At 45.9% G+C, this 115,343-nt stretch carries 93 protein-coding genes (1 of these 93 running past the window's edge); 52 read left to right on the forward strand and 41 right to left on the reverse strand.

From position 1 onward, the window contains the following. From BMZ72_RS17810 to pyrH, 6 genes are all read left to right on the forward strand, one after another. Positions 1-112: the final stretch of a zinc metallopeptidase gene (locus BMZ72_RS17810; RefSeq protein WP_089810722.1), read on the forward strand. Its footprint begins 578 nt before the window's first position; only the last 112 of its 690 coding nucleotides appear in the window; its start codon lies off the left edge, out of view; it ends in the stop codon at positions 110-112. 579 nt (positions 113-691) lie between these two features. Then, positions 692-1,135, forward strand: a complete 444-nt coding sequence (rplM, locus tag BMZ72_RS17815; protein WP_089810725.1) for a 50S ribosomal protein L13 — start codon at positions 692-694, stop codon at positions 1,133-1,135. Between the two features lie 14 nt (positions 1,136-1,149). Further along, positions 1,150-1,539, forward strand: coding sequence for a 30S ribosomal protein S9 (rpsI, locus tag BMZ72_RS17820; protein WP_012788555.1), 390 nt, complete (start codon positions 1,150-1,152; stop codon positions 1,537-1,539). Between the two features lie 74 nt (positions 1,540-1,613). Beyond that, complete coding sequence (rpsB, locus tag BMZ72_RS17825) at positions 1,614-2,639, forward strand: 30S ribosomal protein S2 (protein WP_089810726.1); 1,026 nt, start codon at positions 1,614-1,616, stop codon at positions 2,637-2,639. 123 nt (positions 2,640-2,762) lie between these two features. After that, on the forward strand, positions 2,763-3,590 hold the full coding sequence (gene tsf, locus BMZ72_RS17830; protein ID WP_089810728.1) for a translation elongation factor Ts: 828 nt from the start codon (positions 2,763-2,765) through the stop codon (positions 3,588-3,590). A 229-nt stretch (positions 3,591-3,819) separates the two neighbouring features. Further along, positions 3,820-4,533 carry a UMP kinase gene (pyrH, locus tag BMZ72_RS17835; protein WP_089810730.1) on the forward strand — a complete coding sequence of 238 codons (714 nt, stop codon included), beginning with the start codon at positions 3,820-3,822 and terminating at the stop codon, positions 4,531-4,533. 99 nt (positions 4,534-4,632) lie between these two features. Here pyrH and BMZ72_RS17840 read toward each other — a convergent pair whose 3' ends face one another. Next, positions 4,633-5,718: a DUF3298 and DUF4163 domain-containing protein gene (locus BMZ72_RS17840; protein ID WP_089810732.1), complete on the reverse strand. Its 1,086-nt coding sequence runs from the start codon at positions 5,716-5,718 to the stop codon at positions 4,633-4,635. Positions 5,719-5,846: 128 nt separating this feature from the next. Between BMZ72_RS17840 and pdxH the strand changes: the two genes are divergently transcribed. Then, positions 5,847-6,491: a pyridoxamine 5'-phosphate oxidase gene (gene pdxH, locus BMZ72_RS17845; RefSeq protein ID WP_177222826.1), complete on the forward strand. Its 645-nt coding sequence runs from the start codon at positions 5,847-5,849 to the stop codon at positions 6,489-6,491. Between the two features lie 157 nt (positions 6,492-6,648). Here pdxH and BMZ72_RS17850 read toward each other — a convergent pair whose 3' ends face one another. The 6 genes from BMZ72_RS17850 to BMZ72_RS17875 all read right to left on the reverse strand — a co-directional run bounded on the left by BMZ72_RS17850 (position 6,649) and on the right by BMZ72_RS17875 (position 12,491). Beyond that, on the reverse strand, positions 6,649-6,765 hold the full coding sequence (locus BMZ72_RS17850; RefSeq protein ID WP_012788561.1) for a 30S ribosomal protein THX: 117 nt from the start codon (positions 6,763-6,765) through the stop codon (positions 6,649-6,651). Positions 6,766-6,919: 154 nt separating this feature from the next. Continuing rightward, positions 6,920-7,189 carry an HU family DNA-binding protein gene (locus BMZ72_RS17855; protein WP_012788562.1) on the reverse strand — a complete coding sequence of 90 codons (270 nt, stop codon included), beginning with the start codon at positions 7,187-7,189 and terminating at the stop codon, positions 6,920-6,922. Between the two features lie 306 nt (positions 7,190-7,495). Beyond that, entirely contained in the window at positions 7,496-7,798 is a 303-nt protein-coding gene (locus tag BMZ72_RS17860) for a DUF4286 family protein (protein ID WP_089810734.1), read from the reverse strand. 15 nt (positions 7,799-7,813) lie between these two features. Next, positions 7,814-8,578: an exodeoxyribonuclease III gene (locus BMZ72_RS17865; RefSeq protein WP_089811592.1), complete on the reverse strand. Its 765-nt coding sequence runs from the start codon at positions 8,576-8,578 to the stop codon at positions 7,814-7,816. A gap of 94 nt (positions 8,579-8,672) precedes the next feature. Beyond that, positions 8,673-11,429: a methionine synthase gene (gene metH, locus BMZ72_RS17870; protein ID WP_089810735.1), complete on the reverse strand. Its 2,757-nt coding sequence runs from the start codon at positions 11,427-11,429 to the stop codon at positions 8,673-8,675. 45 nt (positions 11,430-11,474) lie between these two features. Further along, positions 11,475-12,491 carry a homocysteine S-methyltransferase family protein gene (locus BMZ72_RS17875; protein ID WP_089810737.1) on the reverse strand — a complete coding sequence of 339 codons (1,017 nt, stop codon included), beginning with the start codon at positions 12,489-12,491 and terminating at the stop codon, positions 11,475-11,477. Between the two features lie 508 nt (positions 12,492-12,999). Here BMZ72_RS17875 and BMZ72_RS17880 point away from each other — a divergent pair. Next, on the forward strand, positions 13,000-13,209 hold the full coding sequence (locus BMZ72_RS17880; protein ID WP_089810739.1) for a hypothetical protein: 210 nt from the start codon (positions 13,000-13,002) through the stop codon (positions 13,207-13,209). 257 nt (positions 13,210-13,466) lie between these two features. Here BMZ72_RS17880 and recR read toward each other — a convergent pair whose 3' ends face one another. From recR to BMZ72_RS17895, 3 genes are all read right to left on the reverse strand, one after another. Continuing rightward, positions 13,467-14,084 (reverse strand): recombination mediator RecR, encoded by a 618-nt coding sequence (gene recR, locus BMZ72_RS17885; protein WP_089810741.1) that lies wholly within the window; start codon positions 14,082-14,084, stop codon positions 13,467-13,469. Between the two features lie 72 nt (positions 14,085-14,156). Next, a complete protein-coding gene (locus BMZ72_RS17890; RefSeq protein ID WP_089810743.1) occupies positions 14,157-15,641 on the reverse strand; it encodes an Ig-like domain-containing protein in 1,485 nt (494 codons plus the stop codon). A gap of 101 nt (positions 15,642-15,742) precedes the next feature. Beyond that, the gene (locus BMZ72_RS17895; protein ID WP_089810745.1) at positions 15,743-18,943 is read right to left on the reverse strand and encodes an ATP-dependent helicase; all 3,201 of its coding nucleotides are present in this window, start codon (positions 18,941-18,943) and stop codon (positions 15,743-15,745) included. 50 nt (positions 18,944-18,993) lie between these two features. Between BMZ72_RS17895 and BMZ72_RS17900 the strand changes: the two genes are divergently transcribed. The 5 genes from BMZ72_RS17900 (at position 18,994) to BMZ72_RS17920 (ending at position 21,753) form a co-directional block, all read left to right on the forward strand. Beyond that, positions 18,994-19,464 (forward strand): SRPBCC family protein, encoded by a 471-nt coding sequence (locus BMZ72_RS17900; RefSeq protein WP_089810747.1) that lies wholly within the window; start codon positions 18,994-18,996, stop codon positions 19,462-19,464. Between the two features lie 77 nt (positions 19,465-19,541). Beyond that, entirely contained in the window at positions 19,542-20,048 is a 507-nt protein-coding gene (locus BMZ72_RS17905) for an RNA polymerase sigma factor (protein ID WP_089810749.1), read from the forward strand. After that, positions 20,049-20,516, forward strand: a complete 468-nt coding sequence (locus tag BMZ72_RS17910) for a hypothetical protein (protein WP_089810751.1) — start codon at positions 20,049-20,051, stop codon at positions 20,514-20,516. A gap of 172 nt (positions 20,517-20,688) precedes the next feature. Then, entirely contained in the window at positions 20,689-21,168 is a 480-nt protein-coding gene (locus BMZ72_RS17915; protein ID WP_089810753.1) for a hypothetical protein, read from the forward strand. Between the two features lie 87 nt (positions 21,169-21,255). After that, positions 21,256-21,753, forward strand: a complete 498-nt coding sequence (locus BMZ72_RS17920) for a lipocalin family protein (RefSeq protein WP_089810755.1) — start codon at positions 21,256-21,258, stop codon at positions 21,751-21,753. A 93-nt stretch (positions 21,754-21,846) separates the two neighbouring features. On the opposite strand, the gene BMZ72_RS17925 is transcribed toward BMZ72_RS17920, so the two are convergent. The 7 genes from BMZ72_RS17925 to kbl all read right to left on the reverse strand — a co-directional run bounded on the left by BMZ72_RS17925 (position 21,847) and on the right by kbl (position 30,053). Then, positions 21,847-22,770 carry a LysR substrate-binding domain-containing protein gene (locus BMZ72_RS17925; protein WP_089810757.1) on the reverse strand — a complete coding sequence of 308 codons (924 nt, stop codon included), beginning with the start codon at positions 22,768-22,770 and terminating at the stop codon, positions 21,847-21,849. A 78-nt stretch (positions 22,771-22,848) separates the two neighbouring features. Continuing rightward, entirely contained in the window at positions 22,849-23,238 is a 390-nt protein-coding gene (locus BMZ72_RS17930; RefSeq protein WP_089810759.1) for a hypothetical protein, read from the reverse strand. 369 nt (positions 23,239-23,607) lie between these two features. Next, complete coding sequence (ispG, locus tag BMZ72_RS17935) at positions 23,608-25,548, reverse strand: (E)-4-hydroxy-3-methylbut-2-enyl-diphosphate synthase (protein WP_089810762.1); 1,941 nt, start codon at positions 25,546-25,548, stop codon at positions 23,608-23,610. 51 nt (positions 25,549-25,599) lie between these two features. Then, positions 25,600-26,358, reverse strand: a complete 759-nt coding sequence (locus tag BMZ72_RS17940; RefSeq protein WP_218155263.1) for a tetratricopeptide repeat protein — start codon at positions 26,356-26,358, stop codon at positions 25,600-25,602. Beyond that, a complete protein-coding gene (locus BMZ72_RS17945; protein WP_089810764.1) occupies positions 26,355-27,392 on the reverse strand; it encodes a VWA domain-containing protein in 1,038 nt (345 codons plus the stop codon). The genes BMZ72_RS17940 and BMZ72_RS17945 overlap by 4 nt, the downstream gene beginning before the upstream one ends. Before the next feature lie 563 nt (positions 27,393-27,955). Next, positions 27,956-28,759 (reverse strand): class D beta-lactamase, encoded by an 804-nt coding sequence (gene blaOXA, locus BMZ72_RS17950; protein WP_089810766.1) that lies wholly within the window; start codon positions 28,757-28,759, stop codon positions 27,956-27,958. 106 nt (positions 28,760-28,865) lie between these two features. After that, entirely contained in the window at positions 28,866-30,053 is a 1,188-nt protein-coding gene (gene kbl, locus BMZ72_RS17955) for a glycine C-acetyltransferase (RefSeq protein WP_089810768.1), read from the reverse strand. A 371-nt stretch (positions 30,054-30,424) separates the two neighbouring features. On the opposite strand from kbl, the gene BMZ72_RS17960 reads away from it, so the two are divergent. The 5 genes from BMZ72_RS17960 to BMZ72_RS17985 all read left to right on the forward strand — a co-directional run bounded on the left by BMZ72_RS17960 (position 30,425) and on the right by BMZ72_RS17985 (position 37,114). Next, positions 30,425-30,910, forward strand: a complete 486-nt coding sequence (locus BMZ72_RS17960; protein WP_012788583.1) for an RNA polymerase sigma factor — start codon at positions 30,425-30,427, stop codon at positions 30,908-30,910. Between the two features lie 50 nt (positions 30,911-30,960). After that, on the forward strand, positions 30,961-32,091 hold the full coding sequence (locus tag BMZ72_RS17965) for a hypothetical protein (protein WP_089810770.1): 1,131 nt from the start codon (positions 30,961-30,963) through the stop codon (positions 32,089-32,091). Positions 32,092-32,100: 9 nt separating this feature from the next. Beyond that, on the forward strand, positions 32,101-33,033 hold the full coding sequence (locus tag BMZ72_RS17970; protein WP_089810772.1) for an outer membrane beta-barrel protein: 933 nt from the start codon (positions 32,101-32,103) through the stop codon (positions 33,031-33,033). A 395-nt stretch (positions 33,034-33,428) separates the two neighbouring features. Continuing rightward, the gene (locus BMZ72_RS17980; protein WP_089810776.1) at positions 33,429-36,377 is read left to right on the forward strand and encodes a M16 family metallopeptidase; all 2,949 of its coding nucleotides are present in this window, start codon (positions 33,429-33,431) and stop codon (positions 36,375-36,377) included. A gap of 164 nt (positions 36,378-36,541) precedes the next feature. Continuing rightward, the gene (locus tag BMZ72_RS17985; protein ID WP_089810778.1) at positions 36,542-37,114 is read left to right on the forward strand and encodes a L,D-transpeptidase family protein; all 573 of its coding nucleotides are present in this window, start codon (positions 36,542-36,544) and stop codon (positions 37,112-37,114) included. 226 nt (positions 37,115-37,340) lie between these two features. Here BMZ72_RS17985 and BMZ72_RS17990 read toward each other — a convergent pair whose 3' ends face one another. The 4 genes from BMZ72_RS17990 to BMZ72_RS18005 all read right to left on the reverse strand — a co-directional run bounded on the left by BMZ72_RS17990 (position 37,341) and on the right by BMZ72_RS18005 (position 42,569). Beyond that, positions 37,341-38,285 carry an alpha/beta hydrolase gene (locus tag BMZ72_RS17990; protein ID WP_089810780.1) on the reverse strand — a complete coding sequence of 315 codons (945 nt, stop codon included), beginning with the start codon at positions 38,283-38,285 and terminating at the stop codon, positions 37,341-37,343. Between the two features lie 71 nt (positions 38,286-38,356). After that, positions 38,357-39,985: a RagB/SusD family nutrient uptake outer membrane protein gene (locus BMZ72_RS17995; protein WP_089810782.1), complete on the reverse strand. Its 1,629-nt coding sequence runs from the start codon at positions 39,983-39,985 to the stop codon at positions 38,357-38,359. Between the two features lie 170 nt (positions 39,986-40,155). Beyond that, positions 40,156-42,069, reverse strand: coding sequence for an acetate--CoA ligase (gene acs / locus BMZ72_RS18000; protein ID WP_089810784.1), 1,914 nt, complete (start codon positions 42,067-42,069; stop codon positions 40,156-40,158). A 200-nt stretch (positions 42,070-42,269) separates the two neighbouring features. Further along, positions 42,270-42,569, reverse strand: a complete 300-nt coding sequence (locus BMZ72_RS18005; protein WP_089810786.1) for a hypothetical protein — start codon at positions 42,567-42,569, stop codon at positions 42,270-42,272. 394 nt (positions 42,570-42,963) lie between these two features. On the opposite strand from BMZ72_RS18005, the gene BMZ72_RS18010 reads away from it, so the two are divergent. Next, entirely contained in the window at positions 42,964-43,587 is a 624-nt protein-coding gene (locus tag BMZ72_RS18010; RefSeq protein ID WP_089810787.1) for a helix-turn-helix transcriptional regulator, read from the forward strand. A gap of 170 nt (positions 43,588-43,757) precedes the next feature. Beyond that, positions 43,758-44,207, forward strand: a complete 450-nt coding sequence (locus BMZ72_RS18015) for a hypothetical protein (RefSeq protein WP_089810789.1) — start codon at positions 43,758-43,760, stop codon at positions 44,205-44,207. On the opposite strand, the gene BMZ72_RS18020 is transcribed toward BMZ72_RS18015, so the two are convergent. Continuing rightward, a complete protein-coding gene (locus BMZ72_RS18020; RefSeq protein ID WP_089810791.1) occupies positions 44,199-44,720 on the reverse strand; it encodes a 5' nucleotidase, NT5C type in 522 nt (173 codons plus the stop codon). The two genes, BMZ72_RS18015 and BMZ72_RS18020, sit on opposite strands and share 9 nt — an antisense overlap. 94 nt (positions 44,721-44,814) lie before the next feature. On the opposite strand from BMZ72_RS18020, the gene BMZ72_RS18025 reads away from it, so the two are divergent. Then, positions 44,815-45,561, forward strand: a complete 747-nt coding sequence (locus BMZ72_RS18025; RefSeq protein WP_089810792.1) for a DeoR/GlpR family DNA-binding transcription regulator — start codon at positions 44,815-44,817, stop codon at positions 45,559-45,561. Between the two features lie 46 nt (positions 45,562-45,607). After that, positions 45,608-46,765, forward strand: coding sequence for an MFS transporter (locus BMZ72_RS18030; protein WP_089810794.1), 1,158 nt, complete (start codon positions 45,608-45,610; stop codon positions 46,763-46,765). Positions 46,766-46,850: 85 nt separating this feature from the next. Here BMZ72_RS18030 and BMZ72_RS18035 read toward each other — a convergent pair whose 3' ends face one another. Beyond that, complete coding sequence (locus tag BMZ72_RS18035; RefSeq protein ID WP_089810796.1) at positions 46,851-47,924, reverse strand: hypothetical protein; 1,074 nt, start codon at positions 47,922-47,924, stop codon at positions 46,851-46,853. A 600-nt stretch (positions 47,925-48,524) separates the two neighbouring features. Here BMZ72_RS18035 and carB point away from each other — a divergent pair. Further along, on the forward strand, positions 48,525-51,344 hold the full coding sequence (gene carB, locus BMZ72_RS18040) for a carbamoyl-phosphate synthase large subunit (RefSeq protein ID WP_089810798.1): 2,820 nt from the start codon (positions 48,525-48,527) through the stop codon (positions 51,342-51,344). A 104-nt stretch (positions 51,345-51,448) separates the two neighbouring features. Here the strand turns inward: carB and BMZ72_RS18045 are convergent, their stop codons facing one another. Then, positions 51,449-54,676, reverse strand: a complete 3,228-nt coding sequence (locus tag BMZ72_RS18045; protein ID WP_089810800.1) for a S41 family peptidase — start codon at positions 54,674-54,676, stop codon at positions 51,449-51,451. Between the two features lie 860 nt (positions 54,677-55,536). On the opposite strand from BMZ72_RS18045, the gene BMZ72_RS18050 reads away from it, so the two are divergent. From BMZ72_RS18050 to BMZ72_RS18065, 4 genes are all read left to right on the forward strand, one after another. Beyond that, entirely contained in the window at positions 55,537-57,546 is a 2,010-nt protein-coding gene (locus BMZ72_RS18050; RefSeq protein ID WP_177222828.1) for a ComEC/Rec2 family competence protein, read from the forward strand. Positions 57,547-57,558: 12 nt separating this feature from the next. Continuing rightward, positions 57,559-59,070, forward strand: a complete 1,512-nt coding sequence (purH, locus tag BMZ72_RS18055; protein ID WP_089810804.1) for a bifunctional phosphoribosylaminoimidazolecarboxamide formyltransferase/IMP cyclohydrolase — start codon at positions 57,559-57,561, stop codon at positions 59,068-59,070. 116 nt (positions 59,071-59,186) lie between these two features. Further along, entirely contained in the window at positions 59,187-59,741 is a 555-nt protein-coding gene (locus BMZ72_RS18060; protein ID WP_255373228.1) for an RNA polymerase sigma factor, read from the forward strand. A 13-nt stretch (positions 59,742-59,754) separates the two neighbouring features. Then, the gene (locus tag BMZ72_RS18065) at positions 59,755-61,101 is read left to right on the forward strand and encodes a TonB family protein (RefSeq protein WP_177222829.1); all 1,347 of its coding nucleotides are present in this window, start codon (positions 59,755-59,757) and stop codon (positions 61,099-61,101) included. A 9-nt stretch (positions 61,102-61,110) separates the two neighbouring features. On the opposite strand, the gene BMZ72_RS37190 is transcribed toward BMZ72_RS18065, so the two are convergent. The 7 genes from BMZ72_RS37190 to mutY all read right to left on the reverse strand — a co-directional run bounded on the left by BMZ72_RS37190 (position 61,111) and on the right by mutY (position 67,366). Next, positions 61,111-61,311 (reverse strand): YqaE/Pmp3 family membrane protein, encoded by a 201-nt coding sequence (locus tag BMZ72_RS37190; RefSeq protein WP_012788605.1) that lies wholly within the window; start codon positions 61,309-61,311, stop codon positions 61,111-61,113. A gap of 12 nt (positions 61,312-61,323) precedes the next feature. After that, a complete protein-coding gene (locus tag BMZ72_RS18075; RefSeq protein WP_089810809.1) occupies positions 61,324-62,700 on the reverse strand; it encodes a LutB/LldF family L-lactate oxidation iron-sulfur protein in 1,377 nt (458 codons plus the stop codon). A 137-nt stretch (positions 62,701-62,837) separates the two neighbouring features. Further along, positions 62,838-63,413: a DUF3109 family protein gene (locus tag BMZ72_RS18080; RefSeq protein ID WP_089810811.1), complete on the reverse strand. Its 576-nt coding sequence runs from the start codon at positions 63,411-63,413 to the stop codon at positions 62,838-62,840. 88 nt (positions 63,414-63,501) lie between these two features. Further along, complete coding sequence (gene gldD, locus BMZ72_RS18085; protein ID WP_089810813.1) at positions 63,502-64,104, reverse strand: gliding motility lipoprotein GldD; 603 nt, start codon at positions 64,102-64,104, stop codon at positions 63,502-63,504. 30 nt (positions 64,105-64,134) lie between these two features. Beyond that, positions 64,135-65,496: a gliding motility-associated protein GldE gene (gldE, locus tag BMZ72_RS18090; RefSeq protein WP_255373229.1), complete on the reverse strand. Its 1,362-nt coding sequence runs from the start codon at positions 65,494-65,496 to the stop codon at positions 64,135-64,137. A 167-nt stretch (positions 65,497-65,663) separates the two neighbouring features. Next, the gene (locus tag BMZ72_RS18095) at positions 65,664-66,119 is read right to left on the reverse strand and encodes a single-stranded DNA-binding protein (RefSeq protein ID WP_012788610.1); all 456 of its coding nucleotides are present in this window, start codon (positions 66,117-66,119) and stop codon (positions 65,664-65,666) included. Positions 66,120-66,301: 182 nt separating this feature from the next. Continuing rightward, on the reverse strand, positions 66,302-67,366 hold the full coding sequence (gene mutY / locus BMZ72_RS18100; RefSeq protein WP_089811594.1) for an A/G-specific adenine glycosylase: 1,065 nt from the start codon (positions 67,364-67,366) through the stop codon (positions 66,302-66,304). 573 nt (positions 67,367-67,939) lie between these two features. Between mutY and BMZ72_RS18105 the strand changes: the two genes are divergently transcribed. From BMZ72_RS18105 to BMZ72_RS18120, 4 genes are all read left to right on the forward strand, one after another. Next, a complete protein-coding gene (locus tag BMZ72_RS18105; protein ID WP_012788612.1) occupies positions 67,940-68,227 on the forward strand; it encodes an HU family DNA-binding protein in 288 nt (95 codons plus the stop codon). A 2-nt stretch (positions 68,228-68,229) separates the two neighbouring features. Then, complete coding sequence (locus tag BMZ72_RS18110; protein ID WP_089810817.1) at positions 68,230-69,093, forward strand: tetratricopeptide repeat protein; 864 nt, start codon at positions 68,230-68,232, stop codon at positions 69,091-69,093. A gap of 435 nt (positions 69,094-69,528) precedes the next feature. Next, positions 69,529-71,079 (forward strand): Rne/Rng family ribonuclease, encoded by a 1,551-nt coding sequence (locus BMZ72_RS18115; RefSeq protein ID WP_089810819.1) that lies wholly within the window; start codon positions 69,529-69,531, stop codon positions 71,077-71,079. A gap of 154 nt (positions 71,080-71,233) precedes the next feature. Further along, positions 71,234-72,883: a L,D-transpeptidase family protein gene (locus tag BMZ72_RS18120; RefSeq protein WP_089810821.1), complete on the forward strand. Its 1,650-nt coding sequence runs from the start codon at positions 71,234-71,236 to the stop codon at positions 72,881-72,883. A gap of 44 nt (positions 72,884-72,927) precedes the next feature. Here the strand turns inward: BMZ72_RS18120 and BMZ72_RS18125 are convergent, their stop codons facing one another. After that, positions 72,928-73,308, reverse strand: coding sequence for a RidA family protein (locus BMZ72_RS18125; RefSeq protein WP_218155264.1), 381 nt, complete (start codon positions 73,306-73,308; stop codon positions 72,928-72,930). Positions 73,309-73,369: 61 nt separating this feature from the next. Between BMZ72_RS18125 and BMZ72_RS18130 the strand changes: the two genes are divergently transcribed. The 6 genes from BMZ72_RS18130 (at position 73,370) to BMZ72_RS18155 (ending at position 78,353) form a co-directional block, all read left to right on the forward strand. Continuing rightward, complete coding sequence (locus BMZ72_RS18130; RefSeq protein WP_089810825.1) at positions 73,370-74,047, forward strand: 3-hydroxyacyl-CoA dehydrogenase family protein; 678 nt, start codon at positions 73,370-73,372, stop codon at positions 74,045-74,047. A 19-nt stretch (positions 74,048-74,066) separates the two neighbouring features. After that, positions 74,067-74,744, forward strand: coding sequence for a tRNA (adenosine(37)-N6)-threonylcarbamoyltransferase complex dimerization subunit type 1 TsaB (gene tsaB, locus BMZ72_RS18135; RefSeq protein WP_089810827.1), 678 nt, complete (start codon positions 74,067-74,069; stop codon positions 74,742-74,744). Positions 74,745-75,037: 293 nt separating this feature from the next. Continuing rightward, positions 75,038-75,397, forward strand: coding sequence for an ArsR/SmtB family transcription factor (locus BMZ72_RS18140; RefSeq protein ID WP_012788619.1), 360 nt, complete (start codon positions 75,038-75,040; stop codon positions 75,395-75,397). A gap of 240 nt (positions 75,398-75,637) precedes the next feature. Further along, positions 75,638-77,041, forward strand: coding sequence for an MBL fold metallo-hydrolase (locus BMZ72_RS18145; RefSeq protein WP_089810829.1), 1,404 nt, complete (start codon positions 75,638-75,640; stop codon positions 77,039-77,041). Between the two features lie 99 nt (positions 77,042-77,140). Beyond that, the gene (locus tag BMZ72_RS18150; RefSeq protein ID WP_089810831.1) at positions 77,141-77,950 is read left to right on the forward strand and encodes a glucose 1-dehydrogenase; all 810 of its coding nucleotides are present in this window, start codon (positions 77,141-77,143) and stop codon (positions 77,948-77,950) included. Between the two features lie 73 nt (positions 77,951-78,023). Continuing rightward, positions 78,024-78,353 (forward strand): BON domain-containing protein, encoded by a 330-nt coding sequence (locus BMZ72_RS18155; RefSeq protein ID WP_089810833.1) that lies wholly within the window; start codon positions 78,024-78,026, stop codon positions 78,351-78,353. A 49-nt stretch (positions 78,354-78,402) separates the two neighbouring features. On the opposite strand, the gene BMZ72_RS18160 is transcribed toward BMZ72_RS18155, so the two are convergent. The 5 genes from BMZ72_RS18160 to BMZ72_RS18180 form a co-directional block, all read right to left on the reverse strand. Continuing rightward, a complete protein-coding gene (locus BMZ72_RS18160; RefSeq protein ID WP_089810834.1) occupies positions 78,403-79,260 on the reverse strand; it encodes a lysophospholipid acyltransferase family protein in 858 nt (285 codons plus the stop codon). Positions 79,261-79,271: 11 nt separating this feature from the next. Next, positions 79,272-80,870: an L-aspartate oxidase gene (nadB, locus tag BMZ72_RS18165; protein ID WP_089810836.1), complete on the reverse strand. Its 1,599-nt coding sequence runs from the start codon at positions 80,868-80,870 to the stop codon at positions 79,272-79,274. A gap of 60 nt (positions 80,871-80,930) precedes the next feature. Continuing rightward, positions 80,931-81,563 (reverse strand): lysoplasmalogenase, encoded by a 633-nt coding sequence (locus BMZ72_RS18170; RefSeq protein WP_255373251.1) that lies wholly within the window; start codon positions 81,561-81,563, stop codon positions 80,931-80,933. 114 nt (positions 81,564-81,677) lie between these two features. Beyond that, positions 81,678-83,015 carry a sensor histidine kinase gene (locus tag BMZ72_RS18175; protein WP_089810839.1) on the reverse strand — a complete coding sequence of 446 codons (1,338 nt, stop codon included), beginning with the start codon at positions 83,013-83,015 and terminating at the stop codon, positions 81,678-81,680. 9 nt (positions 83,016-83,024) lie between these two features. Beyond that, the gene (locus BMZ72_RS18180; protein WP_089810841.1) at positions 83,025-84,377 is read right to left on the reverse strand and encodes a sigma-54-dependent transcriptional regulator; all 1,353 of its coding nucleotides are present in this window, start codon (positions 84,375-84,377) and stop codon (positions 83,025-83,027) included. A 289-nt stretch (positions 84,378-84,666) separates the two neighbouring features. On the opposite strand from BMZ72_RS18180, the gene BMZ72_RS18185 reads away from it, so the two are divergent. The 15 genes from BMZ72_RS18185 (at position 84,667) to BMZ72_RS18255 (ending at position 111,508) form a co-directional block, all read left to right on the forward strand. After that, positions 84,667-85,914, forward strand: a complete 1,248-nt coding sequence (locus BMZ72_RS18185) for an efflux RND transporter periplasmic adaptor subunit (protein ID WP_089810843.1) — start codon at positions 84,667-84,669, stop codon at positions 85,912-85,914. A 94-nt stretch (positions 85,915-86,008) separates the two neighbouring features. Then, a complete protein-coding gene (locus BMZ72_RS18190; protein WP_177222831.1) occupies positions 86,009-88,408 on the forward strand; it encodes an ABC transporter permease in 2,400 nt (799 codons plus the stop codon). Between the two features lie 38 nt (positions 88,409-88,446). Beyond that, complete coding sequence (locus BMZ72_RS18195; RefSeq protein WP_012788630.1) at positions 88,447-89,136, forward strand: ABC transporter ATP-binding protein; 690 nt, start codon at positions 88,447-88,449, stop codon at positions 89,134-89,136. A 46-nt stretch (positions 89,137-89,182) separates the two neighbouring features. Beyond that, positions 89,183-91,540: an ABC transporter permease gene (locus BMZ72_RS18200; RefSeq protein ID WP_089810847.1), complete on the forward strand. Its 2,358-nt coding sequence runs from the start codon at positions 89,183-89,185 to the stop codon at positions 91,538-91,540. Positions 91,541-91,561: 21 nt separating this feature from the next. Then, positions 91,562-93,952, forward strand: a complete 2,391-nt coding sequence (locus BMZ72_RS18205) for an ABC transporter permease (protein ID WP_089810850.1) — start codon at positions 91,562-91,564, stop codon at positions 93,950-93,952. A 99-nt stretch (positions 93,953-94,051) separates the two neighbouring features. Next, the gene (locus tag BMZ72_RS18210; protein ID WP_089810851.1) at positions 94,052-96,394 is read left to right on the forward strand and encodes an ABC transporter permease; all 2,343 of its coding nucleotides are present in this window, start codon (positions 94,052-94,054) and stop codon (positions 96,392-96,394) included. 31 nt (positions 96,395-96,425) lie between these two features. Continuing rightward, positions 96,426-98,837 carry an ABC transporter permease gene (locus BMZ72_RS18215; RefSeq protein WP_089810853.1) on the forward strand — a complete coding sequence of 804 codons (2,412 nt, stop codon included), beginning with the start codon at positions 96,426-96,428 and terminating at the stop codon, positions 98,835-98,837. Between the two features lie 3 nt (positions 98,838-98,840). Beyond that, positions 98,841-99,503 (forward strand): ABC transporter ATP-binding protein, encoded by a 663-nt coding sequence (locus BMZ72_RS18220; RefSeq protein WP_012788635.1) that lies wholly within the window; start codon positions 98,841-98,843, stop codon positions 99,501-99,503. A 169-nt stretch (positions 99,504-99,672) separates the two neighbouring features. Further along, positions 99,673-101,031, forward strand: a complete 1,359-nt coding sequence (locus BMZ72_RS18225; RefSeq protein WP_177222832.1) for a TolC family protein — start codon at positions 99,673-99,675, stop codon at positions 101,029-101,031. A gap of 32 nt (positions 101,032-101,063) precedes the next feature. Beyond that, complete coding sequence (locus BMZ72_RS18230) at positions 101,064-102,419, forward strand: efflux RND transporter periplasmic adaptor subunit (protein ID WP_089810857.1); 1,356 nt, start codon at positions 101,064-101,066, stop codon at positions 102,417-102,419. Positions 102,420-102,771: 352 nt separating this feature from the next. Beyond that, on the forward strand, positions 102,772-103,059 hold the full coding sequence (locus BMZ72_RS18235) for a hypothetical protein (RefSeq protein ID WP_089810860.1): 288 nt from the start codon (positions 102,772-102,774) through the stop codon (positions 103,057-103,059). Positions 103,060-103,181: 122 nt separating this feature from the next. After that, positions 103,182-105,224 (forward strand): glycoside hydrolase domain-containing protein, encoded by a 2,043-nt coding sequence (locus BMZ72_RS18240; RefSeq protein WP_089810861.1) that lies wholly within the window; start codon positions 103,182-103,184, stop codon positions 105,222-105,224. Between the two features lie 354 nt (positions 105,225-105,578). Beyond that, on the forward strand, positions 105,579-106,601 hold the full coding sequence (locus tag BMZ72_RS18245) for an NAD(P)H-dependent glycerol-3-phosphate dehydrogenase (protein ID WP_089810863.1): 1,023 nt from the start codon (positions 105,579-105,581) through the stop codon (positions 106,599-106,601). 90 nt (positions 106,602-106,691) lie between these two features. Beyond that, on the forward strand, positions 106,692-109,973 hold the full coding sequence (locus BMZ72_RS18250; protein ID WP_089810865.1) for a SusC/RagA family TonB-linked outer membrane protein: 3,282 nt from the start codon (positions 106,692-106,694) through the stop codon (positions 109,971-109,973). A gap of 20 nt (positions 109,974-109,993) precedes the next feature. Continuing rightward, a complete protein-coding gene (locus BMZ72_RS18255; RefSeq protein WP_177222833.1) occupies positions 109,994-111,508 on the forward strand; it encodes a SusD/RagB family nutrient-binding outer membrane lipoprotein in 1,515 nt (504 codons plus the stop codon). A 54-nt stretch (positions 111,509-111,562) separates the two neighbouring features. Here the strand turns inward: BMZ72_RS18255 and BMZ72_RS18260 are convergent, their stop codons facing one another. The 4 genes from BMZ72_RS18260 to BMZ72_RS18275 all read right to left on the reverse strand — a co-directional run bounded on the left by BMZ72_RS18260 (position 111,563) and on the right by BMZ72_RS18275 (position 115,059). Continuing rightward, positions 111,563-111,892 carry a DoxX family protein gene (locus BMZ72_RS18260; RefSeq protein ID WP_255373230.1) on the reverse strand — a complete coding sequence of 110 codons (330 nt, stop codon included), beginning with the start codon at positions 111,890-111,892 and terminating at the stop codon, positions 111,563-111,565. A 57-nt stretch (positions 111,893-111,949) separates the two neighbouring features. Next, a complete protein-coding gene (locus tag BMZ72_RS18265) occupies positions 111,950-113,260 on the reverse strand; it encodes a DEAD/DEAH box helicase (RefSeq protein WP_089810870.1) in 1,311 nt (436 codons plus the stop codon). A gap of 35 nt (positions 113,261-113,295) precedes the next feature. Beyond that, a complete protein-coding gene (locus tag BMZ72_RS18270; protein WP_089810872.1) occupies positions 113,296-114,444 on the reverse strand; it encodes a FecR family protein in 1,149 nt (382 codons plus the stop codon). Positions 114,445-114,510: 66 nt separating this feature from the next. Then, positions 114,511-115,059, reverse strand: a complete 549-nt coding sequence (locus BMZ72_RS18275; protein ID WP_089810874.1) for an RNA polymerase sigma factor — start codon at positions 115,057-115,059, stop codon at positions 114,511-114,513. Between the last annotated feature and the right edge of the window lie 284 nt (positions 115,060-115,343).

Here is a 115,343-nt window from a genome sequence, read left to right on the forward strand (position 1 = left end):
GAAGGACGCATTATGGTGGGCTGCAATGACTTATGTAGTGGCGGCCGTTGCTTCTGTGGTGACCCTGTTGCATTATTTAATGATCTATATGGGCGCGAGAAACCGGGATTAAGCACAAATTATCTGTTAATCAATATAGAGGTCGGGGAGTTACTTCCCGGCCTTTTTTAATGACCAGATGAGGGTTTGATCTTTATGCTGGAACGTTCATCCTTCGTTTAGAAGACGAAAGATGAACGAAGGATGATGAATAACAGACAATGATGTGGCTATGGATTAACCGGTTTTGGCTGGGTTTGTCCTGAATGCCCCCTATTGGGTCAAAAAGCTGACATGACATGCTTTATACATGCTTCATACACGACGCATATACGACGCATACACGACGCATCTCCAGGATATCTCATACCAGGCCCAGTCTGAGGAGGTACTCAGACTATTTTTTCATTATAAAATCGACATATGTGTTAAGTGCTGATTTAAAGGGTGAAATTCGTCACTGCTAAATATCGGAGCCATGTGTTGATAACTCTGCGTCAAAATTATTATTGAAAATCAATTCGTTGCAAGGGTGCCTTGTAAAAAAGAACCTAAAATGCATTGTTATTTGAAATAAGAAATTTAGCTTTGCACTCCCAATTTGTTTGGGATGTTATATCAAGACCGAAAAACTTTATTATAATATACTATAATGAATACTTTAAGCTTCAGAACTAAATCGGCCAACGACGCTACAGTTACGCGTGAGTGGCACATTGTAGATGCCACTAACCTGACTTTAGGAAGAATGGCTGCAAAAGTTGCAGCAATTCTGAGAGGCAAAAACAAGCCTTATTATACTCCTCACACTGATTGTGGAGATTATATCATTATTACCAACGCTGAGAAAATTCAGTTCACCGGTAACAAATGGAACGATAAGGAATACCTGACTTACTCTGGTTATCCAGGTGGTCAGAAAGGTGAAATAGCGAAAGACCTGGTTCGTCGCAGACCAGAACTGATCATAGAAAGAGCTGTAAAAGGTATGTTGCCTAAGAATCGCCTGGGTCGTGCTATGTACAAAAAACTGTTTGTATACGCAGGCGCTGAGCATCCTCATGCTGCGCAGAAACCGAAAACATTAACTTTCTAATTTTTCTCTGATACATGGAAAAGCAAAAAAACACTATTGGTCGTCGTAAAGAAGCCGTTGCCCGTGTTTACATCAGCAAGGGTACTGGTAACATCGTAGTAAACGACAAAGACTATAAAGAATACTTCACACTGGTTTACCTGCAGAATCAGGTAGAACTGTCCCTGAAGACTATCGATGCTACAGATAAATTCGATATAAAGGTAAATGCTGCTGGTGGCGGTATCAAAGGTCAGGCAGAAGCTATTAAGCTGGGTATTGCACGTGCACTTTGCGAAGTGAACATCGAATACCGTCCGGCGCTGAAAGCTGCTGGTCTCCTGAAACGTGATCCAAGAGGCGTTGAACGTAAGAAACCAGGTAAAGCTAAAGCTAGAAGAAGCTTCCAGTTCTCTAAACGCTAATCGTGATGAATGCGTACTACTATATGTCTTACGCAGATTATTAACATTGACCTTTTATAACAGAGTATAATAACATGGAAAATAATACCTCATTACAGCAGCAGTTACTGGAGGCAGGTGTACACTTCGGTCACCTGAAGAAAAAATGGAACCCGAAGATGCTGCCATACATCTTCGCAGAAAAGAAAGGTATTCACATCATAGATCTGAATAAAACCGTTGAAGGTTTACAGGAAGCAGCAGCTGCCCTGAAATCTATCGCAAAGAGCGGTAAAAAGATCATGTTCGTAGCCACTAAAAAACAGGCTAAAGAAATCGTAGCGGAAGCTGCAAAACGCGTTAACATGCCTTATGTAACCGAAAGATGGTTAGGTGGTATGCTGACTAACTTCGCAACGATCCGTAAGAGCGTTAAGAAGATGCAGAGCATCGAAAAGATGCTGACTGATGGTACTTTCGACAGTATCACCAAGAAAGAGCGTCTGACTTTAACCCGCGATAAAGAGAAAATGGAGAAAGTACTGGGTGGTATCGCTCAGCTGGCTCGTGTTCCTGCAGCGCTGTTCCTGGTTGACATCAGCCATGAGCACATTGGTCTGGCAGAAGCTCGTCGTCTGGGTATCTCCACTTTCGGTATGGTAGATACAAACTCCGATCCTACTAAAGTAGATTTCGCAGTTCCTGCCAACGATGACGCAACTAAGTCTATCGCAATCATCACTAACTATATCGCTGCTGCAATCGCAGAAGGTCTGGCTGAGAGAGCAAATGAGAAAACTGACGACGTAGTAGAAGAGGAAGAAGATGACAACAAAGCACTGAAATTCGAGCTGGAAGGTGGCGAAGATCGTGAAAGAGGTCGCAGACAAGGCGGCGGCGGTCGTGGCCAGGGTGGTCAGAACGCTGGCGGTGGTCGTGGCCAGGGTGGTGGTAACCGTCCAGGTGGCGGTGGTGGCAATCGCCCAGGTGGCGGTGGCAACCGTCCAGGTGGTGGTGGCAACCGTCCAGGTGGCGGTGGTGGTAACCGTCCAGGCGGCGGTGGCGGCGGACAGCGTCGTCCAGCTGGTTCCGGCGGTCCTAAACCAGGCGGCAACAGATAAGCTTCGTTTTAAACGACATAAATTAATTGCGAATCGTGGAACATCTCTTTGCTCCATGGTTCGCAATTGAGCGTTAATAGTTGATAAAGAATAAACATTAATCTATAATAAACTCATTATAAAATGGCAGCAACAATTACAGCAGCTGATGTAAACAAACTTCGCCAGCAGACTGGTGCAGGCATGATGGATTGCAGAAAAGCACTGGTTGAAAGCGATGGTGATTTCGAACAGGCAGTAGATTATCTGCGTAAAAAAGGACAGAAAGTAGCAGCGCTGCGTTCTGACCGTGAAACCAAAGAAGGTGTTATCATCGCAAAAACTAATGCGGATGGTACTACCGGTGTTGTAGTAGCACTGGGTTGCGAAACTGACTTCGTTGCTAAAAACGAAGATTTCGTAAAATTTGCTCAGTCAATCGTTGACCTGGCCCTGTCCAGCGGTGCAAACACTGTGGAAGAACTGGGTGCAGCTACACTTGACGGTGCAAGCGTGAACGATAAATTAAACGACCAGGTTGCTAAGATCGGTGAGAAAATCACCCTGGCGAAATTCGAAAAGATCTCTGCAGCTTCTGTTACTTCCTATATCCACGGTAGCTACCGTATGGGTGTACTGGTAGGTTTCTCTGCACCTGTTTCTGAAGAAGTAGGTAAAGATATCGCTATGCAGATCGCAGCAATGAACCCAATCGCAGTTGACGCTGATGGCGTTTCTCCTGAGCTGGTTGCCCGTGAGAAAGCTATCGCTATCGAGCAGATCGCTGCTGAAGGTAAAACCGGCGATATGGCTGAGAAGATCGCTATCGGTAAAGTGAACAAATTCTTCAAAGAAAATACACTGTTACCTCAGGCTTTCGTAAAAGATAACAACAAATCCGTTGCAGATTATTTGAAATCTGTTAGCGCTGATCTGAAAGTAACAGGATTCACAAGAATCGCATTAGGGTAATTCAATTACCTACAGAAAAGGGAGAGAATAACATTCTCTCCTTTTTTTTGCGCTTTACCATGAGCATGCAGGCGCATTGAACGGAAACCGGCGCTATTTTCTGAAATAGTTCTCCACTGATGACCGGGCCGGCAGGGACATAGGAAATACCCCGTTCCGCATTTTTTTATATATTCGGGGCCTGTAAACTAATTACTAACTAACATTTTCATATCATTTTTCATAAGTCATGTTGCCAAAGTATAAGCGTATTTTACTCAAATTGAGCGGTGAATCCCTGATGGGAGAAGGTAATTACGGTATCGATCACAGAGTGATCACGCAGTATGCGTACGATATTAAAGCTGTGACCGACCTGGGAGTGCAGGTAGCCGTAGTGATTGGAGGTGGTAACATATACCGTGGTATGAATGAGGCTGAAACCGGTATCGAAAGAGCCCAGGGTGATTATATGGGTATGCTGGCGACAGTGATCAACGGTATGGCCATGCAGAGTGGTCTGGAGAAAGTAGGTTTATATACCCGTCTTCAGTCAGCTATCAAAATGGAGCAGATCGCAGAACCTTACATCCGCCGCCGTGCTATCCGCCACCTGGAAAAAGGTCGTGTGGTGATCTTTGGTGCGGGTACAGGTAACCCTTATTTCACAACAGATACAGCAGCTTCCCTGCGTGCGATCGAAATACAGGCTGATGTGATCCTCAAAGGCACCCGTGTAGATGGTATCTATACTGCTGATCCGGAGAAAGATCCTACTGCTACCCGTTACGAATCTATCACTTTCACAGAGGTATACCAGAAGTCGCTGAATGTAATGGATATGACCGCATTCACGCTGTGTCAGGAGAATAAACTGCCGATCATCGTGTTTGACATGAACAGAGCCGGTAATCTGATGCAGGTGATCATGGGTAAGAATGTGGGTACGCTGGTGAAAGGGTAATTAACAAACTAAACAGCTTATCGATTCATATTGTCAGGAATCGGCGTAAAGACCAGGGAATACATGTTATTCCCTGGTCTTTATTCCCGGTTCCTGATCTTATTTCAGGAGGGGTTTGATGTCTTTGAAAGGCACGAACAGCATTACCTGTCCCAGCGCATAAGGTCCGATCTCATAGGGGGTATAGCTGAAGCCGATCCCTTTGTCGGTTACCAGGAAGTTATCATTCGGTAGGATCTCTTTCACGAGCAACATGGTCTCGATCCTTTCCCCATCTTCCAGTTTATAGATCTTACGGAACGATTTTGCGAGTTCCGGTATCAGCGCTTCCTTATATTCCGGTTTCAGGAAATCTTCCACTTTCAGCACTTTCTTTTTCTCCAGATCGAGTACGGTGTAATGGGCGCCATAATTACCGTGTGCGCCACCGGTGAAATCATAGGAGAAAGACTCCAGTACCAGCAAAGGATAATTGTTCCATACTATTTTCATGTCGCCGTCTGCACCCCAGCTGGCTGTTGGCGGAATGCCATTGCTGGTATCCAGGTCTTTTTCATTGACCTTATAGGTGGCGAGGAAGGAGTCGATATCTCTTCTCAGGTATTTCTGCGGATCAGTGATCTGACGGCCTTCGGTGATATTGAGGCGAACGAAGCCGGCAATGTCAGCATCAGTACCGGTAGCAGGCCATACTATACTATTGGATGCCTGGCCGACAGGCGTATTCGGATTACCTGGAAAAAGCGGCACAGAATCAGTCGCGTAGAATACATCGAGCGCAACGGCATTTTCAAGGCTTGATTTGAGCTCAAATGGATAGGAGGTACCCTTGCCCCGCCACTTGCCTTTAAAGCCTCCCAGGCTATCCAGTTTGCCCGAAAACAGCCTTTCTTCATTTCTGTCCGTGTTCTCGTACAGAATGATCTTATCTCCCTCGGGACTACCCCATATCATAATTGGTTCACCGATCTTGTCGTATGTGTAGTATCCACGGAAGACCCAGGGCCCGGATTTTATCAGGTCCATTGTGATCGGTTCGTCACCGATCTTACCCTTAAGATGCAGATAGTAAAAAGGCGCGGTGGTAGGATCCGGCGCTTTTGCAGTCTGTGCAGGCTGCTTGGTCTTCGTGCCGCAGGATACAAGCAGACAACAGGTAATAGCGAATAATAGTATGGTTCTCATGCGATAAAATTAGTAAATATTTGATTCGGAGGATGGGGGCATCTGCGGGATACTGATGACGATCATAATGTCTGCGTCCGGTAGATGCTTTCTTTATAAGTATCTTTGCGTCAGATAAAAACAGGACCATGTTGAATAAAGAAGTAGCAGATCTGCGCAAAGACTATCGCCTTGCTTCGCTTGACGAGCAGGATGTGGCTCAGGACCCTATACAACAATTTGAACGCTGGTGGAAAGATGCGACTTCCGGTCAGCTGGAAGAGCCGAACGCGATGACACTTGCGACCAGTACGCCGGATGGGTATCCATCTGCACGTATTATACTGCTGAAGAGTTTTGATGAGGAAGGATTTGTCTTCTTCACCAACTATGATAGCCATAAGGCACAGGATATGGCCGCCAACCCGAATGTATCGCTGTTGTTCTTCTGGCGGGAGCTGGAGCGACAGGTACGTATATACGGTACTGTTAGTAAAACGTCTGCTGAGATCAGTGATGAATACTATGAAAGCCGTCCATTGGGTAGCCGTGTAGGGGCAATTGCATCTCCACAGAGCCGTATTATACCAGGGCGTAGTTTTCTGGAAGAGAACGTAAGAATGGTGGCAGAGAGGTATGTACTGGAAGATCCTAAACGTCCCGCATACTGGGGTGGTTATGTGGTAAAGCCGGTAAAGATGGAATTCTGGCAAGGAAGAAGCAGCCGTTTACATGACAGGATATTGTATACGAAGGAGGGGGAGAACTGGCTGATCGACAGACTTGCGCCGTAAAAATAAATTAGGAATTAGGAATTAGGAATTAGGAATTAGGAATTAGGAATTTCAGCTGTAAAAGTCCTTTTCGTCTGAATTAAGTCAGGAAGGTGATCAATAGGAATGCAATTCCTATGTTCAATTCCTAATTGTTAATTCCTAATTCCTAATTGAATTAGGCGTTTGCTTTAGCCTTAGCAGCAGCAGCTTTCTTTGGTTTTGCAGGTCTTGCCTTGCCGAAAGAACCGTTAGAAATTTTGCCTTTTTTGGTTTTGATATCACCTCTACCCATTGTAAACAGTTTGATGTTTATAGTTTGAAATGTTTGTTAACTGAGGATGTAACTCCCCATAATTAACCCGCAAATTACGAAATAGCGTGGGTTAAATGCAAAAAAAAAGCAAGAAACAGTGCTGTTCCTTGCTTGAATAAGTTAAGCTAACAAATTAAAGCTTGTCGGACAGAGCCTTACCAGCTTTGAATTTAGCAACTTTCTTAGCTTTGATCTTGATGATCTGGCCAGTCTGTGGGTTTCTACCGTTACGAGCAGCACGTTTAGAAACAGAGAAAGTACCGAAACCTACTAAGGTTACTTTACCACCTTTTTTCAGGGTATCAGCAACAGCTTTAGTGAAAGAATCCAGTGCTTCGTTAGCTTGGGTTTTAGTGATACCGGCATCTTTAGCCAGTTTGTCGATTAATTCGGCTTTGTTCATAGCTAGTAAGATTTAACTAGTGAATAAAATGTTTGATGTGAGCAAATATAGCGCGTTTTATCAGATTACCAAATTTTTTGAATCTTTTTTAACTAAAAAATCATCGGCTGAAAACGCCTACAGGTAACGGTTACAGCAGATTGACACATCATGAGGTATCAACGGGTGTAAGACCTCATTTTGATGAAAACCGCTGTGATGGCACCTTTGCTCCTGTATTTACTATAAACGCATCTACGTTCCAAGTATTGTACCAAAGTCTGAACCCCGTGTAATCAGTGGATTTCCTGTGGATAAGTTTAACAACTATACTACCTGCATTACTGTATTGAAAGCGACAAACTGGTTCCCAAACCGCTCATAGCCTGCCTGACGGAGGGCTGGCGCGTATTCAGCGAGGAAGGTCTGGTAGTTTTCCAGCGTGTCTGTAAAGTACTGAGCTGAGTAGGTCGGACCGTCTTCATCATCCTGTTCAAGTAGCCTGCAGATGCGGGAATCGTGGAAAAGCCCCGTCGCCATGATCGCAGGAATATGTTCTTCTTTCATCCATTGTAACCACCTTTCATTGATGAAGTGTGTTACCTTGGTTGTTACGTTGTATATAATCATGTGTGAAAACGGTCTTTAGGCTTCTAATTGCAGATATATCGGACAGTGGTCGGAATGCTTTACATCCGGCCATATCAGGGCATCTTTCAGCTTTGTTTGCAGTGGTTCTGTGACGCTGATATAATCGATACGCCAACCTTTGTTATTAGCCCTTGCATTAGCGCGGACGCTCCACCAGCTGTATTGGTGCGGCTCCGGATGATAGTGACGGAAAGTGTCCACAAATCCGTTGCTGAACAGCTTGTCCAGCCAGGCTCTTTCTTCCGGCAGGAAACCGCTGGATTTCTTGTTGCCCACAGGATCGTGGATATCTATCGGTTTGTGACATATATTATAGTCGCCGCAGATGATCAGGTTTGGTCTGGTCGCTTTGAGCTGGTCTACATAGCCATAGAACTCGTCCAGCCACTGATATTTGTAGGTCTGTCTTTCGTCGCCACTGGTGCCGGAAGGCATGTAGGTATTGATCAGGGTAATATCACCAAAATCAAGGCGGATAACGCGTCCTTCTGCATCGCTCTGCATGAATCCGTTACCGTATTGCACATGATCAGGGGTGATCTTTGTCAGTACCGCTACGCCGCTATAACCTTTTTTCTCTGCCGGATACCAGTAGTGCTCGAAGCCAAGCTCTTCAAACTGTCTGTAATCCACATTGTCTTTATGTGCCTTGATCTCCTGCAGGCAGATAATATCCGCCGGATCTGTTTTCAGCCATTCCGTAAAACCCTTATTCATGGCGGAACGCAGTCCGTTTACATTATAGGAAACAATTCTCATGGTGTGCCAGGTCATTGTCCCCGTGGAGGGGGACAATCTGTGTTGGTTATAAAAAAAGCCGGTAGCCCTGAGAACTACCGGCTCTGTTGAAACATTACATGTCGTATTCAAGTACGGGGCGGAGCCATTTTTCGGCTTCCTCGATAGTCCATCCTTTACGTGCTGCGTAGTCTTCTACCTGGTCTTTTTCAATCTTACCAAGGCCGAAATATTTCGCTTCCGGATTTGCAAAATACCAGCCGCTTACACTGGATGCCGGATACATTGCGAGTGATTCTGTCAGAATGATACCGGTATTTTCGGTAGCATCCAGCATATCGAACATTTTGTATTTCTCTGTGTGTTCCGGACAGGCTGGATAACCTGGTGCAGGACGGATACCAGCGTATTCCTCACGGATCAGCTGATCATTGTCCAGCGTTTCGTCATTAGCATAGCCCCAGAACTCTTTTCTTACGCGTTTATGCATGAGTTCTGCAAAGGCTTCTACCAGTCTGTCGGCAAGGGCTTTCAGCATAATGCTGCTATAGTCGTCCAGGTCTTCTTTGAACTTCTCCAGCCATTTCTCGATGTCTCCACCGGTGGTTACGGCAAAGGCGCCCATATAGTCCTGTATACCTGATTCAGCCGGTGCAATGAAGTCAGCAAGGGAGAAGTTAGGTTGTCCCGGTGCTTTCTTCAGCTGCTGGCGGAGGCATTCCAGGTGAACGGTACCCTGGCCTGGTTTAGGCGACAATACAGAGATCGTATCATCAGCGCTTCTGTTGGCCGGGAAGAGGCCGATCACGGCATTGGCGGTCAGCCATTTTTCCTCTACAATGCGTTTCAGCATTGATTTAGCATCTTCGTACAGACGGGTGGCTTCTACACCTACGATCTCATCACTCAGGATCTGCGGGAATTTCCCGTGTAGTTCCCATGAGATGAAGAAAGGCTGCCAGTCGATATATTCAGCGATTTCACCCAGATCGTAGCTGTGGAAAACCTGTACGCCCAGTTGTTTAGGCACTACCGGTTTGTAATTGCTCCAGTCTGTGATGGCTTTGTGCTGACGTGCTTCTGCGATCGGCAGGTATTGTTTTACCGGTTTTTTATTCCGGAAGTTTTCGTTCAGTTTCTGGTAATCCTTTTTAACGTCGTCCAGGAAGTTTTTCTTGAGCGCTTTGTTTAGCAGGCTACTTGTCACTGTTACGCTACGGGAGGCATCCAGTACGTGGATCACCCCGTGTTCGTATTCAGGCGCAATTTTCACCGCTGTGTGTGTACGGGAAGTGGTTGCACCACCGATGATCAGCGGTACCTCAAAATGCTGGCGTTTCATTTCCCTGGCCACGTTCACCATTTCGTCCAGACTAGGGGTGATCAGACCACTGAGACCGATGATATCCACCTGTTCCTGGCGGGCCATCTGTAAGATCTTTTCAGCTGGTACCATTACGCCCATGTCTATGATGTCATAGCCATTACAGCCGAGTACCACGCCTACGATGTTTTTACCGATATCGTGCACATCACCTTTAACGGTAGCGAGCAGGATCTTTCCTGCAGATTTTACTACGCCGCCATTCTCTGCTACCATCCGCTGTTTTTCCTCTTCGATAAAAGGGGTGAGGACAGCTACGGATTTCTTCATTACACGGGCGCTTTTTACTACCTGCGGCAGGAACATTTTACCACTGCCAAACAGGTCGCCTACGATGTTCATACCGTCCATGAGCGGGCCTTCGATCACATCCAGCGGACGTGGATATTTCTGGCGGGCCTCTTCTGTATCGGCGTCGATATAGTCGGTGATACCGTTTACCAGCGCATGGCTCAGTCTTTCTTCTACAGAGCCCTGGCGCCAGGTTTCGTCCTTCTCGATCACTTTACCTTTACTTTTCACGGTTTCGGCGAAGGCGATCAGGCGTTCTGTGGCATCTTCCCTGCGGTTCAGGATGGCGTCATCGCAGAGTTCACGCAGGGCAGGCTCTATCTCATCATAGATCTGGAGCATACCGGCATTCACGATACCCATATTCATACCAGCCTTGATGGCATAGAAGAGGAATGCAGAGTGCATGGCTTCACGCACCACATCATTCCCACGGAAAGAGAAGGAGATATTACTTACCCCACCGCTTACGCTGGTGAGGGGCATGAGTTCTTTAATGCGACGGGTAGCGTTGATAAAGTCTACCGCGTAGTTGTTATGCTCTTCGATACCTGTTGCGATCGCGAAGATGTTTGGGTCGAAGATGATATCCTGCGGGTCGAAACCTACCTGTTCTGTCAGGATCTTGTAGGAACGGTGACAGAAGGAGACTTTCTTTTCTTCGGTATCTGCCTGACCATATTCGTCAAAGGCCATTACTACTACAGCAGCACCAAAAGCCTTACAGATCTTTGCCTGTTCGATGAATTTGGCTTCGCCTTCCTTCAGACTGATGGAGTTCACGATACATTTACCCTGCAGGCATTTCAGGCCTGCTTCGATGATGGAGAACTTACTGGAGTCGATCATCACCGGTATTTTGGAGATATCGGGCTCCGCTGCAAGCAGGTTCAGGAAGGTCGTCATGGCCTTTTCACCATCGAGGAGGGCGTCATCCATGTTTACGTCCAGTACCTGGGCGCCGTTTTCTACCTGCTGACGGGCCACAGAGAGGGCTTCTTCATAAAGTCCTTCTCTGATCAGACGGGCAAATTTCTTCGATCCGGTTACGTTGGTACGTTCACCAATGTTGATGAAGTTTGTTTCCGGCCTTACCACCAGCGGTTCCAGACCGCTCAGACGAAGGTAAGGATGAATGATCCGGGTTACCGGCTCAGCTGTTTCTATCGTATCTGTTGAAGTGATTATATCGCTCATTTGAGTTACTGTAGTAAAATTGTAGGAATACCCTGATTATGTGGTTTACACCAATGTTTCTACCATTTCAGGCAGGCGTCTCGGATTCACTGTTTTTACGTGTTCTGCAATGTGACGAATGTGGTCTGGCGTAGTACCGCAGCAACCACCCACGATGTTCACATATCCTTCTTTTGCAAAGTCTTCGATGATATGTGCGGTGTGATCGGGTGTTTCGTCATATTCGCCAAATGCGTTTGGCAGACCAGCGTTCGGATAACAGCTGACATTGCAGGCTGCGATCTGCGACAGTTCTGAGATGTAAGGACGCATCTGCTCACCACCCAGTGCACAGTTAAGGCCTACTGAGAATGGTTTTATGTGCATAACAGAGATATAGAAGGCTTCCAGTGTCTGGCCGCTGAGGGTTCTTCCGGATGCATCTGTAATGGTACCGGAGATCATTACGGGTAACTCAGGCTGTGCGATATCGCTGAAGTATTTCTTGATAGCGAAAATGGCTGCTTTGCTGTTCAGCGTATCGAAGATGGTCTCGATCAGCAGAATATCTGCTCCGCCTTCATGTAAACCCTTTATCTGCTCGTAATAAGCTTCCACTACCTCGTCAAAGGTAACAGAGCGGAAACCCGGATTGTTTACGTCAGGAGAGAGGGAGAGCGTCTTGTTCAGGGGACCGATGGCGCCTGCTACAAACCGTGGTTTGTCAGGGTTCTTCGCGGTGTATTCCTGTGCTGCCTTTTTAGCGATGCGGGCAGCGGCAATGTTCATTTCAAAAGCCAGCGACTGCATGTCGTAGTCGGCCATTGCAATGGTAGTACTGCTGAATGTATTGGTCTCGATAATATCGGCGCCGGCTTCCAGGTACTCTTTATGTATTGCTTCGATGATCTGAGGTTGTGTAAGACAAAGCAGGTCATTATTGCCTTTTACGTCGAGGTGGTAGTCTTTGAAGCGTTCGCCTCTGTAGTCGGCTTCTTCCAGTTTATAGCGCTGGATCATGGTTCCCATCGCTCCGTCAATAATTAGAATGCGCTCAGCCGCACATTGGGATAATGATTTCATAATTGTAATACGTTTATTAGTTACTGTTTAATAATGCCCACAGGTCGAACAATAAACAAATCTACCTGTAGAAACTAATAAACAAATGTACTTAATAATTGCCTTATAAAATAAGGATTGGCGGGGATGACAGCCGTCTGACGAAAGGGTAAAAGCCTTGTTTGGGCTGCCTTTCGTGCGGGCTGGGGACAGTGTCTAAATGATTAAAAATTGATTTAGGGCCATGGGTGGGGGTTTTATGGTTATTATGAATATCTGTTTCCGACAAAAAGATAGAAAAATTTGTTTTGATTTACAAAGTCTACTATATTTGTAGGGTAATAGGGGGGCGACGCTCCCATAATGAGAATTACGATGCAAAAAGAGGTTCAACAATCGTTAGGGCACGTTACCACCCTGAACATGCTTCATCAAAACAACAGTTGTTATAACCAGCACTGTTGTTGCTAACCGGCACATTACCACCATTGACCGTTTAGTTTTTTAACCTGCATAAATCATTATTGACATGAGTATTGCTGAGCATGTACACAGCTTGCAGCAGCACCTGGCGCAGTATGGACTGTTTCCGGTGCCTGCGGACGCCGACCGTGGAGAAGCGGAGGTATTTAAAATCTGCTTTCTGAATAAGTATGAAATGCAGCGGTGGCAGGAGTTGCGTGAGCGCGAGAAAGAAGCCGGTGAGGTGGACGCACATCATTCCATAACAAAGAGATAACACGGGTACATACCCGTCGGTATATAAGGCAGACCTGATACAGGCTGGAGGTTTATCTGTAGCAGGTTTGCCCACAAATAAGAAACCAACCATCAACCTTTTTTCATAACGTGGAATTACAGGTTAAACACACACGAGTGTTGTTCAGCACTCGTATCTTTTTAAGCAAAACGCTTAACACGGAATGGTCGCCATTCTATGTTAAGCGTTTTGCTTTATTGTGTAATTAATTTTCTTAACAGCGTTACCTGTCGGTGTTATTTCTGCACATAGCTTTCCAGCGGTAATCTGTTGGAGATAGATCTTGCCAGGGTCATTTCATCAGCGTATTCAAGTTCGCCGCCAAAAGCAATACCACGGGCGATCGTAGTGATCTTACACGGGAATTCCTTTAGCTTTTTAGACAGATAATAGATCGTTGTATCACCTTCAATGGTTGGGCTGAGGGCCATGATGATCTCGTCTACACCCTGCTGCTGTACCCTGTCTACCAGCGAGTAGATATTCAGCTGTTCCGGACCGATACCATCGATAGGAGAGATGATACCGCCCAGTACATGGTACACGCCATTGAACTGCTGCGTGTTTTCTATGGCCATTACGTCACGTATGTTCTCTACTACGCAGACCAGTGCCTTGTTACGCGATGGGCTGCTGCATATACTACATACTTCCTGATCGGATACGTTATGGCATACTTTACAGAATTTGATCTGTTCCCGCATACGGGTCACTACTTCACCAAACAGTTTTACCTGCGCAGTGTCCTGTTTGAGCAGGTGTAACACCAGGCGTAAGGCAGTTTTCTTGCCAATGCCCGGCAGCCGCGCAAACTCATTAACTGCATTTTCTATCAGTGCGGAGGAAAATATCATACTGTAAAATTAACTCAATTACGATTGATGTATTACGATTTGTCAGTTCCGGCAGGCCGGTTCGTAATTGCGCTAAAAGCTGACCGGTACTTTTACTGCCCAGTTGGCCTTTATGTTCTCTTTTTTAGGGAAGCTGACCACTCTTTCAGGCTGTTTCTTAGGCGTACCATAGTAGACGCCCCGATCCCATTTGCCATTGTCATTCTGGTCCATCAGGATCCATACTTCATATTCCCCGGGGGTAATACGCTTCTGGATCCAGGAGCCACGTACTATTTTACCGGAATATTTTACTTCTTTATTAACAACGAGCTGTGCCACATAATGCATCGTGTCGCTGATAGCCGCTTTGGAACTGTCACTCAGTGTGAGGGATACCATTACCTTACCATAATCGGATTCTTTCTTCGCATTGAAGGTGATCGTATCTGATTTAGTAGGTTGTAATCCTGTAGAGTCGGCAACAGATTCCTTCGGAATGATCAGTTCATACGGTTTACCCTCTTTCCAGTCAAAGTTGACATACAGTTTGGTACGGGTAGAGTCCAGTGTTGTGGTGAATTCCACTGGTGTATACAGCGTATCCTGTGTCAGGCTGATGGCCATGCTGTCAAATTTTGTGACAGGATAACTGAAGGAGATCAGTAATGGTTTGCCCAGTTCCTGTTTGTTATCGCTCAGGTCAGGCGAGATATTCAGGATACGTTTTTTCTTCTTCTCTTTGTCTTTGTCCTTTTCCTTCTTCTCCGGTTCTGGTTCCGGCGCCGGTTGGTCTTCGGCCGGTACATCTTCAGGTTTCTTCAGGGTGCTATCTATCTCGGTGAACATCAGCATTGTGATATCACTCAGGTTCTGTTGACGCAGGTGCAGCAGACTATCATTGAAGGCGATCATTTCCTTAGGCTGATTGTACTGAAGGTCTCTGTCTTCTTCTTTGAGCGCAAACAGTTTATAATCACCCGGGGCCATATTTCTGAACCAGAAAGCGCCATTGCCTTTGGAGCGGGCAAAGTAGACCGGTTTTTCCTTTGATACAATAGAGTCAACGTCGCTACGGTAGATCATTACGGATACGTTACTATCCGGTTTACCTGTTTCTGCATCTATGATGAACCCTCTTACCTGGAGGGAATCCAGGTAGTCGCCGGTGGAAACTACGTACTGGAAGTCCTGAATAGGGTTGTTTTCGTTATTATCCCTGATCGCGTCAGCGAAGTTGAATGTATAAGTGGTATTAGGCGCCAGGGTATCCTTGATCTCCATCGTTACTGTTCTCAGCTTGAAAGTAACCGAAGGGGTACGTTTCAGGGTAGGAGATACGATCAGCTTTTCAAACACATTGTCTACCTGTACAAATTCATTGAAAGTAAAAGAGACCTTTTTAGCCTTGAAATGAAGGGTAGAGTCCGGAGGATTAATGTCCATCAGCCTGGGCGCCAGGGTATCTTTCGGGCCACCGCTTGGGGGAACGATGTTAGCGCAACCCGGCAAAAGATAAATACAGGCGCTTAGTATGATCAGCCAGTTGGCCCAGCTACGGAAAATATGATTCATCATTTAATGTGTTATTCCAAAAACCGGTTCCAAAGATCAAACTCCAATCAGTAATATCCAAATCTGCCGGGAGGCGGAGACCGCCGGGTTATGGTAAGTTTTTGTTAAAGATCGGGTAATGGCTGTTGTTGGAGGAGCTGACCGGGCCTATATCCATTGTCTGACTCGTCTTCTTCACTGAGGTCGTGCAGGGCTACATGTAACTTGTTGTCTTTTACGAAATTACACCAGACACAATCTTTTTTGCCACAACCGGTATAGAATTCCTTATTCTGGATCCTGGTCCAGGCAGATACGATCTGACCGGTCACAAGCCGGACATCTTCCGGTGTGATCACTACCTTTTCCCGGTGATAGTGCTGTTGCTTATTAGGCTCAATGAAGTCAAATTCCGTACTGACCACCTGCCAGTTCTTCTGGCGGTAATTGTCCAGCAGGATCTTGTAAAATACGGCCTGCCGCCAGTAATCTCCGCCATGGGGGTGTTGCTGATCGGGGCGGACGAATTTCTGGTATTCTTTGATGGTCTTTTCATAGTCACCTGTCTTGTAGTCTACTACATTGACCAGGTTGCCATCAAATTCCAGTTTATCGATCTTTCCTTTTAATGGGACGCCGCTCACCACCACGCTGCGGATATTCCTTTCCACGCTGACTACCTTATTCCAGTGTGGCAGCCAGGTATCATAGTAGTGATCGAGAATGTCCCGGCCATATTCCAGGCGTCTTTCAAATGACTCGCGGGTAAAGCTTTCACGGTTGCGCAGCATACTCCAGGTAAAGTCGCGGATGAATTCCTCTTTGGAAGGGAATTCATAGCGGCCGCTTTCCTGCATTTTCTGGAAGAGTTTTTCCAGCGCGTAGTGTACTGCGGAGCCGAATTCCGTGTTTTCGGAACGACCGGTAGGCACGCGGACCAGGTTTTTATAATAGAAGCCCAGGGGGCAGTCGAGATAATTGTTGAGGGCTGTGACGTTCATGACAAAATTTGCCAGCAGGTTGTCTATCAGCGGCTGGTCAGTTTTGGCTATTTCCGGCGCCAGTTCCGGTGTATAATCCAGTGCTGCAAATCTGAACTGAACTTCTTCCGGGATGATCACTTTTTCAACCGGGAGGGTATGCTGGTCCAGTATTTCTGTAACGAAAAGGCTGGGTTCCAGTGGTTTGCCATCCGTCCGGTATTCCGGATAGCTGATGTACAGGTGTTTTTCGGCACGGGTAATGGCTACGTAAAACAGCCTGCGTAGTTCCTGTTCGTCGGTACTGGTGAGGGTCGTCGTAAAGAGCGTGTCGGGAAAAGAGAATCCGCTGCCGCTTTTTACTTTCTCTTCCCAGAGGTGTGCGTTGGCGCCGGCAATGAATACATATTCAAACTCCAGACCCTTGGCCCCGTGCGCCGTCAGCAGATTGATGCCGGTTTCATTACCGGATACCTGTACCAGCGGAATGGTGATACCATTGTACCGCATCAGGTCAACCATGTCCATGAATGGCACGAGTGTCAGATCGGGATTGCGATGGGTTTCTTCCTTCACAAAGTCGAATAGCGCCTGAAGGACTTTCATCAGCCAGGGTTTTTCTGGTGATTGCATCGCATAGGACAATACGCCACATTCATTGATGACGGCTGCAAACAACTGCTGCAGGGTCACATTATGAGCATCCCGTATCAGCTTTTCCATCATAGCGGAAAAGTCGACAAGCGCCTGTTCTGGTGCGGCGGTGAACAGCGTCAGGTTACGTGTATGCGCCCATTCCTGTAAATACTGGCGAATGGAGGATTTTTCCCGGTAGCCTTTCTCGGCGGCACGGATACTGATCTTCGCTACTTCTATCGCCGGAATATTGTAGAAATCATAGTGCAGAATGGAGAACAGCAGGTCATCTCCACTGTAGGGCGTATCAACTTCACAGGCCAGGTAGCGGAGGATGGACAATACTTTCCGGGCAAAAGGGACCTCAAAAAGATTGATGCTGCGTTTGGAATAGAAAGGCAGTTGTTGCTGTCGGCAGTAACGGGCCAGTTCTTCTCCGTATTTATTTTCTCTGTAGATCACAGCGATTCTGCCGGGCGCCGTGCCTTTTTCGAGCAGGCGGGCTATCTGCTGCGTAATGTCGGTCATTTCATCACGGGGCGTATTATAACGCCTGATGACCGGGACCGGTGATTGTGTGGCTGGCAGGGCCGCGATGAGTTGTTTATCCAGTTCCGGGAGCTGGTTGACCAGCCGGGAGTTGCCATTATTAGCGATCAGTGACATGGCCACATCGAGGATGGGCTGTACCGAGCGGTAGTTGTGCGTCAGGACTATCGTATGAAGATTATCTGCGAAGGTCTCTGCAAACAGGGCCATATTCTCTATACTGGCACCCTGGAAGCGGTAGATGGACTGGTCATCGTCACCTACGACAAAGATATTCGGACGCTCCTGGTCATCCGTTAGCAGTTGTACCAGGCGATTTTGCGTACCACTGGTATCCTGGTATTCATCTACCAGGATGTACTGGTATTTCTCGCGGTAGTCGGCCAGCAGATCGGGGTTTTCTTCAAAAGCGCGGATCACCCAGTTGATCATGTCGTCAAAGTCGTAACGGCCGGCGGCATGCATTAATGCCGTATATACAGGAAACTGTTCTACAGCCGCCTGTAAGCGGACCATTTTTTCTTTCTCACGGGCGATCCTGTCTGTGCGTAAATCTCCCCGGACATATGCTCCGGCGGCTTTTTTTGCGATGAAGTCTTCCCTGGAGGGCAGGCTTTCTATATACGTGGCGATGGCGTCATTGATATAAGCCACTGTCCAGCCTTCTTTTTTCATGGTAGAAAAGAGCTGGGCCAGGTTTTTCATATCAAAGTATACATCCCCTCTGTAGCGTTTGAGTGGATTGTCTTTTGTAAACCCGTCAATGAGTTTTTTGAGCAACTGGATCTTTTCCAGTTCGGAGACAGGGTCCAGACTATGCTTGTCGAATAGCGAAAGGTTGTCCTGTATGACCTCGTTACAAAAGGAGTGAAAGGTATGAATATTGACACGGTAAGCATCAGGACCGATAAAGTCGGTCAGCCGTTTACGCATGGCCACTGTACCGGCGTCGGTATAGGTGAGGCAGAGAATATTTTGCGGCTGATAGTCGGTATCCTGTAAGATCTTACCAATACGGGAGGCCAGGATCTGTGTTTTACCGGTACCAGGGCCGGCGATGACCATAACGGGGCCTTCCGTCTGGTCGACGGCCTGCCGTTGCTGCCTGTTAAGGCGGTCATACATTTCCCTGAAATGCTGTTGGTACTGATCTCTGGACATGACTATATTTGAAGTCGGCTCACCGGGCCAACAAAACATACTATGAAGTTATGGTAAAAATCTATCGTTTACAGTATGAGCAGGTATTAAACGCCAGTATGGATGAAGCCTGGCGTTTCTTTTCCCGTGCGGAAAACCTGGAAAAGATCACTCCTGCGTATATGCGTTTTGACATTACATCTCCGCAGACAGACAAGCCGGTATACGCCGGGCAGATCATCACTTATATCATCAGACCGGTGCTGGGTATTCCGCTACGGTGGATGACGGAGATCACTCATGTGGTGGAGGGAAAGTACTTTATTGATGAACAGCGGGAGGGACCTTACCGGATGTGGCATCACCAGCATCATTTTGAGGAAGTGCCGGGAGGCGTGAAGATGACGGATATTGTGCACTACTCAATGCCATTAGGTATATTCGGTAAATTAGCCCATGCGTTGTTTGTGCAGCGGCAGTTGAGGGATATCTTTCGTTACCGGCAGGAAGCGGTGGAAGCTGTCTTTGGAAGACGCTCATAGCAAGAATATGTTATAACAAGAAATTGACGATTCGTAATTAATAGTTTATCTTAGTTTTGTCATAAACCTATAACAATTTGCAGCAATCAGCTGTCCATATCGACGAGTACATCATTACGGAGCGCTTAATAGCAGGAGACCCCCGCACCCAGGAACGGGTGTATGACCACTATGGGCCTGCATTATATAGTATTATATTGCAGGTGGTAGGAGATACCGGAAAGGCGGAAGATGTACTGACGAAGGTTTTCGTGCGCGTCTTTAAGAACATTCATGAATATAAAGCATCCGGCAACACCACACTATTCGGATGGATGATGCGCGTAGCACGGGAAATGGCCGTACAGGAGGCAGTAGAAGCCGAGAATAATCCGCTGGGTAATGAAATAGTAAAAGCTGACAGCAGCCTGTTACAACGGTTTTCGAATAAACTGCCTGCACAAAAACGGACTATTTTTCATTTATGTTATTATAAGGGACTACCAAAAGAAGCTGTTGCCCGTATATTAGGTATACAACCGGACGAGGTTATGAACCAGTTACGGGATATTATGGTTGAATTCAGAAAATTTTTAGGGGAATAATTGGATCTTAATCACTACATACAAAGCGGGATCATCGAAAGTTACGTACTGGGGATCGCCACAGTCAGTGAGATTGAAGAGCTGCAGCATATGCGCCGGCTTTATCCTTCATTGAATGCGGAGATCATGGCCGTGGAACGACGTATTGAGAAAACCGCACTCTCAGAAGCTGTATTACCTTCCCCTTATCTGAAAGAACGAATTTTCCAGCGTATTAACTGGCGAGATGACCCACCACCACCTCATGGGGATGATCAGTCCAGATACACCTTCATCAATATCCAATCCAGAGACGGGCAGCATATCACTGTACACAAATGGTGGCGCCTGTTCTTTATTATCACCTTCATTCTTTCCAAGGTATGTTTGTTCTTTGCGATCTATTATTTCCTGAAGTACCAGCAGGCACAGGAGAGAAAGGCAGAAGAGAAGCAAAGACTGCATACTGAGCAGGTCGTGGGTAATTAACTGCGACAGTAAACGATTCATTATCATAAGGATTTTGCGATAGTTAAGATGTTACAACGAATTTTATTTGGAAATCAATTAGGTTATTTTGACATTTGAAAGCTGGAATGCAGTAGAAGGCACGTTGATAAGAGAAACACTTTTCTGAAACCATTAGATACCATAATTGCCTTTGGATCTTCACGACTACATAGAAAGCGGCATTATTGAAAGTTACCTGCTTGGATTGGTGTCAGCCGATGAGGCGGAGCTATTCGAACGTATGCGCAGTCTTTATCCGGAGCTGAATACGGAGGTAGCGGCTGTTGAGTACAAGTTGCAGAAGATCATGGTAGAGGGCGGCGTAACGCCGCCGGCAAAGGTGTGGAATAAGATTGCAGAACGGCTGACGCCTCATCATAAAGAAGGTTATTATGCAAAAGCAGGCAGAAAAGGTGAAGCGGGTGAGCCGCTGACATACGTGTTACAGCCCCGTAATAACACGATGACGATCAGTATCTGGTGGCGTTGTGCGTTTATTGCTTTAGTCGTGGTCGTGATGGCGCTGACGGCCAGTACTTTTTACTTTTATCAGCAGTTCCGTAATATGGAAGAACGGCTGCTGCGTCTATATCCAGCTCAGTTACAACAGGTACAACCGGCCCGTCAATAAGGGATTTGGTACGTTTCTTGTTTTTTCCCACCTTGCGTCCCGTAATGCATTGCGTTACTGACAATTTAAACATCAAATTATTTGAACATGAAACACCTTACACTTGCAGTATTATGCCTGGTAGCATCTGTATTTGCCATATCCTGTAAAACGCAGTCTGGCGCAACAAACACAGAACAGAGCGCCAGTGAAGGCTCTGTGAAGGGAAACTGGGTTATAACAGATATCACATTTGACGGTATTCCAAGAGGTTCCAAGGTGACAGTTTTTGACGAAGCGTCAGTAAACTGTTTCAAGGGTAGCCAGTGGATCCTGCCAGCCAACAACAATGGTTCTTATACCTTGTCTTCTACTGACGAAGGGTGTAATACAGCCACTCAGTCTATCGTATGGTCTCTTTACAAACAAGGTGGTATAAGCAGCTTCCAGTTCAAGAAAGTAGGCTCCGGCGTTAAAGCTAAAAATGTAACTGCGGGTTATCGCGTAGATGTTGCTTCACTGACCAATACTACGATGGTATGGAGAGCGGCTGTTAACTTTGAAGGTAAAACCGGTTATATCGTATATACCCTGCAGCGTTCATAGTATCGCAGGCATATATGCTTCAATAGAAAACGCTTAACGTCTTATATGGCTGATGCTCTATAAGATGTTAAGCGTTTTTATTTGAAGGAACGTTTAGCCGATAATGCTGCCATCGATATCACCAGGTTGTTCGCCTGCGTGCTGACGTGCATAACGGATGAATAACTGGGCCAGTTTGTCCTGTTGTCCCTGTAGGTAAATGAAGTGAAATTTCCTGACCAGCCTGAAGTTTTTCAGGGGTAATATTTTGAATTCACCTGCTTCCAGTTCTCTTTTGACCGCATGCAGTGAGAGGAAAGCGGCGCATGGTGCATGGTGCAGATAAGACTTGATACTTTCTGTGCTACCCATGTACATGGCGATCTGGAGATCGGTGAGTTTTAGTTTTAGTCTTTTTAGTTCGTCTGTTATTACTTCCAGGGTACCCGAACCCTGTTCCCGCATCAGCAGGGGGATGGACTTGAGTTCATTGGCGCCGAGCGGCCCTTCCCCATAGTCATACTTCACATTTCCGATTAATGCGATTTCGTCTTTTGCAAACTCCACATACTTCAATACCGGGTTTTTTGAACGGCCTTCTATCAGTCCGAGTTGGATGGTTTTATCGAGCAGGGCCTGTTCTACCTGTTCTGTATTGCCGGAAATAAGAGAGGCGGTTACTTCTGAATAGCGCTGATTGAACTGTGCCAGTAAAGGGGGAATAAAGTACTGTGCAATGGTGGTGCTGGCGCCGAGTGAGAGCAGACCGCCCTGTTCATGTTTGAGCTGATTGATCTCATATTCCAGGTTACGGTAACTGGTAAAGATATCATCCGCGTGTTTGAGCATGATCTGTCCGGCACGGGTAATCTTGATCTTATTGCCGATACGTTCAAACAGTGCCATGCCGAGCTGCTGTTCCAGTTCGTGTATATGTTTGGTGACAGCGGGCTGTGAGATGAATAATTCTTCGGCAGCTTTTGTGAAGCTGAGGCGTCTGGCTACTGTGTAAAATACTTTTAACCTGAAGTCCAACATTGGCTAAATGTACGAATAAAAAAAGCGGTTATCCTACCGTGGTAAGATAGCCGCTGTTGAAAAGTGTATAGCCGTTGATTATGCTTTTTTCTCTTCAGCTTTCTTCTCCTTATTGTCTTTGTAACGTTTGTCAGGAGTACCATCTTTTTTCAGTGGTCCTTCCGGCTTTGCGTCTTTAGTGTCTTTGTTTTCTTTGAAACGTTTGTCAGGGGTACCATCTTTTTTCATCGGGCCCTGTTGTTTACCATCTTTGTTTGCCTGATTGTCTTTAAAACGTTTGTCTGGTGTACCGTCTTTTTTCATTGGTCTGCCGGTAGTGTCCAGTGCTGGTTTGTTTGCTTTCTGACCTGGTTTTTCTGCTCTGTGCTCTGCTTTTGCTTTGTCCTTTGTGGTAGTTGCCGGAGTCTGAGCAACTGCAATGGTAGCACCCATTAAGAATGCTAATACACCTGTTACGATCTTTTTCATCTTCAATGTTATGAATTTGAGTGAAAAATTAGGGAATTTTTTAATAAGTAGACACGTTGACCAATAATATTTATTCCCATGTATTAACGTAGTGATTTGCAGGTTTTTGAAACGTAGTTTCCGCAAGAGATTGCGTATTGATACGCTTGACAAACCCTTCTCTATGGTGTTACCTTTGTATCACCTGACAAAGTATAGTTAACCCCAAAAGTTTGATAACCCCATCACTTTATTGATGGTTAAAGAGTGTGAATGTTGAAGAAAGTACAATTCGATTGTCTGACTAACATACAACCCCCTTTATTGATTTCTGAGTCATCCGTTAACCTTAGATCAAAAAGGTCTCGCAACTGCGAGACCTTTTTCCTTTTAGTTAGTTTCCACCCACATACCGTTTTCCTTGATCAGGGAGATGAGTTCATCGACGGCGACTTCACTGTTGAGGCCTCGTTTTACTACTTCTTTGCCACGGTAGAGTGTGATCTTGCCTACACCGCTGCCGACATATCCGAAGTCGGCATCCGCCATTTCTCCGGGGCCGTTCACGATACAACCCATGATAGCGATCTTAACGCCTTTGAGGTGGTTGGTGACAGCTCTGATCTTAGCCGTGGTTTCCTGGAGGTCAAACAGTGTACGACCGCAGGAAGGGCAGGAAATATATTCTGTCTTCGATATACGGGTCCGGGTGGCCTGTAAGATACCGAAGGCGATGTTGTTCAATAATGCTTGTCCGGGCGCCTGTATACCGGTGGCTTCGCTTACCAGCCAGGTACCATCTCCGAATCCGTCCAGCAGCAATGCGCCTGTTTCGGTCGCATAATGTATCAGGTGTTCATCAGAAGAGGTAGCGTCCGCAAAACACTTCAGGATTACCGGTTGCTGGATCTGGCGGTCGAGCAGGGTCACGAAAGCGCGTCTTACTTCGGGCATGGCGTGCTCGTTGGAGGAGTGGAGACAGAGGACAATGGTATGATCATTGGCCATCTGTAACAGTAATGCCTCCGGCAGTGCCACACCGGTATTATGATCGATGAAGTTGATCATCGCAGACCTTTCAGTGGCAAGGAGGTATTCTTCCGCGGTGAACAGCGGCATGTACTTTTCCTTGTCTTCCGCATCTTTCCAGGTATCGTGTGGCACAATTACTTTCAGGGTACCCGGTAAAGCGAAGGAGAGCAGTTCGCGGGAGAAGATATAATCCGCTGCTGCATCTGCGATATTCCATTTATCGGTATCTGCATTGTAATTATAACCAACAGGCAGCAGGTGTGCAGGAGTGATATCGCTGTTGTTGCTGAAATCAGCGACAACAACGGGTACCTGTTTACCGCCGATATTATTTACCGCGATGCTTTCACGGCGTTTGTATTCGAAGGGGGAATAAGGCACCTGTTCAATTGCCGGGATAGGCGTATGATCAGCGCGGGAAGTGTAACGTTTCACCAGGTCGCGGCATACGGGCAGTTCAAATTCCGGGTCTTCCGTAAGGGATACCCGGATGGTGTCGCCGATACCGTCTTCCAGTAATGTACCGATACCCACGGCAGATTTGATACGGCCATCTTCACCGTCGCCTGCTTCTGTTACCCCCAGGTGCAGCGGGTAGCAATGACCCAGCTGGTCCTGCATGGTATGTACGAGCAGACGGTAAGCCTGCACCATTACCTGCGGGTTGCTCGATTTCATGCTCAGGACGATATTCCTGTAGTTGAGATCTTCTGCAATGCGGAGGAATTCCATGGCGCTTTCCACCATTCCCATTGGCGTATCGCCATAGCGGCTCATGATACGGTCGCTGAGGGAACCATGGTTGGTACCGATACGCATAGCGGTGCCGTGTTCCTGGCATATTTTCACCAGTGGGGTGAATTGTTTGCGGATACGGTCTATTTCCTCTTCGTATTCGGCGTCAGTATATGTGAGTGTTTCGAACTTCTTTTTATCGACGTAGTTGCCAGGATTGATACGCACTTTCTCCACGATGCGGGCGGCTATTTCAGCGGCATTGGGAGTGAAGTGGATATCAGCTACAAGGGGAGTAGTATAACCTCTTTTGCGCAGCTCATTACGAATAGGCAGCAGGTTTTCCGCTTCCTTTTTGCTGGGGGCGGTAATACGTACCAGTTCAGCGCCCGCTTCGATACAGCGGATGGCCTGTTCAACAGTACCAAGGGTATTCATGGTATCTGTGGTGGTCATGGTCTGAATACGTATCGGATTATTATTTCCAATCAGCAGGTCTCCGACCTTTACTTCCAAAGTGGCCAGCCTCTTATATTCTGTCAGTGAATTACTATATAGCTGCATAAAACAATTCCAAATATGAGGCAAAGGTAATGAATAGAATGGCGAAGCAGATCACCAGTCTTTATCAACAGGAACAACCTGGCCTTTAGCCTTTTTCATTTTGTCCTGGAGTTTATTTTCTTCCTGTCCCAGCGCCTGTAATAAACGTTCAGCTTCCTGCTTATTCATTTTGCTTGGCTGTGGTTCAGGCTTCTGGTCCTGCTGTTCTTTATTTTTATCCTTGTTTTCTTTGTCTTTATTCTCGTCCTGCTTGTTCTTCTGCTGATCTTTGTTTTGCTGATCCTTATTCTGCTGGTCCTGTTTCTTGTCTTTATTCTTATCCTTGTTGTCTTTCTTGTCTTTGTTATCTCCGCCGCCGCCATTCTGTTTCTTCAGCATCGTCTGTGCATAGGCCAGGTTATAGCGGGCCTGTTCGTCAGCGGGGTTCAGTTTCAGGGCTTCTTTGTAGGCCTTGATGCTTTCTTCCCATTTTTTACCTTCCATGAAGGTATTACCGATGTTATAGCTGGCGTCGGCTTTGCCTTCACGGTTAGGCGCTATCTTGAAGCTATTCGCATACTGGGAACGGGCGTCGTCGTAACGCTTTTGTTCATACAGGGAGTTTCCCAGGTTATAGCGGCCTTCCACAGATTGCTGGTTGACTTCCAGTGCTTTTTTATAGTTCGCTTCTGCGTCGGTGTATTGTTTGTTCTTATACAGGTCGTTGCCCTTACGGATATATTTATTACCTGTCTGGGCAAAGGAATGCTGGCAGAGGCAGAGCAACAGCCCGGCCATGAGCGCCTGGTATGTTAGTGTGCGTTTTGTCATGGTTTTTCTGTAGCGGTAACAACAACGTCAGCGCGTTTGCTGCGTCTGATTTCAGGAATAAAGAATTCAGCGACGAGCAGTATCAGGCTGATGGCCAGGAAATACTGGAAGTAGCTGTTATAGTCTGTAAAGATGTTTTCTCCGAACTCTTTCTGCTCCATGCTATCGATCTTCTGTGTCAGGGAGTTGACAACTTCTTCGGTATTATTGTCCAGGTGTTCGTAAATGCCTTTGCCGGCAGCTGCGATGGACTTCAATGCTTCTTCGTTCAGTTTGGAAATAACGATATTTCCTTCTTTATCTTTTTTGTTAGTACCTGTTTCAGGGTCTGGCAGTGGTGATCCGGTTGGGGAACCGATACCGATGGTATTGATGACCACACCGTCTTCGAAGGCAGCACGTGCTTTTGAGATAGCGGCTTCGTCATGGTCTTCACCGTCAGAGATAATGATCAGGGACTTATGTTTTCTTTCTTTCTTATTGAAAGCGTCATTGGCTACCTGTATGGCCTGACCGATAGCGGTACCCTGGGTAGGGATCATATCGGGACTTACGGTTGTCAGGTACATTTTAGCGGCGGAGTAGTCGATGGTCAGGGGCATCTGCAGGTAAGCATTGCCTGCAAATACGACCAGTCCGACACGGTCATTATCCAGTTTATCGGCCAGCTTGGATATAAGCTGTTTGGCCCTGGTAAGACGGTCAGGTTTTACGTCGCCTGCCAGCATACTTTTACTCACGTCGAGTGCGATCACAACATCCACGCCTTTACGGGTGATCTTTTCCATACGGCTGCCTTTCTGGAGGTTTGCCAGTCCGATAGCACCAAAGAGGAAGGCGATAAAGATCAGGAGGAAGCGGAAAGTGAACCGTCGACGGGAATAACCGGTGAATAATTTCTCTACAAGAACAGGGTCACCGAGTTTACGAATAGAACGTCGTTTCCACCAGGATATACTGAGGAATGCAAGTTGCAATACCAGCAGCAATACCAGTGCCCATAAATATTCGCTGTGTTGAAAACGTAACATCATTCAATAAAGATTTCTGGCGACGGTATGATAGAAAACCGGCCACAAGGATCAAATATAATTTTTTTAGTACGTTTTATGCCATTTACAGGAATGGATTTAGGAGTTTTTTAACGCAGAGGAGGGAAAAGAAATTAGGAATCAGGAATTACGAATTAGGAATTGAGCCTTTTCAGAAGGCTGAAAAGGAGCATTTTGAGGTGAATGATGGTAATGGTCAGGTTATTAGATGTATCGGGTTGTCAGGTAGTTAAGGCGGTGAGGACGTGGACTTGATGCACTTATATGAAGTATTACTACTCAATATAGTAAAGGGTTTAGCTGTTTTTAATTGACGTAGGTAAGTGTTTGTATTTTCCCCTGGCTTGCAAGAGTTTATGATATTTGACTAAGGCAAGTATGTACATGAGGCATAAAAAGACCATAGTCTGGCAGGAAGATGACCTGTTCAACTATGGTCCTGTTTATCAATAGCTGAGGTCCCGATAAAGGGAGACCCGCGGTTTATTATTTCTTCAGCATTTTCCCCTTCGGGGAGATGAGACGCAATTGTTTGACAAAAGCATCTATTTCATTCCTTTGAAGTATCCGGCGTCTGCCAGGATGTTTCTGAGGATATTCATACGTACGGTACGCATATCCAGGGATTTGTTTTCCGTTTCTATATTCAGCACGAAGAAGCTCGGGTGGCCATTTTCTTCAATCCAGCCGGTGATCCAGCCGATTGTTTTAGGTCCGGAGAAGCCCATGCCTGTTTTATAGCTCAGTTCGTATTCCGGTTTTTTCTCCATGAGCATAACTTGTCTGACGTTCTGCATGGTCACTTTATGGAAAGGCAGCTGGTCGAAATACAGTTTCTTGATGAAGCCAAGTTCTTCATCCGGAGAAATCTGTAAGGAGTTGTCCAGCCAGAAGGTGTCGATTTTGCTGATCTTCATATTACCATACTTAATGGTATCCAGCCAGTGTTGCATAACTGGTTTGGTAATGCGGCGGGCCACTTCCTGGAAATAGGGAACAGCTGATACGCGGAAGGCCTGTTGCATGCTCAGGTCACGGTTCCATTCCGGCATATCGCGGGTTACGCCATCCCATGGAATAACGTAAGAGGTATCTTTGATAACACCTGTTTCCAGGCCGACGAGGGAGTTAAAGATCTTAAAGGTAGAGGCAGGCAGGAAGCGTTGCTGGGAACGTTCCAGGTTATATACCTTAAAGGTTCCCTGGCTGTTGTTGAACAGCATAAAACATCCTTCCACCTTGTATTCGGCGAAGTATTTTTCCCAGTTCTTTTCGTTCTCCACGTTATTCGGTGCGCAGGCATTGGCCAAGAAGGCTATCAGCAGGAGTATCCAGCCAGTCTGTTTCATTATGCATTCTTTGTTTAGTGCTGCAAAAGTAGATATTTAGTGGTACAGCACGAAATGACAAAAGGATGCCATATGGCATCCTTTTGCAGATCTTATATATAAGCAGTTATTTAATTACGCCTAATTCTTTACCAACCTTGGTGAAAGCGGTGATGGCCTTGTCCAGGTGAGCTTGTTCGTGAGCGGCACTGAGCTGTACGCGGATACGCGCCTGGCCTTTTGCTACAACCGGGAAGAAGAAGCCGATCACGTAGATACCTTCTTTCAGCAGTTTGTCGGCAAATTGCTGACTGAGTACTGCATCATACAGCATTACGGGAACGATCGGGTGATCGCCGGGTTTGATATCGAAACCGGCTTCCGTCATTTTGGTACGGAAGTAACGGGTATTGTATTCCAGTTTATCGCGCAGGGCGGTAGTTGCGCTCAGCATATCCAGTACGGAGATAGATGCGCCTACGATGCTTGGTGCAACGGAGTTGGAGAACAGATATGGACGGCTACGCTGACGCAGCATGTCGATGATCTCTTTTTTACCGCTGGTGAAACCGCCGGATGCACCACCCAAAGCTTTACCCAGGGTGCCGGTGATGATATCGATACGGCCCATTACGTTACGGTATTCATGGGTACCGCGACCGGTTTTACCCAGGAAGCCGGAAGAATGGCTTTCGTCGATCATAACGATAGCGTCGTATTTGTCCGCCAGGTCGCAGATCTTATCCAGCTGGGCAATGGTACCGTCCATGCTGAAGGAGCCGTCGGTAACAATGATGCGGCTGCGCAGGTGAGCGGATTCCTGGAGTTTTGCTTCCAGGTCAGCCATATTATTATGCTCATAACGGTAACGCTGTGCTTTACAAAGGCGTACACCATCAATAATAGAGGCATGGTTCAGGGCGTCGGAGATGATGGCATCTTCTTCATTGAACAGTGGTTCAAATACACCACCATTTGCGTCGAACGCTGCTGCGTAGAGGATGGTATCTTCTGTACCGAGGAAGGAAGCCAGTTTCTGCTCCAGTTCACGGTGAATATCCTGCGTACCGCAGATAAAGCGTACACTGCTCATACCATATCCGTGAGTATCAATGGCTTCTTTGGCAGCCTTTACCACATCGGGGTGGCTGGAAAGACCCAGGTAGTTATTAGCACAGAAGTTAACAACGGTATTGCCGCCTACCTGAATTTCGGCGCCTTGTTCTGAAGTGATAACTCGCTCATTCTTGAAAAGGCCGGCTGTGCGTATGTCATCCAGCTCCTTTTGGATACGGGTAATGAATTTCTGATTCATAAATAGCAGATTTTTGTAACCTGGTCAAAGTTATAGGATTAAATGTATTACGAATCCCGCAGCTATATGGACATTTGTCACGGAGCACCAAAAAGTTTGACGGGGTTGTAACATTTGGGGACTGCTCTGCGTCATAGTAATGTCTGCCCCTTGTTCCCCCAACAGGACACATCCTGAAAGGGGGGCTGGCCGAAGGTTGAATTTCCGCGCTATTGAAAAGGATGGCTGAGGCTATGCGGGAACTCTCCATCCGGAGTAGCAGGGTTGACAGAACTGTAACGTACAGGTAAATAGTGTGTTAGAAGTGAGGAAGAGCGATAGCGCGTATTAATAATTGTCGGACATTAGCACTAAAATCCCGCAACACCCGGATGACGGAAAAGGAGTATAATCAATGCGTGGATCTGTACGCGGACAATCTCTTCCGGTTTATTGTTAAAAATTTAGACCATACTGAGGATGCCAGAGATGTTGTACAGAATGCGTTTGAAATATTGTGGAAGCACTGTAAAGATGTGCCTTTTGAGAAAGGCAAGTCATACCTTTTTACTGTAGCGTACCACAATATGATCGACCATGTCCGTAAAGTGAAGCGCATCTCCCTGGTAGACGAGTTCAAAGAGGAAACGAAGATCTCAGAGCAGCGGATCCATGATGCGAAGAAGGTACTGGAGAAGGCGCTGGATCGTTTGACGGATGTACAGCGTTCACTGATATTATTAAAAGACTATGAAGGGTACAGTTATGAAGAGATCGGAGATATCATGAAACTGAATCCTTCACAGGTGAAAGTTTACCTGCATCGCGCCCGCTTACATCTGAAGCAGTACCTGGTCAAAATGGAAAATGTGATCTAGTACAGATCTGGAGAATCGAGTAATATTGCATAATAATTATATGTCTTGATTTGGCAGTAAATATCAACATATCGAACTACGAAGAATTCCTGCTCAGCGCCATTGACGGTGAGCTGACAGGAGAGGAGCGTGCTGCGCTGGAAGCCTTCATGGACCTCCATCCGGAAATCCGCAAGGAACTGGCGCTGCTGGAATCCACGAAACTGCAGCCGGATACAACCATGCAGTTTGATGCCAGAGACATGCTGTACCGCAAGTCTGATGTGTTGTCAGCGACCAATTATGAGCGCTTCCTGCTGGATTATGTTGATAATGAATTAAGTACAGCCGAAAGGACACAGCTGGAGGCATTGATCAGCCAGCATCCGCATATACAGCAGGAACTCAGCCTCTTACAGGCAGCCCGCTTAACCCCGGATCTTACTGTAACATTTGAGAATAAAGCATCGCTATATAAGAAGGAGCAGACCAGGGTACGCCCGCTTTGGTGGTGGAGTGCCGCTGCAGCTGTTGTGGCAGGACTTTCCTTCTGGCTCATTCCGGGACAGCGTACCGGAGAACCGGCAGCTGTTGTTGTCAATCAGCCGGCTGCTCAAACCGGCACGTCTTCACAGACAGCGCCGCAGACGGTAACTGTGCCACAGGCTTCATCATCTGTTGCCCAAAATGATCATCCGGCATCCTCTCAGTCGCAAGTTGCTGATAATGTGACCAATAACGAGGCGCAGCATCCAACAACAGCGGCTGACAAGAACAGGAATACAGCCTTATCAAATGCCCTTGCCCATAACCGGGTAGCTGATAAAGCAGTAAACCGCCAGGCGCCGGAAGCTAACGAATCAAACCAGCAGGAACCTGCTAATCATATTCCTGATACCAGGGCAGTCGCGCTCGCCAAGATACCACAACCGGCATCTACTTCCGGCGAGGTCGTACAGCAACTGCAGGAAAAAAGTGAACAACAGGAGAAGATACTGGCTGAAAACGCAACTGTTGTAGCAGAGAAATCTGCCACAATGGCCAATGCGACCAAGATCAGTAGTGCAGCTCCCGAAGCCGCCAGCGCAGCGCCGGCTAATGTGAAAGGAGAACTGGTGGTAGCAGTGACCATGAACGGAGACAGTAAACTGCTGAATGGGGTTGCCAATGTAGCCCGGTTCCTGTCCCGTAAAAAGAAATAATCAGGAAGAATGAATTTTTTTGATATGAAGGGTAAAGCTTTACGCTATTTATTGTTACTGCTTATTGTAAGTGTTGGTGTACAGGCCCAGACTGCTGACAGTCTTGTTGAGACGTTCCAGGTAAAAGGACTGATCATCATGAAGGGTAAGGATGCAAAAGGCAAACGCATCTTCAGGGTTTACAATGACACCGCTTATGCGAAAGAAAGGTTGAAGAAGAACCTGCAAACCAGGTGGTTTGTTGTGGATCTTGGCTTTAACAACTATATCGACCGCAGCGATTATGGCGGAGCGGTAGCATTATCCTATTACGCAGCACCCAACGGCTATGCAGACAGCTATAGTAAATCCTATACTTATTCTGCTGCCGGCCTCAATACCCTGGCGCCTCGTGGAGGAAGTGCACCACTTACACCTTCGGAGTTCAAGCTTATTACCGGAAAGTCCATCAATCTCAACATCTGGCTTTTCCAGCAAAGGCTGAACATCTATAAGCACAAATTAAACCTGATCTATGCGCTGGGTGTCGAAATGAACAACTACCGTTTTGCCAGAAATATCACTTATGTACCAGGTTACCCAACTGAGATCGTAAGAGATAACGTGAATTTCTCTAAAAACAAGCTGTTTGCTGAATACCTGAGCATACCGCTGATGCTGAACTTTAACAGTAATCCGGCCCGTCCTTCCAGAGCCTTTAAAATGGGTATGGGTGTAATGGGTGGTTATCTTGTGAAAGCCAGGACAAAGCAGATCAGCCGTGAAAGAGGGAAAGAGAAAAAAGTAGATGACTTCAACCTGAACAAATGGAAACTCAGCCTTACCGGAGATATAGGTTACGGACCTCTTAAACTTTATGGTAATTTCGCGCTGACTCCTTTACATGATTATGGCCTGGAACAGTATCCTTTCTCAATAGGGATACGTTTTAATAGCTTTTAACGTTTTTTGGGGGATCAAAATCTAAGATGTATGCGTTCTTTTATTGCCTTTCTGGCCTGTACCGGATTTATAGTATGGGCACATTCATGTGAGAAGAGAATTGTAGGGGTTAAAATTTATGGACACAAACCTGGAGTAATTCAAAAGGAAAACGAGTTAAGTTATTCGTCCGTTGAGCAACCACATGAGCACCCTTTACTGTTAGCCAATGTACAGACACCTGTTGCCCTGGATGCACTGTTTGTTAATGTCCGGTATGGACCCGCTTCGGAATTGGACTGGAAGAAATAGTCCATTGCTCATTTTTTAGTTCCATTTAACAAATTACTGCCCGGACACATCCGGACATTACCATTATATTTGGTAATGTTTATTTTATTTTCAAAAACCAATTCATGAACCTCATTCAAAAAGCAAGCTGTCTATTGCTGCTGGCCTCTTCTATGTCCACAATAGCAGGAGCACAACAAAAGAAGTACGAATGGAAGGAGGGGACATCGGGAGGATTTACTTATAAGTATATCGTCAATGATCCGATGAAAGCCCGCTTCTACACGTTGAAAAACGGCCTTACCGTCATCCTTTCTGTCAACAAAAAAGACCCACGCATCCAGACCCTGATCGGTACCCGCGCGGGTAGTAACGACGATCCGGCTGATCACACCGGGCTGGCTCACTACCTGGAACACCTGCTGTTCAAAGGTACCCAGCAGTATGGCTCACTGGACTGGTCTAAAGAGAAGCCTTATCTGGATCAGATCGAAGGTTTGTATGATACTTACAATCATACAACCGGTGTTACCGCCCGTAACGCAGTTTATCATAAGATAGACAGCGTATCCGGTCTGGCTGCGAAGTATGCCATCGCCAATGAGTATGACAAACTGATGTCAGGCATGGGCGCTCAGGGTACAAATGCACATACCTGGGTAGAAGAGACCATCTATGAGGAAGATATCCCTTCCAACGTAGTGGACAAATTCCTGACTGTGCAGGCTGAGCGTTTCAAAGACCCGGTATTCCGTCTGTTCCATACAGAACTGGAAGCTGTGTACGAGGAAAAGAACAGAGGTCTGGATAACGACGGCCGTAAATCTTACGAGCTGATGTTATCTACCCTGTTCCCTACGCACAACTATGGTCAGCAAAGCACTATCGGTACTATAGAGCACCTGAAGAATCCTAATCTGAAGGCGATCCGTCAATTCTATAATACCTACTATGTACCAGGCAATATGGCGGTAGTAATGGCTGGTGATCTGGATCCTGATCAGGTGATCAAACAGGTAGACAAAGCATTCTCTTACATGCCAGCTAAACCTGTAGTTACTTACAAGGCGCCGGTTGAGAAACCAATGTCTGCTCCGATCGTAAAAGAAGTATTCGGTCCTGACGCTGAAAACGTGATGATCGCCTTCCGTATGCCGGGTGCGCTGGATGTAAAATCCAATGTACTGCTGTCCGTTATTTCTGAAGTAATGAACAACGGTAAAGCCGGTCTGCTGGATCTGAACATCAACAAACAGCAGAAAGTGCTGAAATCAAGCGCGGGCGTAATGGGATGGAAAGACTATTCCGTGTTCTCGCTGAGTGGAACCGCTAAACAGGGCCAGACACTGGAAGAAGTAAAAGACCTGTTACTGGGTCAGCTGGAGATCCTGAAGAAAGGCGAGTTTGATGAATCAATGGTAAAAGCGATCGTAAACAACGCCAAACTGGCTGAACTGACTGGCCTGGAAAGCAACAGCAACCGTGCGAATGCACTGATGGACGGCTTTATCAAACACAGAGGAAAGAACTGGGTAACAGACGTTTCTTTCGTGGATGATATGGGCAAGGTAACTAAACAGCAGATCGTTGAATTTGCCAACAAATACTTCGCGAACAATTATGTACTGCTGTACAAACGTAAAGGCGAAGACAAGAATATTCAGAAAGTAGACAAACCTGCTATTACACCAGTTGAAGTAAACCGCGAAGCACAATCTGCTTTCCTGAAACAGGTAAATGAAATGCCGGCTGCCGGTATTCAGCCAATGTGGCTGGATTACGATAAAGATATCCAGAAAGGTAAACTGGGTGCTTCTGATGTGCTGTATGTACAAAACAAAGACAACGGTCTCTTCCGTCTGTATTACCGTTTTGATATGGGTAGCTGGAATAATAAACTGTATCCGCTTGCGGCACAGTATCTTCAGTTCCTGGGTACCGATAAGTACAGCTCTGAGCAGATCAGCAAAGAATTCTACAATATCGCCTGTAATTTCAATGTTTCTACCGGTGCAGATGTAACCACACTCAGCGTTACTGGTTTACAGGAGAACTTTGATAAAGCAGTGAGTCTGTTTGAACACCTGCTGAAAAATTGCCAGCCAAATGAGCAGGCACTGACCGCATTGAAAGGACGTATGGGGAAAAGCCGCTCAGATGCTAAGCTGAATAAGGGGAATATCCTGAAAGGACTTGCCAGCTATGGTATGTATGGTGACAAGAATCCATTCAACAATCAGCTGAGCCAGGCTGATCTGGATGGTGTTACTGCACAGCAACTGACAGATATCCTGCATGGCCTGCCTGAGTACCAGCATATGGTGATTTATTACGGTCCGCAGACACTGGATGCTGCTATTGCCGCTATTGGTAAACAGCACCAGATCTCAGCGTCTCCAAAAGCAGTACCTGCGCCGGTGAAGTTTGACAAAATTTCACAGGACAAAAATCAGGTGTTATTCACCGATTACGACATGGTACAGTCAGAAGTGAACTGGATCAGGAACGGTGGTACTTACAGTCCTGAAACAACTGCCCTGGTAAGCGTGTTCAACGGTTACTTTGGTGGTAACATGGGTTCTATTGTATTCCAGACCATCCGTGAGTCTAAAGCGCTTGCTTATTCTACTTACGCATACTATGCGGCGCCTGATAAAAAAGACAGCCGTTATTCCATGGTTGCATACGTAGGTAGCCAGGCTGATAAAATGAATGATGCGATCGGTGGTATGAACGAACTGCTGAATGATATGCCTCGTTCCGATAAAGGTTTCCAGACTGCAAAACAGAGCCTGAAACAGGATATCGAAACTGAGCGTATCACACAGGATGGTATCATCTTCAGCTACCTGGCTGCTAAAAAGCTGGGACTGGATACTGATTATCGTAAGACTGTATACGCACAGATCGATGGTATTACCTTTGATAATGTGAAACAGTTCCACGATCAGAACATTGCCAACAAGCCTTATACTTATTGTATCATGGCTTCGGAAAAGAAAGTGAATCCGGAAGAACTGAAGAAGTATGGCGACGTGAAAGTCGTTACACTGGAAGAGATTTTCGGGTACTAATCATATAGCGGTATAACCGTTTTTTCTAAGAACCATCCGGTTCCGTTTAGCTGAAAGTTGAACGGAAATTCCGGATGGTTCTTTATTTTTGCGATCTATTTTTTTGCGCGCTGCAATAATGCATTGACAGCCAACGTTAACTAAATTGCAAAATCCCTGTGAAAATGAATCGCTATTGCTTGTTGATGCTCCTGGTGCTGACTGTGACCGTATCAGGATTTACTTTTAAAGGAAGTGACGAAGACTATTTGTATGAAGTGAAAATACACCCTGGCAACATTGATCCTGATAAAATATTTCTGTTGGTGGACAAGAGTGATTACCGGATGTACTTATATGAGGATGTTACATTAAGAAAGATTTACAAAGTAGTATTTGGCAACAAAGACCAATCAGACAAGAGACAGGAAGGAGATCGCCTGACGCCTGAGGGTACATTTCATATATTGAGTAAAAGAACGGATAAACTCTGGAACCGTTTTATGTTGCTGGATTATCCGAACGAAGCTTCCTGGAATAAATTTCATGAGTTACAGAGTGCGGGTGTATTACCAGCGGGCGCTACCCCTGGTGGTGGCATCGGTATACATGGCGTGGAATGGAACTCCGGTATACGTGATAATTACGTTGAGGGTCGTATCAACTGGACGCTTGGATGCGTTAGTATGAAGAACAGCGACGTCAGTGAACTATACGATATTATCAAGGTAGGAACACCTGTTGTAATAAGACGTTGATCCCTGTATTGCACATTGCAGTGTGTCTTATTACCTTTATTATAAGCAACGAATTCGAAGATCTTACATGCTGAATTTTGATGAAGAACAATGTCGTTATGGCCTTAAGCCGGGAGCATTGTAGTGATGTCTGGCCATCGGTCTGGCATCATGAACTATCATAAAGGCGGGTATTGGTCTTGTGAGGCACACTTCATTCGGGTGGAGTGTGCTTTTTTTATGCAGTCTATTGCAGGAAGCTTTTCACCGCTGTTTTCCATTTCTCTCCTTCATTACGGCAGAATGACTGATGACCTGATTTCTCAAAGATGATCAGCTTCTTTTTGCGTGTGCCCAGCTGACGGTATACGCTGTTGGTTTCCTGCCGGGTAACACGGTTATCCTGTGTACCCCAGCATACCAGCGCCGGCATATGGATGTTTTGTGCATAGTCAGCAGGGTTATAACCGAATCCCCAGAACCCATTCTCAATACCGCCCCAGAAAGTGAGTATTTCTGCCAGCGGTGTGCCTGGTAAATTCACAGCGCGCATTCTTCCTTTAACGGCGTCTGTCAGCTTTGCAAAGGAGCATTCAAGGATAACCTTGTCAGGGTGCAGATGATAGGCAGGAACAGCCCTCAGAACAGCAGCAGCGCCCATGCTTACTCCCCATAGTATAATGTGTTTCTCTCCCTTCTGCTGTACGAAGTTATATGCCAGCATTACATCTTCTGCTTCTTTATAACCGATGGTACAAACGTCCCCCTGACTATTACCATGCGCGCGGAAGTCCATCAGGAGGGTATTGTAGCCCAACAGGCGGAAATAAGCGGCTTCGGGAATCGGGCCGTCTTTGCTTCCATTGTAACCATGAAAGAGGATCACGGTACCTTTTGCGTCCGGACGGGGCATCCACCATCCTTCCAGTTCAAGACCGTTGTAGGTTTGTACATGCATTGTTTCGTAAGGGACTTCCGGCTTGTGGCTGACAGCAGATTTTGAAAGACGTACACCGAGCAGCACCATCTTTGTTTTTTCAAAGACACTCATCTGTTCCGGTTGCTGATGTTTGTTGGCGAATGTGCCGGCAGCATAAAAGTGAGTGAATTTCCAGGCATGAAATGCGGCAACGACATTCAGCAGGAGAAACAAAACAAGGAAAATACGCAGGGTACGTTTCAAAAACTTCATGGTGTAAAAATATAAAAAGCGGGTGTATCATTTTAAGGATACACCCGCTTTTTATATGAAAAAAGGTCAGTTTAGTAACCTGCGTTCTGCGTCATGTTTGGATACAGTTCCAGCACGGATACCGGAATAGGCAGGTACCTGTGATGGTCTTTGTAACCTTTGTCAGTCAGTACCTTTTCTGCCTGATTGGTCAGTACCAGGAATGCATAACGGAAACCTTCGCGATACAATTCATCTTTATACAATGATCCTAATGCTGCAATTGCCTCGTCCATATTTTTAGGATCGGATCCTGATGTCTTGCTGCGGGCGCGGATGGTGTTGATAGCGTCTCTGGTACCGGCGAGGTCGTTTGACATCGCTTTTCCGTAGCCTTTCAGCAACCATGCTTCTGTATAGCGGATCACCGGGAAGAATTTGAAAACTACGCCGTTACGTACGAAGTAACTGGTAAAGAAACTTTCCTGGGTATTTAATAAGGGAAGGGTCCAGATGATCTCATGATTGGATGAATTCGTAAAGACCGTGCTGTAATCAACCAGCTCAAATGCTTTTGAATCGATCACTGCATCGGTGTGTGCAATGAGTGATTCGACGTCGCTTTCCTGGAAGGCTAATCTGGCCAGCAGCATATGTGCTACGTAGCTGGTCGCACGTCCGGTTGAATTAGCAGGCGCGATGACTGGCAACACAGGCAGTACAGCGTTCAGTTCTGTTTTGATAAATGCCCTGGTTTCTTCCCATGAGGCGCGTTTAAGATCGGCGCCGATGTTTGCATTTTTAATAATCGGCAGTTGCCCGAAATAAGTATGTAGGTCCAGGTATGCGAAGGCGCGGTATGCCCTGATCTGTGCTGTCAGCGCTGCGTGATCGCCACTGATCTGCTGCAGACTTAAAAGCATTTTATTCAGCGCTACTATATTGTTGATATAGGCAACCCAGATATTGCTAGTGCCGTCAGTGGATGCGTTAAAGGTAAATTTATCGTAGTCACACCAGTTGGTGATAACACTACAATCTGCATCATCGCTGAGCACCCCGTCCAGTATCGCCAGACGATTATGTGTTACGGCAATGTTGGAGGTGATCGTACCCAGTGCTGTTTCTATCTGGTCTGTTGTGGTGTAAAGGGTCGCTTTTGAATTGGATTTATAGCCGATGATGACATTTACGGTGGTGATGCCATCTTTCCTGAGATCATAGCTGAGGGAGGTTACATCTGCAACATCATTGGCATTGATGATCATGTCTCCATTCAGGTCTTTGAAACGGAAGTCGCCGGGCATCGCTCCTGACTGGAGCGGCGTCTGTGGATTTTTAATTTCTGTTTCGGACTGGAACAGTGTATCTGACACCATTGTATTGCCATTCGCATCGGTCCATATATTGACCATGTCTCCCCTGGAGGCAAAAATGAAATATTTGCCGGGAACGACATTTTCAAACAGTGCTTTACCTGATTGGTCAGCGGTGGCAGTATATGCCGGCTTAGCTTCGAGAAGATCTTTTTTTGATGCAAACAACTCCACTTTTGCATCGGGAGTTATTGTTCCTTTGGGATGGGCTACATCCCATTTGGTGGCATCCCATACAGTAACGACCAGGTCTGGGATCTCAGGAGGCGGGGGCGCTGGATCTGGTGTCTCTTTTTTGCAGGCCCACAGGCTGCATAACAGTACAGGAATGAGGATTTTTTTCATGGAAAATTTGTTAAAGTTGGGATAATGGTCTTTTGTCCGGTTCTGAATGTTTCGTTCGCAGGTTAAATATGGTTCGCTCGGGATCTATGCTACGCGGTTTCCTGGGCACAAGGATACAAAAAAAGGGCTGAATATGTCAGCCCTTTTTATAATGTGAGTGTTAATGACTGTTAAAGTCTGCTTCTTTTGATCTCTTCTACGACAGCCGGATCCAGCAGGGTAGAGGTATCGCCCAGATTGTCCAGCTCTCCTTCAGCGATCTTACGGAGAATGCGGCGCATGATCTTACCGGAACGGGTCTTTGGTAAACCACTGACAAACTGGATCTTATCCGGTTTGGCGATCGGGCCGATGATACGGGATACTGTCTGCAGGATATCCTTTTTGGTCAGTTCCGGATCGTGGGTCTGTCTTTCGGTGATCACGTACGCATAGATGCCCTGCCCTTTGATATCGTGCGGGTAACCTACGACAGCGCTTTCTACTACGCCGGCGTGCATGTTGATGGCATTTTCCACTTCGGCGGTACCGATACGGTGGCCGCTCACATTGAGTACATCATCTACGCGACCGGTGATGCGGTAGTAGCCGTCTTCATCACGCAGACAGCCGTCGCCGGTAAAGTAGAGGTTATCGTATGTGGCGAAGTAGGTCGTGCGGCAGCGTTCATGATCGCCATAGGTCGTACGCAGCATGCCTGGCCATGGGAACTTGATACAGAGGTTACCATTGACGTTATTGCCTTTTATTTCTTCTCCTTTTTCATCTACCAGGATTGGCTGAATACCTGGCAGCGGGAGGGTGGCATAACCTGGTTTTTCTTTGGTGATGCCGGCAATAGGCGTGATCATAATACCACCGGTTTCAGTTTGCCACCAGGTGTCGACAATCGGACAGCGTCCTTTACCGATATGATCTTTGAACCAATGCCATGCTTCCTCATTGATAGGTTCACCAACGCTACCCAGTTTTTTGAGAGAGCTGAGATCTTTATGATTTACCGGACCGAGACCGTATCCCATCAGACTGCGGATAGCGGTTGGCGCGGTATAGAGAATGTTTACACGGAATTTATCTACGATAGACCATAAACGGCCTGCATCAGGATAAGTAGGCACACCTTCAAACATGAGGGTAGTGGCGCCGGCACTGAGCGGACCGTAGATGATATAGCTATGACCGGTGATCCATCCCACATCGGCAGTACAGAAGTAAACTTCGCCGGGTTGGTACTGGAAGGTATTTACGAAGGTATAGTTTGCGTATACCATGTAGCCACCGCAGGTATGTACAACCCCTTTAGGTTTGCCCGTAGAGCCGGAAGTGTAGAGGATAAAGAGCATATCTTCCGCATCCATTTCTTCAGCAGGGCAGGGAGGGTTCCCCATGGTTTCGACCTGTTTGATCTCGTCTTCCCACCAGAGGTCACGTCCTTTGATCATGCTGACAGGTGTGCGGGTGCGGGTACATACGATCACCTTTTTAACGGAAGGGCAGCCGATGAGCGCGTCATCGATAACAGATTTGAGCGGAATATCTTTATTACCACGGAATGCACCGTCGCAGGTGATCACAAGGCTGGCCTGGGCATCCTGGATCCTGTCGGCAATGGACTGGGCACTAAAGCCACCGAATACTACTGAGTGGATCGCGCCGATACGGGCACAGGCAAGTACTGCAATAGCCAGTTCGGGGATCATCCCCATATAGATACATACGCGGTCGCCTTTTTTTACGCCATTGTTTTTCAGCACATTGGCGAACTGGCAAACTTTATTATAAAGGTCACGATAAGTAATAACGCGGTGGCGTTCTTCCGGATCGTTAGGTTCCCAGATAATAGCGGGTGTATTTCCCAGGGTACCCAGGTGACGGTCAAGGCAGTTTTCGGTAATATTGAGTTTACCGCCAGTGAACCATTTCACGTCCGGATCTTTAAAATTCCATTCCAGTACCTTATCCCATTTGCGGCGCCAGTAGAAATGATCAGCAACGTTTGCCCAGAAGCCTTCCGGGTCCATAACGCTCTGCTGATAATTCTGTTGATACTCTTCTAAGCTCTTGATCTGATACGGATAAGCCATAGCTGCAATCAGTTTTTGTTGGTCAAATTAAGTAACGTGTTAGCAATCTGCAGCTTAAATTTAATAAAATTGGGCAATAGTCAATAACAAACCTCTGCATGTTCTGATTGGGCCAGGAATGGTGTTTTCAGCTGGTCTGAGGGGGCTCCCGGAGTTAGCATCTAAATGGGCATAGGTTATGAATGAGTACAGGTGCTTAATTAGTCCTTAGCGGGCTTTCTCCTGTACTTCTCGCAGTATTCCCAAAAACCCTCGAATACTTCATCCAGTATTGCGATGATCTTTTCTCTTTCTGCATTGCTGAGATTGGGCGTAATCTTTTCGCTGTTGGAACTGCCAGGCCTCATGGCAGTACGCATTTTGCGGTAGAAAGTGGGGATGCTCCATGAACATTCCTCGCATACGCGCTCACGGAAGTAGATCGGGAGATTGATCATCCTCGAATGCACATCCTGTAACAAATTGATTGGTTCAGGTGCGGAAGGCATCTTCTTTTTCATGTTGAATGTTTTTGGTTTAATGTGATAATGATTAATTGAGAGTTTCTTACCACTGTAATAATAATGATTGTGATGTAAGCAAATCTATTTATAAATATTTTATTGTAGCAATTTTTAATTAAATATTTTTCTGCGTACTCGTTTTATTATAATTGATTGTTATGTAGTTGATTACAATCGATTTCTGTGAGCTGAAAAATCCCCCTGTCAATATTTCTCATTGAAACACAATGTGTACGGAATTGTTACCCAAAAAATGTGTGTTACTGACATTATCACGCTGATAACTATATTGTCTATATGAATTTCTAATTATGGCATTGAAATGGAAATTATTATTATATTGTATGAATTGCACACCAGCGCAAACCACTGTTAGTAAAATATAGCATACATGTCCAGGTTAATCCACATGGGCCAGCGCCTTAAACAAATATTAAAACAGAAGAAAGTTAAAATAGTAGACTTCGCAGACATGGCTGGTTTTACCAACCAGATCGCACATTATCATTTGCGTAAGAGTGATATGAAGCGGAGTACACTGGAGAAATTCTGTGAGATCATTGGCGTTACACCAGAAGAATTTTATGAATGGAACAGTACCCCATCGGCAAACGGAGAAAAAGGAACAGAAAGTACGATCTTACATCACGGCGGCCGGTTAATGGAGCTGATAGGAGAGCGGGGACTGAATAAAACCAGACTGGCTAAACGTTTGGGAATGAGCCGCAGAACGATGTACAACCTGTTTGAAAAAGAAGTGTTCGGCGCAGAAGAGCTGGACAGGGTTGTAAGAGCACTGGAGATGACTACCACCAGTTTCCTGCATCCAGGCGCCCTGGAAGACGCCCGTCAGGCTGAAAATGATGAAATGCTGGCACTCAGAGAGAAGTACTATAAGTTACTTGAAGAGCACAACATGTTACTGAAAAGCTATTCATCCATCAAAGAAGGACTCGAACTTGCCAAGAAAGACATTTTACAATTACGTAAACAGGCCCGTTCAAAAAAAGGCTGATTCCCGGAAAGACGCAACTAACTATCTCAGTACACCCAAACAATATTCCACAACCGATTAACCCATAATAGCCACATTGTGATCTTCAGGGTTTTTATCGAATAGCAAAATTGTTATAGTTTTACGTGTATTACTATTATGATAATCAAATTATCATAAATCTCCTTTTAATGAACTATCTGCCGAATGCGTTCGATACGCCCGTATGGTATCTGGTAATGCCCGTTTGTGGCGCCGTAGAAGAAGTTTTTACCCGAAAGCGGTATGCTGATATTGTGGCTGCAAAGCTGAACAGTGATCAGCTCCATGCACTGGTAAAAGTGGAGGATTATATGTTCCTGCCCTCGTCCATTCACATCATGATACGCGAAGGCGCACTCACTCTTGACCTGTGGTGGCAACCTTTTATGGATGCCGTACTGGAAGAGATCCGTCAGCTGGCGCCGGACGAAAAACTGTCGTGGTGTAATGAAACATACGAACGCATTGCTGATGCCGAAGCTTTTGAGCACAGGGCATACGAAATGCTCTTCCTGCCAGTTTGGAAAGGCCTGGCCACAGACCCCGAGGGGTACGCCTATAATAGTGTCAACAACAGGGCGAAGATCGACTTACAATAAAAGCCCTGCTACATCCTGCCAGGTATCCACCCTTTTGAAATCAGTTACGTGTACATTATGTGGTGCAGTGAACATCAGTCCCTGTCCCTGGAACGGTTGCAGGTTCTTCACATGGTCATCTATCATATAATCTGCCTGTACGATCGTTTTGGATCCGCAGAAAACAATATGCTGCCATGTAATGAACGGATAGTACTCCGCCAGCCATTCTACCTTCTCCGGAAGGGATGCCGGAAACTCCATCGCTGCTGATACAATAAATACCTCATGCTTATCCTGTAAAGCCCTGATCACTTCCTGACTGTCTTTGATCACCGGTTTCGTTCTGAAGAAGCCTGGTTCAAAAAGGAAAGACCTGATGATGTCCTTTTCATGCGGGAAACCTGTAGTCTCCGGTTTGCCATATAAAGCGTCCTTATCTACCTGTACGCCATAACGTTTAGCATACCAGTCAATCATCTGCTGTGTGGTATCTGCCATAACGCCATCCATGTCTATTGCAATTCTTGCCATATTTTGCTGTTTTGTGCAAATTTATGCCTTTTACTGAGAATAAGTGGCATAATATTGCAAATTGTTTCGTAGTTTTGCTGGAAATTGCAAGAATATGCTGAAAGAAGAGCGCTTTGATTACATCCTCAGGAAGTTGCAGACAGACCATAAGGTGCTGCATACAGAACTGAGTAATGATCTGCAGGTATCTGAAGATACCGTACGGCGCGATCTGGAGGCGCTGGCTCAGAATGGTCTGTTGATCAAGGTAAGAGGCGGCGCTATTCCTCACTCTCCTCATCCGTATGCTTTTAATGAGCGTATCGGCATCCATGAAGACGACAAAAAGGCGATTGCTGCCAAGGCATTGTCTTTCCTGCGCGACGGCCAGACCATTATCATGGATGGTGGTACTTCCACCTACGCCCTCACCAAACTGTTTCCTCCGTCTTTACAACTTACAGTGGTCACTCCCAGTATTCCTATCGCGATGCAACTGATGGAGCATCCGGGAGTAGATGTGATCCTGACGGGTGGCAGACTTTTCAAAAGCTCGCAGGTTACCGCAGGGATCGATACCATCCGTATGATTGAAAAAATGCGGGCGGATATCTGTTTTATGGGAGTGTGTAGTCTGCATCCGGAAGTGGGTGTGACTGGTCCGGATATGGACGAAGCGGCAGTAAAGAATGTCATGGTGCAATCGGCCAACAGGGTCGTAGCACTGGTGACAGGTGATAAAATGGGTACAGCAGAACCTTACAAGGTGTGCCATATAACAGCAATGGATACGATTATAACCGATGAAGCCGGATTATCCCTGGCCTTACCTTACCGACAGCTTGGAATTAATGTTATCTGATAGTAGAACAGTGAACTTTTAAGTATTTCTAAGTAATTAATGTAGCATGTTACAGGAGTTGACAGTCAGTCATTCACAAAAAAGGATTACGCGCATAGCCGTCAGTGCCTTGTTTTTTCTTACAGGATTATGCTTTTCCAGCTGGGCGTCAAGAATTCCTGCCATTCAGCACAAACTCAACCTTTCTGAAGGTGAACTGGGAGGAATGTTGCTTGCCCTGCCGATCGGATCTATTTTATCCATGCCTGTTGCCGGTGTGCTGGTTAGCAGGTATGGTAGCCGCTATGTACTGATGACAGCCGGCTTGTTGTATGCGTTTATTCTGCCAACATTGGGTCTTACATCGACTGCCTGGCAGCTGTTTTCCTGCCTCGTACTGTTTGGATTCTGTGGCAACCTGGCCAATATCGCGGTGAATACACAGGCCGTGCTGGTAGAAGCGATGTATGGCCGTTCCATTATGGCTTCGTTTCATGGGCTGTGGAGTCTGGGTGGTTTTACCGGAGCCTCCATTGGTTCAGGTATGTCGGCACTGGGCATCCTGCCTTATCAGCATTTTCTCGTGATCATGGTATTAGCCGTTATCATTGTAGCCGTGGCTATCCGCCATACAGTATCTCATGATGCACCGGCAACGGGGGAGAAGACCCCTTTGTTTGCATGGCCTGACAAGGTATTGCTGATACTGGGTATTATCGCCTTTTGTTCCATGATCTGTGAAGGGACAATGTTTGACTGGAGTGGGGTGTATTTCAGAAAAGTAATTGGGGCGCCGGAGAAGACTGCCGGACTCGGATATACTGCCTTTATGAGTACGATGGCTGCCTTCCGTTTTGTGGCCGACTGGCTGACCACCCGTTTTGGATTCAAAAGAATGTTGCAGATAAGTGGTGCACTGACAGCCGGAGGCTTGCTGATCGCTGTATTACTGCCTTATTTCCCGACAGCTATTCTCGGTTTCCTGCTGGTAGGTGCTGGTGTTTCCTCTGTTGTACCGCTGGTCTACAGTGCTGCCGGACGTAGCAAAACCTTATCACCAGGTATGGCGCTGGCCGCTGTATCTACGATCGGTTACCTGGGCTTTCTGGCCGGACCGCCATTGATCGGATTTGTGGCACAGGCGACCAGTCTGCGTATCTCATTCTCCATTATTGCACTGATGGGGATCTGTATAGCGGTGATGAGTACCCGGGCGAAGGAGTAACTTATAATAATGCGGAGTGTTTTAGAAAAATAGAGGGGCTGATCGTAATGATCAGCCCCTCAAATATTTTGAAATAAAGACATGGTTATTTTTTTACCAGTTCCACCATATAGGATGTATTCGCAGTATTTACGATCGTGATCGCCTGCGGAGTCATTTCGAGAAACTTTACGGAATAAGAATAGAAGTTGGCGAATTCCAGGCCATTATTGTCAACTACGATCGTCAGAATTTTGGACTCTGCGTCAAAAGACCAGCCGCCTTTTTCCAGTTTGGTCTGCGTCTGAGTGCCATAAGCCAGCTTGTCGCAGGTGGAGTTTTCCAGGATAACGCGGGTGGCACTGGCAGAGAATAATTCGCTGAACTCATTCTGATCTGTGAACATCATGTCATACTTGGTCACGCCTGAGATAGCTGCAATGCCCTCAAAGCATTGGCTGTTGCTATTGATGCAATATTGCACCTTCCCATCCACACAGGTGAAATTGGTTTTGGATGTATCCGGCAGATAGTAGTTCTGCCATTTACCATTGGCATCAGTTCTCCTGTTCACCTTCCATGAGCCTACAAAATCCTGGTATTCAGCAATGCCGTTCTGGCTGTGAATACGTACGAGCCCTTTCACATGATTACTGATGTGGTTCAGGGAGTCGTATGCTGCATAAGTTACGGATAAAGTATCTCCGATGATGTAGGGAGGCAGCTTGATAATGATGGAAGAATCTATGTAGTCACCCTGGCGTCCCAGTGCGGCAGGCATGCCTGCTGCCTCTCTGTAGAAGCCACGGCTGGCAGAATAATCTACTTTAAAGTGTGCGCCGCTACCATTGATGGTAACATAAAACCCTTTGATGGTGGATTCGTAGTAGGTAAAATTAGGTTTTACGACGATATAACGGCCACTGATGGCGTTTACGATGTTTTTATCTTCGGTCAGCACCGGAGATCCGGCTACGCCGGATGCGGCAGGGATAGCGCCCGGGGTATAAAGACCAAAGGCTACTTTTACCTTGGTGGCCAGCATTGTTCTGTCTCCAAGGTGGATAGTGTCAATTTTTTCTGGTTGTTCGGTATCAGTACCGCCACCGTCGTCGTCTTTTTTACAGGCGTAAAAAGCAACAGCACAGGCCAGCACGCCGAATAATAATAGCTTTTTCATGGTATCAGGGTTTGTTAGGTTGTTTGGATCAAGTAAATAGAGTTGTTAGTAATGATGGTGATCGATCGGCTCTTTTCTTCAGAATTTGTCTTAATGTCATGTGAATGCTATATGTCCCTCAAACGCTTATAACTTGTTTTTCATATTAAAAAATAAGCACATTATATACGCGTTTCAGCCACTTTAGGATTTTCCACAGGATAAATTGTTTGTTATTCGTCTAACGTGCTGTAATGTAATCTGTTGTATCTATTTTGGGACCGGGACAAAGCTTGTTCTCCTATAAAAGTATATGTTTTTTCTGAAATGTGATAGTGTGGGATGGAGATTAATAATGATTTTACGGGGCGCTTTTGTTCCTGCCTGAAAAGTTGCAGGAGGGGATTTGAGTACACTACATGCGCTGCAATAAATATGTTTATTAATATTATTCGTTTGGCTAACCCCTTATCAGTAAAGGATTTAAAACTTTGTATTTCCGATAGCGTTAAATTTAATTACCACAATGAACTTTGAAACCCTTAATTTTGCACGATTTTTTTGTCGGAGAATGGTACTAAAATCAGACTAGGTTTTAAAATTTTCAATTAGAATACGCAAATGCCGAAAGATTCCTCTATCAAATCTGTTCTTATTATTGGTTCTGGTCCTATTATTATTGGTCAGGCTTGTGAATTTGACTATTCCGGCTCCCAGGCAGCACGTTCGCTGCGTGAGGAAGGTATCAGGGTAGTATTAATCAATTCCAACCCGGCTACTATCATGACTGACCCTATGATGGCCGACAAGGTGTACCTGTTGCCGCTGACAGTAGAAAGTATAGAACAGATACTGGAGGAGCAACAGATCGATGCCGTACTGCCTACCATGGGTGGCCAGACAGCATTGAACCTCTGTAAAGAGGTGGACGAGCTGGGTATATGGGAGAAGTTCAATGTCCGCCTGATAGGTGTGGATATCAAAGCCATCGATAAGGCAGAAGACCGTGAACAGTTCCGCCAGTGGATGATCCAGCTGGGCGTGCCGGTAGCACCGGCTAAAACTGCGAACTCTTTCCTGGAAGGAAAGGAATTCGCACAGGAAATCGGATTCCCGCTGGTTATCCGTCCTTCCTTCACCCTGGGTGGTACCGGTGGTGGTTTCGTGCACAGCAAAGACGATCTGGATGAAGCACTGCAACGTGGTTTACAGGCGTCTCCGATTCATGAAGTACTGGTTGAAAAAGCAGTACTGGGTTGGAAAGAATTTGAGCTGGAGCTGCTGCGCGATAAGAATGACAACGTAGTGATCATCTGTACTGTGGAAAACCTCGATCCAATGGGGGTTCACACAGGAGACTCCATCACAGTTGCACCTGCCATGACCCTGAGCGATACCGCTTTCCAGGACATGCGTAACAAAGCGATCATGATGATGCGTGACCTCGGTAACTTTGCCGGTGGTTGTAACGTACAGTTCTCGCTGAATCCTGAAAATGAAGAACTGATCGCTATCGAGATCAACCCTCGTGTGAGCCGTTCCTCTGCACTGGCATCCAAAGCAACTGGTTATCCGATTGCTAAGATCGCCGCAAAACTGGCAATTGGTTACAGCCTGGATGAACTGGAAAACCAGATCACCAGAACCACTTCCGCATTCTTTGAACCAGCACTGGACTACGTGATCGTAAAAATGCCACGCTGGAACTTCGATAAATTTAAAGGTGCTGACCAGACCCTGGGTCTTCAGATGAAGTCCGTAGGTGAGGTAATGTCCATCGGACGTACTTTCACTGAAGCTTTACAGAAAGCCTGTCAGAGTCTGGAAAATGATGCACTGGGTCTCGGTTACTACGGTAAATCAGCAATGAAGAGCGATCAGCTGCTCGAAAGACTGAAGACGCCAACCTGGGATCGTATCTTCCGTATTAAAGACGCCCTGATGGAAGGTGTTTCTGTGAAACACATCCACCAGATGACTTATATCGACAAGTGGTTCCTGAACCAGATCAACGATATCGTGAACATGGAAAAGCAGCTGGCTGAACAAGATCTGGAATCAGTAACAAAAGACATGCTGAGCGACGCCAAGAGAATGGGCTTCTCCGATATGCAGCTGGTTCACCTGTTCGGTAACTGCGAAGAGAAGGAAGTTTACGAAAAACGTAAATCCCTAGGTATCACCCGTACCTATAAAATGGTAGATACCTGCGCAGCTGAGTTTGAAGCGGTAACTCCTTATTTCTACTCCACATTTGATACCGTAAACGAAAGCAAACCTTCTGATAAGAAGAAAGTGATCGTACTGGGTTCCGGTCCTAACCGTATCGGTCAGGGTATCGAATTTGACTACTGTTGTACACACGGCTTACAGGCTATCCAGGAATGCGGCTATGACGCGATCATGGTGAACTGTAACCCTGAGACCGTGTCTACTGACTTCGATATGGCTAACAAGCTGTACTTCGAACCGGTATTCTGGGAGCACCTGTGGGAAATCATCGAACTGGAAAAACCAGAAGGTGTGATCGTACAGCTGGGTGGACAGACAGCGCTGAAGCTGGCTAAACGCCTGGAAGAAAATGGTATCAGGATCATCGGTACATCCTTCGATAACATGGATATCGCCGAAGACCGTGGCCGTTTCTCTGAACTGCTGGAAGAACTGAAGATTCCTTTCCCTAAATATGGTACTGCATACAACACTGACGACGCGATCGAAGTGGCTAAAGAAGTAGGTTATCCTGTACTTGTGCGCCCTTCTTACGTACTCGGTGGTCAGCGTATGCGTATCGTGATCAACGAAGAAGAACTGGAAAGCTCTGTACTGAGCCTGCTGAAACACCTGCCAGGTAACAAGATCCTGATCGACCACTTCCTGGATCGTTGTCAGGAGGCTGAGATCGACGGTATCTTCGACGGTGAGAATTTCCATGTAATGGGCGTGATGGAACACATCGAGCCTGCCGGTATCCACAGTGGCGACAGTAACGCGGTACTGCCAGCGTTCAACCTGAGCCCGATGGAAGTAACTACCATGGAATACTACGCTGAGAAGATCGCACGTGCGCTGGATATCCGTGGTCTGATCAACATCCAGTTCGCTATCAAAGGTGGACAGGTATTCGTGATCGAAGCAAACCCACGTGCTTCCCGTACGACGCCGTTCATCGCAAAAGCATACCAGGTACCTTACCTGAACATCGCTACCAAAGTGATGCTGGGTGCTAACAAACTGACTGATTTCAAGATCGAAAAGAAACTGAAAGGTTTTGCGATCAAAGAACCAGTATTCTCCTTCAACAAATTCCCGGGCGTGAACAAAGAACTCGGCCCTGAAATGAAATCTACCGGTGAAGCGATCCGTTTCATCAAAGATCTCAGGGACCCTTATTTCAGGACCCTGTACAAGGAGAAGAGCATGTATCTGAGCAATAAGTAAGATCAACCGGAAAAAGGCCGTAAAAAGCCGGATTCTGACTATAAAACAAAGGCGACATCGGTATGATGTCGCCTTTGTTGTTTTTATGCCTTAAACGCCTGTATTTATTCTGCGCGGACAGGACCGGCAGGTTTTTTCACAGCAGGTGTTTCCTTTATATCCTTCATCAGTAGTTCCACTGTTTTTTCCAGCTGCGGATCTTTACCGGCAATCACCTCCTGCGGTGTCATTTCGACCTCCACATCAGGAGCGACGCCTTTATTTTCAATGATCCATTTGCCATCTTTACTGAAGATGCCCAGGCGTGGCGCTGTAACAAATCCACCATCCATCAGCGCCGGGTAGTTATAGATACCCACCAGGATACCCATGGTCGTTGTACCTACCAGCGGTCCCAGCTTCTTCTCATGGAACATGAATGGCATCAGATCGCCGCCAGAGCCGGCATAACTGTTAGTGATCATCGCTTTCGGACCAAAGATGGCATTGCCCGGAGTGGTCATCGGTAAACCCTCACGTGTACCCCAGTAATTCAGCAGATCACGGTTCAGCAGGTCTATGACATAGTCAGCCGCAGAACCGCCGCCGTTGAAGCGTTCGTCGATGATGACGCCTTTCTTGTCCAGCTGCGAGAAATAGTAACGGTTGAAATATGTGTAACCATCTCCTCCGGTATTCGGCATGTAGACATACGCCAGTTTACCATTGCTTAACTGATCTACCTTCTTACGGTTACCTTCTACCCAATCCATTTCCCGTAATGCAGCTTCAGAATTAAGCGGTATCACCGTGTATTCTTTTGCACCATTGGCATCAGGTTGCTGATTGACCAGTATACGTACCTGTTTGCCGGCAGTACCCTGAAACAGGCTGTAAACTTCTGTATCGCTGCTGACAGATACACCGTTCACCGCAATAAGATAATCGCCTTCTTTTACCTTGATGCCCGGTTGCGTCAGCGGGGCCCTGAACTGTGGATTCCAGTTCAGACCTGAGTAGATCTTTTTGAAGCGGTAGTGCCCGTTTTCAATGCTGTAGTCAGCACCCAGTAAGCCTACTGGCTCAATAATGGGTTTAGGCGCATCACCCTGTCCGACATAGGCATGACCGATCACCAGTTCACTCATCATTTCATTGAACAGATAGTTGAGGTCTTCCCGATGCCCAACATAAGGCAGGAAGCGCTGGTACTTCTTTTTTACGGCTTTCCAGTCGGCGCCATGCATATTATCCACATAAAAGAAATCTCTTTCAATACGCCAGAGTTCATCAAACATCTGAGGCCATTCAGCGGCAGGATCGACAAGTGTGCGAACGTTCCCTATCTGTAACGTTCCTTCGCCTGTATTTGCTTTACTGCCCGTGCCAACGATACCACAGGAACCTGATGCGATATACAAGAGCTTTTCTCCGTTCTGGCTGACGGTATAACCATCGATACCGCTCATCAGCACATCGCTTTTACGCCTGGTAATATCGTAGCTGTAGAGTGTACTGCCAGAGCGATACAGGAGTTTGTTGGCAACAAGTCCGTTCAGCTGTGAATATTCATCAGCAGGTAGAGGCAATGCAACGATACGCTGGTCAATATTCGCAAGGTCAATAGCCGTCTGTGTTTTCGAGGAGTCTTTTGTATCTGATTTCGTATCTGACTTTTCCTCCTTTTCATTCTTCTCCTGCTCATCATCGCTTTCAGGCGCCAGCAGAGAAGGAGTATTGGCAGAGAGTACGATTGCATAGATACTACTGCGAACAGGATGTTCGTAGGATGTCATGTCCAGCCAGCCGGTATTCTGTGCGTAGTTGGTACTCGCGATGAAGAAGATGTATTTGCCATTTTTGCTGAAGACAGGTTCTGCTGCTTCACTACGCCCATCTGTTACCTGGCTGCTTTTTTTATCAGCAATATTGTAGAGGAAGACTGCCTGCAGACTGTTAGGCAAACGCTTGTTGTAGGTGATCCAGCGGGAATCAGGACTCCAGTTGGCGCTGAAGGACTGATCCGGACGATCGTAACTATCTTCATCGATCTGCGTTACTTTTTTGCTTTCTATATCGACATAGTACAGTCGTAATTTCTTATCTGCAAAGAGTATTTTCCTGCTGTCCGGCGACCACAAAGGACTATAAAAAAAGCTTGTTTCACCCAGCGGAATGATCTGTGCGGGTTTCTCTGCTTTCTGATCCCGAATGTGTAAAGCATATTCACCACCGGCATCAGAAAAATAGGCAATGGACTTACCATCCGGCGACCATACTGGAGAACGCTCATGTGCACCAGGTGTAGCGGTGATGTTACGTACGTTGCCTTTTTCTGCTGGAACGGTCAGCACGTCGCCACGGAATTCTACTGCTGCACGAACGCCGGTAGGCGAGAGGTTGACGCTCCTGAGCGCACCAACAGTAGCGTTGATATAATGAGGTCTTTTGTAAGGAAGGTCTGCTTCCAGATTAATGGTTAATGCGGTGCTTTTACCGGAAGCAGCGTCCCATTTATTGATCCTGCCAGCCTGTTCATACACGAGTGTTTTACCATCAGAGAACAGTGTTTTAACATCATAGTCTTTATGATTGGAGATCTGTGTAACGGTCTTACCTGAGATAGCATAACGGAAGATATTCATGGTACCGTTTCTGTCGCTCAGGAAGTACACATCATTACCCATCCATACGGGACGGATGTTGTTGGCGCCGGCATCCGGAATTTCGATGATTGTATTTGTCTGATTGTTGAAGATCCAGATCTTCGGCATGTTACCACCTCTGTAGTGTTTAAAGGGGCGGTAGGTGCCTGCCCTTTCTGTAGGGTCGGGGTTTTTGATATAGGCGGTATACAATCCATCGGGAGAGATATTTCCCTGGTGTGCTTCCGGCATTTTCAATTTAACCGGCATACCGCCATTGATGCTGACTTCAAACAATTGCTGGAAGCGCATGGAGAATGAGTTGCGGGTAGATGCAAAAACGATCTTGTCGTTGCCATGCCATCCCCGTACGATATCCGCATCCGGGTGGTGGGTGATGCGGCGGGGAATACCGCCGTTAACGGATACGACATAGAGATCGACATTGCCTTCATAGTTACCGCTAAAGGCGATCCATTTACCATCCGGAGATAACATAGGTTCCAGTTCGACATCCGGGTTGACTGTGATGCGTTGTGGATGTTGGCCATTTTCATCAGTGGTCCAGATATCACCTGCATAGTTGAATGCAATCTGATGCTGACTGATAGACGGGGAGCGCAATAACAGGGTCTCTGTAGTTTGCGCTGTGGCTGTGGCGCAGGCAAGGCCTGTCAGCATAAGCAGGATAACGGGTTTGTGTAACATTTGGATCTGATTAAACTGTTGAAGTGTATCTACTAATTTATACTTTTTCTAAGGTAAGTGGATGCGGGAAAGTACTGATTCTGGAAGGAAATATACCTGGACAGGTTTATTAAACCTATACTATCCCTGATCTGCTACGTTGAGCCTTCATTCAAAAACGGAGGACTAACGGCGTAGATAAGGGATCATATCAAAGTAATGACGGTGTATATTGACGATAAAAAAGGAGAAAAGACGGCAAACGCAGTGCTGACAAGGAATTAGGCACTTAATCTACGAAATGGATAGTATAACAAATGGTGTTATAACAGTCGAAATATATTGTTAGGATAACTAATTGACGATTGGTGGAAACGCTTGACGATGGCGGGATGTAACGATGTCATAAATGCCTTAAAGAAGTATTGTTACGTCTTAAAATGATCAGAGCCTGATGAAGATCAGGCTCTTTCTTTTCCCTCAAAATAACCATTAAAGACACGACTATTTATGTGTATAAATAGCGTGACCGGTAATGCAGTTTACTATAAATATTAAATATTAAAAAGATGTTAACTAATCAATAACAGATGTGGAAATATGTAATTATTATAATGCTGTAAAACAATTAATTAATAATTAATGATATTTATGCATATGTAAAAAGCATCTTATTGCAGAAATATTTTTCATGCTATAAACTTATCAAGCAGGTAGATAATTCCCATATCTTAAAAACAAATTTCATGTGTGAAAGACTTACATTCATTACTTGAATAGGTTAACCATATAGTGTCGTCATGTTTGTTAGCTTTCTTAAAGGTGCACCATTTCTGCGCCTGATAATCTGTTTATCTGCCGGCATACTTATACAAATATTTATGTCATTAAAACTCCCGGTAATATTAGCTACGCTGGCTTTTACGGGAATATTGCTGTTTGCTGCATCACGATTGCCGGTGTTTGTACAATACCGGTATGACTGGTGGAGAGGTATTGTATTACAATGGCTGGTGGCTGGTAGTGGCTGTATGCTGGTATTATTATCAGATGTACGTTATCACGGGCATTATTTCGAAAGAAACAGCAAACCCGGAAGTCTGCTACAGGTAAGGCTGGAAGAGCCCGTACAGGCGAAGAAAAAGACCTTAAAAACGATCGTGCAGGTACGATACATTGTAAGTGGCAACACGCGTATACCTGCAAAAGGACGTTTACTGGTGTATTTACAAATGGAGAGTAATGCTCTGCGATTGCGACAGGGAGATCAGTTATTGATCAATGGTACGACAGCACCGGTTTCGCACAGTGGTAATCCAGGTGCTTTTGACTATCGGCGTTATTGTGCCGGGCAGCAGATCTACCGGCAGGTGTATCTGCAACAGGACGCCTGGCGTTTGTTGCAGGAGCGGGAGGAATCTTATATGCAAAGGTGGCTGAGCGCAGGCCGTGTGTATTGTCTGCAGACATTACAGCAGTATATCGGTGGACGTGAAGCTGCATTGGCGGCTGCTTTGCTGATAGGGTACAGGTATGATCTGGACAGTGATATGGTACAGGATTATACGAATACGGGCATCGTTCATATTATCGCTATTTCAGGGATGCACCTGGCGCTGATATATGGGGCTTTGTTATGGTTGTTGCGCTGGTGGCCTGCACATCGTTTCGCTGATATACTGAAAGGAATACTGATCATTACACTGCTGTGGGCATTTACATTACTCACAGGCGCTTCGGCATCTGTATTACGTGCGACGGTGATGTTTACGTTTCTGACACTGGGCAGGTTTGTACTGGACAGGCATACGAATGTATATAACACACTGGCGGCGTCTGCCTTCCTGCTCTTGTGTTATGAACCCAGATTGTTGCTGGATGTGGGTTTTCAGTTGTCTTACCTGGCCGTGCTGAGTATTGTAGTTGCTTATCGCAGGTTATATCATCAGTTGCAGTTTGATAATAAATGGTTGAACAGGTTGTGGGATATGACTGCCCTGACATTGGCTGCACAGCTATTTACACTGCCGGTATCGCTTTATTATTTTCATCAGTTCCCTTTGTATTTTCTGCCGGCTAATATGATCGCAGTGCCTTTATCGACGGTCGTTCTGTATGGAGAGATTGTGCTGTTAATCGCCGGGCGGATCCCTGCTATCGCCGGTATTGCGGGGCCCTTACTAAGGATGATCATGCAGTGCATGAATATGCTGGTAAGTAAGATCGGTCATCTGCCAGGTGCATTGCCAGGGGATATGCAGCTACAGCTGTTCGGTGTATTATGTCTGTATGTGTGTATCGGCGGGTTATTGCTCTGGATGATCCACAAATGGAGACAGGGCCTGTATGTAGGTCTGGTTGCGATGACCAGCTGGAGTGCAGGTGGAATGATCCTTCGTCTGAGTGAACAACATCAGCGGAAAATGGTTGTTTATAACATACCAGGGCATACCGTGGTGGATATGGTGAAGGGGCGCCGGGTGTGGCGTGTAGCGGGAGCGGAGATAGCCGATACTTTATACGATCGTTACCTGCGGCCGGCACATGTTTTCTATGGCGCTACTGATCAGGGTATGACCAGGACCTGTGCAGAGGCGTGTCTTTTTCCCGGTTTTAGGGTACTGATTGCCGGTAATAAGCGGCTGGTGGTAGTGGATAGTATCCTGCCGGAGCTGCGTCCGGAGAAAAAGTTGCGGACAGATTATCTTTTACTTTCACATAATCCGCATGTGGATATCAGACAATTGGAAAAGATATTTGACGCAGCCTATTACATTTTTGACGCTTCTAACTCCCTGCGGAACATTCAACGGTGGAAAAGTGATTGTTACGTGCTAACTTTGCGCTTCTTTTCGGTTCCGGATCAGGGAGCCTATGTTGTAAATTTCTAATGATTTCCATACATGCAAAAGCAAATTAAATCTGCATTGATCTCCGTTTTCTATAAAGATAACCTGGAGAACATTGTTAAAAAGTTAGGTGAACAGGGAGTAACTATTTATTCAACTGGTGGTACTCAGAAATTCATCGAGGACCTGGGCGTGAAATGTGTGGCGGTGGAAGAGCTGACAGCTTATCCTTCCATTCTGGGCGGACGTGTAAAGACGTTACACCCTAAAATTTTTGGTGGTATCCTGGCTCGCCGGGAGAATCCACAGGATCTGGAGCAGCTGGCTCAGTATGCTATTCCTGAACTGGATCTGGTGATTGTTGACCTGTATCCGTTTGAGGAAACAGTAAAGAGCACAACAGAGGAGCAGACCATTATCGAGAAAATTGATATTGGTGGCGTATCCCTGATCAGAGCGGCGGGTAAGAACTACAAAGATGTAGTGATCGTTGCTTCTAAAGATCAGTATGCTGATCTGGAGCAGGTGCTGAATAACGGTAACGGTACCAGCATTCAGGACCGCAGAGCATTTGCTGCAAAAGCATTTGAAGTATGTGCGAACTACGATGTAGCTATTTCCCGGTATTTCCTGAACAATGAGCCTGCTGCATACTTCCAGGTATCTGCACCTCAGGGTCAGATCATGCGTTACGGAGAAAACCCTCATCAGAAAGGCGTATTCTACGGTAACCTGTCTGAAATATTCAATAAACTGCACGGTAAGGAGTTGTCATATAACAACCTCGTGGATGTGGACGCTGCCTGTCAGCTGATCCAGGAGTTCACAGAAACTACTTTCGCTGTTATCAAACATACCAACGTATGTGGTATTGCCAGCCGTCCTACGCTGAAAGCAGCCTGGGATGCAGCACTGGCTGGTGACAAGGAAAGCGCTTTCGGTGGAGTACTGGTAACTAACGCGGTGATCGACAAGGCAACCGCTGAGTCTATCAGCGAAATCTTCTTCGAAATCCTGATCGCACCTGGTTTTGACGCTGATGCGCTGACCGTACTGCAGGCTAAGAAGAACCGTATCCTGTTGCAGCAATTGCAGCCGGTGAAGGCGCCTTATGTATATAAAAATGTCCTGAACGGCGTTCTGCTGCAGGAAAATGATAAGGGTAACTACCAGGAGTGGAATGAAGCGGGCGCAAGACCGTCTACCGCTGCTGAAAAAGCAGACCTGGAATTTGCCAATCTGGTATGTAAACACCTGAAATCTAACGCGATCGCGCTGGTAAAAGACAAACAGCTGATCGGTAAAGGTTGCGGACAGACTTCCCGTATCGATTCACTGCGCCACGCTATTGCGAAGGCTGCTCAGTTCAACTTCGATCTGAAAGGTGCTGCTATGGCTTCTGACGCATTCTTCCCATTTGATGATTGCGTGCGTATTGCGCATGAGGAAGGTATCACTTCCGTGATCCAGCCTGGAGGTTCCGTAAGAGATAATGATTCAGTAGAATTCTGCAAACAGAACGGTATGGTGATGGTAATGACCGGCACCCGCCACTTCAGACACTAAGTTTGTTCTGTATCTGCAAAAGCATATTAAAAAGCACTGGCATCTGCCGGTGCTTTTTTGCTAAAAATTCTTTACTATTGTCCATCTAATCTATGGCCTTTTTACACCATAATATCATGAAAGATGCTGATGATGCCGTGTTGATCCTGGAGTACAAACGCTCCGGTCAGCTCGACTATCTGGCTGCGTTGTATCAACGCTACATGAATCTGGTATATGGTGTATGCCTGCGCTATTTTGATGAAGAGTCCAGTAAGGATGCCGTTATGCAGATCTTTGAGGAGCTGATCGTTAAGTTGCAGCAGCATGAGGTTCAGAACTTTAAGAGCTGGCTGCATGTGCTGACGAAGAACTATTGTCTGATGAAACTGCGTTCTATGAAAAACAGGGAGGGAAGGGAAATTTCCATGGACGGACTACCCGTTATGGAAAATGACTCTTTTGCACATCATGAGAACGGAGTGAACATAGAGGTACACCTGCAGGGCATGGAAAAATGCCTGGACGCTTTGCCGGAAGAGCAAAAGCGAAGTGTTGATCTATTCTATCTCAAAGAGAAAAGCTATAAAGAGGTGGCGGATATCACAGGATATGACATGAAAAAGGTGAAAAGTTATATCCAGAATGGTAAACGCAATCTGAAAATCTGTATGGAACAACAAGATGCCTGATAAGCACAGTCATATGAACCATAGCGTTGATCCGGAATTGATCCGCAAATATCTGGCAGGAGAGCTGGATAATAAAGCGATGCATGCCCTGGAGAAACAGGCCCTGGACGATCCGTTTCTGGCGGATGCCCTGGACGGGTTTGCTGAATACAAACCTGATCAACGTATACATCTGGCTGATCTTAACAAGCGACTGGAGATCCGTGTAAAGGGTAAAGAAGAGGGGAAGGTCATTCCGATGGTCAGACTGGACAGGCGTTGGCTGGCAGCCGCGGGAGTCCTGCTGTTGCTGATGGGCGGATTGTTCTGGATGTGGCGTTCCGGCTTCAGCGGCGATCATGCAATTGCCTTTAAAACCACGGATGTTGCTGATAGTTCTATTACCGACACCTTACAATATTATAACCAGGAAGAACCGATGGCCTGGGGCAATAAAGCCGATAAGCTGCCTGGTATCAGCATACCGCCGGATACAGGCAGACATATTTTCCCTGGAAATGTCGCTGCTGAATCCAGAGGGATTGCAGGGATCTTAAAAAGAGAGCAGGATACGGTAGCCCTGGCAATGGCGCCATCACCAGCTGCTGTTGCGGCTGCACCGACCTTCATGGCGGCGGATAAGGCAGAAAGAGCGGATACCATTGATACCAGGATCGTGGATGTAGCCATCGCAAATCCGAAAGAGATGCTGGAAAAAGATAGAGAAAGAGAAAGCGATACGAGGTATAGGAATGTCTTTGCGGCAAAACCGATCGTAGCCAGCCGCTTTATCAGGGGACAGGTCAATGATGGGAAAAACGGCTTGCCTGGTGTGGCTGTGAGGCTTGAGGGTACTGCACAGGGTGTAGTGACGGGGGCGGATGGATCGTTCTCACTGAATGTACCCGATACCGCAAAAAATGTTAGCCTGGTTACCTCTTATATCGGATTTAAACAGCAAAGACTGAGTCTTTCACCAAGAGAAAATAACCTGGACATTACCCTGAAAGCAGATAATAGCAGTCTGAGTGAGGTTGTTGTAACCGGTTATGATAAGAAGTTCAGCAGGAAAATGGGTAGTATTTATCAGCCGCCAATGCCGGCTGAAGGATACGACAGTTATAATGAATACCTGGCAAAAAATACCCGTTATCCAGCTTCCGCTGCTGCTGATAATGTAAAAGGTAAAGTAAAAGTATCGTTCAGGGTTATGCCGGATGGCGCTCTGGAGGACATTAAGATAGTCAGACGTTTACAACCTGATTGTGATGCAGAAGCATTGCGACTGATAAAAGAAGGTCCCGGATGGACACCTGCATCCGACGGAACGACAGCCCGCGCTACCGTGGAGATCTATTTCCCGGTGAGAACTCCCAGATAATTAAATAAACTACCTGTTTTGCTTCATTGCCTTTACTATTTTCCGTGTTCTACGGTCTTCCCGTGCATTTTGAAGGGATATAACGGCCCATATGGCGGCAGGTATCCAGCCAATTAATGTGATCTGTAGTAACAGGCATAAGATACCTGTTAAGATCTTTCCTCTTAACATAAAGGAGAGCCAGGGTAACAGAATGGCGATAAGTGTCATATTAAAAAGGTACTATTTTTTTCTCTCTTTCCACAGCTGGTTAAAGGATTTTGGTGCGAATACAGGCAGTGACCTGTCATCACCCCAGGCTTGTGAGAAGAATTTCTTCATGAAGAAGTTTTTGGCGCCGCCGCCTACGAGGTTCATCATCCTGCGGCTCAGACTTGCCTGTTTCCAGCCAAACCAGGACATTTTTTCTCCACCGGAGGTATAGTTCTCCTCCACCGCTTTATGACGATTATGGAGCAGTAATTCGTGTACATTGATCCTTACAGGGCATACCTCTGTGCAGTTACCGCAAAGAGAGGAGGCATAGCTGAGGTGCATGAATGATTCCATGCCCTGCAGGTGTGGGGTAATAACGGATCCGATGGGACCACTATAGGTAGTGCCATAGCTATGACCGCCGATGTTCTTATAGACAGGGCAGGCATTCAGGCAGGAGCCACAACGAATGCAGTAAAGACTTTCGCGGGCTTCTGTATCGGCCAGGATGTTGGTACGGCCATTATCCATCAGGATAACGTACATTTCTTCAGGACCATCCGTTTCGTTTTCCTGGCGGGGACCACTGAAAATAGAATTGTATACGGTTACCTGCTGACCGGTACCATAGGTCGCCAGTAAAGGCCAGAACATGGCCAGGTCATTGATGGAAGGCAGCATCTTTTCGATACCTACCAGTACGATATGCGTCTTGGGAAATGCGGTGCTGAGACGTGCATTACCTTCATTTTCGGTAACAGCGATACCGCCAATGTCAGCTATGATGAAGTTAGCGCCGGTGATGCCGATTTCTGCGTCGAGGTATTTCTGACGCAGTTTTTCTCTGGCGACCAGGGTCATTTCCTGGGGCGTCAGATTGGGAGGTGTCCCCAGTTTTTCTGCGAACAGTTTTGCGACGTCTTCCTTGCTTTTATGCATGGCGGGCGTCACGATGTGATAAGGCGGTTCTCCGTCCAGCTGCTGGATGTATTCCCCCAGATCGGTCTCCACACATTCAATGTTATGCTGTGCCAGGAAGTGGTTCAGGTGTACTTCTTCCGTAGCCATGGATTTACTCTTTACGATGCTTTTGCAGTTCCTGGCCTCGCAGATAGCGAGTATTTCTTCGAGTACCTGCTGTGTGTTCTCTGCCCAGATCACTTTACCACCTCTGCGGGTGAAGTTGCTTTCAAATTCCTCGAGGTGTTTATCCAGGTGTTCCAGTGCTCTCCACTTGATATTCTTGGCTCTTTCGCGCGCGGTGGTCAGATCGGCAAACTGTTGTTTACCAGCTTTCACGGCAGTGTTGTACTTACCTATATTGAAGTTGATCGTCTGGCGATGTATGAGGTTTGTCGCTTTCTTCTCACTGTTATCAAGAAAAGTGGAGGCGTTCTGATGCATAAGTTGTCGAGATTGCTGATTTCAGGAATTACAAAACCCATACCGGTTTCCGGTATGCAGGGAATGAATGAAAAAACAACTGTTAGTTAGTACGGAGTAAAGATAGCGAATGCAGGAATAGCATCAGCAACCGGCTATTATTCAGCTTTGTATTGTTTTGTCGCGATTTTGTCCAGCACCTGATAGAATTCTTCTCCATATTTACGGATCAGCGCTTCCCGGAGAAAGCGGTATACCGGTACACGGAGGCTTTTTCCATTTTTACAGGCTGGTTTACAGATGTCCCATCTGTCATAGTTGAGTGCCTCGAAGGCCTCGTATTTAGTCACCCGGATAGGGTAGAGGTGGCAGGAGATAGGCTTTTTGTAGTCGACTACACCGTCATTGTAGGCTTTTTCGATGCCACAGCCGACAACGCCATGGTCGTCGATCACAGCGTAGGCGCAGATGCCTTTATTCACAATAGGCGTGACATAGCCATATTCATCGTCGGTGGTATGTGTACCTGTTTTTTCTATTTCGGCGATGCCGTCGGGCCGAAGGTAGGATTTGATCTTCGGGTAGATCTTCTTGAGTTTCTTCACTTCCTCCTTATCCAGCGGCGCTCCGCAATCACCCGCAACGCAGCAGGCGCCTTTACAGGCTCCCAGGTTGCAGACGAACTGTTCCTCAATAACTTCGTCGCTGATATACTTATCGTCAATAATGATCATAAATAAATTGATGGTCGATAGTCCGCTGCTGTTGGCATGAAGGCGGACCGGATTCCTTAAAGACGCAAAGTTACAAAATAGTCGAAGACTATCGCCACCTGAGCGTTTCTACAAGGTGCCACATATCTTCCTGTAGGAATTGCTGTACCGGTGCAAGGGAATCTGCGTTGGGAGCGGCATCGAAATACAGTGCCCCGCGCAGGAAGTGCACGGTGGAGTCTGTTGCGTAGAACTGTTTGGCGGAGGCGGCATTACCACCTACGTCGTAGAACTCGCCGGAGACATTAAAGGGAGTATGTATTGTTTTTTCGTCAATGTATTCTGCCTTATAAGTGTGTTTATAGGTCATTTTAAAGGCGTCATTGACGAGTTGCTGGAAGTTATTTTTATCGTTTTTACCGATTTCCTTGTAGCTCATATAGATCTTGCCACTCAGGGAAGGGAATTCGACATTGATCCAGTATGGATTTTCGGTTTTCTGACCGAAAAAGAGGCTGTCTTTGACGATATTGGCATAGACAGGGTACTCGAAGGTATATGGATAACCGGGTACGTCAAATACGCGATATTCCCTTTTGGGGAAGTTGATCTGAAAATAGCCGCGTGGTTTGGGCGTATAAGATTGTTCGCAGGCTGCAAAGGTGAATGTAAGCAGCAGCAAAAGCAAAATGGCATTCCCGGTTAATTTCATAGTAAGCTTCTTGTAGTTAGGTGTACTGCACTATTTCTCGTCTTCCACATTTTGTCTGATGGTGACCTGTACTTTCTGGATGCGCATTTTGCTCACTTCCAGTACGGTAAAGTCGTATTCCTCGTGGGATATTACGCTGTTTTCTTCCGGGAATTTACCTGCCAGTTCGAGGATCAGTCCACCGATAGAGTCACTTTCTCCTTTCACGACCTCAAATGTATCGGGAGGGATGTTCATGATACGGCAAACGTCATTGAGCATGGTTTTGCCTTCAAAAACGTAGGTATTGTTGTCTACTTTGCTGTAGTTGAATTCTTCTTCGTCGAATTCGTCTTTGATATCACCGATTACTTCTTCCACGATATCTTCCAGGGTAACGATCCCGGAGGTGCCACCAAATTCGTCTACAACTACGGCAAAATGCATACGTCTGTTCTGGAACTCTGCGAGGAGGTCTTCGATCAGTTTATGGCCGTGTACGAAGAAGGGTTGGCGCATAACGGTGTGCCAGTCAAAGCTTTTGCCTTTATCGAGGTGGGGCAGAAGGTCTTTTGTATGGATCACACCGACGATATTATCGAGGTTGCCTTTGTATACGGGAAGGCGGGAGTAGTGCAGGTCAGCCACGCGTTTTACGACGATGTCGAAGTTATCGTCATATTCGATCCCGGATACGTCCAGACGTGTGTGCATGATCTGTTTAACGGTGATATTGCCGAATTTCAGGATGCCTTTGAGGATATTTTTTTCTTCCTGGGAGGCGGTTGGATCCACGCTCATTTCGATGGCTTCGTCGATCTCCTGATAGTTGACAGCGCCGCTGCCTCTGTGGAAGAAGCGGGCTTCAATGCTTTCGCTGAGACTAACGTAAAAGTCGCTGACAGGTTCGAGGGTCGCATGTACGAGGCTGACGAACCAGGCGAAGTAGGTGGCGAAACGGATATTGTTCTGCGCCGCCCATACCCTTGGCAGTACCTGACCACAGAAGAGGAGTACGAAGATGATAATGGCTATACGTACTACAAAAGACACAACCGGAACGGTCTGGAGGTCTTCCATCTGGGTGATGAGGTAGCTGGTGACCATGATAAAGGCGAGGGAGAGGAGGATACCTGCTGTCTGGAGAGAGGCCAGCAGTGAGCGCGGCTTTTCCAACAGTTTGGTAATCAGCTTTCCGCTGGTGTTCTGCCTTGTTTTCAGGGCGTTCAGGTCTTTATAGTTCAGGGAGAAGAATGCCACTTCTGCGCCGGAGACGATAAAGGCCATGAGTAGGAGTATGAATATCACAAGCAGATAGATAACCACGTTCGGAGTGGCGATGGGCGCCGCTGCTTGTAACAGGGTAAGCTTACCAGGTAAAATGCTTGCCGGATAGGTGTACAAAATGTTCAACTTTGACGTGATAAATATTAGAACCCCGAGCATATAGCAAAGTAAGTTCCAAAAAAATGGGAAAGTAATTCAGGTCTTAAATTGAATCGCTTTCCCTATATGCAAATATAAGTAATGTCCCATAAAGGGATTATCAATCAAAAAGAATTAATATTTTTATTGGATAGTTAAAAAGGAAGGTCGTCCGCTGTATCGTTCAGTTGGGGGGGTATTTCCATATTGGGGAAATTATCACCGGTATTGCTGCCTGTGTTGCTATGATGTATGGCATGTTCAGTGTTGTTCAGGTCCATACGTTTATCCAGCATAACAAGGTTATCACCTACTACTTCAGTGGCAAACTTCTTATTACCCTCCTTGTCTTCCCAGCTGCGGGTACGGAGGCGTCCTTCAATATATACAAGACTTCCCTTGTGCAGGTACTTTTGGGCTAATTCCGCCAGTCCGCGCCATAATACAACCGTATGCCATTCTGTTTGGGAAATCAGTTTACCAGCTCTGTCTTTGAATGTTTCTGTCGTAGCCAGGGAAAACTTGGCTACCGCGATATTACCTTCTAAAAACTGTACATCTGGATCTCTACCCAAGTTGCCAATCAGGATTACTTTATTAACACCTCTCATTGTTGCAGGTTTTAATCTATTGATTTTAAACTATTGAAAATATACGCTTCTTTTAAAATGAACAACCTTTCTAAAGTTAATGTTTTTTTCAAATCGACAGTGAAAATTTTACCGTATAGTTTTTAGCTCAAATACCTTGCCGTAGCAAGTTGAGCGCTGTTCACAGGCAGTAAGTTTTCGTATCAGAATAGGGTCAGTTCCCTGTTTCTGAGAAAGTCGGTGATGGTTTTAGGAAAGGCGTAAAGATCCAGTTGATCCCTTGGGACGGCCGTGTAGCCGGGGATTTCGGGCTTTTTGCTGACTGAAAGCAGGAGAAACTGACTATGGATGGTCTGATGTGTAAGCTGCTGTTTGAAAGTAGCGGAAGCCCCATCCATGTTGTAACGTATATCTTTCATCACTGTTTTGAAGGCCGCTGAGGATTGTAAGGAGGCCAGGTCTTCAGGTCCTGTCGTTTCGATGAGCATGAATTCGTGGAGGTTTTGCCAGATGTCATTTTCCGTACGTTTCCGGATATAGACATTGTCTTTATGCTGGAGTACCAGGTAGTAGAAGTAACGCTTCTTAATGACCAGCTTTTTGGATTTCACGGGCAGGAGTGCGGTGAGACCCTGCTGGAAGCCTTTACATTTTGCGGCAAGCGGACAGCTATTACAGGCGGGTTGTTGCGGTTTGCATACAACGGCGCCAAAATCCATAATGGACTGGTTATACGAAGCTGATTTTCCGTGTGGAAGCAGTTCCTGCGCGAGGTCGGCAAACTGTTTTTTACCAGCTGTTGTATCGATGGGGGTATCTATGTCAAAGAATCTGGACAGCACACGAAATACGTTGCCATCCAGGACGGCGTGTGGCAGGTTGAATGCAAAGGAGGCGATAGCGGCGGAGGTATATGGCCCAACACCTTTGAGCGACTGTATGGCCTCGTATGTATTCGGGAAATGCCCGTGATACTGAGATGCGATCTGTTTAGCTGCAGCCAGCATATTTTTACAGCGGGCATAGTAACCCAGTCCCTGCCAGAGGCGGAACACTGCTTCTTCCGGCGCTGCGGCCAGTTCCTGAACGGTCGGATAGTTTAAGATAAACTTCTCGTAGTAGGCCCATCCCTGTTCCACACGCGTTTGCTGGAGTATAATTTCAGACAGCCATATCCGGTAGGGGTCTTTCTCACCTTTCCAGGGCATGGAACGCGTATTCTCGTTATCGTTCCATTCCAGGAGTGCATTCGTAAAAAACTGCTTCATTTCTGCAAATATAATTGGATGAATGAGAACGGGAATAATGGTAAAAGGGGAGATGGTTGTATTGAAAATATTTAATGTATGTATCGTGAGGAGCGCCGGCAAAAAATCCATCGGTTGCAGGTGAATATATTTACGATAATATTCAACTGTCAGAAGGGCGCAGTAAAATGGAACAGAAGTTGTTGAGATATAGACGAATATGGAAAAAATTGCGTTATAATAGAGAAAGAGTGATTATCTGTTACTAGCTGATCAGGAGAGTTTTTTTTCCGTTAAGCGAAGAAAAAAAAGACGAAATGAATATTATTTTTTGTATATTCGTTAATGAGTGGTTTAGTGAATTATTGTGATTTACCCTAATGAATATGTACTTGTACTGGCCTCGCATATGGAATCTTTCACTTTCCGGGTAGCTCGTTACTTGTATTTTTCTGACTACTAATCGACTGATCTGCAAATAGATATATTGTATAAATCTCTGGTATAAGAAAAAAACATAAAATTTATTTGCTTAAAATTCAGCAATTAAAAAAATTTAAATAATTTTGGGACAAGTAATCCTTCGCTTCAATTATGAGAAAAGCTGACTTAATTAACAATATTGCTGAGAAAACCGGCATACCTAAAGTAGATGTGTTAGTAACACTAGAAGCCATGTTTAAGGAGGTCAAGGAAGCGTTGGCTAATGGCGAGCATATCTATATCAGGGGCTTTGGTAGCTTCATTACGAAAAAGAGAGCTGCTAAAATTGGCCGTAACATCAAGAAAAACGTTGCCGTAGAGATTCCGGAACATTTCATTCCGGCGTTTAAGCCTTCTAAAGAATTCGTTGCAGAAGTAAAGAAGCTTAAAAGTTTGTAGTTTTGCAGCCTAATATTTTAGGCGTGCAAAAATCACAGATTCTCTTGGTCGGTGCCGCAGCGACATTACTCGTAGTATTAGTCGCCTTCGGCCGCACCGTGCCTCATTCGGATAAAAAAGCGATGCCAACTGCCGCTCATATGCATGACGGACAGGAGGGAAAACCTATTGCCTTTGATGAATTGCTGGCGTCTGCCAAGCAAAAAATCCCTGCAGATAGACTCGTTGCCATCACCGCCCTTGAAAATAAGGTGGTGCGGGGCGACGTGAAGAATCAGCAAATAGACGCTTACAAACAGTTATATGCCTCCTGGGACAGCCTTAACCAACTGCCCATAGCTGCGTATTACCTTGGCGAATCTGCCAAGTTGGAAAATTCCGAAAAAAGCCTCACCTTTGCAGCCAATTTATTTTTAGAACATCTGGAGCACGCAGAGGACCCTGCTATTGCCAAATGGGAAAGTTCACAGGCTATCAGCCTGTTAGGTCAGGCTATTGAGCTGAACCCTAAGAACGACTCCCTGAAGATCAAACAGGCACTCCTGTATATGAATACAGGAGAACCAATGGTAGGTGTCCAGAAATTACGGGATGTGGTAGCTGCCAATCCTGATAATGCAGAAGCTCAGATAACATTGGCAAATCTAGCTATACAGTCTAATCAGTTTGATAAAGCCATAGAAAGGATGGAGACGTTCACCCAGAAACATCCTGACGAGGCTAAAGCTGTATTTGTATTGGCAGAAGCCTATCGCGGCAAAGGTGACATCAAAAAGGCGGTCGAATTACTGGAACACTGTAAGACGCTGTTAAATGATCCCTCACTGAAGGCGGAAATAGATAATTATATTAAGAGTATTAAATAATATTCATTTTTCTAAACATTTAAAAACTTATTAGCGTATGCCTTGCGGTAAGAAAAGAAAAAGACATAAGATAGCCACTCACAAACGTAAAAAAAGACTGAGAAAGAACCGGCATAAGAAGAATAAGAAATAATTTTCTCCTGTTTCCCGCCATTTATACTAACCAGGTTTTATTTGCGGCGCGGTGATCGGATAAAAATTTTTATATATCCTGCATGATTTTAGCGATTATTATTAAATTGCTGGAGTCATGCAGGTTTTTTCCACAAATCCCGCTTAGAATTCCGGATATTACCTGCTGATCGCTAAACCCTTAAGCAATCCATCATCACGTATGCTGGCCTTCGCCAGCAGTAATCTGGTATGCAGTACGCTGTTGTTAAATAGCCGTGCATAACTCAAAGGTGAAGTTATAATGGTTAAAATTTTGGACGCTTGAACAAGGAACTTATTATAAATGCGGCACCTACTGGTGTGGAAATAGCGTTGCTGGAAGATAAGAAACTGGTGGAATTGCATCACGAAAGCGGCAATCCCAACTTTTCTGTAGGGGATTTATACCTCGGGCGGGTGAAAAAATTGATCCCGGGCCTTAATGCGGCTTTTGTTGATGTGGGTTTCGAGAAAGATGCTTTCTTACATTACACAGACCTTAGCCCATATATACGTTCTATACTCAAATTTACCCAGCAGGCTATTTCAGATAAAACCCCCGAGGGGTTTGACTTTACAAAGTTTAAGAATGAGCCGGAGATCGTAAAAACCGGCAAAATCACAGATGTGCTGGGCGGTAAGCCTAACATCCTGGTGCAGATCTTAAAAGAACCGATTTCCTCCAAAGGTCCTCGTCTTAGTTGCGAAATTTCTCTTCCCGGAAGATTCATCGTGTTAACACCCTTTAATGACATTGTCGCAGTATCTAAAAAGATACACTCTTCCGAAGAAAGAAAAAGACTACAAAAAATAGTCGAAGCGATCAAAACACCCAACTTTGGTGTAATCGTTCGTACAGCGGCAGAAGGAAAGAAAACGGCTGAACTGCATGAGGATCTGACAACACTTGTGGAAACCTGGAAAAATATTCAGGCTAACCTGCGCGGGGCACAACCGCCGCAGAAGATCCTGAGTGAACAGGCCAAGACAACCAGCATATTACGTGACCTTCTTAACGAGAGCTTCAACCGTATTGTGATCAATGATCGCAACATGTATTCTGATACCAGGGCCTATATCCAAAAGATCGCCCCTGAAAAACAGGATATTGTCCAGCATTATCACAACGGCGCTCCTATTTTTGATCACTATGGCGTTACCCGCCAGGTAAAAGCTTCCTTCGGGAAAACAGTTAACCTGGACAGTGGCGTGTACCTGATCATAGAAGCTACTGAAGCATTACATGTCATCGACGTTAACAGCGGATATAAAAGCTCCAGCAATAACCAGGAACAGAATGCCCTCGCATCCAACCTGGAAGCTGCTGCAGAAATAGCCCGTCAGTTACGCCTCCGTGACCTGGGGGGGATCATCATCATCGACTTCATTGATATGAAGTTGCCGGAAAATAAGAAAGTAGTTTACGAAGCCATGGAGAAATTCATGGCGCAGGACCGGGCAAAACATACGATCCTGCCTATTTCGAAATTCGGCCTGATGCAGATCACCCGCCAACGTGTGAAACCCGAAGTCACTATATCAGTTGCAGAAGATTGCCCTACCTGTCATGGTACCGGTAAGATCGGCGCTTCCGTACTGATCATTGACGAAGTCGAAAAGAACCTGCAATACCTGATCAACCATCAGCACAAAGGTCTTACTCTGAGGGTACACCCTATATTTTACTCCTACCTGGCCAAAGGATTTCTTACCTCCCGCCAGTGGAAATGGTACTTCCAGTACAAGAAATGGGTCAGGGTTAAAGCTGATTCCAACTATCATCTGACAGAATATCGCTTCTTTGATGCCAACGAGGAAGAGATCAAATTATAATTTCATCCTAACTGCTTTATCTAAAACGCTTAACACAATATTGTGTTAAGCGTTTTACATTTGTACCATCAAACATTTTATCAGCAAAGGCTGTTTTTCATTTTAATACCTCAAAGGGGACTTTCTGACTCATTACTAAAACTCGGGTACGTTTATGTCTGTACGTTACACATGTCTGTTACTTTCCTCAATCGTCCTGCTGGCCTCCTGTGGAGGAAGGTTCGGTAGAAAAAAAGGCCTGGTAAGGGATACCTCGCACTATACCAAACAGGAATACATCGATCGCACACTGGACAGTAACACTGTCAATCTCTTTCTGCAAAAGGATACCGCCTACGCTGATTATATCCGTGATTTCTACCGGCAACGGGAATTTCACTATGCATGGATCGGCAACGACGGACAATTAACCGAGCAGGCCGGCAACTTTATCAACATGATGAAAGCGGATGCTGATTATGGTTTACATGACAGTACCATTATCAGTAAGCCCCTGCGTGAAATGTATGATACGTTGCTTATAGAAGGGCAGCAACTACGCCCGGGTGATAAAGCTATCCCCAGCGCTGAATTATTGCTGACTGCACAATTCTTTGCCTATGGTAATAAGGTGTGGAGCGGATTGACCTCTGATAGCGCCAAGTCGCTGGAATGGTTCATCCCCCGTAAAAAGATCAATATGGAAAGCCTGCTGGATTCTATGGTAAATAAGCCTGCCAGTGCTTTTGAAGAGCCGGTTAACCGACAATATAAATTACTGCGGAACCAGTTAAAGAAATTTTCAGATCTGGAGAAATTGCCATGGGATTCTTTGAAGGCCTCCCGCAAACTATATAAGAAAGAAGAATCTGATCCGCTGGTTGCCAGTGTAAAACAGCGTTTACATCTGCTGGGCGATCTGGCAGTGGCAGATACTTCCCAGCTATTTACACCCGCGCTGGACTCGGCTATACGCAATTTCCAGGACCGTACAGGACTGAAGACAGACGGTACGATTCAGGCGCCCCTGCTGAATGCGCTGAACGTTACGCCACTTCAGCGTATCCGCCAGATCCTGATCAACATGGAACGTATTCGCTGGGTACCTGCTGAACCACCTGCGGAATATCTGTTAGTAAACATACCTGCATTTAAACTATATGTATACAATAATAATAAGCTGGACTGGACCTGTAATGTAGTGGTGGGTAAACCGGGCGCCAACACGGTTATCTTCAGTAACGAAGTAAAATATGTTGTATTTGCACCGTATTGGAATGTGCCTCCCGGCATACTGGTCAATGAGGTATTACCCGCGATGAAAAGAAATACCGGGTACCTGGCCAGACAGAATATGGAAGTTGTAACAGGCAGCGGTAGTCCGGTAAATGCCGGTTCGCTCAACTGGAGTAAATACTCCGGTGGTAATTTCCCTTATATCATTCGCCAGAAACCGGGTGGTCACAATGCATTGGGTAAGGTGAAATTCCTGTTCCCGAATGAATACAATATTTATCTCCATGATACGCCGTCCAAGGGGTTATTTGGAGAGAATAAGCGCACCTTTAGCCATGGCTGTATCCGTGTATCTGAGCCGCAACACCTTGCAGAGTGGTTGCTGCGTAAGGATTCTACCTGGACACAGAAGAAGATCACAGAAGCGATGAATGGGAGTAAAGAGAAGTTTATTACCCTGAAAGAAAGGGTACCGGTATACATCGGTTATTTCACTGCTTTTGTGGATAGTGATGGCCGGCTGAATTTCCGGGATGATGTGTACGGACATGACGCGAAACTGGCAGCCACATTATTTGGCAATAAATAACAAAAAAGAGTCCGCCTGAGCGGACTCTTTTTATTTCCGGATAATTATTTGCTCGCGATCACAGAGATCTCAACATTCACGCCTTTTGGCAATGCAGCTACCTGTACGGTTTCACGTGCAGGGAAGTCGCTGGTAAAATAAGAACCGTATACTTCATTGATCTGTGCAAAGTCGTTCATGTTCATAATGAAAATGGTCGTCTTCAGCACATTATTGAAGTCCATACCGGCTGCGGTGAGTATACCTTTCAGGTTTTTCATTACCTGATGGGTTTCGGTTTTGATATCATCCAGTACCAGTTGATCGGTTTCCGGATTGATGGCTATTTGTCCGGATACAAACAGCAGGTTGCCTGACTGTACGGCCTGATTGTATGGACCGATTGGAGCAGGCGCATTATTCGTATTGATGATCTGTTTTTCCATAGGCATAAAAATAGGGTCTTATTATTAGTTATTAATTAATAGGTTTGCGAAAATTTTGCACATGAATATCCTCGTTATAGGAGAGGAGCCGCATTATGCAGCTTTTCTTGAAAAGGGTGGTTTGAATGGGCACCGGGTGCAGCAGGTAATATCGCCGGAGCGGGCAGGATCGCTGGCGGATTATGAGTTGGTGATAGACCTGAATTTTGATGAAAATACCAAACGGGCCGGTGTATATGCCCGCTTTCCGCAGGTGCCGGTACTCGCTTGTATAGTGAGAACTTCACTATCGGAACTGATGAATAATTTTGCTTTTGAGCAGGGATTTTCCATCATTGGATGCAACTGGCTGCCGGGATTTCTGACGATGCCCGTTATGGAATTATCAGTGATGGATCATGCGCAGGTAAAGTTGGTGAATGATATAATGTCTGCGTTGGGATGGGAATATGAGATAGTGGAAGACAGAGTCGGGCTGGTCACACCAAGAGTGATCTGTATGATCATCAACGAAGCATACATGGCGGCACAGGAAGGCACTGCATCCAGAGCCGATATCAACACCGCTATGAGATTAGGCACCAATTATCCGATGGGACCTTTTGAATGGTGTGATAAAATAGGTATTAGTCATGTGTGTGGCGTACTGGACGCTGTATACAGGGCTACCGGTAATGAAAGATATAAAATAAGCGCACTGCTGGCCCGCGAAGCTGGTATGGATGTAGCTGTCATGTGAACTCATTAAACTTAGAACATTGTCTTTAATACTGCATATAGATACAGCAACTTCAGTAGGGTCTGTTTGTTTGTCCAGAGATGGGCAACCATTACAGACATTGGTGAATGACAAACAACAGGACCATGCGGCCAATATGGTATTGTTTGTAAAAGAGATCATGCAGCAGCAGGGCATTACACCTGCTGATCTGGATGCGGTTGCAGTCAGCGCGGGACCTGGGTCTTATACAGGATTAAGAGTAGGTGTAGCTACAGCAAAAGGACTTTGTTATACATGGGAAAAACCATTGATAGCTGTATCAACATTACAGATGATGGCGCAGGGCATATTATCCCGCACGAATGATACAAATGCATTGTATTGCCCGATGCTGGATGCAAGGAGAATGGAAGTGTACACAGCTATTTATGATGCGTCGCTGAATACCGTACTTGCACCGCATGCGTTAATACTCACTCCTGAAGCATTCAGTGAACAGATTGCAAAACATAAAATATACTTTTTCGGAAACGGTAGCGATAAATGGCAGCAGTTAATGCCATCAAATGATAATGCGTTGTTTGTTCCTTATATATTGAATGCTGCGGATATGGTACCGTTAGCTACAGCGGCTTTTGCACGTAAAGCATTCGAAGATGTGGCATATTTCAGCCCATTTTACCTCAAACCTTTCCATTCTACTATGAAAAAATAGGGCGTTTGTAATATAAAAAATGACCCCCATTCGCATGATAACAGGCTTTTTATGTCTTATTAAGAAGCGTAATCCCTACGCTTGTGTCAATTTGTGTCATGGAACTGTCAAATTACGTTTATTTGGCAAGTAATCGGTGTGCATATATTAAAAAATAAGGTATAGAAGTTTTTTTTATTACGACTAATATTATATTTTTGTATAAATCGATACCCGGTTATTGTTGTCTAACAAATATGGGTTTACTGTCCGTTGATCCCTTTCATTTCATCATTTTTTAAAACTATTATGCGATGGAAAAAACATTATTAACGACCTCTTCTAATACTCTTATTATTTCTAGAGGTACCAATGAAAAAGACCAAATTAAATTGGATTACATTGCCGTTAAGAAGGCGGCTATGGTTTTGCGTGCGATAAACCATAAGCTGCGCCAGCAAATGATTAAGTTGCTGGAAGATCACAAAAAAATGACAGTAACTGAAATCTACGTTAAGCTGCGTCTCGAGCAGTCAGTGGCTTCACAGCATCTGGCTATTCTGCGCCGTGCCGGCATTGTGATTACAGAGAGAGATGGTAAGTTCATTCACTATACGATCAACAAACAGCGTATAGCGGAAGTTGCCAAATTTGTAGAGGAGCTGGTAGGCTAATCTGGTTTTGGAGTACTGGTCATTCAGACTACAGAAATAATTCGGGCCTAACTAAGAGTAAATAAAAGGACTTTTAGTTAGGCTCTGATTTTTTGTGATTATTTGTACAATCCTGCGTACAAGTATGAAAGACATCGCGGTTATAATTCCGGTTATGCTATAACGGGCAGGCTGTTTTATGCCTGATATTCCTGCTCGGATTAAATCCGTAAATTTGCAGAAAATCAGAAATCAACAACCATGTTCGTCAAGCAACTTTACACCAATTGCTTATCAGAAGCCGCCTACTTTATCGAGTCAGAAGGAGAAGCTGTTGTGATAGATCCTTTAAGGGATATTGACGCTTACCTTGATTTAGCTAAAGAGCGTAATGCTACCATTAAATACATTTTTGAGACGCATTTTCATGCCGACTTTGTTTCCGGTCACCTGGACTTAGCTGCTGCTACAAATGCTCCCATCGTATACGGCCCTGAAGCTGTTACCACTTTCCCGATCTATCTGGCAAAAGACAGAGAGAAATTTACCATCGGTAAACTGACACTTGAAGTATTACATACCCCGGGACATACCCTGGAGTCTACCTGCTATCTGTTATCTGATGAAGCAGGTAATCCTCACAGTGTGTTCACCGGCGATACTTTGTTTGTAGGTGATGTTGGACGCCCTGACCTGTTCAGCGGCAACCTGACCAAAGAAGAACTGGCAGGTTACCTATTTGACTCACTGAATAACAAGATCAAAGTATTACCTGACAGCGTTGTCGTTTATCCTGCACATGGTCCGGGATCATCCTGCGGAAAGAATCTGGGTCCTCATACCTACAGCACACTGGGTGATGAAAAAAGCACCAACTATGCGCTGAAGGCTGTGGATAAAGATGCTTTTATCCAGGAAGTGACTTCCGGTCTGAGCACTCCTCCCTCTTATTTCCCGATCAATGCGCGTATCAACAAAGAAGGATATGACGCTTTACAGGCAGTAATGGAAAAGAGTAACCGTGCTTTGTCTGTTGCGGAAGTGAAAGAAAAACTGAAAGAAGAGATCCTGATCCTCGATACACGTCCGGCTGCTGAATTTGCAGAAGGATTTGTACCTGGTTCCATCAGTATCGGTCTGGAGGGCCGTTTTGCTGAATGGGCGGGTAGTCTGCTGCCTTTCGGTGAAGACATCATTCTTGTAACCAGCCCGGGTAAAGAAGAAGAGACCATCGTACGTCTTGCCCGTGTAGGTTTTGACCATGTAGCCGGTTACCTTGAAGGTGGTTATGAAGGCTGGATCGCTGCCGGTGAACCACGTGACCTGATCATCACGGTAGAACCTGATGAACTGGCTATGGACCTGCCGCATGATGAGAACCTGGTAATTGTAGATGTGCGTAAGCCTGCGGAGTATGCAGACGGGCACATCGAAGGTGCAATGAACGTGACCCTCAGCGACATGACAGATCCCGGAAATCTGGCTGATTTTGACGATAATCACAATCTGTATGTTCATTGTCAGGGTGGTTACCGTAGTATCATCGCCTGCTCTATCATGAAAAGAGAAGGTATCCACAATCTTCGCAATGTGCAGGGCGGTTATAATGCCATGAAAACACAGGAAGGTCTGAAAGTAGTACAGGAAAAGAATGTCCTGAACTAAGTTAAAATATTGAATGTTAAAGGCCTCGCAGTATTACTGCGGGGCCTTTTCCGTTTTTTACGGGTATACTTTTTGACCCTTTATGGGAAAAACCTTGCAATGGGAAAACTATTAGATGGACAGATAGCACTCGTTACTGGTAGCAGCAGCGGTATTGGCGCTGCGATCGCGATAGCTTTCGGGGAAGCCGGAGCTACAGTCGTGGTGAATCATCACAGCGACAAAAGCCTGAAAGGTGCCGAAGAAGTACTGGCTAAGATCAAAGTGGCCGGCAGCGACGGATTTATTCAGCAATGTGATATCAGTCAGGAAGATGAAGTAAAGCGGATGTATGCGGAAATCTTTTCCCGATTTGGTACTGTGGACATAGTTGTTGCCAATGCCGGCATCCAGCAGGACGCCAATTTGTTTGACATGACGTTAGAGCAGTGGAATACGGTGATCAATACTAATCTGACAGGGCAGTTCCTTTGTGCGCGGGAAGCAGCACGTGAATTCAGGCGCAGGGGCGTTGTGGAAAGCCGTTCCAAGGCAGCCGGGAAGATCATTTGTATGAGCAGCGTACATGAGGTGATTCCATGGGCAGGACACGTGAATTATGCGGCCAGTAAAGGAGGTGTAAAGCTGTTGATGCAGTCAATGGCACAGGAGCTCGCCCCACATCGTATCAGGGTGAATGGACTGGCGCCGGGCGCTATTAAAACACGTATCAATGAAGACGCCTGGGATACGCCGGAAGACGAGAAAAAGCTGCTGGAACTCATCCCATACGGTAGGGTAGGGATACCGGAAGATGTAGCAAAAGCCGCTGTGTGGCTGGCCAGTGATGAGAGTGATTATGTAACCGGAACGACGCTTTTTGTGGATGGCGGAATGACCCTTTATCCGGGTTTTGCGGATAATGGTTGATTAACAGCTATTTGTAATAGAACAATCCGTTGGTCTAGCATGTTATTTGTTTTACTTAGTTAAACTTTTAACCATGAAATGTAAAACTTTCCTGATGGCTGGAATGATGTTCCTGGCCGTATGCTTATTTGCTTGTTCGCCCAGTGATAGCAGCGTTCAGCAATCCGTTAACGAGAAACTCACTGCTTCCCCTGGTGTTACCGCGGAAGTAAAAGAGGGAGTTGTTACCCTGAATGGGGAAGTAGCGGACGATGCTGCGAAAACAGCTGCAGAAGATGCAGTTAAGGGCGTCAGCGGCGTAAAATCTGTGACTAACAACATTATGGTGCAGGCGGCAGTTCCTCCACCACCCCCACCAGCAGCTGATACTACAATGAAGACAGACACTGCTGCGATGAAATAGTTTAGCAACCGGATTGGTCAGTCATGCTGGTCAGTCCGGTTTCCTTTTGTTACTCCCTGTACTCATGTTTCCACCTTCTGTGGCTCCATACCCATACTTCGGGTTGCTCCCGGATGTTTCCTTCCAGAAATTTTACAAAATCTTCGGTAATCTGACCTTCAGGCGCAGTTGCCGGTTCTTCAAATGCCAGTTTCAGGGTAGCATGATAATACCCTCTTTTTACCTTACGGATATCTACAAAAACAACAGGAATGTTGCTTCTGCGGGCAGTCATCTCCGGCCCTTTATAAAAAGCGGTCATTTTGTTCAGGAAAGGATACCAGTAACTGCGGCGCGGGTTACCGGGATTCTGATCTGCCACGAGGGCAATCAGGTATTGTTTGTCCATCCAGGGCAACATACTGTTCTTAATGTCATTCGCAGGCAACAGCGTACTACCAAATTTCTCCCGGAAATGGCGGAACATACGATCGCCCACCTTGCTGGTCAGCGGCATGTATACTACCAGGAAAGGGAATCTGACGCCCTGCATACAGAACTGATTGGCCCATTCCCAGTTGAAGTTATGTCCGAGGTGCATCTGGCAGCTCTTACCTTCTGCATATAATTTATGCAGGACAGTCAGATCGCAGACAAAACGCCGCTGCAGCTGTTTAGGGCTGAGCGTGAGCAGTTTGATGGTTTCCACCATCATATCTGTCAGATTGAGATAGTATTTCTTTGCAAGCCGGGTGATCTCTTTCTCCGTTTTCTCCGGAAATGCCTGCTTCAGATTCTCAAATACAACTGATTTGCGGTAACCAACAACATAATAAATGATCAGGTATAAAACATCACTGATGCGATATAATAACCATAACGGCAATATGGAAATGCCGTACATAAATGCCAGTAACAAATAATACATGTCATCAATTTCTATAACACAATATTCTGTACAAGGGCGCTCTTCTGAGGATAGTCTGTATTAAAGTGTAAACCGCGGCTTTCCTTGCGGAATGAAGCTCCTTTTACAATCAGGTAGCCAACGGTGATCAGGTTTCTTAATTCACACAACTGAGGGGATACCTCTGTTCTTTCGTACAACTGTTCTGTTTCTTCGTGCAAAATGTCCAGCCTGCGGCTGGCACGCTGCATACGCTCATTTGTACGTACGATACCAAGATAATCACTCATGATCTGTTTGAGCTCTTTCAGGCTCTGGGTGATCAGGATCATTTCTTTTGGGGCTGTTGTACCACCGGCGTTCCAGTCAGGTACATTCAGCTTATGTGCGGTGCTGTCTATCTTTTGTACGCCATCCAGGTAACAACGATGTGCAAACACCATCGCTTCCAGCAGTGAGTTGGAAGCAAGTCTGTTTGCGCCATGCAGTCCTGTGCTGGAACATTCTCCACAGGCATACAGGTTATTGATAGAGGTACGTCCGTATTCATTCACCTTGATGCCACCGCAACTGTAGTGTGCTGCAGGTGCCACCGGAATCATATCTTTCTTTACATCTATACCGGATGCCAGGCATTTTTCATAGATGTTAGGGAAGTGATGAATGAACTTCTCCTGATCCATATGGCGGCAGTCAAGATATACGTATTCCGTACCGGTGATCTTCATCTCACTGTCGATCGCTCTTGCCACGATATCACGGGGGGCGAGGGAAAGACGGGGGTCATACTTATGCATGAAATCCTCTCCGTGGATGTTTCGCAGAATACCGCCGTCTCCGCGTACTGCTTCTGTAACCAGGAAGGCGTTGTTCACACCCGGCTGATACAGGGCGGTAGGGTGGAACTGGATAAACTCCATATTCTCGATCCTGCCTTTTGCACGGTATACCATGGCTACGCCATCGCCGGTAGCAATGGTCGGATTGGTGGTACTGCGGTATACCTGTCCGTTGCCACCAGTAGCCAGCACAGTAATGCGGCTGAGGATCTTTTCGATCTTATTGGTCAGCAGGTTCAGGACGTATACGCCGTAACATTCTATATCGGGAGTAGATTTCGTAACGAGGTATCCCAGGTGATGCTGGGTGATAAGGTCTACCACGAAGCAATGGGTGACCATCTCTATATTGGGTTGTTTATGTACTGCATCGAGCAGCGCACGTTCTATTTCCTTACCGGTAACGTCTTTGTAGTGGATCACGCGGAATTCGGAGTGACCGCCTTCTTTACCCAGGGAGAAGTCTCCGGCTGCGTTCTTGTCAAAGTTGGCGCCCCATTCAATGATCTCGTTGACACGTTCTGGTCCTTCTTTTACCACTATTTCCACAATCTCTTCATTACAGAGACCATCACCGGCGATCAGTGTGTCTTCAATATGCTTTTCAAAGCTGTCGTTCTCGAGATCGTTCACTACTGCAACTCCACCCTGTGCGTATTTGGTATTGGTCTCATCCTCATGTGATTTGGTGATGATGGTAATTTTCTTGTCAGGACATGCGGCCGCTACCTTGAGGGCATAGGTCAATCCTGCTATACCGGAACCAATAACTAAGAAATCTGTTTGTTCCATAAGCTATTCTCGTCAAGCAAGGCTCAAATGTACGGTTTAATACGGTTTATTTGCGCCCATTTATTGCATGGCATAGCCCCGGCGCATACGGAGATAGAGTAGTCCGCCGGTAACCAGGCCCCATTGCGCCAGTCCATAAGTCAGCATGATAAGAAAGTTGCCCATTTCCAGGGGGTGGTAGAAGTAGTGAATGGCGATGATCGCACAGGAAATGATATACAGACCTGCTCCGGCCATGGCATACCATCCGGAAGGCTGATCCTTTAGTCTATAGGCGTGTTTAACAGCCTGTAGCATCACGGAGGCAATTCCCGCAAAAATGATCACAGGAATGGTCATCTGTCCCAGATAGGGTAACATGAAGAAAATGAATCCAATAACTGCTGCTGAAGCGGCAAAGATAAATGCCCATTGGCAGCGGGGCAGGGGATAGTTGGAATACCGGATCTTCAGGAAGAAACCTATGTAAGCCAGCAATGAAAACGCAAAAGTGATCAGGCTGAAAGAGAAGAACCAGGTATTCTGTTCTGAAAACAACAGGAACATGTCGCCAAAACCTGTAAAGAACAGGGCGGCCAGCATCGAAATCCGGAATACAGGAGGAATACCCTCTGTTCCTAGTACAAACTGGATCGCCAGTATAAATGGCAATAGGAATTTTGACGTGTAACTGAGTATATCCAGGTGAAACACAATGGCCAAGAGGTGAACGAATAGCGTGACAGCGTACAATATGTTTAATACACTTCTCCCTTGCATAATGAGCATTATAATATCTTAAAGTACGACATCTTTGTCTAAATGGTTTCAGCTAACAGGGAGGAATACCGAAAAGGTCGTGCCATTATTGCCGGAACGGCTCACTTTGAGTTGTCCGCCATGTGATTGTATGATCTGCTGGGAGAGGCTCAGACCAATACCACTGCCTTTTTTCTTGGTGGTATAGAAGGGAATGAAAATCTTATTCATGGCTTCCGCGTCGATACCCGGACCATTGTCAGTAATCTCAATGTGTACCTGGCTGGGGGTACTCATGGTCGCCTTTACCTGTATGGCGGGTGTCTGGGTTTGTTCCAGTGCATCCATGGCATTTTTGATCAGGTTGATCATGACCATTTGCAGCTGGGCTACGTCTGCATGGATTTCTGTTCCGGCAGCCTCAATTTCGTAGCGATAATAGATACCCGCCTGCTTCAGTTCCGGCTGGAGCAAACTGCTTACACCACTCAGGAGTTCTTTTATATTGACCTGTGTAAACTGTGGTTTAGGGAGGGTTGTATAATCCCGGTAAGCATTTACAAAGTTCATGATCCCTTTACTCCGGCTCTTGATGGTTTCCAGGGCTTCCTGTAGATCGTTGATGGCTTCCTGCTGCGCTGCTTCCGGAGAAATATCCTGCTCTACGATATCCTGCATGGTGCCTATCAGGGATACGATCGGCGTTACGGAGTTCATGATCTCATGACGTAAGATCTTGGTCAGGTTCTGCCAGGCTTCCAGCTCTTTCTGTTGCAGTTCCGCATGAATGTTTTGCAGGGAGATCAGTTTGATCAGCCGGCCCTGTAGTCTTACGCTGGCGGCATGAATAGACAACTGCTGTTCCTGCCGGGTATGATACAGTAGTTTACTTCCTGAACGGATCTCCATCAGGTATTCCGGCAAACCCGGATGGCTGTTTTTCAGTTCCGAAATGTTCCGTAGTCTGTAGATGCCCAGCAGGCGGAATGCTGCCGGATTAATCAGCTCAATATGGCCTTCTGTATCAAAAGAGAGAACGCCTATGCTGATATGCTGTACGATCGTATCTATGTACTTCAGGTTGGCTTCTTTTTCTGCCCTGGTTTGCCGGAAGGCCTCCAGCACCTCATTAAACTGGTGGTTCAGCGCCTGGAAGCTTTTGCCCAGTTTATTATCGGCGCTGAAGCGGATAGAAAAGTCTTCATAGCGGATCGATTCCAGGAACAGGGTCAGTTTCCGGTTGACCCGGTTGATGTAGTAGTACATGCCATATATCTGCATACAGATCAGGATAGCCATGGCTATTCCCGGAAAGACGCCAAGTACGGTCCATACCCATACACTGGTAATAGTGCTGAGCGTCAGGAGAATGATACGCAGTAATATATTGACACTGAACTTGTTCATCGTAAACTACTAGATGTTATATTTTTCCAGTCTTCTGTAAAGGGCGGCTCTGCTCAGTCCCAGTTCTTTGGCTGCTTCTGTGATATTGCCATTGCACTTTTTCATGGCCTGCGTAATGATGTTGCGTTCCATTTCCTCCAGGTTATAGCCTGTATTCAGGGCTTGTTCCTGGATCGGATTTTTTACGAATACATCTTTCGGCATGAGCGTTTTTCCCTGAGAGAGGATCACGGCTCTTTCCATAGCATGTTGCAATTCCCGGATATTACCTGGCCATTCGTACTGGCGTAACTGCTGTATGAGCGTTTCATGGAGTGCGGTCACCGTACGCTTGTATTTTGTGGCATACTTCTCCAGGAAATATTCCGCCAGTGGAACGATATCTTCCAGGCGTTCCCGTAAAGGCGGCAGCTGGATCTCGATGGTATTGATACGATAGAGTAAGTCCTGACGGAACTGATACTCTGCCGCCATACGCTGGATATTTCTGTTAGTGGCAGTGATCAGGCGTACGTCTATGGAAGTTGATTTGTTACTACCTACTTTGGTTACAGCTCTGTTCTGTAATACGGTCAGCAGCTTTGCCTGTAAAGGCAGGGAGATGTTGCCCAGTTCATCCAGGAAGATAGAGCCGCCGTTTGCTTCTTCAAAACGGCCGGTACGGTCTTCCCTGGCGTCGGTAAAGGCGCCTTTTACGTGGCCGAACAGTTCACTTTCGAACAGGGTCTCGCTGATAGCTCCCAGATCGACACTGACAAACGGCTGTTTATTACGGAGTGATAAAGCATGTATATGACGGGCAAGGAGGTCCTTACCGGTACCATTTTCTCCCAATATCAGCACATTGGCGTCTGTAGCGGCTACACGGGCGGCGGTATCCAGTACCTGTTGCATGGCTTCGCTGCTGCCAATGATATTGACGTCTGATTGTGGGGTGGCTGGTGCTGTGACCACCTTTTCTTTATTACCGCGTTTCTTATTATAGGCGGCCTGCATGGTAGCCAGCAGTTTATCATTTTCCCATGGTTTCAGTACGAAATCGACCGCTCCGGCTTTAATCGCCCTTACGGCCATTTCCACGTCTCCATAGGCTGTGAACAGTACTACGGCAACCTCGGGTCTGATGTCCAGGATACGGTCCAGCCATTCGAAGCCTTCCTTCCCGCTACTGAGATCGCGGGTAAAGTTCATATCCAGCAGGATCACGTCATAATCGAAATTAGTGACCATGTAAGGGATCTTCTGCGGGTTTCGTTCAAAGTCAACCTGTTCAAAATGGCGCTTTAACAATAAACGGGCGGCGCGCAGCACGTCCATGTCGTCATCTACAATAAGAATTTTGCCGGGCAAGGGTGTGGTCATAACTAAATGTCTTATCTATTGTTTCTGTAAATGAATCCGCAAAACGTGTTCCTGACAGGGGTGTTGGGATGTCAACCCGTGGCGGGTGCGGCCACTGGCAATATTATAAAAAGATTTCGGTTTTTAGAGGCTGTCTGCCCGTATAACAGGAATTGTCCGGAAATGGACGTCTGGTGTACGCTTCAGGACGATCATTGGCAGGGCTTATCCTCTGAAATTCGCTACTGTATTGTGTTTCGGGCTTTGGCATGACCGTTGCCTTATTCGGTCAGGAAAGTAAGTATCACCTATGGACAGAAAATTAGAAAAGAAGTACTGGTCTAAAAAGAGAATCGCCCTTATCAGCGGAGGCGCTGTAGTAGCGATGTTACTTCTGTACAATCTCATATTTGCCGATCATCGTTCCAAGCTGAACGTAGAGAAAGATAAGATCACTATTTCTACCGTAAGCAAAGGCACCTTTGATCAATATATAGCAGTTACCGCTGTTGTGTTGCCACTTAAAACAATTCGCCTCGATGCTATCGTAGGCGGTTATGTCAGTCAGAAATACCTGGAAGGGGGGAGCATGGTTAAAAAAGGCGACAGTATCCTGCGCCTGGAAAACCAGAACCTGATGATGGACTTTGTGAACCATGAGACGGAGATCTACCGTCTGATCAACGAACTCCAGAATACCCGCCAGACCCTGAAGCAGAACCGTTTTACCATGCAGCAGACCGTGGCCAACCTGGATTTCCAGATCGAACAGGCTAAAGACCTGTACGACCGTACCAAACAACTGGTAGACGAGAAGATCGTTTCCCGCCAGGAGTTTGTGAAGAATAAGCTTGATTATGAGCGTCTTGTGAAGCAGCGCCAGATAGAAGTTGAAAGCCAGCGCTTCCAGGAAGAAAACGCTAAAATACAGATAGACCGCCTTGAGTCAACGATCCTGCGTACCCAGCGTAACCTCCAGATGATGAAGGACAACCTGAGCAACCTGGTGTTGAGAGCGCCTATTGACGGACAATTATCTTCCGTGGACGCTGAGGTAGGAGGTAGTATCACTGCTGGTCAGAATATCGGTCAGATCGATGACCTGGACGGTTTCAAGATGCGTGCAGAAGTGGATGAGCATTATATCTCCAGGGTATTCCCCGGTCTGAAATCCACTTTTGAGTTCAATAGTAAAACCTATGTATTATCTATCATCAAAGTATATCCTGAGGTGAAAAACGGCCGTTTCAATGTCGATATGAAATTCGAAAAGGAAATGCCGGAAGGTATCCGCCGCGGACAATCTTCTCCTATCCGTCTGGAATTAGGTAAGTCATCCTCCGCGTTGTTGCTGCCGGTAGGTGGTTTCTTCTCCGACACCGGTGGTAACTGGGTATACGTAGTGGACAAAGCGGGAAACAGGGCGGTGAAACGTAATATTTCCCTGGGGCAGAAAAACCCACAGTATTTTGAAATACTGGAAGGTTTGCAGGAAGGTGAGCAGGTAATTACTTCTTCGTATGAAAATTTCGGAGACAAAGAGGTTTTAGTATTTTAATACGGCAGTCACAGTTGTTTTAGTTCTGGTGCCAGCCTCTGCAAGTCCGCAGAGGTGGTATCCCGAACAGCTCACCTGAAAACTATATATGCAGATGATCAGCACTTACATCACCATTGCATTAAGACATCTTGCGAAACGCAAACTGTTTTCGTTTATCAATATTGCAGGACTCGCCATTGGCATTACGTTCTCTTTGCTCATTACCGTATACATATGGGAGGAGAAACAAGTCAACCGCGACCTGAACAATCTTCCCCAGCAGTATTTTATGCAATCTGCCTGGAAGGCTGATAACATGTACATGCCGCTGATCACTCCTGTGATGCTGGCGAAGGGGCTGCATGATCAATACCCTTCACTGGTGGCTGATTATTATCGCACATTCCCCTGTTCTGCCAATGCTACCTACAAAGACAGGCATTTCAGGGTGGGACTCCAGCCGGGCGATACGACTATCGTATCCAATTTCGGACTGACCATGCTGTATGGTGATCCTAACCGTGCTTTCCGTGATAATAATTCTGTTGTGATCACGGAAGAAACAGCTATGAAGTTCTTTGGCAAGGCGAATGCACTTGATGAAGTGCTGACGATAGACACAAGGCAGGATGGTAAGAAAAACTACACTGTTACGGGTATATTGAAGCGTGAGACAAGAGAGAATAGCGTGACGACCATCAATGGGTTTAAGAATGACATCTTTATGCCGATGCAGAGTGTCGACTACTTTTTAGGTAAAGATGCTGACAAAGACTGGAACAATGTGAGCATGGCGTCTTACATTCAACTGAAGCCAGGCGTAACGGCTGCACAGCTGGATGGCCCTATCCGCAAACTGATTGCCATGAACTGCAACCAGCAGCTGAAAGACAATATGAGTATTCAGCTGGTCGGACTGGACACCTTCTACCTCGATACCAACAACGGTCTGGTAAGAAAGATGATCTACATACTGGCCATCATTGCAGCTTTTGTATTGCTGATGGCTGTGATCAACTATGTGAATATCAGTGTAGGTACTTCTACATATCGCCTGAAAGAGATCGGGCTGCGTAAAGTGTTTGGCGGCAGACGTCAGCAACTGGTCGCACAATTCCTTGCTGAATCAATCGTACTAACCGGTATATCGGCCTTTCTGTCCATTGCTTTCTATGAACTGCTCCGTCCTGTATTCGGGCAGATCCTGAACAAAACGTTACCCCATGTATGGTCTTTCTCCGGAATGATGGTATTGTTTTATCTGGTGCTGGTGCTGGCTGTCGGACTGATAGCAGGTATTTATCCTGCTTTTGTACTTACTGCCAACAATCTGCTGAAAGTACTGAAGGGAAAGATATCAGTAGGAAAAGGGGAGCTTGTTTTCCGAAAAGCTTCCCTTGTTCTACAGTTCTCCATCGCGATACTGGTATTTGTATGTACACTTTATATTTCCCGCCAGATCAACTATTTCTTCAACAGGGATCTGGGATACAATAAAGAGCAGCTGCTGGTTATTTCTTCTGTGCCCCGTCAATGGGATAGCGCAGGACTGAAACGCCTGGAGCTGTTAAGAGATGAAGTAATGCAGAAGACTGGCGTGATCAGCGCTACAATTTCTTACGAAGTGCCTGATGGTATGAATGGTGGTAGTGTACCCTTCCTGCCGGAAGGCGCTGCCAGCGATGCGGCGGTCAATCTGGAAAGACTTATTACAGACGGAAACTATGCTACTACTTTCGGCTTAAAGTTGGTCGCCGGCCGCTTCTTTACAGATCATGACAGTCAGCAGGACGTAGTGATCAACGAGACTGCCGTAAAAGCATTGCACCTGACACAGGGTGTTGGTCAGGAAGTACGTATCGCTGGTAATGATACAAGACTGACCGTAAGGGGTATCGTAAAAGACTTTCACTTCTTTAACATGGGACAGAAGATCGCGCCAATGATCTTCTTTACCCAGCAGGCTATTCCGACGTATCGTTTTCTGAGCATCAAACTGAGGACGGCTGATATCAGGAAGAGTATTGCCGGTATTGAATCAACCTTCAAATCCCGATATAACGATTCTCCATTTGATTACTTCTTTATGGACGAAAAGTTTCAGGCAATGTACTTCAGTGAAACCCGCCTGAAAAAGGCTGCTGATGTTGCTACCGGATTAAACTTTGTGATTATCTTACTGGGAGCTGCCGGTGTGGTGGCCTTCAGTCTGACCCGTCGTGCGAAGGAAGTTGGCGTGAGAAAAGTGCTGGGTGCAAATACGCGTAGTATCATCTATCTGTTTCTGAAGGAATATACCACTGTTATTATCATGGCTAATTTCATTGCCTGGCCGCTTGCCTATTTCCTGGCCAGTAAATGGCTGGATGGATATGCCTACCGCACCAGTATGAGTGTGACGCCGTTTATCGTGGCAGGTGGTATTACTTTTAGTTTAACCTATATTCTGATCGCATTACAAAGTTTCCGCACGGCAAATGCCAATCCTACCGGATTGCTGAGACATGAATAATAAAACCCTCATTCTAAAATTTTTAATAAACCGAAGTCATGATACGTACAGTCAATCTTCAAAAGATTTTTACAACAGAAGAAATTGAGACTTCTGCATTGAATGGCATTAACATGGAAGTAAAGGATGGTGAATTCGTTGCTATCATGGGGCCTTCTGGTTGTGGTAAATCCACTTTGCTGAATATTCTTGGTCTGCTGGATAACCCCAGTGGTGGAGAATATCATTTCTGGGATCATGAAGTAGCGCGTATGAGCGAACGTCAGCGTGCACAGCTCAGAAAGGGTTCTATTGGTTTCGTATTCCAGAGTTTCAATCTCATCGACGAACTGACTGTATTTGAAAACGTAGAGTTACCGCTTCTGTACCTGAAAGTACCTGCCAGTGAGCGAAAAGAGAAAGTGGAGAAAGTATTGGAGCGTATGAATATCATGCACCGTCGTAATCACTTCCCGCAGCAGTTATCCGGTGGTCAGCAACAGCGTGTGGCGATTGCCCGTGCCGTAGTAGCTAATCCGAAGATGATCCTGGCGGATGAGCCTACCGGTAACCTGGATTCTACCAATGGTGAGGAAGTAATGAAATTGTTACAGGAACTGAATGAGGCCGGTACGACCATGATCATGGTAACGCACAGCCCTTATGATGCTGGTTTTGCACACCGTGTTGTTAACCTGTTTGACGGTCGTGTAGTGACTGAAAATATCAAGGAACAGTTCCACGTATAATAGGCTTGTCTGATATCCCCTTTACTTACTATTTAAACTGACTCATATGCTTAACAACTATCTGAGAGTGGGCTGGCGCAATCTCTGGCGCTACAAAATGTACAGTAGTATCAATATTGGCGGTCTGGCGCTCGGATTGGCATTGGGCATTCTGCTACTCGTATGGGTACAGGATGAGTTAAGCTATGATAAGTTCCATGAAAAAGGACCTAACCTGTATAAGGCATCGGTTACGTTCACTTCAGGTAGCGATGTGCAGACCTGGGGAGAGATGCCTGCGCCACTTGCCCTGCATGCCGTAAAAAGAATAGCGGGTGTGCAGCAGGCCGTGCGTATCGCTCCGAACTGGGGAACTATCTCCAAATTCAACTATAACAATAAGGATATCCATGACGTTAAGGTGGCTTTTGTGGAGCCTTCCTTTTTTACCCTGTTCACGTTTCCTATGTGGAAGGGCGATAATAACAAGCCCTTTGCTGACAACTCATCACTGGTTATTACGCGTAGTGCTGCGAGAAAATATTTTGGTACTGAAGACGCTGTAGGAAAGGTGATTGCGGGTGATAAAGACCAATATGTGGTGAGCGGTGTAATGAAGGATTTTCCGACACAATCCACTATTCAGTATGAGTTCCTTATGCCTTATGGTATCCTGCAGCAAAAGTTTACCAAAGGAAAATACTGGAATTCGATGGATGAGGATTGGGGTGATTTCGTTTTCACTACATACTTTTTACTGGCGCCGGGTACATCAGTAGCAAAAGTCAGTAAAGAACTGGCGCTGCTGCGTCCTGATGCAAAGCCGGATCCCAATGTAAGATACAATCTTCAGCCTTTGTATGACATGCACCTGTATAACGCGGATCTGTCAGAAGGAACGATTAAGATCGTCAGAATATTCCTGATCATTGCGGTAGTAATACTATTGATCGCCTGTGTAAACTATGTGAATCTATCAACAGCAAGAGCTATGCAGCGTGCAGCTGAAGTGGGTGTACGTAAACTCATCGGCGCTACCAGAAGACAGCTGTTTGTACAGTTTGTAGTAGAGTCGGTATTGGTGTTTATCTTATCGCTTGTGCTGGCTATCGTGCTCATTTTATTACTCATACCGTTCTATAATCATCTCACCGGCAAACAGCTTTCTTTCAGCCTGCAGAACTTCCAGATGATACTAGCCATCGGAGCTGCTATGTTGCTGACGCTGATTGTAGCGGGTATTTATCCGGCAGTATTGCTGTCATCCTTTAACCCCTTAAAGACATTAAAAGGCGGACTGACATTATCCGGTGGGAATATCAGTTTCCGCAGGGTACTGGTAGTAGTACAGTTTCTGATCGCCACGGTGCTTATTGTAAGTACGATCGTTGTTGGTCAGCAGTTACGCTACATAAAAAATAAGGCGATCGGCTATGATAAGGAGAATGTATTCATGTTCGATGGTGGCGCTATGTATAGCCATATGCAAACAGCCCTGCAGGAGTTGAATACTGCTCCCGGCGTTGTTGTAGCTGCAAATGCCAATACCAGGCTGACGTCTATTGACAACAGTACCGGTGACACGGAATGGGACGGTAAAAGTGAAAAAGAATCGATGATAGCGCATACTATCAGCGGAGATAAAAACTTTATGGAGATGATGAAACTCCAGTTTATTGCCGGACAAAACTTCACCAATTCAAAGGCTGATTCCAATCATTATATCATCAATGAAACCGCTGCCAAAATGATGGGTATGAAAGCCCCTGTAGGTAAACGTTTCAAGCTCTGGAGTTTCGATGGTACTATTGTCGGTGTGGTAAAAGATTTTCACTATGCGTCTATGCATGAAAAGATAGGACCTGTCGTATTCTATTACAGGGCGGAGAACAATATCGTATATGTGAAAACAAAACCTGGTCAGGCACAACAGGCCATTACTTCGGCACAGCAATTATACAAAAGGTATAATGCAAGCGCCCCTTTCAACTACGCATTTATTGATAATAATCTGGATAACCTGTATAAGATGGACAGACGTACCGGTAATCTGTTCGACTACTTTGCGGGTGTCGCGATCTTCATCAGTTGTCTTGGATTGTTTGGTCTTGCCACTTTTGCTACAGGACAACGCGTAAAAGAGATCGGCGTGAGAAAGGTATTGGGCGCGTCTGTTACCAATATCGTTGCACTGCTGACCAGCGACTTTCTGAAGATAATATTGATCTCTATCCTATTGGCTATCCCTGCCGCCTGGTATATCATGAACAGGTGGCTGGAGGACTATGCATACCGCATCAGTATCAGCTGGTGGGTATTTGCCATAGCTGGTTTGCTTGCTGTAGCTGTAGCCCTGCTGACTGTTAGTTTCCAGGCCATAAAAGCAGCATTAAGAAATCCTGTACGCTCATTAAGAACTGAATAGTCCACTTTATAAAACGGGGTTATGTTAAAGAATTATCTCAAAATCGCCTGGAGGAATATCAGAAAGCAAAAGTTCTATTCCTTCATTAACATACTGGGGCTGACAATAGGGATGACCTGTTGCTTCCTGATCTTTATCTATGTGCGGTTCGAACTGAGTTATGATAAATTTCATGAAAAGAAAGAAAACATCTACAGGGTTGTCACGGATGTAAAGACGCCGACCGAGGTGATCGAAGCAGATATTACTTCTGCACCGATGGGGCCGAATCTGAAAGCTGACTACCCTGAAGTAAAATCTGCTGTGCGGGTCTACTTCACACAAATGCTGGTAAATGTCGGAGACAATAAATACCAGGAAGATAAACTGGCTCTTCCAGATTCTACTTTCTTTGAGGTATTTACCTTTCCATTGGTGAGCGGTAATCCTAAGACCGCATTGAATGAACCTTTCAGTGTGGTGCTGACGGAAAGTAAAGCGAAGAAGTATTTCGGATCGACTAATGTGATCGGGAAGACAATTCAGACAGGGGGTGGGAAAAATACGCTGAAAGTGACAGGTGTGATGAAAGACGTACCAGAGAATTCGCAGATGCCTTTTGATATGCTGTTCTCTCTATCAACTTATAAGGCACTTGGTGTTGATCTGGAGCGTTCATGGGGGAATTTCGGCGCTACGACATATCTCCTGCTGGAAAAAGGTGCAGATGCTGCAAAGCTGGAAAAGAAGCTGCCTGCGTTTATGGAGCGTCATATAGGTGAGCAGATGAAGAAGAATAACATGCACTATACGCTGCACCTGGAACGCTTTGAGGATGTATATATGCATTCGAAACGAACAGGTGCTACGCTTGCTCATGGTAGTATTACGAATGTTTATATTTTTTCTTTTGTCGCTCTGTTCATTATGTTGATTGCTGTGATCAATTTTGTTAACCTGGCTACTGCAAGAGCCACAGAAAGAGCGAGAGAAGTAGGTGTGCGTAAAGCTGTTGGTGCATATGAGTCACAACTCACTTTACAGTTTCTGAGTGAAACCATGATGTTAAGTCTGTTTGCATTCTTTTTGTCCGCTATATTATGTCAGCTGTTATTGCCTTCGTTTAATCTGCTGGCAGGAAAAGAAATTGCTGTTAATATATTCAAAACAGGTATTGTAGGACTGTTTCTGCTGATGGCTATTTTAATAGGGCTGGTGGCCGGTATTTATCCTGCGCTGGTATTATCATCTTATAAGCCTGTTGTGGTATTGAAGGGTGCTTTCAGCAGCAGCAATAAAGGCCTATTCCTGAGAAGGAGTCTGGTGGTTTTGCAGTTCGTGATTACAATCGTGCTGATTGCCGGTGTGATCATTGTCTATAACCAATTGCGTTATATGCAGTCACGTGATCTCGGTTTTAAGAAGGACCAGCAACTGGTGGTGAATTTCGACGTAGATGATATGAAGGTTAAATGGGTGGATATTAAGCAACAGGTAGCTAGTTTACCTGGTGTAATGGGATGTACCTTTTCTTCTTCGATACCCAGTGCATTTCATAATTCTGCGTACAGCAATATGGAGCTGAAGAGCGGCGATATGCAGGCGAGCAATATCAACCTTTATTTTGTGGATTATGATTTTATAAAACAATATGGCATTAAGGTAATAGCCGGGCGTGCGTTCTCGGAGGCGATGGGTACTGACAGCACGCAGGCGATGATTGTAAATGAGGCAACAGTTGCATCTCTTGGATATAGTAAGCCGGAAGAAATCATAGGCAGAAAATTCAATCAGTGGGGACGGGACGGAAAGGTCATTGGTGTTGTTAAGAATTTCAACTATCACTCGTTGAAAGATGAAGTGGCTCCACTGACGATGCGAATTGAGCCCGGCGGATTCGCACCGATGACCATTACTGTTAACTCTGTCAATCTGAAAAAAGTGCTTGCAGGTGTAGAGGCCGTTTATAACAGATATGCCCCGGAGGGCCGGTTTGATTATTATTTCGTTGATGAGGCATTTGATAAGCAATATAGAGCTGAGCATCGTTTTGGCCGTCTGGTGCTGACATTTACAGTACTGGCTATTTTCCTTGCCACTTTAGGTTTGTTAGGCCTTATTTCCTATATCGTGATCCAGCGTACCAAAGAGATCGGTATCCGTAAAGTATTGGGGGCTTCTGTGGGCAGCATTTTGTTCCTGTTGTCCAGCGACTTCCTGAAACTGGTGGTGATTGCTCTGCTGGTGGCTACGCCAATGGCCTGGTACCTGATGTATCAATGGCTGAAAGATTTTGCATACCGTGTAGATATTCAATGGTGGGTGTTTGTGTTGTCCGGCGGTCTTGCAGTCATCCTTGCATTGATCACCGTATATGTGCAGACTGTAAAAACAGCGCTGACAAGTCCGGTGAAATCATTGCGAACCGAATAAGTTTCTTTAGTAGTTACGTTTAAATATGACAAGTGAAATGTACCATGGGCAGGTCTCTACCAGCCCATAATTTTCTTTCATGCAATTAAAAAGGGTACTATGGTAAAGAGTTATATAAAAATAGCCTGGAGGAATTTGTGGCGAAACCGCACATTTTCCGCGATCAATATAGCCGGTCTGACCGTTGGGATGGCCGTGAGTTTTACATTATTACTATACGTCCTGTTTCAGTTCAGTTATGACGGGTTTCATGACCATGGTAAAGATATCTATCATCTTAAATTAGGCGCAGATGGCGGGCCTAATACACCCGTGCCACTGGGGCCATTTGTGGAGAAGAATATACCGGAAGTGAAAGCCGTTGTGCGGGCTACCTATCTCACACCTCATTTATTGAAGGTAGGAGATAAGTCGGTTAAGCAGCAGGGTATTTTTACTGACCCCGGTTTCCTGGATGTATTTACTTTCCCATTGGTGAAGGGGCAGGGTACATTGAAAGATGAAAATGTCATCGTTCTTACAGAAAGTACCGCCCGTAAATTATTTGGTGATGCAGACCCGATCGGACAGATCGTCAATTTTGATATTACACATCCGCTGGTTGTACAGGGTGTTGTAAAGGACCCTCCTAAGAACTCTACTATCCGATTTGCTTATCTGTTAAGCTGGAAGTTGTGCTTGCAGATGATGCCATGGGTAGGTGAGGAAGAGTGGGGTAACTTCGGTATCAACACGTTTGTGCAGTTAAATCCGGCATCTGATGCTGTGATGGCAGGACGTAAAATTAGGAATCTTCTCCATGAGCAATCTAAGGGAATACCTGAAACGACCTATCTCATCATGCATCCGATGAGCGAATGGAAATTATACTCAGAGATAAAAGATGGTAAAGTAATCGGTGGTGAGATCAGTGCTGTACGTCTGTTTGCCTTGCTGGCATTGGGTATTTTGCTGATCGCGTGTGTGAACTTTATGAACCTTAGCACCGCGCAGAGTGAAAGAAGAGCCAAAGAAGTGGGTGTAAGGAAAGCGATTGGGGCTAACAAGCGTACCCTGATCGGACAGTTCATGTATGAGTCCATGATGCTGGTGTTTATTTCTCTGGTACTGGCGTTGGTATTGATGTGGATCATCCTTCCCCGTTTTAATGCATTAACAGATAGTTCGCTGCAATTATCACTGGCGCCTGCTTATTTCTGGCTTGCTATAATATTGCTGGCTGTTGTAACCGGCTTTGTTGCGGGTAGTTATCCGGCTTTTGTATTGTCTTCTTTCAAGCCTATAAAGGTGTTAAAAGGCGGATTAGTAGAAGTAAAGGGCAGCTTTAAGTCAAGACAGTCGCTGGTCGTATTTCAGTTTACGTTGGCCATTGTGTTGATCCTGGTGACGATCGTTATTTACAGACAAATAGATTTTATCCGCAATCGTCCTTTGGGCTATGATACAAAAGGATTGGTAGATGTAGAGCTGGAAGGGAAAGTATATGATAATTATGATGCTTTCAGACAGGAAGCTATTGCATCAGGTGCTGCTGTTAATGGCAGTATCATGATGAGTTCCATTGCACAGATCGGAGGTAGTGTATGGGGCTTGAAATGGCCGGGACAATTGCCTGGTGAAGAGAATATCAACTTCGGTATTATCACGGCTACGGAAAACTTCATTTCCACTTTCGGTATACAATTAAAAGAAGGCCGTGATTTTCAGTCGGCGGCAGACTCTCTATCGATCATACTGAATGAGGCTGCTGTAAAGACGATGCATCTGAAAGATCCTGTACCTGGACAGCAGATCGTGTTGAATGGAGAAAAGAGGACGGTTACCGGAATCGTAAAGGATTTTGTGTGGATGAAATCTTATATGCCGGCTACGCCTGCTGTGATACCTTACAATCCTTCCTGGAGAGGTATGCTGACTATTAAGCTGAATCCGGCATTATCAGTTAGTGATGGAATCGCACGTCTGGAAAAAGTATATCACAGGTTAAACCCCGATTACCCATTTGAATATGCTTTTGTAGATGCGACTTATGAGCGTAAATATGCCTATGAGAAATTGCTGGGTGTGATGATCAATGTTTTTGCCACACTGGCGATCGTGATCAGTTGTATGGGCTTGCTGGGATTATCTGTTTTTGCAGCTGCGCGCAGGAGAAAAGAGATCGGTATCCGTAAGGTAATGGGAGCAGGTGTGGCACAGGTCACCATGCTATTATCCAAAGACTTTCTGAAACCGGTATTGATAGCCATTGTGATCGCTTCACCGGTGGCCTCTTATATTATGATAAAATGGTTGCAACAGTATACCTATCGTATTTCACTGGAATGGTGGATGTATGCGCTGGCTGGCATTACGGCTATTGCGATCGCATTGATGACGGTAAGTATTCAATCTGTCAGGGCGGCATTGATGAACCCTGTGAAGGCATTACGTTCGGAATAACATCAGCCAACTGTGTTAAATCAAAAAACAGATGATTAGAAACTACATCAGGATAGCATGGCGGAACCTTCAACGAAATAAGGTGTTTGCTTTTATCAATATCGGCGGTATGACGGTAGCTATTTGTGTTGCCTTATTACTGTGTATTGCGGCTTATCATGAATGGTCGTTTGATCAGTTCCATGCCAACAGGTCCTCATTGTATGAAGTGTACATGGAAGAGTCTTTGCCCAACGGTAAAACGGTTGTAGGAGCTAATCACCCTGCGCCGCTAATGGCGGCATTACAGCAGGAATGCCCTTCCATTAAACAGGCAACCCGATATCAGTCCAGTAAAAGAAGTGTAACCTACAATGGCAAAACCTTGTCCAGGGTGATCGGTTTTGCAGATACCTCATTTTTACAAATGTTCAGTTTCCCTGTACGGAGCGGCAGTATTAATGCGTTGCGACACAGAGATCAGGTGCTGATATCTGAAGAAACCGCGAAGAATATCTTTGGTAATGAAGATCCGTTAAATAAGATCATAGAAGTAAAACTCGGACAGCTGCAGAAGAGCTATACAGTAGGCGGGGTGATCGCTAATGTACCGGGGAATTCCAGTATTGATTTTGACATGCTTGTCAACTTTTCTTCCTTGCTGGAATGGTATGGCAATGAAAGCTCCTGGTCCTACAGTTCTTATTTCACTTTTCTGCAGGTAAAGGAAAATACGCCTGTTCCGCTGGTGCTGAAGCAGATGCAGGGGCTGGTGAGCAAGTATATGTCGGAGAAGTTGCAGGGGATGCAGCGGGATGGTGTACAGCCGGGTAAAGACGGACAGTTGTTAAGATATGGGCTGATTCCGGTGGGAGATATTCATTTTGACAGGCGAAGTGAATTTGCGGGCATAGGCAATTTTTACCCATGGTTACTCGTCATCATATCAGTGATGGTCCTGACGATTGCTGCCGGGAATTTTATCAATCTTTCTATGGGCCGTTCATTTACGCGGGCAGGAGAGATAGGTATGCGAAAAGCGCTGGGGGCGAAGAGGATGCAATTGATAGCACAGTTCTGGAGCGAGTCTTTCATCCTGTGCGGGATCTCTTTGTTTGTCGGTATTGTCCTGGCTTCTTTTGTACTACCGCAGTTTAATGAGCTGTTCAGGTATCATTTTCAGATGTCCTCTATATTTGGAAACATCCGTATTCTTAGTGGTATTGTTGCCGGTTTTCTGCTGATCACAGTACTGGCAGGCGGCTATCCTGCCTGGATGATCTCCCGGTTTAAAATGCTGGAGGTGCTGAAAGGTAAACTGAGCCTGGGAAGGAAGAGCGTTTTCAGGAATGTGCTGATCATCACGCAGTTCTCAATAGCGGTATTGCTGATCAGCTGTACGATCATTCTCTGGCAGCAGTTAACCTATTTGAGGTCCAAGCCGCTGGGTTATAATGAACATGAGGTGATCAGTATCCCTGTTAATTCAAGCTTATTGCAGCAGGGGTATGCGCTGTCCAGGTTGCGGACCTCTTTGGCAGGTGACCCGCATATTGTGTCTGTCACCGGATCGAATACTAATATGGGAGACGGGTTGGATGGTGGCCGGAATAGTGCAACCTATGGCTTTGATTATAAAGGAAAAGGGGTGAAATGTAACTGGTCGATGGTGGAATATGATTATCTTCAGACATTGGGGCTGCAACTGATAGCGGGGCGTGACTTCTCCCGTGAATTTTCAACAGATTCGAGTGCCGTGATCATCAATGAGCTGATGGCGAAAGAACTGGGAGAGAAGGACCCTATAGGGGCTGAAATGGAGGTAACAGGGAAGTTTCACGTGGTGGGTGTTGTAAAGAATTTTAACTTTCATTCCCTGAAAGAGGAGACCGGTCCGATGACTATCCAGCTGATTCCCGGAATGAAACCAATGTATATTTTTGTGCGTGTAATGCCGGCAGACCTGCCCCTGGCGATGGAGAAAGTGAAGCAAGCCTGGCATACCATTGACCCTGACGGCGAATTTGAAGGCTCTTTCCTGGATGAAAATATTGACAGAATGTACAGATCGGAAGCCAGACTGGCGAAGATCAGTATAAGCGGCGCGGTGGTAGCTATTGTTATCTCCTGCCTCGGTCTTTTTGCGATAGCGGTACTTGTCATTGCGCAACGTAACAAGGAAATAGGCGTACGCAAGGTACTGGGTGCTTCCGTATCGGGCATTGTGACCCTGATAGCAAAAGATTTCCTGCAGCTGGTACTGGTCGCTATTCTTATCGCTACGCCTGTAGCCTGGTACCTGATGCGGGCATGGTTACAGGATTTTGCCTATCATATTGATGTAAAATGGTGGGTATTCCTGCTGGCAGGGATTGCGGCCATCGTGATCGCATTTTTCACGATAAGTTTTCAGTCGGTAAAAGCAGCTTTAATGAACCCGGTTAAATCACTAAAAACAGAATAACCAATGATACAATTAAGACATATCTCCAAGTATTATCCCGTTGGATTTGGTAAGAATGAAATATTAAAAGATATTGATCTCAGAATTTTCGAAGGAGAGTTTGTATCTATAATGGGCCCTTCCGGTTCTGGTAAATCCACCCTGTTACATATAATGGGCTTGCTGGAAGAACCTAATCAGGGTGAATACCTGTTTGACGGAGAACCGGTGCATAAGATGAATGAGAAGAAACGTACCCAGCTGCACCGGGGCGCCATAGGATTCGTTTTCCAGGCTTATCACCTGATCGATGAGCTGACGGTATATGAAAACATTGAGACACCATTGCTATATAAGAATGTTCCCGCTGCTGAACGCAAGAGCCGTGTGGCCGATATCCTGGATCGTTTCAATATAGTAGCTAAAAAAGACCTTTTTCCCAGTCAGTTGTCCGGCGGACAGCAACAGCTGGTCGGTATAGCACGTGCGCTGGTAGGTGAGCCTAAAGTGATCCTGGCTGACGAACCAACCGGTAACCTGCATTCTGATCAGGCGAAAGAGATCATGGAGTTGTTCAAGCAACTGAATGAGAAAGATAAGATTACGATAGTACAGGTAACGCACTCCGAAGTTAATGCAGGTTATGGTCACAGGATCATACAGATCCGTGACGGGAAAATCGCATAAATCAATATAGGCCATTCCCGACGTCAGGTAATCTTATCAAGCAGTTGCGCACCAGCGTAGATCCTGATAAGATGTCCATCGTCGGGAATTGTTTATCTGCAAGTATTTTACGCCCTTCATAAAGAATTTATTTATGTTATCATCACAATTATTATATTTTTGGAATGTCATGAAAATATCCAAAATCCCGGGATTTCTCCTGGCGCTGTGCATTTTGTTTGCTAACTCTGCGGCCCTGAAGGCGCAGGACACCTGGACACTGCAACGCTCTGTAGATTATGCGCTTCAGAACAATATATCTATCAAGCAGCAGGATGTACAGAAACGATATGCGGCACTGACGCTTAAACAAAGTCAGTTGTCGCAGGTCCCCACCATTGGAGCCGGTGTGCAGGCGCAGATGGGTTCTGGTCGTAATATTGACCCATATACAAACGTTTATGTCACTCAATCTTATTTCAACATTGGTGGAGGATTGAATGCCAATGTTGATATTTTCAACTGGTTTTACAAACGTAATCTGATCGCCGCCAATAAATATGAGGTGCAGGCACAGGACCGTTTCCTGGAAAAGGCAAGGAATGATGTTGCATTTAATATCGCCAGCACTTTCCTGCAGCTACTCATGAATATTGAGCAGGTGCATGTCAGCGAGTTGCAGGTAAAGTTGACAACGTCTCAGTTGGACAATACCAAGAAGCTGGTTGTTGCGGGTTCTGTTCCAGAGAGTAATCAGGCTGACCTGGAAACGAAGCTGGCGAGTGATAGCGTAACACTGATCACGGCTCAGAACAACGTGATCATGTCTACCTTGCAGATGAAAGCGTACCTGAACCTGAGCTTTGACCAATCATATGTACCGCAGATACCGGAAAATATTGCAGAAATAAAGTTGCCAAGACTGGATGAAGTAGATCCGGAGATGGTATACAGTTCTTCTCAAATGACCAACCCTTTGATAAAAGGACATGACATGAGGATCAAATCCCTGCAACGCGCTTACGCGGCACAGAAAGGTTTATTATATCCCAGTCTCTCCGCCAATGGTGCGCTGAATACCAGTTTTACCAATGTGGCAAAAGATGGGGCAACCGGGAAAACGATCAATTTTAATGAGCAGGTGAATAACAACTTCCGTCAGTCCGCAGGCCTGAGTCTGAATATCCCGATCCTGAGCGGATGGCAGCAACGTACGGCTGTACAGCGGGCGAAACTGGACATTACCAATCAGCAGCTGACAAAGGAGCAGGACCTGCAAACATTGCGTTCGGATATTTATACCGCCCATGCCAACGCGGTAGCCGCGATTCAGAAATTCTCCGCATCCAGCAAGGGTGTTGATGCCTCCCAGCGTGCGTATGATTTTGCGACAAAACGGTACAACCTGGGTTTAATGAATACTATTGACTATATTACCACACAAACTAACCTGTTTAAAGCGCAGATCGATAAAGTATCGGCGCAGTATGAATACATATTTAGACTGAAACTACTGGAGTTTTACAGGGATCAAAAGATCTCCCTGTAGCGGCTCCCTCCCTTTTGAAATAACGCCGTTTTATGAAGAGAAAGACACTTTTCTGGATCCTGGGGATCATCATTTTGCTGATCGCTATTTTCGCCTTGAGCAATGCACGCAAGGATGACAGCATTAAAGTGGCTGTCGATAAGGCAGAAGATAAGAATATCATTGAGGTGGTATCTGCCAGCGGCAAGATATACCCTGAAACAGAAGTTAAGGTGAGCTCCGATGTATCAGGCGAAATCGTAGATCTTCCTGTACTGGAAGGCGATTCTGTTAAAAAAGGACAGGTGCTGGCCCGCATTTATGCGGATGTTTATGGTTCTGTAAGGGATAAGGCCACTGCCTCCCTTAGTCAGGCACAGGCACAACTGGCCAATACCGCCGCCTCTCTCAACGCATTCAAAGCAAAACTGGAACAGAGTAAATCTGCTTACGACCGTAACAAGGAATTGCTGGCACAGAAAGTAGTGTCCCGCAGTGAATTTGAAACTGCCGAGGCGACTTACCGTTCTGCCCTGGCTGATTATAACGCAGCCGCAGAGCAGGTGAACAGTAACCGTTATGCAGTGCAGAGCGCGAAGGCGGGTGTGACGGAAGCAAACACCAATCTTCAGCGTACAACTATCGTAGCGTCTATGGATGGCGTGGTATCCCTGTTGCCGGTAAAGAAAGGTGAGCGTGTGGTAGGTACCGGACAAATGAGCGGTACTGAGATCATGCGTATTGCTGATCTGAATATTATGGAAGTTCAGGTGGATGTCGGAGAGAACGATATTCCCCGTGTAAAATATAATGATACTGCTATTGTAGAGGTGGATGCCTATAGTGACCGTAAGTTTAAAGGTATCGTAACGCAGATCGCCAGCTCCAGTAAAGGTGCTGCTACTGCCTCTGCTGCAACTACCTCTTCCGCAGAGCAGGTAACGAGCTACATCGTGCATATCCGTATTCTGGCGGAAAGCTATGCTGACCTGATCGATCCTGCCCATCCGAAGAACTTCCCTTTCCGTCCGGGTATGAGCGCCAGTGTTGATATCCAGACCCGCAGAAAGAATAATGTATTGGCAGTACCTATTAATGCAGTAACTACCCGCGATGTGGTGGATAGTTCCAAAGCCGTAGGTGCGAAGAAAGAAGATCTGGCGGCAGCGAAAGAAAGCGGTAAGAATCAAAAAGAGGTTGTTTTTGTGTTGCAGGCTGATAAGACCGTACGTCAGACCATCGTAACAACTGGTGTGCAGGATGATGCGAATATTGAGATACTGAGTGGGTTGAAGCCGGGAGAGACCATTATCAGCGCTCCTTACTCCGCAGTATCAAAAGATCTTGAACAGGGAAAGAAAGTAAATGTGGTGCCTAAGAAAGAATTATTTGAAGGAACCAGTAAATAAATATTTTAATAGTTAAAAAAGCGAACGGCTCTGTATGAACAGGGCCGTTCGCTTTTTTATACATCCTCCTCTTCGTAAATTTCAAAATTTACTACTCCTGTAAGAAGGAGAATGGTAAATGCTACTTATTGGTTTTTTGTTCACCTGCGAGTGAATTGAGTATTTGAAAACTTGTCAAAACAGCCTGTAGAATCTGCTGTTAATGCACTCATTTTTATGTTTCGAGGTCGGCAGGAATGCCCTCCTATTGCATGGATATTCAATTGTTTAGGAGATGCGGAGAAAACTTAACATTGTCCTGTGTTAATTTAATATTAAATTTATGTTATCACATCAAATAAAGTTACATAATATGTCAAGTACAGATACTGCGAAGCCGGCCAAACCTGCCAAGTCATCCCGAAAAGAAGCTCGCGACACCATAGAAAAGAAGCTGGACCTCCTGTTAGTAGATCTGAAAAATGAATTAGGTGAAACGAAGTTCAAAGACAGAATCAAGAAAGCTGCAAAGCTGCTGAGCAAAGGACTGGACAAAAAGAAAAAGGCAGCAATTGTGAAGAAGAAAGCCGCAAAGAAAGCAGTAAAGAGTGCAAAACCAGTTAAAGCGAAAGCTGAAGCCACAACAAAAGCCGCTGAATAAATAATTGTCATCCGCTTTTAGCTGCGGAATTCTTTTATTTCCTGGTAATAAATAATTAACGGTCCGCCGGTAACAGTTAACTGTTATTTGTGGACCGTCTGCTATATATTTAGGGCTTTTGTATGAAAAAGTCGCTAATATATCTACTGAGCCTGCTTTCTCTCACGGCAGTTGCTCAGCAATCAGGTCAGGTGAATGTATTCCTGGGTTCTTCCGGGGATAACGGGCAAATGTCTCCAGCAGCTTCCTATCCTTTCAGCATGGTGAGCATTGGTCCGGAAACGTATCCTTCCACTCATACAGGGTATGAGTATTATGCTAAAGAATTTCTTGGATTTACCCACAACCGTATGGAGGGCGTGGGCTGTCAGGGTTGCGGTGGTAACCTGCTGGTACGTCCTTTTCTGGGTGATGGTCCGGTAAAGGCGGATCTGATCAAGTACGAAGAACAGGCCTCTCCCGGTTATTATCATGTAGGATTTACCAACGGCATCAAAGCTTCTTTTACCGTTTTCAGGAATGCGGGTCTGCATCAGTACACTTTCCCTGAAGGAAAGAAAGGACTGTTACTGGATCTGGGATTTGCTCATGTTGGTCGTTTTGTGGCAGAAGAGCATACCATAGAAGGTAATGCGGTAAGTGGATGGGTGGAATCCAGAACCACCTGTAGTGCCGGTATCTACAGAATTTATTATTACGTGGAAACAGATCGTCCGGTAAAATGGACCGCTACGCAGGCGCATGAATTGATCGCCAATGTTACGGATAATAACCTGGGCATAAGGGTCGGGTTATCTTCCGTTGGTACTGCTTACGCAAAAGCAGCTATCTCTAAAGAGGCATTTGACGTGGTGCGCGGCAAGAGTGAAAAAGAGTGGAACAATATGTTAGGTCATATTAAAGTGAAAGGCGATCCTGCAAGGGAAAAGCTGTTTTACTCCCTGTTCTACCGTTCTATTCAGTCTCCCTATGTGGTATCAGAATCAGATGGCGCTTATGCTGCCACTAACGGTACTTTACAACACACTAACAGCAAGATGTATAATGGCTGGGCAATCTGGGACAACTACCGTGCGCAGCTGCCTTTATTATCTATCGCTTTTCCGCAGGAATACCAGGACATGACCACCTCTATAGCAGGTCTGTATGCCCATGGCAAAAAAGACTATGCAACACTGCATGAGCCTTCCATTACGGTAAGAACGGAACATGCTGTAGTCGTACTCTTGGATGCCCTGAAAAAAGGCTATAAACTTGATTTTAATGCGATCGCTGACTCCGTGGAGAAAGAGATCAAGGGACTGGATTATGCGCATCCTGATAAGGCGTTGGAATCGTCCTATGATGCTTGGGCGCTGGCAGAACTGTACTATGCACAAAAAGACAAAACCCATGGCGATCAGTATAAAACGCAGGCAGCGGATTATAAAAAGTATTGGTTGAAGGATTTCCAGGATCTCACCAAACGTGATGTGGACCGTATGCAGGCAAGAGGGTTGTATCAGGGTACTATCTGGCAATACCGCTGGTTTGTACCATTCGACCTGAAAGGTTTGATGGAACTGTGTGGTGGTGAGCAGACCTATCTTTCCCAGCTGGATGAGTTTTTTGATAACGACTATTACTGTCATGCGAACCAGCCGGATCTGCAGGCGCCGTTTATGTATAACGTGACCAATCAGCCGTGGAAGTCTCAGGCGCTCGTTCACAAGATAGCTGTTGATACCATGGTACAGCACTATTTTAATGATAACAGCCGTGGTATCGGTTCCGAGATCGGTCCGATCTATAAGAACCAGCCGGCTGCCTATGTCAGAACAATGGATGATGATGCCGGTACGATGTCTTCCTGGTTTGTACTGGTATCTACCGGTATATTCCCTGCCTGTATTGGTTCGCCGGTATACTACCTGAACGTGCCTTTATTTGAATCCGTTGAATGGCAGTGGCCGGGTGCGAAACCGTTCTCCGTACAGGTGAAGAACTTCGGTCCTAAGAATGTATACATCAAAGAAGTGTGGCTGAACGGCAAGAAACTGGACCGCAACTGGATCACCCATAGCGAGATCGCGAAGGGCGGTAAACTGGAGATTGTAGCCAGTGACAAACCAGATATGCAACAGGGCCTTAGTAATAAATGGATCGCAGATATTACCCGCCAATAGTTTGGCCTTAGTTAAATGAAGTGATTGCTATATAAGCTGCAGAGGTCTCCCAGCTAGCCATCCTTATAAGAGTAGGGCTGCTTCTGCTATGGTTTCAGATACCTGGCGGACTGACGCCCGCTTTTAAGACGATTGGGCGGTGGTAGTTGGGCTATACAAGGAAGCATTGAGGGACGTTAGCTGGTTGCAGGGGACGGGCTAAGGTCCGCGTAGGCATCTGAAACCTCCGCTACAAGCACCGGTTGATAGATTAATTGGAGGTAGGCGGGGGATATCTGGGAGACATCTGTTTTTTTGCCGTCAGGAAATGAAGACTTAACGTTATGGTCATATTAGCAGGTAAAATTCCTTACTTTGCGAGAAAAAGACAGATACGTGAAAGCAGGTATTATCGGTAGCGGCAGTTGGGCAACAGCATTGGCCAAGATTTTAACGGATAATGGTAATCAGATTTCCTGGTGGATCCGGAATGAAGACACGATCCGGTATATGCAGCTGCGTCATCATAACAGGCATTATCTCACCTCCGTGTATTTTGACACGAATATGGTGAAACTGAGCAGCAACCTGGAAGAGGTAGTAGCTGCAAGTGATGTGCTGGTGCTGGCTGTACCTTCTGCTTTTCTGGAGGATGTCATGTTGCAATTGTCACCCGAGGCGCTGAAAGGCAAGAAGGTGGTGAATGCGGTAAAAGGGCTGGTACCGGGAAGCAATCTGCTGATCAACGATTATCTGTCGGATATTTTTGATCTTCCGCTGGAACAGTATTATGCTATTACGGGTCCTTGTCATGCGGAAGAAGTAGCTAATGAGAAACTATCCTATCTGACCTTTTCAGGTTTACAGGAATCATCCGCACAATCTATTGCGGATATGTTCACTAACAGTTATCTGCAAACGATCGTTAATCGCGATGTGATTGGTGTACAACTGGCAGCGGTCCTGAAGAATATCTATGCATTAGGTGCGGGTATTGCACACGGACTGGAATACGGTGATAATTTCCTCAGTGTATATATTACCAATTGTTTCCGGGAGATGCAGTCTTTCCTGGAAGCGTATGGAAAAGACCATAGTGAAGCGGGCGCACATAACTATAACGCCAGCGCCTATCTTGGCGACTTGTTAGTAACCTGTTATTCTTTGCATAGCCGTAACCGTACTTTTGGTAACATGATCGGTAAGGGGTATTCTGTGAAGGCGGCCCAGCTGGAGCTGAATATGATCGCAGAGGGCTATTATGCCAGTAAATGCCTGTTTGAAATGAACATGGAAGTAGGCGCTTATATGCCTGTTGCTCAGGCCGTATATACTATATTATGGCAGAACTTAAATCCACGTGAAGCCTTCCTTTCCCTTGAAAAGGGATTTATTTAACTGATTGTTAACGTCTTGTTAAAATAGCGATAAGATAGGATTGTAACCTTCGCAGCAGAATTCATCAACCACTAAAACTTGTATTCTGCTATGCGCTACACACGTCTATGCCTACAATTCCTGTCGTTAGGCGTTTTCCTTCTTTTATTTTCCGTGAGTGTGATGGCCCAGCAGGCTATCAGCGGGAAAGTAATTTCCGGGGACGACAAGCAGCCATTACCTGGTGCAACCATACAGGTAAAAGGTGCATCTAAAAAGACCATTACAGATAATGCCGGCAATTTCAGCATTCAGGCCGGGAACAGTGACATCCTTATTATCAGTAGTATCGGATTTACCACACAGGAAGTAAGCGCCTCTCAGGCCGCTAATATTGTGCTTCCTACTGACACCCGTGGCTTGGGTGAGGTAGTGGTGACCGCATTAGGTATCAAAAAAGAACGTAAAAAGTTAGGTTATTCTCTGCAGGAGGTAAAAGGTGAAGACCTGACCGTTGCAAGAGAATCTAACGTAGTTAACCAGTTGGCTGGTAAAGTAGCTGGTGTAACTGTAATTGGTAGTCCATCCGGTATAGGTGGTTCCGCAAGGGTATCTATCCGTGGTGAAAGATCGGTAGATCTTAACAAGAACCAGCCATTATACGTAGTGGATGGTGTACCTATCAGCAATGCCATCAATGGCGGTTCCGGTAGCAATAACCTGGAAGTGGACTTCGGTAACGGCGCCAGTTTCATCAACCCGGATGATATTGAGAGCATGAACGTACTGAAAGGACCTGCTGCTGCGGCCCTTTATGGTTCCCGTGCAGCGAATGGTGTGGTAATGATCAAAACCAAATCCGGCCGTAAACAAAAGGGTCTGGGTGTGGAAGTGAACAGCAATATCACCCTGGAATCAGCTTTGAAACTGCCTGAATACCAGAAAACGTATGGTCAGGGTAACGCCAGCGGCGGCGATTTCGCCTTTGTAAACGGTGGTGGTGCGGGTTTATCAGATGGTACTGATGAAGGCTGGGGTCCTGCTTTCCGTGGACAGCTGTTCCCTCAGTTTAATTCTCCCCGTACTTTGAATGGTCAGGCTATTCCTTATACTGGTGGTGATATGAATGCACCGGCAGGTAGCGTGATCACCCCAAGCGCCTGGGAAGCAGACAATGATAACCTGAAGAATTTCTTACAGACCGGCAGAACCTTCACCAATAACGTTGCCCTGGTAGGTGCTAACGACAATGGTGATTTCCGTCTGAGCTATACCAATCTTAATCAGACTGGTATCGTACCCAATACTGATCTGAAAAGAAATACTACCAGCTTTTCTGCTGGCTACCATTTCACGCCAAAGTTCACCGCAAAGGCATTCGTAAGCTATATCAAGAGCGAAAGTGACAACCGTCCTTCCATCAGCTATGGTACTGAGAGCATCATGTATCTGTTCAACTGCTGGTTGCCTGCTTCTGTTAGAGTAAGCGATCTGAAGCGTTTGTGGCAGCGTGGTCTGGACAACAGACAACAATATAACTGGAACTACAACTACCATGATAACCCATATCTGACCGTATATCAGAATACGAATGGTCAGTATTATGATCGTCTGATCGGTAATGTTGTATTAAGATATGATCTCGCCAGCTGGTTAAACCTCCAGGTACGTACTGCTACTGACTGGAGCAATGAGCGTCGCGAGTATCGCAGAGCTTTCAGTACACAGCGTTTCCCCTACGGTGAGTACCGTGAAGTGAACATTGTGAACGAAGAGCGTAACACAGACTTCCTGTTCGCAGCTGATAAAGAGATCAATTCTAACTTCTCTTTCAATGCTACCCTGGGTGGTAACCAGATGCGTCAGACTTCCCGTTTCAATGAGGATATCGCTGGTCAGCTGAATATCCCGAATGTATACCGTCTGACGAACTCCCGCATTGCACTGGTATCAAACCAGAATAATGTAGGTAAGCGTATCAACAGCTTCTACGGATCAGCGGGTGTTTCCTACAAGAACAAGCTGTTCCTGGATTTCACCGGTCGTAACGACTGGAGTAGTGCACTGACACTGCCGGAAGATCTGAAAGCTTTCGGACAGGAGCAGAATTCCTATTTCTATTCTTCAGTGGCCCTGAGTGCTATTATCAGCGATATGGTGAAGCTGCCATCTGTAATCAGTTTTGCGAAACTGAGAGGAAGTTTTGCGCAGGTAGGTAATGATACCGATCCATTTGCCTTTACACAGACCTTTAACCGTAGCGATCCATTTGGCGCTTCTCAGATCTATGGCGAGACCAGCCGTTTATCTAACCTGAACCTGAAACCGGAGATCAGCAATGCCTTTGAATTTGGTGCTGACATCCGTTTCTGGCAGAACAGAGTAGGACTGGACCTGACTTATTACCAGAGTAATACAAAGAACCAGATCCTGAACATTCCATTATCTAACACCAGTGGTTATGAGAGCCGTGTGATCAATGCCGGTTCTATCCGTAACCATGGTTTTGAGGTAATGCTGAATGTCACTCCGATCAAGACGAAGTCTTTCAACTGGGATGCTTACGTAAACTTCTCTTCTAACCGCAGTAAGGTACTGGAGCTGACTGACGGTCTGACCAACTATGTAATGGCAGACAGAAACGTATCAGTAGAGGCGAGAGTTGGAGAGCGTATGGGTGATCTGTACGGTATTGGTTTCGCGCGTGTACAGAACACAGATGCGAATGCACCTTACTATGATGCAAGCGGTCAGTATACCGGTCAGATGGTATTCGCAGCGAATGGTCGTCCGGTAGCTACTACCGAAAGGATCAGACTGGGCAACTATAATCCTGACTGGTTGATGGGTATCGGCAATACATTTACTTATAAAGGTGTACGTCTGAGCTGTCTGTTTGATGTGCGTCATGGTGGTAAACTCTATTCACTGACACAGACTGTAGGTCGTGAAGGCGGTATCATTAAAGAGACCCTGGAAGGACGTGCAGATGGTTATGATATGAGCAAACCAGGCAATGGTGTGATCGGATCAGGTGTGGTACAGGCGGCAGATGGTAAGTTCAGTCCGAACACTACCAAGGTAGCGGTACGTGAGTGGCACAGTGCCTGGACCGGTGGTCGTAACATCGCCGAGGGTGTAATGTATGATGCATCATTTGTAAAACTGCGTGAACTGCAGATCGGTTATTCCTTCCCCGGATCATTTAAAAAGGGGGTGATCAAAGGTATGAACGTATCACTGGTAGGCCGTAACCTCTTCCTGTGGGATAATGTACCACACGTAGATCCAGAGGTGATGTCTTATTCCGGCGGTACAGCCCTGCCTGGTATTGAGTATATGAGCTTGCCAAGCAGCCGTAGCTACGGTGTGAACCTGAGTTTTAAATTATGATCACCTTTAAACAAGCAATCATGAAATTCTTAAAAATATTTTTACTGGCCGGCCTTTTATCATCCTGTACACACGACTTTAGTGATACCAACACTAATGAGAACAACCCTACCAATGTGACACCTGACCTGCTGCTGAGCGGGGTGATCAAGAATATGATGAGTAACCAGGTGAATACTGCCTGGGGTATTGGTAATATCGTAGCGCAGCATCATGCCAAGATACAGTTCGTAAATGAGGACCGTTATCTGTGGGGTGAGCAGAATGGTGTGTGGGACGATGTTTACAATAACTATCGTAATCTGCAGAACATCTTCACTGCTGTAGGTGCAGATTCTACCAATCCTTACCTGGGTGTATCTCTGGTGCTGAAGTCATGGATGTTTGCCCTGGCGACAGATACTTATGGAGATGTACCTTATTCAGAGGCTGGCAGAGCCAAACTGGAAGGTAAATACCAGCCTAAGTACGATGACCAGGAGTCGATCTATGCCGGTATTCTGGCTGATCTGAAGAGAGCGAACAGCTATCTGGCGAAGAGCGGTACTACCCTGGATGGAGACATCCTGTATGGCGGTGGCGCGAATGCGATCCTGAAATGGCGTAAGCTGGCGAATTCCCTGAGACTGCGCTACCTGTTGCGTCTGTCTAAGAGAAAAGACGTCAGTGCTGAGATGGCTGAGATCCTGTCTAATCCGTCTACTTATCCGGTATTCACGGATAATGCGGACAATGCTGAGCTGAAATATCTGTCAGCTGCTCCTAACCAGTGGCCTTTGTATGATGCCCGTGTGGGTTCATTTGATGAATTCAGGGTGAGTAAAACGTTAAGTGATCGTCTGACGACACTGAACGATCCCCGTCTGAAAGTATTTGGTCGTCCGAGCCAGCGATCAGTGGCTGCCAATGCGCCAAAGATCGAGGGTATTCCGAACGGTCTGAGCGATGTAAATGCGCTGGCTTATAATGGTGGTGTACAGGGTGTATCCAGAGTAGGTTATACGTTTGCCTGCCTGGTTTGTAACGACATCGGACAGGCCGCACCAGATCCGGCAGCACCAAGAGCCCTGATCATGACCTATGCTGAGTTACAGTTTACGCTGGCGGAAGCAAGAGAGCGTAATATGATCACTGCAGGCGATGCTGCTACTTATTACAACAATGGCATTACTGCCAACTTTAACTACTGGAAGAGCATTGTACCGTCTCAATACGGTATTGACGTAACGATGCCGGCTAACTATCTGACCCAGGCGACAGTTGCTTATACCGGCACCCAGGCAGAGAAACTGGCAAAGATCGCTTTACAGAAGTGGGTGGCTTATTACTTTAACGGACTGGAAGCATGGTTTGACTGGAGACGTACAGGTATGCCTGAGATCGTGCCGGGTCCATCGAACCTGAACAACAACCAGGTACCGGTAAGATTTATCTATCCTCAGAAAGAGCAATCACTGAATGGCGGCAATCGTGGAGATGCTGTTAAACGCCAGGGAGCTGATAACCTGAACACGCGTATGTGGATTGCTAAATAACAGTAATTACTTTTTGCATTGTCCGGCCATTTCTGCAAAGGGATGGCCGGATTTTTATTTTGTGAAGTACCAGGCCCACCAGATCAATACAAACTGGAACGGAAGCCTTAATAAGGGCAGCCAAAGCATGGGATGTTTCGTTGCATAGTAGTTGATGGCCATCTGGATGTTAGCGGGAAATACGGCCAGGAGGAGGCCAATAATGATCCAGGCGCCTATATTCCGCGAAGCGGCGGGGAGGAGCAGTACCCCCCCTGCCACTTCCACACCGCCGCTGATATATACGAGTTCGGTCTGGAAGGGCAGCCAGGGAGGCATGATGCCTATATAAATTTCCGGATTGATGAAGTGATTGATACCGGCGGCCACATAAATAGCTGCCATAATATATAAGGAAATCCTACTGCGCATATCATATAAACGCGGATTCCCTTAAGTAGTTTATTTCGCTACATCAATGTTTACTTTCTTATTCTTGATCTTTTCGTTCTTTATCAGATTGAGGGTGTGTGCAGCTTTACTTTTCCTTACGGCAACGAAGGAGAAGAAGTCTTTTACTTCGATCAGGCCTACATCTTCCTTTTTCATCTGTCCTTTGTTGGTGAGGAAGCCCACAATGTCAACTTTGTTGACCTTGTCCTTCTTACCAGCACTTATGTAGAAAGTCGTCCATTTCGGTTTTTCCGGCAGTTCGTACTTCGCTTCCAGGGTGATGAGTTCCGGATTTTCTTCTACATAGGAAGGCATTTTCTCGTCTGGCCCTATGATGAGGATGGCGGTGCCACTGGCGTCCATTCTGGCGGTACGGCCATTCCTGTGTGTGTAGGTATCGGCAGTATGTGGCAGGTGGTAGTGAACGATATATCTGATGTTGGGTATGTCGAGTCCGCGGGCGGCGAGGTCGGTGGTCACGAGGAGATTGCTGGTACCATTCCTGAATTTGCTCAGTGCGGCATCTCTATCCCGTTGTTCCATAGCACCATGGTAGAATACGCTGGTGATGCCGGCGTCTTTCAGGGCCGCGTTGGTACGTTCTACGGCTTCGCGATGATTACAGAAGACGATGGTAGAACGGTTACCGAGGTAGCAGACCAGTCTGAAAAGGGTGTCCAGTTTATCTTTATCCTCGCTTTCCACATATTTTATAGCCAGGGCTTCTGACTTTTCTTCTGTGAGGAAGTCCAGTTTTATTGGATCTGTGATGCCAACGAAGCCGGGGATATCAACGCCTTCGGTGGCGGAGGTCAGGATCCTCTTTTTCAGCCCTGGCAGGGATTCGATGATAAATTCAATCTCATCCTGGAAGCCCAGTTCGAGGGATTTATCGAATTCATCCAGTACCAATATCTTAATACCAGCTGTTTTGATATTCTCTCTGCGGATGTGGTCGCCGAGTCTGCCGGGCGTACCGACGATCAGCGCAGGCGCTTCCACCAGGTTATTTTCTTCCGTTTCACGGAGGTGTCCGCCGTAACAGCAGGTTACTTTATATCCAGTGGTCATGGTTTTCCAGACCTTTTCGATCTGCATGGCCAGTTCGCGGGAAGGCGCTACGATTAAAGCCTGGGTACCAGGCGTGTTTTTGTCTAATTGTTCCAATATAGGGATCAGGAAGCCAAGGGTCTTACCTGAGCCGGTATTGGAGAGAAGAATGACATTGTCGGCCTTTTGATTGGCGTCAATGGAAGCGAGCTGCATCTCATTGAGTGCATCGATTTTAAAGGCGTTGAGTATGGAGGCGTATTTTTGCATCGGGGCAAAAGTACGGATTTCTTAGGGAGTGGTATTTAACGGATGTGCAGGACCCCATCTTTGTAGTAGGAATCAGCCCCGGTGGTCAGCTTGATAGCGTCCAGGAACTCCTGTATAGGTTCTGCTTTCAGGATCGTACCGGTGAACTTCTTTTCAGCGATGGCGGGATTGTCGATGACAACCTTTACGCCATACCAGCGTGGGAGTACCCTGGTGATTTCGCTCATCGGAGTATTATCCAGTTTATACCTTCCCTTAATCCAGAGTAATTCATTTTCGTTTAAAGCAGTCAGCGTTGTCCCTTTATTTTCCAGGTAGGTAATTGCCTGTCCTGGTTTGAGGATGGTTTGTTTCTCTGCGGCAGCAAAAGAAACGGCGCCTTCTACCAGGGAGACTTTTACGCGTCCGGAGTCGTAAGTATTTACATTAAAAGAAGTTCCAAGCACCTGTACGGCGCCATTTGGGGTGTGCAGGATAAAGGGCCTGTTATGGTCTTTTGCGACCTGTAAGTAGGCTTCTCCATCTAAGAACACTTCTCTGGTATTGCCGCTGAAGTGGAAGGGAAAGCGGAGAGCCGTGGCACTGTTCAGGAATACGATGGTACCATCAGATAATGTGATGTGGTAGTCCATGCCTGGGGGAACCCATAGTTTGTTTACCTGTTCTGTATTGCCGGTATTGTCTTTTGTGGAGTAGGAGAGAGCATTATTGCTATTCCTCAGTTGCGTTCCACCGGTGACAGTGATACTATCTTTAGGGGCAGAGAGGTCGATGACTTCTCCATTGGATAATTGTAGCTGCAGTGTTTTATTATTAGCCGCTAAGTCCTGGGGTGGTTTTATTTTACCAGAATGGCTGGTAAAAAGAGGGTATATAAAAACAACGAATGCAGTTACAGATGCGGCAACGAGCAGCATACTAAAAGCAATACTTTTCCTTTTACGGAGTTTTCTTTCTTTCAGTTTGTCTTCGATCTGAGTGAAGGCGGCTTCATTATCGAGCTGTTGTATGGCGGGTTCACTGGACCAAATGGCGTATTCCTGCTGGAGCTGTTCGAATTCGGTTTTTAGTTCCGGATACTCTTGTAATGCATTTTGAAGGAGTTGCTCATCTGTTTCGTTAATAACCCCCATCACCACTTTTTCATTCATCAGCTGATGAATACGATCCCTATCTAATTCCATGAGTTATTATTAATTCAAGTATAAGAGTATTGCTCTCCCCAAATGGGTGATATAATTATATGATTATTATGACAATTTTTCACGCAATGTTTTAATTGCGGTAGCGAGGTGAGTCTTGACAGTATTATCGCTTAATCCCATGACGCTGGCTACTTCTTTTCTCTTCATGCCCTGAAGGACGTAGAGTTGGAATGCTTTGCTTCTCTGTGCTGGCATAAATTTCAGTAGTTCATTCACTTTATTGTCGATATAATCGCGGACAGTTGGCTCTTGTTCTTCTTCGAGGTGTACGGTTGGCTCTTCCTGTGAAGAATAGTATTCCTGTTGTGATTTTTGCAGACTCTTCTGTCGCTTTAAGATAAGCATACAATTGTACCGTATAGAGATATATAGATATCCCTTGAGGTTGGTGTGTATATTATTGTACCGCTTTTTTTCGAAGAAGTCGATAAAGAATTCCTGTAGTACGTCTTTTGCTTCTTCTACGTCACACAAAAGCCGGCTGGCTTCGAACAGCAGTAGCTTTTCGAAACGCATGTACATTGTCTTATACGCCTTTGTATCCCCGGATTTTAGTTCTTGTAACAGCAAGTCGTCATTCACATCGGTGTGCATGCTGGTTGATTCTGTATGAATGATTATGATTGAAAAAGCACGTCGCAAGCTAGTACGCTCTACGTTAATATCATAATGTTTCCCATTAAATTATTGTTGCCTGTTCTGATGTACGACACTTTAATTTACGCCCTTTCTTTCGAATTATTTCTTAATAATCAGTTAACATAGCCTGAAAGTCCCTATTTTACTATGTCTTCGCAGATGGGTGAGCCTATCCGTCAAAAAAAATATATTCCCTGAATTCACCCATTTTCAAATCGCCTATTCTTTAAGGATAGAAA

Source organism: Chitinophaga sp. YR627, from assembly GCF_900114995.1.
GTDB lineage: Bacteria > Bacteroidota > Bacteroidia > Chitinophagales > Chitinophagaceae > Chitinophaga.

What these genes read in the sequence shown, in the direction of transcription:
- rplM (WP_089810725.1), top strand. Translation starts at nt 692, where the DNA reads ATGAATACTTTAAGCTTCAGAACTAAATCGGCCAACGACGCTACAGTT.
- rpsI (WP_012788555.1), top strand. Translation starts at nt 1,150, where the DNA reads ATGGAAAAGCAAAAAAACACTATTGGTCGTCGTAAAGAAGCCGTTGCC.
- rpsB (WP_089810726.1), top strand. Translation starts at nt 1,614, where the DNA reads ATGGAAAATAATACCTCATTACAGCAGCAGTTACTGGAGGCAGGTGTA.
- tsf (WP_089810728.1), top strand. Translation starts at nt 2,763, where the DNA reads ATGGCAGCAACAATTACAGCAGCTGATGTAAACAAACTTCGCCAGCAG.
- pyrH (WP_089810730.1), top strand. Translation starts at nt 3,820, where the DNA reads ATGTTGCCAAAGTATAAGCGTATTTTACTCAAATTGAGCGGTGAATCC.
- BMZ72_RS17840 (WP_089810732.1), bottom strand. Translation starts at nt 5,718, where the DNA reads ATGAGAACCATACTATTATTCGCTATTACCTGTTGTCTGCTTGTATCC.
- pdxH (WP_177222826.1), top strand. Translation starts at nt 5,847, where the DNA reads ATGTTGAATAAAGAAGTAGCAGATCTGCGCAAAGACTATCGCCTTGCT.
- BMZ72_RS17850 (WP_012788561.1), bottom strand. Translation starts at nt 6,765, where the DNA reads ATGGGTAGAGGTGATATCAAAACCAAAAAAGGCAAAATTTCTAACGGT.
- BMZ72_RS17855 (WP_012788562.1), bottom strand. Translation starts at nt 7,189, where the DNA reads ATGAACAAAGCCGAATTAATCGACAAACTGGCTAAAGATGCCGGTATC.
- BMZ72_RS17860 (WP_089810734.1), bottom strand. Translation starts at nt 7,798, where the DNA reads ATGATTATATACAACGTAACAACCAAGGTAACACACTTCATCAATGAA.
- BMZ72_RS17865 (WP_089811592.1), bottom strand. Translation starts at nt 8,578, where the DNA reads ATGAGAATTGTTTCCTATAATGTAAACGGACTGCGTTCCGCCATGAAT.
- metH (WP_089810735.1), bottom strand. Translation starts at nt 11,429, where the DNA reads ATGAGCGATATAATCACTTCAACAGATACGATAGAAACAGCTGAGCCG.
- BMZ72_RS17875 (WP_089810737.1), bottom strand. Translation starts at nt 12,491, where the DNA reads ATGAAATCATTATCCCAATGTGCGGCTGAGCGCATTCTAATTATTGAC.
- BMZ72_RS17880 (WP_089810739.1), top strand. Translation starts at nt 13,000, where the DNA reads ATGAGTATTGCTGAGCATGTACACAGCTTGCAGCAGCACCTGGCGCAG.
- recR (WP_089810741.1), bottom strand. Translation starts at nt 14,084, where the DNA reads ATGATATTTTCCTCCGCACTGATAGAAAATGCAGTTAATGAGTTTGCG.
- BMZ72_RS17890 (WP_089810743.1), bottom strand. Translation starts at nt 15,641, where the DNA reads ATGATGAATCATATTTTCCGTAGCTGGGCCAACTGGCTGATCATACTA.
- BMZ72_RS17895 (WP_089810745.1), bottom strand. Translation starts at nt 18,943, where the DNA reads ATGTCCAGAGATCAGTACCAACAGCATTTCAGGGAAATGTATGACCGC.
- BMZ72_RS17900 (WP_089810747.1), top strand. Translation starts at nt 18,994, where the DNA reads ATGGTAAAAATCTATCGTTTACAGTATGAGCAGGTATTAAACGCCAGT.
- BMZ72_RS17920 (WP_089810755.1), top strand. Translation starts at nt 21,256, where the DNA reads ATGAAACACCTTACACTTGCAGTATTATGCCTGGTAGCATCTGTATTT.
- BMZ72_RS17925 (WP_089810757.1), bottom strand. Translation starts at nt 22,770, where the DNA reads ATGTTGGACTTCAGGTTAAAAGTATTTTACACAGTAGCCAGACGCCTC.
- BMZ72_RS17930 (WP_089810759.1), bottom strand. Translation starts at nt 23,238, where the DNA reads ATGAAAAAGATCGTAACAGGTGTATTAGCATTCTTAATGGGTGCTACC.
- ispG (WP_089810762.1), bottom strand. Translation starts at nt 25,548, where the DNA reads ATGCAGCTATATAGTAATTCACTGACAGAATATAAGAGGCTGGCCACT.
- BMZ72_RS17940 (WP_218155263.1), bottom strand. Translation starts at nt 26,358, where the DNA reads ATGACAAAACGCACACTAACATACCAGGCGCTCATGGCCGGGCTGTTG.
- BMZ72_RS17945 (WP_089810764.1), bottom strand. Translation starts at nt 27,392, where the DNA reads ATGATGTTACGTTTTCAACACAGCGAATATTTATGGGCACTGGTATTG.
- blaOXA (WP_089810766.1), bottom strand. Translation starts at nt 28,759, where the DNA reads ATGAAACAGACTGGCTGGATACTCCTGCTGATAGCCTTCTTGGCCAAT.
- kbl (WP_089810768.1), bottom strand. Translation starts at nt 30,053, where the DNA reads ATGAATCAGAAATTCATTACCCGTATCCAAAAGGAGCTGGATGACATA.
- BMZ72_RS17960 (WP_012788583.1), top strand. Translation starts at nt 30,425, where the DNA reads ATGACGGAAAAGGAGTATAATCAATGCGTGGATCTGTACGCGGACAAT.
- BMZ72_RS17970 (WP_089810772.1), top strand. Translation starts at nt 32,101, where the DNA reads ATGAATTTTTTTGATATGAAGGGTAAAGCTTTACGCTATTTATTGTTA.
- BMZ72_RS17980 (WP_089810776.1), top strand. Translation starts at nt 33,429, where the DNA reads ATGAACCTCATTCAAAAAGCAAGCTGTCTATTGCTGCTGGCCTCTTCT.
- BMZ72_RS17985 (WP_089810778.1), top strand. Translation starts at nt 36,542, where the DNA reads ATGAATCGCTATTGCTTGTTGATGCTCCTGGTGCTGACTGTGACCGTA.
- BMZ72_RS17990 (WP_089810780.1), bottom strand. Translation starts at nt 38,285, where the DNA reads ATGAAGTTTTTGAAACGTACCCTGCGTATTTTCCTTGTTTTGTTTCTC.
- BMZ72_RS17995 (WP_089810782.1), bottom strand. Translation starts at nt 39,985, where the DNA reads ATGAAAAAAATCCTCATTCCTGTACTGTTATGCAGCCTGTGGGCCTGC.
- acs (WP_089810784.1), bottom strand. Translation starts at nt 42,069, where the DNA reads ATGGCTTATCCGTATCAGATCAAGAGCTTAGAAGAGTATCAACAGAAT.
- BMZ72_RS18005 (WP_089810786.1), bottom strand. Translation starts at nt 42,569, where the DNA reads ATGAAAAAGAAGATGCCTTCCGCACCTGAACCAATCAATTTGTTACAG.
- BMZ72_RS18010 (WP_089810787.1), top strand. Translation starts at nt 42,964, where the DNA reads ATGTCCAGGTTAATCCACATGGGCCAGCGCCTTAAACAAATATTAAAA.
- BMZ72_RS18015 (WP_089810789.1), top strand. Translation starts at nt 43,758, where the DNA reads ATGAACTATCTGCCGAATGCGTTCGATACGCCCGTATGGTATCTGGTA.
- BMZ72_RS18020 (WP_089810791.1), bottom strand. Translation starts at nt 44,720, where the DNA reads ATGGCAAGAATTGCAATAGACATGGATGGCGTTATGGCAGATACCACA.
- BMZ72_RS18025 (WP_089810792.1), top strand. Translation starts at nt 44,815, where the DNA reads ATGCTGAAAGAAGAGCGCTTTGATTACATCCTCAGGAAGTTGCAGACA.
- BMZ72_RS18030 (WP_089810794.1), top strand. Translation starts at nt 45,608, where the DNA reads ATGTTACAGGAGTTGACAGTCAGTCATTCACAAAAAAGGATTACGCGC.
- BMZ72_RS18035 (WP_089810796.1), bottom strand. Translation starts at nt 47,924, where the DNA reads ATGAAAAAGCTATTATTATTCGGCGTGCTGGCCTGTGCTGTTGCTTTT.
- carB (WP_089810798.1), top strand. Translation starts at nt 48,525, where the DNA reads ATGCCGAAAGATTCCTCTATCAAATCTGTTCTTATTATTGGTTCTGGT.
- BMZ72_RS18045 (WP_089810800.1), bottom strand. Translation starts at nt 54,676, where the DNA reads ATGTTACACAAACCCGTTATCCTGCTTATGCTGACAGGCCTTGCCTGC.
- BMZ72_RS18050 (WP_177222828.1), top strand. Translation starts at nt 55,537, where the DNA reads ATGTCATTAAAACTCCCGGTAATATTAGCTACGCTGGCTTTTACGGGA.
- purH (WP_089810804.1), top strand. Translation starts at nt 57,559, where the DNA reads ATGCAAAAGCAAATTAAATCTGCATTGATCTCCGTTTTCTATAAAGAT.
- BMZ72_RS18060 (WP_255373228.1), top strand. Translation starts at nt 59,187, where the DNA reads ATGAAAGATGCTGATGATGCCGTGTTGATCCTGGAGTACAAACGCTCC.
- BMZ72_RS18065 (WP_177222829.1), top strand. Translation starts at nt 59,755, where the DNA reads ATGAACCATAGCGTTGATCCGGAATTGATCCGCAAATATCTGGCAGGA.
- BMZ72_RS37190 (WP_012788605.1), bottom strand. Translation starts at nt 61,311, where the DNA reads ATGACACTTATCGCCATTCTGTTACCCTGGCTCTCCTTTATGTTAAGA.
- BMZ72_RS18075 (WP_089810809.1), bottom strand. Translation starts at nt 62,700, where the DNA reads ATGCATCAGAACGCCTCCACTTTTCTTGATAACAGTGAGAAGAAAGCG.
- BMZ72_RS18080 (WP_089810811.1), bottom strand. Translation starts at nt 63,413, where the DNA reads ATGATCATTATTGACGATAAGTATATCAGCGACGAAGTTATTGAGGAA.
- gldD (WP_089810813.1), bottom strand. Translation starts at nt 64,104, where the DNA reads ATGAAATTAACCGGGAATGCCATTTTGCTTTTGCTGCTGCTTACATTC.
- BMZ72_RS18095 (WP_012788610.1), bottom strand. Translation starts at nt 66,119, where the DNA reads ATGAGAGGTGTTAATAAAGTAATCCTGATTGGCAACTTGGGTAGAGAT.
- mutY (WP_089811594.1), bottom strand. Translation starts at nt 67,366, where the DNA reads ATGAAGCAGTTTTTTACGAATGCACTCCTGGAATGGAACGATAACGAG.
- BMZ72_RS18105 (WP_012788612.1), top strand. Translation starts at nt 67,940, where the DNA reads ATGAGAAAAGCTGACTTAATTAACAATATTGCTGAGAAAACCGGCATA.
- BMZ72_RS18120 (WP_089810821.1), top strand. Translation starts at nt 71,234, where the DNA reads ATGTCTGTACGTTACACATGTCTGTTACTTTCCTCAATCGTCCTGCTG.
- BMZ72_RS18125 (WP_218155264.1), bottom strand. Translation starts at nt 73,308, where the DNA reads ATGGAAAAACAGATCATCAATACGAATAATGCGCCTGCTCCAATCGGT.
- BMZ72_RS18130 (WP_089810825.1), top strand. Translation starts at nt 73,370, where the DNA reads ATGAATATCCTCGTTATAGGAGAGGAGCCGCATTATGCAGCTTTTCTT.
- BMZ72_RS18140 (WP_012788619.1), top strand. Translation starts at nt 75,038, where the DNA reads ATGGAAAAAACATTATTAACGACCTCTTCTAATACTCTTATTATTTCT.
- BMZ72_RS18145 (WP_089810829.1), top strand. Translation starts at nt 75,638, where the DNA reads ATGTTCGTCAAGCAACTTTACACCAATTGCTTATCAGAAGCCGCCTAC.
- BMZ72_RS18150 (WP_089810831.1), top strand. Translation starts at nt 77,141, where the DNA reads ATGGGAAAACTATTAGATGGACAGATAGCACTCGTTACTGGTAGCAGC.
- BMZ72_RS18155 (WP_089810833.1), top strand. Translation starts at nt 78,024, where the DNA reads ATGAAATGTAAAACTTTCCTGATGGCTGGAATGATGTTCCTGGCCGTA.
- BMZ72_RS18160 (WP_089810834.1), bottom strand. Translation starts at nt 79,260, where the DNA reads ATGTATTATTTGTTACTGGCATTTATGTACGGCATTTCCATATTGCCG.
- nadB (WP_089810836.1), bottom strand. Translation starts at nt 80,870, where the DNA reads ATGGAACAAACAGATTTCTTAGTTATTGGTTCCGGTATAGCAGGATTG.
- BMZ72_RS18175 (WP_089810839.1), bottom strand. Translation starts at nt 83,015, where the DNA reads ATGAACAAGTTCAGTGTCAATATATTACTGCGTATCATTCTCCTGACG.
- BMZ72_RS18180 (WP_089810841.1), bottom strand. Translation starts at nt 84,377, where the DNA reads ATGACCACACCCTTGCCCGGCAAAATTCTTATTGTAGATGACGACATG.
- BMZ72_RS18185 (WP_089810843.1), top strand. Translation starts at nt 84,667, where the DNA reads ATGGACAGAAAATTAGAAAAGAAGTACTGGTCTAAAAAGAGAATCGCC.
- BMZ72_RS18190 (WP_177222831.1), top strand. Translation starts at nt 86,009, where the DNA reads ATGATCAGCACTTACATCACCATTGCATTAAGACATCTTGCGAAACGC.
- BMZ72_RS18195 (WP_012788630.1), top strand. Translation starts at nt 88,447, where the DNA reads ATGATACGTACAGTCAATCTTCAAAAGATTTTTACAACAGAAGAAATT.
- BMZ72_RS18200 (WP_089810847.1), top strand. Translation starts at nt 89,183, where the DNA reads ATGCTTAACAACTATCTGAGAGTGGGCTGGCGCAATCTCTGGCGCTAC.
- BMZ72_RS18205 (WP_089810850.1), top strand. Translation starts at nt 91,562, where the DNA reads ATGTTAAAGAATTATCTCAAAATCGCCTGGAGGAATATCAGAAAGCAA.
- BMZ72_RS18210 (WP_089810851.1), top strand. Translation starts at nt 94,052, where the DNA reads ATGGTAAAGAGTTATATAAAAATAGCCTGGAGGAATTTGTGGCGAAAC.
- BMZ72_RS18215 (WP_089810853.1), top strand. Translation starts at nt 96,426, where the DNA reads ATGATTAGAAACTACATCAGGATAGCATGGCGGAACCTTCAACGAAAT.
- BMZ72_RS18220 (WP_012788635.1), top strand. Translation starts at nt 98,841, where the DNA reads ATGATACAATTAAGACATATCTCCAAGTATTATCCCGTTGGATTTGGT.
- BMZ72_RS18225 (WP_177222832.1), top strand. Translation starts at nt 99,673, where the DNA reads ATGAAAATATCCAAAATCCCGGGATTTCTCCTGGCGCTGTGCATTTTG.
- BMZ72_RS18230 (WP_089810857.1), top strand. Translation starts at nt 101,064, where the DNA reads ATGAAGAGAAAGACACTTTTCTGGATCCTGGGGATCATCATTTTGCTG.
- BMZ72_RS18235 (WP_089810860.1), top strand. Translation starts at nt 102,772, where the DNA reads ATGTCAAGTACAGATACTGCGAAGCCGGCCAAACCTGCCAAGTCATCC.
- BMZ72_RS18240 (WP_089810861.1), top strand. Translation starts at nt 103,182, where the DNA reads ATGAAAAAGTCGCTAATATATCTACTGAGCCTGCTTTCTCTCACGGCA.
- BMZ72_RS18250 (WP_089810865.1), top strand. Translation starts at nt 106,692, where the DNA reads ATGCGCTACACACGTCTATGCCTACAATTCCTGTCGTTAGGCGTTTTC.
- BMZ72_RS18255 (WP_177222833.1), top strand. Translation starts at nt 109,994, where the DNA reads ATGAAATTCTTAAAAATATTTTTACTGGCCGGCCTTTTATCATCCTGT.
- BMZ72_RS18260 (WP_255373230.1), bottom strand. Translation starts at nt 111,892, where the DNA reads ATGGCAGCTATTTATGTGGCCGCCGGTATCAATCACTTCATCAATCCG.
- BMZ72_RS18265 (WP_089810870.1), bottom strand. Translation starts at nt 113,260, where the DNA reads ATGCAAAAATACGCCTCCATACTCAACGCCTTTAAAATCGATGCACTC.
- BMZ72_RS18270 (WP_089810872.1), bottom strand. Translation starts at nt 114,444, where the DNA reads ATGGAATTAGATAGGGATCGTATTCATCAGCTGATGAATGAAAAAGTG.
- BMZ72_RS18275 (WP_089810874.1), bottom strand. Translation starts at nt 115,059, where the DNA reads ATGCACACCGATGTGAATGACGACTTGCTGTTACAAGAACTAAAATCC.